Genomic DNA, 115,343 nt, shown 5'->3' on the forward strand with positions numbered 1-115,343 from the left:
AGAAAACTGCTCAGGGTATTGGTCAGGGCAACGCTGTACACCAGCAGGATCGGGAAAATCGCCAGAAAGTACAGCAAGGTGATCAGCTTGCCCGCGCCGGTGCCGAAGTGCTCTTCGACCACCTCGGTGATGTCCTCGTTGCCGCTCTTGCGACCGGACAGGACAAAGCGGGTCAAGGCCCGATGTGCATAGAAGGTCATCGGCAACGCCAGCAGCGCGAGGATCATCAACGGCCAGAAGCCGCCGACCCCGGCGTTGATTGGCAGGAACAACGTCCCGGCGCCAATCGCCGTGCCATACAGGCCCAGGGCCCAGGTGGTGTCATGGCGGTTCCAGCGGGTTGCATCCACCGCCGCAGCCGCAACGGCCGCATCCGCACGAACAGTCGTGGTGCTATGTACATCGGTCATCAGATATCGCCTTGTAGTTATTTTTGTCGCTGATACAGCGGGTAGTGCCTTGGAGCTGAATGCACGCTGCCTTGGCAGATGCGCATTCAGCCCCGTCGAGTACGGGTCAGCACTCGACGTACGCCACGGCGAGGCCGCCGCGCGAGGTTTCCTTGTAGTTGGCGTGCATGTCGGCGCCGGTGTCGCGCATGGTGCGAATCACCCGGTCGAGGGAGATGAAGTGCTCGCCGTCGCCGCGCAGGGCCATCTGCACGGCGTTGATGGCCTTGACGGCAGCAATCGCGTTGCGCTCGATGCAGGGGATCTGCACCAGCCCGCCGACCGGGTCGCAGGTCAGCCCGAGGTTGTGCTCAAGGGCAATTTCGGCGGCGTTTTCCAGCTGCGGTGCGGTCGCGCCGAGCACCTCGGCCAGGCCCGCGGCGGCCATTGAACAGGCGGAACCGACCTCCCCCTGGCAGCCCACTTCGGCGCCGGAAATAGACGCGTTTTTCTTGCACAGAATGCCCACTGCCGCCGCCGCCAGCAGAAACGCCACGACATCGTCGTCGCAGGCGCTGGGGTTGAACTTCATGTAGTAATGCAACACGGCGGGGATGATGCCGGCGGCGCCGTTGGTAGGCGCGGTGACCATGCGCCCGCCAGCGGCGTTTTCTTCATTGACCGCCAGGGCAAACAGATTGACCCACTCCATCGCGCTCAAGGTCGAGCCGATCACGTTGGGCTTGCCGACTTCCTGCAGGCTGCGGTGCAGCCGCGCGGCACGACGCTTGACGTTGAGCCCGCCGGGCAGGATGCCGTCATTGCGCATGCCGTTGGCCACGCACTCGCGCATCGCGGCCCAGATTTTCAGCAGCCCAGCGCGGATGTCATCTTCACTGCGCCAGGCGCGCTCGTTGGCCATCATCAGTTGGCTGACGCTGACGCCGTGCTGTTTGCACAGGCTGAGCAGCTCGGCAGCGCTGGAAAACTCGTAAGGCAGGTTGACCTGCTCGGCGCTGCTCTGTGGCGCATCGATCTCGGCTTGCTCGACAATGAAGCCGCCACCGACCGAGTAATAGGTCTGGCTGAACAGACAGCCCTGCTCGCCCTCGGCATTGAGCGTCATGGCGTTGGGGTGGTACGCCAGGCTTTCGTCCAGCAGGAGCATGTCGCGGCCGTAGTCGAAGTCGACCGGCTGGCAGCCGTCGAGCATCAGGCAGCGCTCCTGCAGCAGCTGGGCGATACGCGGCTCGATACTGTGCGGGTCGATCTGGTCGGGCCACTGCCCCATCAACCCCAGCAGGCAGGCGCGATCAGTGGCATGGCCGACGCCGGTGGCGGACAGCGAACCATACAGGCGCACCTCGACCCGCTGCACCTGAGCCAGTAGCCCGCGCTCGCGCAGCGCCTGGGCGAAGCTTGCGGCGGCGCGCATCGGCCCTACGGTGTGGGAGCTGGAGGGGCCGATGCCAATCTTGAAAAGGTCGAAAACACTGATAGCCATGCTAATGCCTGACCGTGGCGGCCTTGAACACCTGCGCACGGCTCTCTGGAAAAATTGAACGGTATTGCCAAGTTGGGCGATACTGCCGCGCCGCCACGGCGATGACCAACGAAAGTTTCTAAGCAAGCCTTTAGCAGGACTAAACGATGAGAAGGCAAATTACTGGCCAGTTCTATGTCTGGCTGCATGTGTTTTCATGCGCGGCGCGGCACTTGTCGTTTACCCGCTGCGCCGAGGAACTGCACATCACGCCCGGCGCAGTCAGCCAACAGATGCGCCAGCTCGAAGAGCATCTGGGCTACCGTTTGTTCCTGCGCAAGGCCCGTGGTGTCGAGCTTTGCGCCGAAGGCCAGCGTCTGGCGCTGACGGTCGCCGAAGCCTACGGCAGCATCGAAGCGGAGTTGCTGCGGCTGGACGCCGGCGATATTCGTGGCACCTTGCGCCTGCGCTCGATCCCGTCATTTCTGGCCAAGTGGCTGACCCCGCGCCTGCCACGCTTCCAGCAGCGCTACCCGGACCTTGAGCTGCGGCTGGTCGCCGAAGACAGTAACCAGGCCCTGCACCCGGATGATTTCGACCTGGCGATCGACCTCAATGACGGCAGCTATCCGGGCATGCTGTCGACGCCGCTGCTCGACGAGCAGATATTCCCGGTGTGCTCACCTGCCCTGCTCCGTGGCCGGCCGCCGCTGCACGGTCCGGCTGACCTGGTGCATTACCCGTTGCTGCACGACATGACCGCCTGGCGCGGCAGTTCGGAGTACGCTGAGTGGGAGTTTTATCTGCAGGGCATTGGTGCGGGTGAGTTGAATGTGCGCCGCGGGCACACTTTCAACCGCAATCACCTGACCATCGAAGCCGCCATCGCCGGGGTTGGCGTGGCGATCGCGCGGCGCACCTTGCTCAACGATGAGCTCGAGCGCGGCGCGCTGATCGTGCCGTTCGGCGTAGCGCTGGCCAATCACAAGCGCTACGTGTTGCATTACCCGCCCGGCGGTTTGAACCAGCCGGGCGCGCGTGCCGTGCATGACTGGCTGGTGGAAGAAGCCCAGGCGTTTCGCGCGCTCCACCCGCTGGCATTGGATGTGTGAGCTGGCTCAGTACGCCTGTTTGCCGGTGAACGCATTGAGTGTGCGCACCAGGATCACGAAGTCCAGCCACAACGACCAGTTGTTGATGTACTCGATGTCCGAGTCGACCCGCTGGATCATCTGGCCGATGTCCTTGGTTTCGCCCCTGAAGCCACGGACCTGGGCCAGCCCGGTCATCCCCGGCTTGATGTTGTGGCGGGCGAAGTAATCGACGATGTCCTGTGAATACAGCGTGTCGTGATGCAGCGCATGTGGCCGTGGGCCAACCAGCGACATTTCACCAGTCAGCACATTGAACAGCTGTGGCAACTCATCCAGGCTGGTACGCCGGATAAAGGCGCCGATCTTGGTAATCCGCGGGTCGTTTTTCTGCGCCTGCTTGACCACGCCGTTTTCCAGCGGGTGGATGTGCATGCTGCGAAATTTCCAGATGCGGAACGATTCGCCGGTCCAGCCCATGCGTTCCTGGCGGAAGAACACCGGCCCCGGGCTGTCGATCTTGATCGCCAGGGCGATCAGCAGCAGCACCGGCGAGGCACACAACAAGATCAACGCGGCCAGCACGCGGTCTTCCAGGTTCTTGAGGAACAGGCTCATGCCGGTCAGTGGGGTTTCCGACAGGGTCAGCACCGGGATCCCGGCGATTTCCCGCACGCTGTGGTTGATCAGCCGCAGCGAGAAGATATCCGGCACCCAGTTGACCGCAATGCACTTGTCGAGCAGCTTCAGGTACACGTCGTTGATCACCTCGGAACCGCCCAGTGGTGTCACCAGGTACACAGTACGGATCGCATGCTTGGCTACCAGCCCATCGAGCTCGGAGATGTGCCCCAGCACGGGCGGTTTGCCGTCACCGGCGACGCGGCTTTGCTCGTCGGGCTTATCGATCCACACGCAGCCCACCACACGCTCGCCAAACCAGGGGTTGTTGCTGATCTTTAGATAGAGAAAATTGGCCAGATCACCGGTACCGATGATCAGCGCATTGTCGGTACGCAGCGCATTGGCCATGAAGCGTTTCTGTACTTCGCGCACTGTGTAGTGCAGGAACAGCTGCACGAAATAGCCGCTGACGAACAGCTTGCCCACCAGCAAGCGTGAGTAGGTTTCGCTCTGCTTGGTCAGAAACGCCATCACCATCAAGAAACAGAACGTCGCCGACCACGCCTTGAACAAGCGAAACGCCTTGATCGACAGGCCGACGTTGCTGCGGTAGATACCGTAGTGGTCATAGATCACTGCCAGCGCACCGATCAGCAACAGCAGCATGATCACGTAGTCGGAAGTGATGTAGCCGAACTGATCAACGATCAGGTACCAGGCGATGCCAGTCACCGCGATACCGTCAAGCCCAGCCTGAATGGCGTTGCTCACGCCACTTCTGCGCTGGAGCAAGGAACGACTGCTTCGGGGCTCGAAAACCATCATCAGACCTCATCAAATGTGAGCGCAGCGATACATCACTGCTTACAACTTTGGTGTTACAACCAACTGACTAAACACGCTGCCAAGCCAATGCTGCACGCACGTCGACGATTGAATTCGGCGTAGTTCCGGGGGGGTTATTGGGCATTTGATATCACTGTAGCAGTACCACGGAGAGGCGACGGAGCGAATCATCGTGGCGACGGTTTTTGGCCGATTCGCAGTGCCCGGCACCACCCTCAGCTGGTCGTTTCAGATGCGCTTCGGCGCGCTGCGCACCGCGCTCGCGGCAGCTTTTCGGTAGCGCAACGCACGCAGCATGAACAGCGGATTGCCGATCACATAACGCTTGAACAGACGCCTGGGCTCACGCAGCAAGCGGTAGGCCCACTCCCCTTTCAATCGGCGCATCCAGTGCGGCGCGCGGGTGACTTTGCCTCCGAGAAAATCCAGGATGGCGCCGCCACAAATGATCAGGCACGGCCCAGCAGCCGCAGCCAGTTGCGCGGCGATAGCTTCTTGTTTGGGCATGCCCATGCCCAGCACAATCAACTGCGGCCGATACTGCTTGGCGAGTTCAAGGTAATGTTCAGCATTGGCAAACCCGTGCTCGACCGAGACCAGCTCGATTCCAAACTGCGCCCGACAGCGAGCAGCGGCCTGGCTCACGAATGGCTCCTCGGTGCCCCACAGCGCGACCCGTTTGCCCCGGTACGCCGCGATCAGTTTGGGAATCAGGTCGGTCCCGTTCATGTTCAGGCCTGGCTCGAGTGCCAGTTGGCGATACAGCAGGCCCATGCCGGCGCCATCGCGCAGCAGCATGTCAGCCGCGCTCAGCGACGCACAATAGCCCTCGCTGGCAGCCACCAGATTCAGCGCATGAGCATTGACGAAGCCCAGCACCGTTGCCTGGTCGGGCGCCGCAAGAGTCGCAATCAGCTGTTGCTCGGCAGCCCCATCGACAACCACCAGCAGCTTGCCGAGAATAGCGTCCCAGCGTTGTTGCCATGGCCGCTGATTCATTGACTGTCATCCCGCTTCGAACGCACCCATTCCACCTGACGCTTGAGCAAAAAACCCACGTACAGGGGGATTTTTTTCGCTGCGTAGAATGGCGCATAGAGCAACACCGAGAACGGAATCAGCTCGCGTGAGAAGCGCGCCCAGGCCAGCACCACTGCTGCGCCCATCAGCACCAGCGCAAGGCTGGCGATGGCTGCGGCAAACGCCACGCCGAGCAGTGCGAAGGCCAGCCAACTGACGACAAAGATGGCCATCAGGGCCAATACCAACAAGGCCAATGGTGGCACCAGCAGGTCCAGCGCCATGGCCAGCAACGGCCCGTTGCGTTGCAGCAAAGCGGCGCCCAGCAGTTTTGGCCCTTCTGCCAGCAACACGCCAAGATGGCCGTGCTCCCAGCGGGTGCGCTGGTTGCTGAGGCCGTCGTCGCTGGTGGGGAACAGGCTGGTGACTTGGGCCTGCGGGCAAAACAACGGCGGCTTGCCGTCACGGCAAAAATCCAGGCCCAGCTTCAGGTCTTCGACCAGGTGACCGGTGGCCAGATTGGCCTTCGCCAGATCAGCCCAGGCGAAGGCCATGCCGGTGCCCATCAACTGGCATGGCAGCCCGACCCGGGCCCAGCCGCGTGGCCGCACCAGATTCTTGACTCGCCAGGCGAACTCGGCGACTTGCACCTTGAGCCCGGCACCGGCAGGCGCGCACATCAGGTCAAGGGCCTGCACCGGGCGGTCGGTGGCGAGGCTGCAACGCGCCAAAGTGTCAATCGAGCCAGCACTCAACTGACAGTCTGCATCGATGATGATCACCACCTCCGGCGGCGCCGCAGCCAGCTGGCGCACGCCGTAGTCCAGGGCATAGCCCTTGCCACGCAGGTGCTGATGCTCGCGCTCGACCACCTCGGCGCCGGCCGCGCGAGCCAGTGCTGCGGTGCTGTCAGTACAATTGTCGGCGACTACCAGCAGGCGATCACTGTCGAGCAATTGCTGACGGATGCTGGCCAAGGTGGCGCTGATACCCCCTGACTCATTGTGCGCCGGCACCAGCACTGCCACACGCGGCCTGGGGCCGGCAGCCAAAGGCACCGACCGCGCCGGCAGGCACGCCAGCACGACCTGGGCAAACAGCACCAGGACCGGCAGCAGAATCAACAGCGCCAACAGCGCCAGCAGCCAACCTGTCAGTGTGATCATGCGCCCGCCCTGAAATAGCTGGCCAATTTGGCCACTTCGGTATCGATGTCGTGGCGCTCCAGCACCCGCTGATGGGCCGCATCGCCCATACGTTGCAGCACCTCGTCCGGTTGCCCAAAGCAGTCGGCCATCGCCGCTGCCAGCTCCTGTACCGCCCCTGCGGGGAACAGCCAGCCATTCTCGCCAGGACGCACCAGTTCAGGGATCCCGGCCACATAGGTGGTCAGCACCGGCCGGCGCAAGGCCATGGCTTCCATGATCACCACTGGCAGGCCTTCGGCAAAGCTGGGCAAGACCAGGGCGCGAGCGGCGAGTAGCTCCTCGCGAACCTGGCCGCTGCTGATCCAGCCAGTAATACGCACCTGCCCCTGCAGGCCATGGCGGGCGATCAGGGTCTCGATCTCTGCGCGCATCTCGCCATCGCCGGCCAGCACCAGCTCGAACGCCGAGCCTTGCGCGGCCAACTTTTGCGCCGCCTCAAGCAACAGCAACTGGCCCTTCTGCTCGCACAAGCGGCCGACACACACCAACCGCGGCACTGCCGGAACCGGCACCGGCGGGCCAGCATGGAAGGCCGCTTCCAGCCCGCAGTGCACGACCTTGACCTTGTTCCAATGGGCGTGCGCCACCCAGCGATACAGCTGGCTGCGGCCGTAAGAGCTGACGGCGGCGACAAACGCCGCACGGCGGACCTTCTCATCGATATGCAGAAACTGCGGTTTGTCGAATTCCTCCGGGCCGTGCACGGTGAAGCTGTAGGGCGGCCCGCCCAAGGCATTCGCGAGCATCACCACCTCGGTCGAATTGGTGCCGAAGTGAGCGTGCACATGCCCGGCGCCGAAAGCCTGCAACCACTGCACCACGCGGCTCGCCTCGGCCAGGTAGATCAGGTGATAAGGCCAGCTGCGGTCAGCCCGTCGGCCCATGCGCAGGGCCAGCCACAGCGCACTGAAAAACCGCCGCGGCTGAGCGCGCAGAACTTCAAGCAATGGCTTGAGCAGCCCTTTGACGCCGTCCTCAAGGACGTAGCGGGTCTTGCTCCGTTCAGCGATATCGTCGCTGTCCTGCAACTCGCCGTCCCAACCACGCAGGGCGATCCGCTGTACTTCAATGCCCTGGCGCTCCAGCGCGAGGATTTCGCGGCGAATGAAGCTGTGGCTGACCTTGGGGTACTGATTGATGAAATAAGCTATGCGCATAGGCAATCGATCAATCCCTGAATAGTTAAATGAACCGCGCCTGCTACTGGCAGCTGCCTAACGCCGAGGGCTCGCGGGCAGCCGCATCGGCCTCGCTGAGCACCTCGTCATAGAAGCCCAGCAACTCGCTGGCCTGGTCGCTGAAGACAATGATGTTGTCCTTGAATGGATTGCGGTGCCGAGCAAAGCGTGGCTGATCATCGAGAATCGCCACGATTGCCTGGCGCAGGTAGGTCTCATCGCCACTCAAAGGGATGATCGTGCCGTTGACCCCCTCGATGATGTCCTCGACCGTGCCGCCGGAGTGAGTACTTATCACCCAGACGTCGCGAACCAGCGCCTCGCGTACTGCCAGGCCGAAGGTTTCTTTGCATTGAGTGGGGAACAGCAGCACATCGATGCCCGAGAAGAACACATCCATGGTGGCCTGGGTGTAACCAGGGATGATGCTCACCGTGCCGGGGATCTTGATGCTGTGCCGGTTGAACGAGCGAAAGCCCATGTTCAGCAGGTTGTCGACCACCTTCAACTCGTAGTCGGACCGCTCCAGGCCGCTGAAGGCGCGGATGATCACGTCGATGCCCTTGACCGTCGAATCACCGCCGACAAAGCCAAAGCGAATGGTCTGCCCCGGCTGCTTCTGGTAGCCGGCCGCCGGCGCCATGATGCCGTTGCGGTTGACCTGGATGTGCTCCGGATCAAAGCCGTTGGCAGCGTACAGGTCCTTGCAGAAGCGGCTCGGTGCGAGCAACAGGTTGGCTTGCTTGAGCGTGTCCGCCAGGAGCTTTTGCCGATGTTCGTTGAGCGCCGCGTCGTCGACGCAGGTGGCGCACACCGCCAGGTCAATGCTGGTCTGGCCGCAGTAACGGCCTTGATCGTTGATCATGAACTGGCGCCCGCAGATCCACCAGGCGTCATGCAAGGTCACCACAAATGGGATGCCGGCGCGTGCGCAGCAATCGGCCAGCTGCGCGCCGAGGCCCTGGATCGAATGCAGGTGCACCAGGTCCGGGGCGACGCTTTTGAGTACGGCCTCGAAGATCGGCACGGTGGAGTGGTTCTCGAACATGTCCCGGTCGGATATCTGTTCCGACAAGCCCATACCCAACACTGCCGCGCCCTGCGCCTCATAGCGATACAGGCTGTAGCGTGGCACGTCGGTATCGGGGATGGCCGTGAACACGAATTGCTGCCAACGGCCGGCAGCGCCAGTCAGCCGCGACATCTGTTCGGCGATGACCGTGGCGCCACCAAAGCTGCGTGGCGCAAAAAAGATATTGGCCGAGAGCAGACGGCGCACGCTCTTGCTGGGCGGCGCGGCAAACACTTGCCCCAGCTGCTCTGCGGTCTCTACCAGACACACCTGGCTCGCCCCTGCCTCGCGCATGGCCGTGGCTAGCGGCGGGCTTGCCGCCAGCGCCTGGTCACAGGCCAACAGGGCCTGGCGATGCTGGTTAACGGCGGCCAGCAGGCGGTTGATGGTGTCTTCGCTATGCCCGACAACATCGTCGCGTTGGCCATAGGCCACCGGGTCGAAGATCAGCTCGTCGCTGTCCCACCAACAGTTGACCTGGAGCCGCTTGGCCTCGGCAAACAGCGGGGCCAGTTCGGCTACCGCCGGTAGCTGGTGGAAGATCACCACCGAGCAGGTCTGCAAAGCAATCTGACAGGCGCCAACATCGCGCCAGTCAAGCGAAACGCAGTGATGACCCAGATCTTGAAACATGCGTTGCAACTGCGCCGGGCGGCTTTTCGGCTGCTGGTCGGCGCTGAATTCGCTGAGCAGCAGAACATCCCGTGGGAACAGCTCGCTGGCAGCCACTGCCGGCGCGGCCAGCGGCACCTTAGTGCGGGTCGCCGCCGGGCTCTTCCAGAGCAGCCGCGGCCCTTGCTTGAGCAGCTCGCGAACGATCTTGCGCAAGGTCGGGTAGACACCCGCCTTGCGCAGGTAAGCCCGCAAGCGCTGATCTGCGCGCGGCTCGGTGGTCAGCAGGCGGATCAGCTTGGCGACCTTGGCGCTGAAGGTTCGAGAACCGATCGCCGGCTCATCTTCAGGCAGCCTTAGTGCAGAGCCAAGCCGCTGCCGGTGGCTGTGCAACTGACGCTGGCCAACCCCGCCGGGAATGGCCGCCTCGATGCTGGCAAAGACCTGATCCAGCAGCTCGTGGCGGCGGCGATACATGGCCCGTTTCTTCGCAGCGATGTCGTCGGCCGAGCGCCGCGCGGCGGCCACAGGCAGGCTGTAGAAGTCCTGATGCGCGGAGGCTACCGCGCCATGCTCAAGCCAGATGACGTCGTAGTTGGCGGCCAGGTCCTCACCTTTGTCTGCCCCGAAGTAGGCATGCCGGTGATGCCGGTAGGCGTCGGCCACGGCATAGATCCGCGTTACGCCAATGGTGCGTGCCAGGCTCTTGAGGGCCTCGATCAGGAAGCTTCTGGGGCGCATGCCTTCGAAGTCCTTGGTCAGGTCGCGATAGATTGCCAGCGAGCGTTCGCTGTCGATGCCTTTGTGGATGCCCTGCACCGCGCCGATCACCAGGTTCAACTGGCCGTCCATATGGCACAGGGTGAATGCCAGCGACGCGACCCGCAGATCCCCCTGGAACAGGTTGAGCACCAGTTCGCCTTCGCGTTTGAACCAGATCGGCCGGTCCAGCACCAGGCTGCAGCCCGGCGAAAAGGCCGACAGGTCGCACAGTTGCAGCGACTCGTCGCGCCCCAGCAACAACAAGGTGGGCAGGTAGCGGCTGACCACCTCATAGTGCGAGGCCAGCACACTCAAGCGCAGCGGCGCCTTCCAGGACTTGCTGATGTAGGGCCATTGCACCACACCGATACAGTCCACTCCGAGGCGGGCCATGCGCTGCTTGCCCAGCACCGACGAGGTGCGCTGCATGAAGGCGCTCAGCTCAGGCCACTGCCTGGCCATCGCCAGCACCAGCTTGAATTTGTTGTTTAGTGCCCGCAGCGAGTAGCCCGGTTGCAACACGAGCACGCTTTTCGCTAACGATCTAACCATCATCGGCATCTCACTTGTACTCGATCAAACCCGACTTGCCGGCGGCAAACCTGTTCAGCAAAAACTTGACCTGGCCGAGCATCTCGGGGAATTTCGCCAGCACCAGAAACACCGCCTGCAGCCAGTTCTCGCGCGGTGAGCGAGCGCCGCGACGGGCCAGCCGCAGCGCTTGTAGCGGATAGATCAACAGCAGCAGCAACCACACCGGCCCAAGCACCAGGCTGAGCAGGATGATCAACAGCGGAATCAACAGACCCCACAGCCAGGCTCGGCGAGACTCGCGCTGCCAGTGCCGCTCGGGCGCCGCGCCATGCAACCAGGCGCCCTCGGCAAAGGCATAGCCGCCGCGCAAGGTGCGCTGCCACCACTGGCTGAAACGGGTCATGGCCGCGTCGTGCAGGGTCATTTCCGCATCAAGCCGCCAGATCTTCCAGCCCCGCTTGCGCAGGCGTACGCACAGCTCCGGCTCTTCGCCGGCAATCAGCTCCGGACGAAAGCCGGACACCGACAAAAATGCCTCGACGCGCATCAACGCATCGCCGCCGCAGGCCTTGGCCTGACCGATCGGCGTGTCCCATTCAAGGTCACACAGCAGGTTGTACACCGAGTGCTCAGGAAAGCGCTCACGGCGCCGCCCGCAGACCACCGCGACATCGCCCTGGGCATCGAGAAAAGCCTGCGCGGCGGGCAACCAGCCGCGGGCCACTTCACAGTCCCCGTCAACGAACTGCACGTAGCGCATCCCGGGCATCAGCCGCTGCAAGCAGGCAAAACCTTCGTTGCGCGCTCGCGCTGCGGTGAACGGCATGGATAGATCCAGCGCCAGCACTGCCACACCATGGTCAGCAGCTCGTTGCAGCGAACCGTCACTGGAGCCTGAATCGACATACACCACTTGCTCCGCTGACCGTGCAAGCGAGGCCAGGCAACGCTCCAGTCGCATGCCCTCGTTCCGACCAATCACCACTACGCCGATACCTGTCACCATGAGCCTCACTCGCCAAACCGGAACGCAATCGCGTGCACCTGCTCACTCTGCTGCCATCAATCCTGCGCCAACAATGCAGGTTTTTTCAGTTTGACGGTTGCTGGCACTCCGACCGCCAGGGCATCATCTGGCACATCGATCAACACCACAGCGTTGCAACCGATCACCACGTTGTTGCCAATGCGGATGTTGCCCAGCACCTTTGCACCCGCACCGATGTCGACATTGTTGCCGATGATCGGCGCAATCGGCTCGCTGACGTTCTTCAACCCCACTACTACGCCGTTGCGAATTCGACAGTCATCACCAAATCGAGCATAGCCACTGATGACGATGCCGCCGAAGTGATCGATGACGAAATTGCGCCCGACCACGACTTCGCAAGGCAGCTCGATGCCGGTGATAATCTGGACAAACTTGAACAGCACTTTGTAGATCAGCGAAAACAACTTGCGCAGCAGCGCCGGGCGCACACCGTAACGCCAGCGGCCAAAACGGTAGACCAGCATCACCCAAAAGCCCTGGGCGCCCCAGTCGCCACCGTAGGTCTGCAAGTCAGCGCGAATATTGTCGAACATGGGCTCTCCTAGCGTGTCGGTTGGCTGGCCAGACGCGTGGCAAACAGCAGCTTCCAGGTTGCCACGTTGTGCTGCCAGCACGCTTTGATCGCTGGCCAGCCGCGGCCTTTGAGCAAGGCCTTGAGGGCCAGAATCAAGTCGCCCGCGCACACCAGCAGCATATGCAGGATCAACCCCAGGACGCCGTGATGCTTGCGAAAATAGAGCAGCTCGCTCTCGATCTGATAAGCCGAGATCTGCCGGCTGGCAGCCTCCAGCTTGGCCACTGACTTGGAGCTCTCGCCGCCGATGTGCACCACCGTCGTGTGCGGATAGAACACCACCTTCCAGCCGGCCTGCTTGACCCGCTTGCAGTGGTCGACTTCCTCGTAATAGAGGAAGTAACGCGGATCGAACAAACCGACCTGATCAAGCACTTCCCGCCGCACCAGGTAGTAACAGCCGGGCAACCAGTCACATTCGCGGACCGAGCCATGGTCCCAGTTCATTTCATCGACCATCTTCACGCCCGGGAACAGGCGCTTGAGGCCTGTACGCGCAATGAACACGTTCAAGGGCGTGGGAAAGTAGCGGCAGCACGGCTGCAGGTCACCCTCGCGTCCTTCCAGGCGCACGCCGAGCACGCCGCAGTCCGGGTGCTGGTCCATGTAGGCGATGGTTTTCTCAAGCGTGTCGCTGGCGACGAAGGCGTCGGTATTGAGCAGCAACGCATAGCGGCCCTGCAGGTGCTCGAGCAATTGATTGTTGGCTCGGCCAAAACCCACGTTGTCGCGATTGCTGACCAGCAGCGCCTCGGGACAGACCTCGGCCAGGCGTTCCAGCGAGTTGTCGACCGAGGCGTTGTCCACCACCAGATAGCTGGCCAGGGTTTCGCTGTCGGCGCGGCGCAGGGCATCGAACATCGGCTGCAACAAGGCGCCGGTGTTGAAGTTGACGACCATGACGTCGACCGGCTTGCTAGCCATTGTTGTTGTCTCCAAAGAAGTACTGGCGCCTGACCTCGGCCAACATCGGCTCCAATGCCGGGTCGTAGGCGCCCTCGCGCTTCTTGATCAGGTCGATCCAGGGGTAGGCGTTGCAGCGTTCCTCGACGCGTTGGATCATCTCGGCAGTGGTGCAGATGAACCTGGCCGGGTTACCACCCACCACCGTGCCGGGTGGCACGTCTTTGGTCACCACCGAGCCTGCCGCCACTACCGAGTCGGGGCCGATGGTCACCCGCGGCATGACGATGGCACCGTGGCCGACAAAGCAGTTGTCTTTGATGTCGATGAAACCGACCGAATCTAGCTGCTTGCCGTAACAGACCTCGATCAACGCCACCACCGCATCGTGACCGATCAGGGTGCAGTCGGACAGGCCTACATTGCTGCCCAGGCGCAACAGCGCCGGGTCGGTGATGTTGCAGCCTGGGTTGATGTGGATATTGGTACCGACTGAATAGAACTTGCCCCAGCGCGCCATGTAAGCGCCCCAGTCACGGGCATTGGGGTTGCAGATTTTTTTATAGGCCGCGCCGCCGCGCCCGGTCGAGTACACAAACGACGTGATTGTGTTGCGTATCCATCCATACATGCTGCTTGCCTCGCCAATAAAGCAATCCCTGGACTGTTGCTGAGGCGTCTGCGGTCTCGTTTTGTCCTTGCGACCGTTTGCGCACCCAACCCGTTATCAACCGCAGTGAAGCAACTACTCGTTCAAACAACCGCACCGCTTGCTGCCCGGAGCCTGGCGTTGAGGTGATCGGCCAGGCGCAGGGCAAACTGGATCAGCGGCATGGTCGGGTTGGAGGCGCCGCCCTTGGCGAAAATACTGCTGCCGGCGACATACAGATTGTCAGTCGCGAACACCTTGCAGTCAGCATCCACCACGCCGAACTCAGGCGAAGCGGCCATGCGCGTGGTGCCCATGTGATGCGCATGCGGGGCCATCTTCAGTGGCACGCTGCTCTCGTAAACAAAATCGTTGAGTTTGACGAAGCCCAGGCCCATTTCGGCGAACTGCTTGGCCATCTCGGCGCCGATGCACCTGATGGTATGCCGGTCGTCTGCACTTACCACCCAATTGACATTGACCTTGGCCACGCCCAGCTCATCCTTCTCGTCGAGCAAGGAAATACGGCTTTGCCGGTTGGGGAACTGCTCGATCATGGTGCCGATCACGCCGTCGCCAGGGCAGCTGAACTTGGCGATGAACTCGACTTTGCTGGCCACGCCCATTTCACACGCGAGGTTTTCCAGAAAGTGCTTCACCTCGGCAGTTCTGCCGTAAGTCTGTACATCGGCCAGCACCGCCGTGGAAACATTGCCCTTGCCCGCCTGATACTCGGCAACGAAGGCGTCGGTGGTGTAGTACTGGCGCGATTCGGTGTCCTCTCCGTCCTTGAGGATGAACGTGCCCAGGTCGACGTTCAGGTGCTCCATGAAGCAGCGTCCGACCGGGCCGTCCTTGCTGACCACGCCAGCGGCGCGCAGCGACTCGCTGTTGAGCAACTGCCGGGCGTTCTCGATCGCGCCAGTGGCGAGGATGAAGTGCTTGGCCGGCAATCGCGCGCGCTGGCCGTTGTAGTCGGACACCAGCACCGCCCCGACGCGGCCGGTATCCTGGACGAATTCGATGTCGACGCAGTTGCAGTTGAAGAACACGTCCAGGCCAGGGGTGTCGTTGAGCGCTGCTGCGTATTTTTGCGCAAAGCGCGTGGGCGGGCTGAGCAGAAACCGGTCTGCTTCGAACTCGCCGCCCTTCAGCCCGGCATTCATGGTGTGAAATTCGGCGCCTGCGGGTAGATCGACGATGTCCATGGCCGCAGCCAGGTACTGCTCGATTTCCGCATAGGCGATTGGCCAGCCGGGCATTTCGCCGGGTGGCGCCACAGAGAAGTCCGATGCGGTGAAGGGGCGACAGCGCCCTGCCCAATGATTTGAGGTGCCGCCCAAATAGCGCAGACGGGTTTCTTCAGCGTAAAGCTCAAGGCCGGTCGAGGTGCATTTGTAGAATGCCTGCGACTGCGGGGTGTATTCATGACCGCCCGCTTCGAGCAACACCACCCGCCAACCGCCGGCGGCCAGGCGCAGGGCCAGGGTGATGCCGGCTGGGCCGGCACCGACGATGCACACGTCGTAATCATCGCGCAGCGTTTTGTCTGCCTGATAGTCCTTGATCATGCCGCCCCGTCCCGAAAATAGTCAGCAGGCAATACCCAGCCGTTTATCACCACAAACCCGGCCTTTTTCTCGGCAGGCTTTGCCACCGCGCTCGCACTCACGCCAAACATCGCCCCGCCGATCCCCAACACCACACAACCCCGAAGAAAGCCTCTACGACCGGACAGCCGACTGCAAAATTCAAGCTTCCCCATAATTCCAAGACCTGTGCCCGTGGATTATTGACAGCTTAGTAGCTGGCCCGACAAGCGTCAGAGCCAGGCGAAAAAATGCGTGACCGCAACGCCGAACAATGCCCCGACCGCCAGCATGGGCAGCACCACCAGCTCGCGCTTGAGGCTGAACATGCCCAGCTTGCAGTTGACGCAGACCACCAGGATCAAGGTCGGCAAGGTGTGCAGGGCGACCCCCCAGATCGCGTATTCGACGCCGCCCAGGGCCAGCAACAGCGGTAACAAGGCCCACAGCGAAACCAGCCGGATGATGTTGTCCATGGCCTGATACTTGGTCAGGCCGAGGGCCACCCAGAGCTGATGCGCCATGGTGTAACGCAGGGTGAAGAACGACAACGACAGAATCGCCAGCATCGGGCCGGCTTCGGCATAGCGCTCGTCATACATCCAGCCGATCAGCAACGGGCTGGCAGTCAGCAGTACGCCGCAGGTAAACAGCATGGCCAGGTCGACCAGCAGCTTGAAGCGGTAATACAGGCGCTTGAGCCGCGCCATGTCGCCTTCCCGGACTGCCTCGCTGAACGCGGGCAAGGCCACCGAGCCGCCCAGGCGCAACAGCCCGGTCTGGATCGCGCCCAGAATCAACACTGCAATTGAGTACACCCCCAGTTGCGCCACCGTCATGCTCGCGCCGAACCACATGCGGTCGCCGTACATCGCCAGCACACCGACCATCGACGACAACAGGATCCAGCGGCCGAACACAATCAGCTCCTGCAGTGCGTCGCGGTCCCACTGCAGGCGGTTGCCATGGCCGTGCATCGCGAGGTGGCCAAGCACGGTGCCTGCCAGCGCCGAAATCAACCCGGCCAGTACCAACGACCAAATCGAACGGGTGAAGTAGCCAATCAGCAACATCGCCAGCAATCCGATGAACTGCGACGCCAGTTCGATCAAAACCACGCGCTTCTGTTGGAAAGTTCGCACCGCCACATCTATCTTGGTCGACTGAAAGCCCCAGATGATCGCCGACAGGCCAGTGGCAGCCAGTACCATCGGCAGCTCGGGGGCAGCGTAGGCCGACTCGGCAGGCCACAGGTCAGCCCGCTGGGCATACCAGGCGGCCAGTGCCAACAGCAGGGTCAGACCAAACAGCACGAAACCGCGCACGATCTGCACGGTCCAGGCGGTATTGAGAAACAGCGGATCGTCGCCGCGCGTGCTCTGGATGATGTTTTGCCGCAGACCGACGTCGGACAGCAAATGCAGGAGCATCGAAACCGTACCGGCAATGACCATCACACCGAACATTTCCGGCAACAACAGCCGCGCCATGATCAGGTTGCCGCCCAGCCGCATGCCCTGTGAAGCCAGCAGCGACACCAGGTTCCAGGCTCCGGCCCAGATTGCCCTGGAGCGCAGGCTCACAGCAGCGGACGCTTCAATCGACGGCATGACTTCAATCTCTGACTGAATGGCTAGAAGTCACTATAGTTTCAATTAGCCATGATGCGAATCTCAATAATCCAGGGATAGGTGCCCTAGCCAATGCCAGAACATTTTCGTGCACTGATCGTTATTTTGTTCGTGGCCAGCGTGGTGTTTGTGATGGCGCGCAAACCGGCAGTGGACATCATCCCGGCGGCGGACTTCAAGCGTCGACGCAACCTCTGGTTTGGCCTGACCCTACTGGCGTTCTTTTCCAACAGCTTCTGGCTATATGCCGCCGCCACCGCAGTGATCCTGTATGTGGTGCGGCGCCGTGAACACAATGTGCTGGCACTGTTTTTCATCCTGCTGTTCCTGATCCCGCCGGCGTCGGTGGAAATCCCCGGCTTCGGCGTGGTCAATTACCTGTTCGAGATGAACCACATCCGCCTGCTTTCTCTGTGCCTGCTGCTGCCCACCGCACTGGCCCTGAGCAGACAAGGCGACACCCTCGCCTTCGGCCGCACCCTCCCGGACAAGCTGCTGGCTGCCAGCCTGATTCTGATGGGCCTGCTGTACCTGCGCGAAACCACCCTGACCGATACCTTGCGCCAGAGCTTCTATCTGTACACGGATGTGTTTCTGCCCTACTACGTTGCCAGCCGCGGCCTGAAGCAGATCAGCGACTTCAAGGATGCGCTGCTGGCGTTCGTGCTAGCGGCGTTTCTGCTGTCGTTGATTGCCGTGGCCGAGTTTTCCCGCCACTGGCTGCTATACAACGCGCTGACCGATGCCATGGGCACCCAATGGGGCATGTCCGGCTACCTCAGCCGCGGCGGCTCGCTGCGGGCCAGTGCTACCACCGGCCAGGCGATTGCGCTGGGCTACGTGATCAGCGTGGCGATAGGCCTGTTCCTGTTCCTCAGTAGTTACGTGCGCAGCCGTTTGCAGTGCCTGCTCGGCGCGTTGCTGCTGGCAGCCGGGCTGATCGTGCCGCTGTCGCGTGGGCCGTGGATCGGTGCGGTGATCATTGTCGGCGTATTCATCGCCACCGGGCGCAACGCGGTCAAGCGCCTGAGCCTGCTGGCCATGGCCGGTATTCTGGCGCTGCCGCTGCTGAGCGTGATGCCTGGCGGGGAAAAGGTGCTCGACCTGCTGCCGTTCATTGGCAACCTGGAAAAAGAGAACATCACCTACCGCGAGCGCCTGCTGGACAACTCGTGGATCGTGATCCAGCGCAATCCGCTGTTTGGCTCGTTCGACTTCCGCAATACCCCGGAAATGCAGTCGATGATCCAGGGCGAAGGCATCATCGACATCGTCAATACCTATATCAACCTGGCCCTGCGGGTCGGGTTGGTCGGGCTGACGTTGTTTGTCGGCTTCTTCGTCAGCATCTTGTTCGGCCTGCGCAAGGCGCTGCGCGCCTTCCCCGACCGCAACGAAGAAGGTCGCCTGCTCGGCCGCGCCCTGTTGGCGACGCTGCTCGGCATCCTGGTGATCATCTTCACTGTCAGCAGTATTACCGTGATCCCTGTCGTGTACTGGTCGATTGCCGGGGTAAGCGTGGCTTACATACAGATGGTGCGCCGTGCTCGCCAGGCCGAAGCCGGTAGCGCATTCGCCAGCCTTCAATCCAGGTAATGACAATGACCTCACTGCGTATGCGCCCCCTCATGCGGGCCTCGGCCCTGCTCGCTCTGGTGCTGTTGCCGCTGCCGGCGTGGACGGCAGAGTGGTCAGTCAGCGTCGACCAAAGCAATGGCCTGCCGAGCCTGACCCGTGGCGGCGGCCCGGTCATGGCGTCACGCTTCGACTTCTGGGGCGCGGACTGGAGCTGGACCGGCTTCTACACCGCGCTCAAGGTCAATGCGCCCTATGCGTACAGCCTGATGGGCAAGAGCAAGGACCTCGACTTTGATCTGACCGCGACCATCGCCAAGCCGCAGGCACAGACCCTGAGCTGGGACATCACCCTTGACGCCCACAGCAGGAAAACCGACATCATGGGCGGCGGCGTCGTGTTCAACTTCGACCCCGCGCTGATTGCCGGCGAGATGGGCAAGCCGGTGTTGCTGCCGGGCAATAGTGGCTGGTCGTGGGGCAACGATGCCCAGGGCCGACGCATCGAGATGCGCTTCCAGCCCGCTCTGGCCAGAGTCTTCATGGAGCGCGGCGATCCCAGTGAAATACGTGCCTTTTTCTATGAGGACCCGATTGTGCCCGGTCGCCAGCAGATCAAGGCGACGCTCACGGTCAGCGGCGATATCGACATTGGCCAGACCACGGAAGAACGTTTTGGCCTGGCCGACCCGAACAGTTGGCCGGATGACCAGCTCGACTGGCGCACCGCTCCGGTCGACCTGTCATTTCTCAATGCCGGTGAAAAACCGGCCGGCAAGCGCGGCTTCGTCAAGGCGGACGGCGAGCAGTTGACCTTTGCCGACAACACCCCTGTGCGCTTCTGGGGCACCAATCTGTCTGCCTATGCGCTGTACAACACCCCCGACGACGAGATCAAGCAACAGGCCAAGCGCCTGTCAGCGTTGGGCTTCAACCTGATCCGCCTGCACCATCACGACTCGCCCTGGGTCAGCCCGAATATCTTTGGCGATGTCAGCAAACTGCGCGATACCCAACAGCTCAATGCCGAATCGCTGCGCAAGCTCGACTGGTGGATCAAGTGCCTGAAGGACGAAGGCATCTACGTCTGGCTGGACATGCACGTCGAACGGGTACTGACCATCAACGACCAGGTCAGCGATTTCGCCGAGCTGGCCAAGGGCAAGAACTACATCGACCTCAAAGGCTATGCCTACGTCAACGCCTCGATCCAGCAAGCGATGAAGCGCTTTGCCGAGCAGTACGTCACCCATGTCAACGCCTACACCGGCCTGGCCTACAAGGATGATCCGGCGATTGCTGCGCTGTTACTGACCAATGAAAACGACATCGTCCAGCACTATGGCAACGCGCTGCTGCCGGACAAGGGCGTACCGCGCCACAGTCAGCGCTACATGGAGCTGGCCAAAGCCTTTGCCCAGCGCCACGACTTGCCGGCAGACCGCACCTGGCGTGCCTGGGAACCTGGCCCGTCGAAGCTGTTTCTCAACGACCTCGAGCACCAGTTCAACGTCAGCCTGATCGAGCACCTGCGCGGGCTCGGCGTGAAAGTGCCGATCGTCACCACCAGCAGTTGGGGCGGCAATGGCCTGAGTACGCTACCGGCGCTGACCTCTGGCGATATGATCGATGCCCACAGCTACGGTGCCAGCGGCCAGCTGGAAAAAAACCCGCTGACCAGCGACAACCTTGTTAACTGGCTGGCCGCGGCACAGGTTGCCGGCCTGCCGATGAGCGTAACCGAGTGGAACGCCCAGCCGTTCCCCAGCCCCGATCGTCATTCGCTGCCGTTGTACATTGCCGGCACCGCCAGCCATCAGGGCTGGGACGCGATGATGCAGTACGCCTACAGCCAGCAGGCTTTCATCGCCCAGTGGATCCGCGCCGACAACTGGAACGCCTACAACGACCCAGGACTGATGGCGACCATGCCCGCCGCCGCCCTGCTTTACCGGCGCGGTGACGTGCAGCCTGCGCAGACCCGCTACGTCTTTGCGCCCTCACCCGCCACCCTGTTCAACCGCCTGATCACACCGGCCAACTCGGTCCTGCTGCGCAGCGCAATGGAAAAAGGCCAGTTGCAGATCGCCCTACCGGCCTCCCCCGAGCTGCCCTGGCTACGGCCCAGCCCCATCGCTGCGGGCGCGCAGGTGCTGCAGGACCCGGACCAATCGTTGCTGGCAGCCGATGCCAGCGAGTCCAGCTCTGACACTGGCGAGCTAAAACGCAACTGGCAGCAAGGCGTGTACACCATCGACACCCCGCTGACCCAAGCGGCGACCGGCTGGTTGGGCGGGCGTTCGATGCGCCTGGCCCAGCTAGGGCTCAACCTGCAAACGCCATACGCGAGCGTGGTAGTGCAAAGCCTGGATGGCAAACCGTTCAGCCAATCGCGTGCACTGCTGATCTCGCTGGGCACCCGCGCAGTGCCGCGCCCGGATGACATGACGCCGTTTCACGTCGAGCCGCTGCGAGGGCGCGTCAGTATCAAGGCAGGGCCTGGTTTGAAGCTGTATACCGGAAAACAGCAGCAGTTGCCCGTCAGCTACGAGGACGGGCGCTATGTGATCACTTTCGATGGCCTGCACATGAGTAATTGGCTTTTCTTGAAATAGCCATTTTTGCCACCTACCCTCTCAGAAGTCAGCTTTAGTCCGCGTTTGCTCGACCCGCCTTAGATGCACCTGTTTGACCCACCCAGGATTGGACGGAACAACTACAGATTCCAGGAGATTTGGATGAAGTTTCTGGTTGTCGGCGGCGCAGGCTACATCGGTTCACATATGGTCAAGCACTTGCTGCTGGCGGGGCATCAAGTTGTGGTCGCCGACGTTATGCCGGCCCACAGCGGCGTTGCCTGGGTCAACCTGGACATCGCTGACCGGCCAGCGCTGGATGCGCTGTTTGCCTCTCATCGCTTCGATGCCGTGTTTCACTTCGCCTCGTTCATCCAGGTGGGCGAATCGCTCAGCGACCCCGGCAAGTATTATCAGAACAACGTCGCCGCGACGCTCTGCCTGCTCCAGGCGATGATTCAGGCAGACGTCAGGCAGCTGGTGTTCTCGTCGACCGCCGCAGTGTACGGCGACCCCCAGTATGTGCCGATCGACGAGGCCCATCCAAAGGCGCCGATCAACCCCTACGGACGCACCAAATGGATGGTCGAGCAGATGCTCGAAGACTTTGATCGCGCCTACGGGCTGCGCTCGGTGTGCCTGCGCTACTTCAATGCGGCTGGCGCTGACCCCGATGGCATGCTGGGCGAGAGTCATGAGCCGGAAACTCATCTGATCCCATTGATCCTGCAGGCGGCCTCAGGTCGGCGCCCGGCAGTGACCGTGTTTGGCCGCGACTACAGTACCGCGGATGGCACCTGCATCCGCGACTACATCCACGTCAACGACCTGGCCTCGGCGCACGCCTTGGCGATCGACTACCTGCAGGCCGGTGGCGCCAGTACAGCCTTCAACCTGGGCAATGGCGAGGGCTTTTCCGTGGAGCAGGTGATAGCTGCCGCTCGCAGTGTCACGGGGCGGTCAATCAATGTCATCGAGGCAGGACGCCGCGCCGGCGACCCGCCGAGCCTGGTGGCCGACGCGAGTAAAGCTCGGCAGATCCTCGGCTGGCACACCCAGTACGCACTGCTTGAGGACATCCTTGGCCATGCCTGGAAGTGGGAGCAGCAATACCCCTGGCGCTAAACACCAAGGGTTGGTCAGGGTTGAACACTACTCAGTAGTAAGAGCGGGTCTGCGCTTCGGCCTTGTTTAGCACGGCACCAATCAGGTTGGCGGTGGCCAAGTGGTACAGGCAGTCTTCGATTTCCTTTTTGCTGTTGTTGCCGTTGGCGACCACCAGCAGCACGCAGTCGAACTTGGGCAGCACGGTGATTGCATCGTCGGAGCTGAGCAACGGCGGCAGGTCGAAGATGCAGATGCGTGATTCATAACGCTCGCGCAGGTCATGGATCAGGTTGTTGACCTTGGGCGAGGACAGCACCTCGGTGGACAATGGCACCGGCTCACGGGTTGGCAGCACGACAAAGCGCGGCAGGGTCGGGTTAACCAGCACCTCCTCCAGCCCAGCCTGATTGTTCAGGTATTCGTTGAGCGCCTTGCCCATCGGCAAGCCCAGGCTGCTGCCGACCCGCGGCCGGCGCAGGTCGAAATCAACCAGCAGCGCAGTCTTGGTGGTGTGGTGGGCGATGCTCATGGCCAGGTTGATGGCCAGCACGGTCTTGCCGGCCTCAGGCGTTGGCGAAGTGATCGCCAAGGTCCGCCAGCCGTTCTCTTCCATGGTTTGCAGTACTTGCGTGCGCAACAGGTCGAAGGCCCAACTCATGTTCGAGTTCTTGTTGTAAGCGACGATTCGATGCCGCTCCAGGTGCTCCGCGCGCAGCGGCACCACTGTGGTGTTGACGTAATCGAACTGGCCCAAGGCCTCGGGCTGCTGCAGCACCGGTGCTGGTTGCGCGGCACTCGCTGTTACAGGATGAAGGTTGCTTCCAGTAGCCGGCGTACGTCTGTCCATCGCTGCTTTCCCTATTCAAACCGAGCCATAGCTTTATAAAGCAGAAGGTCCAATGGCATGTAGAACAGGTGGACCATGAGTAACATGATAGCCACCAGTGCCAGTGCAGCAAGCACCGCCAGTACTCGCCAGCGCCTGCGTTTGGCCAGTTCAGCCTGGGTGGCGATGAACGGCACCGCAACCAGTACCCGCTTGCCGACCACGCTTTCCAGTGCGCCAACACCGCGCACGCGCTGGTTGAGCATTTCCATCAGCATCACCAGTGCCGCGCCGCCAGCCGGTGCCAGTACCGCGCCGAGGGCGACGATCTTCTTGCGATTGGGCTTGACTGGTTTTTCCGGCAACAGCGGCGGCTCGAGCAGGACAAAGCGCTCGGCCTTGTTTTCCTGCTCCAGGCTTTCGGTGATTTTTGCGCCCATTTCCTTGGCGCGGATTTCCTCGTACTTCTTGCGTGCGTTGTCGTGGTCGCGCATCAACGTGACCAGGCCGCGTTCGACCTGTGGCGCCTCGAGAATCTCCGCCTCGTAGCCTTCGATCTTGGCCGAGAGCTGACGCTTTTGCTCAACCAACGAGGCGATGCGCTGTTGCGCGGCGCCGATTTTGGTACGGGCGCGGGCAACCTCGAGGCTGACGCCCGAAGACGCTTTAGGACCGCCACCTGCCGCCTGCAGCGCGTCGATCTTGCGTTTGACGGCAATCACATCGGGGTGGGCTTCGGTGTAGGTGGTCAACAGGCGAGCGTATTCAGCCTTGAGGCTGGGCAGATCCTGCGGCAAGTCAGCTGCACCGCCGCGGCTGCCATCGGCTTTGCTGGTGACACCGGCGTTGGCGGCTGAGAGCTCGACTTCAAGGTAGCGCAGCTCTTCCTGAGCGGCCTTGTAGTCACGATCAATCTCGCGGAATTCAAGCTCGGCGCGGGACAACATGCTCATGCGCAACGCCTGGTTCTCGGGCAAGGTGTTGGCGTGTGCCTGTTTGAAGTCAGCCAGCTGATTTTCCAGGGTGGCCAGTTCAGCGCCCAGCTTGTTTGCCTCCTGGGTAAGGAATTCGGTAGTTTCAGTGGCGCGCTCGGTGCGCTGCTTGACGTTTTCATTGAGGAACAGCGTGACCAGCTCGTTGGCGACTTCCTGAGCCACCTCGGGACGCTTGTGCTCGAAGGACACGTTGAAGGCTACAGTGGTTTCACCGCGGCCTTTGACGAAGGTGCTAAGGGTGTTGACCACGATCGTGTTGCGCATCTGATCGATCTTGTCCGAATCGCTGAACTGGCGGCCCTTGTCGGCAAACAACTGGTACTTGTCGATGATCCGCAGCAGATTGTCGCGGGTCATCACTCGCTGGCGAATCACCTCGATGCGCTCATCGGCGAAGCTACTGTTGTTGGCCGAGACCAGTTCGGGCGAGATCTGCTGCGACTCGACCAGAATGGTGCCGGTCGACTGATACAACGGTGGCACGCTCAGCGCGACCGCCACGCTGATGGCCAGAATGACCACGATGGTCACCCCGAGCAGCAGCGCACGGTCCTTGATGATGGCGATGTAATCCTTGAGGGACAGCTCATATTCAGACTTCATAGTGGCCACCAGGCTGAACGTCAGAGATCGGGGATTCGGTAAGTGAGGGTCAGGCCGACAATGGTGCCAACGGCGTCACCCAGGTCGTTCTGCTTGCGCTCGCGGTGCATCAAAGACAAGCGCACGTCCCAGAACTGCGAAAGCTCCCGGCTGGCCCACACGCCGTAGGTCTGCAAGGTATTCGGGGTCTGGCCCTTGCTGTCTTGCCAGGCCGCGTCGACGCCGACCCGAGTCAGCTCATCGACGGCATAACTCCAGCTACCGCGCACGGCGTCGACTTCGGCAAAGCCGCCCTCGGCACTGGCCACCGTGCTGCGTTCGGCAGTCAACGTGGCGTCGTGCCGTTCGCCGTTGTAGCGCAGCGATGCACCGCCTTCCCCGCGGCGCCCGCCGCCATCACCAGAGACCTGGTTGACGCCTACCCGCAGGGTGCCCTCGAGCCGCTCGGAGAACTGGTACTTGACCCCGACCACCGGCGCGTAGCTGTTGGAGGCGCTGGCGGTGGTATCATCGTCAGGCTCGTAGCGTCTGGCGGTGATGCCGGTGAAGAACTGGGTCTGCGCACTCCAGGCGTAGGTCAGGGTCAGTTCGCTGGCCAGTTCGTCGTAGCCGGTAAGCGTGTTGATGTCGTAGCGGGCCCGGTTGTAGGTAGTTTCGTTTTCCAAGGTAGTCCGCTCGGTCAGCGCGCGGTTCCAGTTGCCGATCAGCGAATACAGCTTCTGGGTGCCGTCAGTGGTGACCACACCGGTTTCAAGCACTGTGCCGGAAAGTGTCGAGCTTTCGCTGTACAGGCCGCGCAAGCCAAAACCACCGGTTTCGGTCTCACGCTGCCAGCCAATACTCAGATTAGGGTCTTCGCGGTCATCGACCACCGACTTGTCGGATGAGCGCAGCACCGTCAGGCCCAGGCCGAAGCGCAGCTCATCGCGATCGTATTTGCCGACCAGGCTGTAATTGGGCGCAATGATGGTGCGCACCACGCTTTGCTCCTGGGAGCTGAGCAATAACGGGTTGCTGTCGTATTCGACAGTGCTGGGCAATGTTGCCGAAGACTGCCAGACGGCAGCGTGGACCGAGGCCGAGTACGGCAACATGCAGATTGCCGTTACAACACCTGTTGCGCGAAGCAGCGGCACGGTCGATTTTGCGCTAACCAGCCCGTTCAAGGGACGACCAGCGTGTCGCCAGCCTGAAGTTGGATATTGGTGGACAGATCACGCCCCGAAACCAAATCCTTGTAACGCACGGGCAAGACCCGCTCGGTATTACCGATACGGCGGATCACCTTGATCGCGTTTTCATCGGCGAATTTGTCCAGGCCGCCGGACATGCTCAAGGCCTGCAGCACCGCTGTCGGCCCAGACATCTGTACCGGGCCAGGCTTCATCACCTTGCCTTGCACATAGACCAGGTTGCCGTTGACCTCAGTTACCACAACGCTGACGTTTGGGTCTGGCATGTACTTTTCGAGTTGGCGGGCGACACGGCTTGCCGCCGTGGTGACATCCAACCCAGCGACATCAACCCGGCCTGCCAGCGGGAAAGTGATGCTGCCGTCGGGCAGCACTTTGGTTTCCTGGCGCAGGCTGTTATCGCCCCACACCGAAACAGTGACCTTGTCGCCCGGACTTAGCAGATAAGGCGAACTCTTTTCATCGGCACTGACCGTACTGGACCAGACCGCAAGCACGCAGACCAGTGAACCTAACAAACGCACCATGGGGTCCCTCCGGCCAGGCGGCCGTCAAAAGAGCACTGAATGAGAACTACGCACAACCTCTCGCTCTACTGCAAAGCTGCATTGCCACCGCTGCAGCGGCTCAGCGGTGCTTTACGGTTTGCCGCCATGCCCTGTCAATCACCCGGCGTTAGCGCTACTGGCATCTGGAATATAGCTAGGCTTTGAGAATTGACAAGCCGCTCCTAGCCAACCCTGCTGCGCTATCTTGATCGATCAGACCTAGCGCCCACCCACACAATTGAAAACCAGGCAAACGCTTGAAGCCGATCAGATTTTTCTTCTATTGGCGACGGCGACAAAACCCACAACTGCAAACGCAAACAACCATGCCGCTGTCGTCAGCGGGATGACACTGTTCTGGCTTACATATGAATCAGCGGCACGGGCAGCACCGCTTAACAGCACCAGCAGGAAAATCGATTTGATAAACAGGGTCGAACGCATAATCCCCTCCAGAAAGAGGACAAACAGATGAGTTGGGTGCAGATCGCATGAGGTGTTGAAATGAGCTTATGGGCACAATGATATTACGTCAATGATCCGACACCATAATAAAACTCAATCGGGGGGCACTGTTTTCGTCAAAAACACGACAACTGAAATATGCTGTTTTAGCAAATCAGATAACAACGGTTAAAAGCGCCTATATTCGCTAATCTTCACGGTACAAGCGGGTACTAATGCCTGCTGAAACGCGAACATTTCGCGTCAACGGACCATTGAGCAGGCGCAAATCAGATTTTAATTGGTTAGCAAACGCGGTGCGGTTATTCCGCTTGGCGATATATATCCTCGGCAGGTGTTTCATAAACGAGAAGGCAATCTAATCAATTGCATTTAACACGTGCCAACTAGGCATCCACTTGCACAGTTGCCAGGCAATTGGGTATTAGCCTGCTGGCAGCAGATCCAGAGTTCGGTCGAGTTCATCCCTATCGATAATAAAGCCGTCACCTTCTGGCTGACCGACGACGAACGCGAAATGTTGCCCATCGCGATCAGCCAAGTATTTGTAATAACTGACAAAACGGTTGGGCGGTTGCAGGGTCAGAATGGTCCCGCCCTCTCGCAATACGTTGACGCCATGGACCAGCTGGCTGCCTTCGACACCCGCAACAATCCTGGCACCCGCACATGCCGCCACAATGGTGGGCACATCGTTGCGCAGCGGGTCGATGACGCGAAAGCCATACTGCGTGCGCAGGTGCTCGGCAATCGCCAGTTCGTTGCGCAGCAGGCGCAGCTCGCCAGCGCCGCCGCGCAGCAAGAACACACCTGGATGCGGCGCGTGGCTGACATGGGATAGCAACTTGTCGCCCATGGCGCGATAGCGCGCATGCCGGCTGCGGTTGTGGCTCTGGTCATCGAATAGGACCAACTCGCGGAAGAAGGCCGTGTGCAGGCGCAGCGGGTTCATCCCCAGCCAGGCTTCATAGGGCGGCGCCTGAGTGAACAGCGGTAAGCGTGCTGAGGGCGCAGTCGTTACCGGCACTCCCTCATCGCATGCCAGCGCATAGGTCACGCAGTCTTCCATCAGCCAGGTGCCAAACCACGAATTGCCATTCTGCGTGCAGTAGATCGCTGCGCGCTCGATCTCGTGCTCCACCGCGATCCCGGGAAGCGTCCGCGGCTTGGCCGACAGCCATAGGCTGGCGTTGTCCTTGTACAGAACGCCATCAATAAGCCAGACATCCTTGAGCAAATAGCCCCGGGTGGGGCCATGATCGACCTGGATGCCGCCGGCCATGGTCGGGCCGGGATGCACATAGGGGAAAAAACGCGCCTCCCAGCCGGTTACCCGCTGCATTTGATCAGGCAGGTAAATTGCCGGTGGCGTGATAGTGCGCTCACCCGGTGCGATGTCCCAGCTCTTTACCGCAAGGCTCTGCAGGGATCTGGCAGCTGACCGCGCCAACTTTTGCCGGGCAATGTTCCGATATGCGGCAAGCGTCCAGGTGTGCTGGCGCGAGGCTGGCTGGCCACTGAAATTCGAGATATTGCTTGGCATAAAGCCTCCTCCCACAGGACGGGTTCAACACAGGTCGGTTCAACACAGGGGCGGCGCGCCAATTCGTCCTGACTAGCGGCCGCTAGGTGGACACAACCCGCTCCATCGTGGGGGGCGATTGCAAGCTGGCATAGCGGCTGCGCAGGGTCTGCAAAAACCCTTCGCCGTGGCCGTGGCCGCCGTACAGGTAGATCTTGTGCAGCCCGCCGAACACCATCTCGTGGTAGCGGCTGGCGACCTCGTCATCACTGGGCCCGTCGGGCAGCCCCAGGTGCAGCGTCAATTTGTTGCCCTCGACCGCGAACAGGGGCGTATCCCAGAGAAACTGTGCGGCTCCCGTCTTGGGCAAGCGCACAAACATATAGGCATGGTTACCCAGCGAATCGACATCCCCGCCCCGCCGCCGCTTCCACTTGAGCAAGCCATCATCCGGACGCGCCAGGCACAAGCCAATGTCGTAATAGTCATAACCATTGGCCAAGGCCCACTCGAGGGCCATGTAGGTGGTAATGGAATTGACCTCACGCAGCTTCTTGGCATCGCTGAATATCGCTTCGCAGTAACCAAAGCGCAGGGTGCTCCAGTAGCGCTTGCCACCGCGGGTGATCTCGCAGCCGAGGTGACAGGCGACCACTTCATCGCCCAGCGTGATCAGGTCCAGACGGCCAACACCCTTGGCGATGCGAAACACCTCTTCAGTGGCGAACTGGGCAGCATGAATACCCTGGCGAGCGGTGGCGTACGGACGCAACAGCTCACGGTCAGCCATGGCGATCTCAGCGTCATCGAGCGTCTGGCGCATCTGGTACAGCGGCCGGTGCTTGCGAATGCTGCGGCGCAGTTCGCTGTCGTAGCGGGCGGTGATGTCTTCCAGGGGACGACCCAGCGGCACCACGGCGCTGAGATAATGCGGCACCGACAACGCGCCGCTGGTGGGCATTTCGCTGATCACCACGGTTTGATCGGCGCCACCTGACGGCGCCACCGCGTAAGTTTCGGCGACCGCGGCCTGGCCCTTGCCGGCGATCAACAACTTGGCCATTTCGCGCTGCTGCTTTCTGCCGATGTAGAGGATCTGATAAGGGCTCTCTTGCTTGAGCCGAAAGCGGCTGACTTCCCAGCGCCAGACACAGGCACGACTGAGCACATCACGTAACCGATTTGAGACATGCCGCATCTCGTAGCGCATCGAGGGAGAGATGAATTTTCGAGCAACTGCCTGCAGGTTCTCTTTCATGTCTTCTTCAATGTCCTTGGCAAAAGCCATCCAGGCAAAACGCAGGGTCATCATCAACGCGCAGGAAGACGCGCTTAACTTATTGAAAGTTAATGCAATAGCTGTATGACTTCGCACTCATAATTGGTAACAATTAAAGATGCAAGGTAGCCCCTTTGCAAGCGGCATTTTGACAGCATGGCGCATGCTCTTATGGCGTCAAATTTTATCTTTCAGGTTGTGCTGACTGGGCTGCGTTGACGCGCTGCCAACCACGTCTGCAGGGCGGCTGCGGGCATCGGCCGCGCCATCAGATACCCTTGCCCCTGATCGCAACCTGCATTGCGCAGGAAGTCGTACTGCGCCTGAGTTTCGATCCCTTCACCGGTGATCCGGAAACCCAAGGCATGGCCCAGGTCGATAATTGCCCGGGCAACGGCTACCGCGTCATCATCGTCAGGCAGGTCCTTGATGAACGCACGATCGATCTTCAGGTGATCGATGGGCAGCGAGCGCAGATAGGCCAGCGATGAATAGCCGGTACCGAAGTCATCGACTGCAGTCGCTACGCCCATTGCCTGCAGTTGCGCGAGCACGGAGCAGGCCTGTTGTTGGCTCTCCATCAACAGGCTTTCGGTAATTTCCACTTCCAGCAACTGTGCTGGCAGTCCATGACTGGCCAAAGCGCCGGCCAGGCTGCTGACGTAATCACTGCGCTCGATCTGCAGCGCCGCAACGTTGATGGCCAGCGGTCCGGGCAAACAGTCTGTGTTGCGCCAGCTGGCCAACTGCGCGCAGGCCAGTTCCAGCACGCGCTCGCCCAGCGGGATGATCAAACCGGTCTGCTCGGCCAAAGGCACGAACTCGCCCGGCGCAACCAGACCATGCACCGGATCACGCCAGCGCAGCAGCGCTTCGACGCCTTCTACCCGGCCGCTGAACAGATCGATCTTGGGCTGATACCACAACTCGAATTCATTGTGCTGCAAGGCGCGGCGCAGGTTGCGCTCCATCTCCAGACGCTGCTGCAGGCGTGCAGTCATGTCCGGATGGTAAGGGCGCCAGGCATTGCGGCCGTTTTCCTTGGCGACGTACATCGCGGTGTCGGCGTGACGCAGCAGGCTGTCGACATCATTGCCCTGCTGCGGGCACCAGGCCAGGCCGATGCTGCCGGTGACCAGCGCCGCGTTGCCATTGAGATCGAAGGGCCGCTGCAACGCTCGCAGGATCCCCTGCACCTGCTGGCTGACCTGGCTCTGGCTGCCCTGCAGCATGAACACGAACTCATCACCGCCCATGCGGCAAAGTCGATCGCCTTTGTTCAGCTCTTGCAGAAACCGCGCCGTTGCCTGTTGCAACAACAGGTCGCCCATCGCGTGGCCGAGGCTGTCGTTGACCTGCTTGAAGCCGTCGATGTCCAGCATCAATACGGCCAGGCCATGGCCTTGATTGATGGCAGCGGCCAACTGCTGCTGGAACAACACTCGGTTGGGCAGCCCGGTAATGGTGTCGTAGTGGGCCAGCCGCTCTAGCTGCGCCTGCGACTCGCGCAGCTCGCGGTTACGCCGTTGCAGCAGACGGCGGCTACGGTTGAGCTGAGCAACGAACAAGCTGAACAAGCCGGTAAAACTAAGGGCGAACAGGAACAGCGGCGAAGTGACCAAGGCCAGCGCAGGCCAACCTTCGCGAGGTTCGGCGACCAATTGCCAACGGCCACCCGGCACCTCGACGGTCTGCGTCAGCAGCGGCTCTTTGAACAGCCCGGCATTGCCCCAGATCATGCCGCCTTCGGCACCTTTACCGTCGCTGCCGCGCACGGCCAGGTCAATCGGCAGCTCCGGGCCGATACCGGCGGCCTGCAGCAAACGCTCGATATCAGCAACGGTAGAGACATTGCCCCAGTAGAATTTGACCCCACGCTTGCCGTTGACGAACACCGGGCGCCGGTAAATCAGCGCTTCACCGCCCTGCTGGAGCTTGACCGGGCCGGCCAGTACAGACTGTTGCCGTTGCCGGGCGAGCTCAAGCATGGCGTATTGGTCAGGCAGGGTATGGTAGTCCAGGCCAATGACGGACAGATTGCCCCCACGTGGGTGCACGTCGTTGATCACATCGTCTGGCGCCAAGGCTACATGGCGCATGTACGGCACCGAGGCCAGCGCCTCACGCGCCATGCCGCGAAAGTGCTCGGCGCTGATCACGCCATCGGCCGTGATCAGCTGGGCGATGCCCTCGGTCTCGCCAAACGCAGCGCGCAACTGCGCCTCGAGAGCGACCCTCACCCCCGATAATTGTGTAGCCACATGCGCCACCTGCTCGAGCTGCTGGCGCTGCATGTCCATGCGGCCCAGCACAACTGACAGACCAATACCGATCAAGGCAAAGCCTACCGGCAACAGGCGGTTGATACCGCGCCGCACCGGGTTGGCGGCGGGCGCTAAGGGATCTTGGTCGAGGAAAGCACTGATCATGAATGCGCGGTCGCAGGTCGATTGATTGTGTATCGGCGCAGGTTGGGCAATGTTGAGCCAGACTGGTGTTTTTCCTCGTGCGGGCGCATGCTCGAAGAGCTGAAGCGTTTCACCCATACACTAATCGTGAGGTGCAGTATTCATGGACAGTCTGCTCGATTCGTTGTTTCCAACCGCCGATGACATCCCCGAGGCCTGGCGCCTCGGGCCACCGCTGGAACAACGCGATTATCTGGTCAATGGCGAACTGCGCCAGTGGCCTGGCCCGCTGGCCACCGTGCGCAGCCCGATCTGGCTCAAGCATGGCGATCAAGAGCAGCAAGTCATCCTCGGCAGCGCACCGTTGCTGGACGCCGACACTGCACTGACGGCGCTGGACGCTGCAGTCCACGCTTACGATAAAGGCCGCGGTGCCTGGCCGACCATGCGTGTGGCCGAGCGGATCGAGCACGTGCAGGCGTTCCTTGACCGGATGCGCGAGCAACGCACGGCGGTGGTCAAGCTGCTGATGTGGGAAATCGGCAAGAACCTCAAGGATTCCGAAAAGGAGTTCGACCGCACCTGCGATTACATCGTCGATACCATCAATGCCCTGAAAGACCTTGACCGACGCTCCAGCCGCTTCGAGCTCGAGCAAGGCACGCTCGGCCAGATCCGTCGCGCGCCGCTGGGCGTAGCGTTGTGCATGGGGCCCTACAACTACCCGTTGAACGAAACCTTCACCACGCTGATTCCGGCGTTGATCATGGGCAACACCGTGGTGTTCAAACCGGCCAAGTTCGGCGTACTTCTGATCAGGCCGCTGTTGGAAGCGTTCCGCGACAGCTTCCCGCCGGGGGTGATCAACGTGATCTACGGCCGCGGGCGAGAAACCGTCAGCGCGTTGATGGCCAGCGGCAAGGTCGATGTGTTCGCCTTTATCGGTACGCACAAGGCCGCCAGCGACCTGAAAAAACTCCACCCGCGCCCGCACCGCCTGCGCGCAGCGTTGGGCCTGGATGCAAAGAACCCAGGCATCGTGCTGCCCCAGGTCGACCTCGACAATGCAGTCGACGAAGCCGTCACCGGCGCGTTGTCGTTCAACGGCCAGCGTTGCACCGCGTTGAAGATCCTGTTCGTGCACGAGGATGTGGTCGACGCGTTCCTCGACAAGTTCCAGCGTAAGCTGGCTGCCCTCAAGCCTGGCATGCCGTGGGCCCCGGGTGTGGCGCTGACGCCGCTGCCCGAGCAAGGCAAGGTCGACTACCTCAACGGCCTGGTTGCCGATGCCACTGGCAAAGGTGCACGGGTGCTCAATGAAGGCGGTGGACAGAGCCGCGGTTCGTTCTTCTTCCCTGCCCTGCTTTACCCGGTCAGCGCCGACATGCGCGTCTATCACGAAGAGCAGTTTGGCCCGGTTGTACCGGTGGTGCCGTACCGCGACCTGGAGACGGTGATCGAGTACGTGCTCGACTCCGACTACGGTCAACAGCTCAGCCTGTTCGGCAATGACCCGGCCACCATTGGCAGCCTGGTCGATACCTTCGCCAATCAGGTTGGCCGGATCAACCTCAATGCGCAGTGCCAGCGCGGGCCGGACACCTACCCGTTCAACGGGCGCAAGAATAGCGCCGAGGGCACCTTGTCGGTGCACGACGCACTGCGGGTATTCTCGATTCGTACCTTGGTAGCCACCAAGTTCCAGGAGGCCAACAAGGAGCTGATCAGCGAGATCATCCGTAATCGTCAGTCGAGCTTCCTGACCACTGATTACATCTTCTAGCCGCCTGCAAGGGATCGGCCTCCAGCTTCAAGTTGAAAGCAGCCGCGCTTTGCTTGAAGCTTGGGGCTTGTAGCTGGGAGCTGCTCTACATGCGAATTATCGAAAAAAACGCCAGCCTGGTGCGAAGCCTGACCCTGGCCGAGGAAGAACTGCTGGCAGGCTTTGCTGCCGGCAGCCTGACCGGGCCGGCTGTGCTGCAGGCCAACCAGATGCTGATGAAGGTGCGCAGCGCCAACCAGTGGCTGGCCTGCGACTGTCGCAAAGACGCCTTGCCGGTGCTTAACATTGCCCTCAATGGCGATACTGGCAGGCTGGTCCTGCGCAATAATCCGGACACCCCCGAACATACCCCTGGCTGCCCGTTCAGCAAGGATGAGCGCGAGGCTGAACAGAGCCGCCAGGAGAGCACGCCGCCGCCCGCGTGGCTTGCGCCAGACACGCCGCTGGGCCTGATTGGCGATTTCCGCAAGGCCAGCGAACAAGGCCCCGCCGGCCCGGTCAACGAGGCTGCCGAACGCCGGGCACAACAGCACCTGCTGTCGCTGCTGCTGACCTGGATCGAAATCAGCGGCCTCAACGTCTATGCCAGCCACCTGAAAAAGGACCTCACCGCGCAGTTCGCCGAGCTGCGCAGCGTGGCCAGCCGTTACCCATTGCTCGAGCGCGTGCCGGCCAGCAACTACCTGGAAACGCGGCTGGACATGAAGCACATGATGATGCTCAAAGCACGCCTGCGTGAGGCGACGGTGTTCGGCAATCACCGTCGGCATGGCTTGCTGCTCGACTGCGTCGATCAGATCAAGGGGCGCAAGCTGTTCAATGCCCGCAGTGAGGATGGCTTCGACTTCCAGGGCCATCATCTGTACTGGGGTGGCAACCGCACCAGCGGTCCGCTGCTGGCCCTGGCGCTGTACTCGCCGGCCACTGCCGGGAGCAACTTCTATGAATTGATCCACGTTGCCAGCGTGCCTGTGCTGTCACGCGCGCATCTGTTCCCGGTGTACCGCGACGAAGAACGCGAACCGCTCAAGGCGTTGGTGTCGCTGATCGACTGGATGGCCAGCAAAGGCGTCAAGGTGCTGATGCGCCGGCCGGTGATTGGTGGTCAGGTGATGGATGAGCTGGTGCTGACCTCGGATCAGGACCGGGTGTTGTCGGTGTCACTGCTGGAACAGCCGGTCGGGCCGGAGCCCGACACCGAGCACTTCAAGCGTTACGCCGACTTCAAAAGCCTGGAGACCTTCCGCAAGTTTGTCGCCGGGTTTTTCATGCGCGAGCGCTGAAGCGGCCTGGCCCCGCGTGTGGCCAGGCCGCGCTGGAACGGCTCAGAACGCCGCGCGGAAGATTGCTTCGATTTCCGCCTGGCTGGCGGTGCGTGGATTGGTCACGCCGCAGGCGTCCTTCAACGCATTTTCAGCCAGCAGCGGCACGTCCTGCATACGCGCGCCGAGTTCTGCCAGGCCTGCAGGAATGCCAACCGCCACGGCCAGGTGCTCGATCGCCGAAATCGCCGCGCCAGCGCCTTGCTCTGCATCCAGCCCACACACCTTGATCCCCATCGCCTTGGCGACGTCGCGCAAACGCGGCGAGCTGACCTTGGCGTTGAAGCGCTGCACGTGCGGCAGCAGCACCGCATTGCACACGCCATGGGGCAAGTCATACAAGCCGCCGAGTTGGTGAGCCATGGCATGCACGAACCCCAGCGACGCATTGTTGAAGGCCATGCCTGCCAGGAACTGCGCGTAGGCCATGTTTTCCCGCGCCTGCAGGTCGCTGCCATCGGCCACGGCCTGACGCAGGTTGTCGCTGATCAGGCTGATGGCTTTTAGCGCGCAGGCGTCGGTAATCGGCGTGGCAGCGGTGGAAACGTAGGCTTCGATGGCGTGAGTCAGGGCATCCATGCCGGTGGCTGCAGTCAGGCCCTTGGGCATGGCAACCATCAGCGCCGGGTCGTTGACCGAGAGGATCGGCGTCACGTTGCGGTCGACAATGGCCATTTTCACATGGCGGGCTTCGTCGGTGATGATGCAGAAACGGGTCATTTCGCTGGCGGTGCCAGCGGTGGTGTTGATCGCAATCAGCGGCAGTTGCGGCTTGGTTGAGCGGTCAACCCCTTCGTAGTCACTGATCCGCCCACCATTGGTAGCGCACAGGGCGATGCCCTTGGCACAGTCGTGCGGCGACCCGCCGCCCAGCGAGACGATGCAGTCGCAGTGTTCACGTTGCAACACGGCCAGGCCTGCTTCGACGTTGGCAATGGTTGGGTTGGGCCGCGCGCCGTCAAACACCACGGCATCGATATCGCGCATGGCGAGCAGGCCGGCAATGCGCTCGGCAACGCCAGCCCGGGCCAGGCCCTGGTCGGTGACGATCAATGCCTTGCGCAGGCCGTAGCCAGCGATGGCAGTCATCGCTTCGTCCAGGCAATCAATGCCCATGATGTTCACGGCTGGGATGAAAAAGGTGCTGCTCATGGGGGCGGATCCTCAAGGTCTGTCTACCTTGAGAATCTGCCTAATCGCGGCCCGCGGTGTTGATCCACAGCAACGATCAATCCGCCAGGCAGACCGACTATCGGCTTAGCCGAGGAATAACCGATAGGCAGGGTTGTCGGTCTCGTCCCAGTAGCGGTAACCCATCTCATCCAGCGCAGCCGGCAGGCCCGCCAGCTCCTCGTCGGGGACTTCCAGCGCGGCGAACACCCGCGCTTCGGCGGCACCATGGTTGCGGTAGTGGAACAGACTGATGTTCCAGCGTTTGCCCAGGCGCTCGAGGAAGCCCATCAACGCCCCTGGCCGCTCCGGGAACTCGAAGCGCAGCACCCGCTCATTGCTGCCTGGGGCAGCGTGCCCGCCGACGGTATGGCGCACATGCAGCTTGGCCAGTTCGTTGTCGGTCAGGTCGAGCACCTGATAGCCCTGCCCGCTTAAGCTGGCCAACAGTTGCTCACGTGGGTCGGTGAGTGGATGGGTCTGCACGCCAACGAACAGGCGGGCTTCCTTGCCTGGGTAAAAGCGGTAGTTGAACTCGGTGATCTGGCGCTTGCCCAGCGCCTGGCAGAAGGCGCGGAAGCTGCCGGGCTGCTCGGGAATGGTCACGGCAATGATCGCCTCGCGCTGCTCACCCAGCTCGGCCCGCTCGGCAACATGGCGCAGGCGGTCGAAGTTGACGTTGGCGCCGGAGTCGATCGCCACCAGCGTTTGCCCTTTTGCGCCCTCGCGGGCGACGTATTTCTTGATCCCGGCCACGGCCAGCGCGCCGGATGGCTCGGTGATCGAGCGGGTGTCGTCATAGATGTCCTTGATTGCCGCACACAGCTCGTCGCTGCTGACGGTGATCACTTCATCGACAAAGTGTCGGCATAGCTCAAAGCAGTGCGCGCCGATCTGCGCCACCGCCACGCCATCGGCAAAGGTGCCGACCTGGGGCAGGATCACCCTTTCCCCCGCCGCCAGTGCCGCTTGCAGGCAGTTGGAGTCGTGTGGCTCCACGCCGATCACCTTGATCTCCGGCCGCAGGTATTTGACGTAGGCCGCAATGCCGGCGATCAGGCCACCGCCACCCACCGGCACGAAGATCGCATCCAGCGCGCCCGGCTGCTGGCGGAGGATTTCCATGGCTACGGTGCCTTGCCCGGCGATTACATCAGGGTCGTCGAACGGCGGCACGAAGGTCGCGCCATGCTCGTCGGCCAAGTGCAGCGCGTGGGCCAGCGCATGAGGGAAGCTTTCGCCATGCAACACCACATTGCCGCCGCGCGAACGCACACCCTCGATCTTCAGGGTTGGCGTGGTGGTGGGCATGACGATAGTTGCCTGCAAACCCAGATGGGCAGCGGCCAGGGCGACGCCCTGAGCATGGTTGCCGGCAGAAGCGGTGATCACGCCGCGCTCGCGCTGGGCTGCGGTCAGGCGCGACAGGCGGGTGTATGCGCCGCGGATCTTGAAGGAGAACGTCGGTTGCAGGTCTTCGCGCTTGAGCAGGACCTGGTTGCCAAGGCTGGCCGACAGCGCCGCAGCGCCTTGCAGTGGAGTTTCAATGGCCAGGTCATACACCGGCGCAGCAAGAATACGCCGCACTTGCTCGGTTAGCAGTTGCGCGGGCGTGAGACGCGGGTTGACGTTGAGATTGGTCATCGATGACTCCTGGTGGTTGCGGTATTGCCCAGGAGTCAGAGAAAACAAACCCGCCTCCAGGGCGGGTTTGGTGCACGTACGCGCTAGCCCGCCAATCCGATAATGGCGGTAATAATAATGTTCAGGGCGCGACGCTGCGTGAAGGTATTCATGGGTAAGGAACTTATCCTGTTGCGCTACAAGCCGTCAACACTTGGCTTGCTGCGCCGAGAGCGGCACATCGAAGACCTTGTCGAAGCCCCACTGGAACACGAACGCGTAGACGAAGAAAAACGCGAACAGCGCCAGGTTGGTGAGCAATGCCGCCCACAAACTGATATCCAGCCAATACGCCACCAGTGGCAGCAACAACACAACCAGCCCGCCTTCAAAGCCCAGTGCGTGGAGGATGCGCCGCAGCACGGTGCGCTTGCGTTTGGCCTGGCGCGCCTCCCAGCGCTCGAACGCCCAGTTGAAGGCCATGTTCCAGCTCATCGCAACCCCCGACATAAGCACCGACAGCACCGTCGAGTGGGCCATGCCGGCATCGAACATCAGCGCCAGGGCGGGGGCTACGCAGGCCACGGCGATGACTTCGTAGCAGATGGCCTGAACGATCTTGCGGGCCTTGCCTTGCATGTACGGCTCCTGGGAGAAACGGCCCGCAAACGGTACGCCGCTTGCCGGCTATATTCAAGCCGCCGGCAAGCGTATGCGGAACTGCGCCCCGCCGAGCGCCGACTGGGCAACCGTGAGTGTGCCGCCCTGCCCCTCGATTGCCCGCCGGCTGATCGCCAGGCCCAGGCCAAAGCCGCCGCTATTGCGATCGCGGCTGCGGTCCAGCCGATAGAACGGTTGAAATATCCGCTCGCGCTCCTCCTGCGGGATACCGATGCCGTCGTCCTCCACGGTAAGCAGGCAGGCGCCGCCCTCCATGCGCAGGCGCAGCAGCAGCTTTTCGTCGCAATAACGCATGGCATTGCGTACCAGGTTTTGCACGGCGCGGGCGGTCAGGCGCGGGTCGAGGACAAAGCGCGGCAGGTTGGCGTCGGCTTTAACTTCCCACTGAACACCACGGCTATCGAGCTCCTCGGCAAAACCGCCAAGGACGCTGTCGACCAGCTCCAGCAGCGACACCTCCACCCGTTCGTTGGCCTGCCCGGCGGTTTGCAGCCGGCTGTAGGACAACAACTCGAGGACCAGCTCATCCAGCTCGCGAACGTGGCCGACCAGCTCCAGCAGGCGCTTGCGATTGGCTGGCGGCACTTCGTCAAACAACAGCACCAGGCCAAAATCCAGCCGGGTCAGCGGCGTGCGCAGTTCGTGCGAGACGGCATTGAGCAGTTCACGTTGTTCGTTGACGTGCCGCTCCAGGTCGCTGGCCATGGTGTCGAACACACCGGCCAGTTCACCGATGTTGGAGCGCGCAGATATCTGCGTGCGCGCGGTCAGCTGCCCTTCGCCGAGACGCCGAGCGGTTTTCTTGAGCCGCTGCAGATCCCGCCAGTGTGGCCACACCCAGCCCAACAGGCAGCCGAGCAAGGCGGCACCGATCAGCACGGTCACACCCCAGGACAGCAGGTTGATGTCGACCGGATCGGGCGGGCTGTGCAGGCTTACCAGCCACTCGCTGTCCAGCGCCGCCATTGCCGTTCGGTAGTAACCCCAGTCGCCCAGGCGCACAACATGCAAGCCTGCCTGCAGGCGCTCGCGTTCGGGCGCCGTTAGCGCAGCCTGATCCCAGCGCAGCAGCTGCACCTGCAAAGGGCGGAAAATATCTGCCACTTCACGCTCGACAGCCGGCCATTGCTCAGCCGGTGCCTGCTGGAACTGGCGCACGATCAGGGTTTGCACGCCCCTGGCCTGGTCTTGATTGAAGGCCATGAAACGTTCATGGAAAGCACCGACGATGGCATCGGGGATCAACAACAACGCGCCGGCGTAGGCAACGATGATCAGCAGGTAAAGGCGTACCAGAATCTTCAGCATGGTGCCTTCAGTACTCCCATTCGACGCGGCTGAACAGGTAACCCTTGCCCCACACGGTCTTGATTTTGCGCGCTTCGCCGGCGTTGTCGTCGAACCTGCGCCGCAGCTTGGAGATCGCCACGTCCACCGAGCGATCGGTGCCGTTGAACTCGATGCCCCGCAACTGTTGCAGGATGCGGTCGCGACTGAGCACTTCACCGGCGTTGCGCGCCAGCACCACCAGCAGGTTGTACTCACCGCTGGACAGCTCGACTGCCTCGCCGCGCCAATTCACCGTGCGCTCGGCCAGATTGATAAGCAACCCGCCGACCTGGATCACGTCGCTTTCAAGGTGCGGTTCATTGATGCTGCTGCGGCGCAGCAAGGTGCGTACTCGGGCCAGTAGCACCCGCGGCTCGCAGGGTTTGCTGACATAATCGTCAGCGCCCATTTCCAGGCCCAGCACCTGGTCGTGGCTATCGTCGCGGGCAGTCAGCATGAGAATCGGCAGGCACTGTGATTCCTGGCGCAGCAGGCGACACACCTGCAAACCATCCAGGCCGGGCAGCATCAGGTCGAGGATGACCAGATCAGGCCGCTGCCGCCGGCATTCGTCCAGCACCTGATCCCCGCGAGCAATGACGGTGACGTGGAAATCGTTGCGCTGCAGGTAGCTGGCAATCAGTTCGGACAACGCGCTGTCGTCTTCAACCAGAAGAATGTTCGGCATAAGTAGCTTGGCTGAGGGAAGTAAGTAATGAGGATATAGATCCTACGCAGCCGCAGCCGTTTTCCTTACACTTTTTCACATACGCCCTACAGTGCTTCACAGCTTATTAGTGGCCAGGTGCTTTAGCATAGCGCCGGTCATTATCGGAAAGCTGCATATGTCTAACTATCCAATACTCCCCCTGCGCCATCTGGCGCCCTTGGCGCTGCTCGGTGTACTGCTCGCCGGCTGCGACAGCGCTGCCAAGCCAGACGACAAAGCGCCTCCGGCGCAGGTGCGGGTTGAGACCGTGCAGGCCCAGCCGCTGGCGATCACCAGCGAACTGAGCGGTCGCATCCTTGCACCGCGCACTGCCGAAGTGCGTGCACGGGTGGCTGGCGTGCTGCTCAAGCGGGTTTATCGCGAGGGCAGCGACGTCAAACAGGGTGATGTATTGTTCCTGATCGACCCGGCGCCGTTCAAGGCAGACCTCGACAGCGCCCGCGCCACCCTGGCCCGCGCTGAGGCGACCCGCTACCAAGCGCGCCTGCAGGATCAACGCTACGGCGAGCTAGTGACCGACAAGGCCGTCAGCCGCCAGGAATACGACAACGCCCACGCCGCCTTGCTGCAAGCCGACGCCGAAGTTGCCCAGGCCAAAGCCGCGCTCGATCGGGCCCGGCTGAGCCTGGGTTATGCCACCGTCACCGCGCCGATTGCCGGGCGCATTGGCCGCGCGCTGGTCACCGAGGGCGCGCTGGTCGGCCAGAACGAAAGCACGCCGCTGGCGACGATCCAGCAATTGAACCCGATCCACGCCGATGTCACCCAGTCGACCCGCGAGCTGACCGCACTGCGCCGGGCGCTGCGGGCCGGTGAGCTAAGCCAGGTGGGCGAGGATCAAGCCAAGGCCACTCTGATTCAGGATGACGGCAGTGCCTATCCACTGCCGGGCAAGCTGCTGTTCTCGGACATCAGTGTCGACCCGAGCACCAACCAGATCACCCTGCGCAGCGAATTCCCCAACCCGGACCTCGACCTGCTGCCGGGCAGCTACGTGCGCGTGCGCCTGGAGCAGGCGGTTCAACCCAGGGGCATCAGCGTGCCGCAGCGGGCTATCCTGCGTGACAGCGCAGGCGTGGCCAAGGTCATGCTGGTCGATCAGCAGGCTCAGGTCGTAGCCCGCGAAGTGGTCCTGGGCAATGCCCAGGGCGATCGCTGGATCGTCAATGAAGGCCTGCAACCTGGCGACCGCGTGGTAATCGAAGGCCTGCAACACATCAAGGCCGGCGATCAGGTGCAGGTTGACCCAACAGCTGCCGCCAACCCCATCGTCCAGCACAACGGCCAGTGAGGGCCTGATTCATGCCGCAGTTTTTCATTGACCGGCCGATTTTCGCCTGGGTCGTAGCGCTGTTCATCCTGCTTGCGGGGGCGCTGAGCATTCCCAAGCTGCCGGTGGCGCAGTATCCCAACGTGGCGCCGCCACAGATCGAGATCTATGCCGTCTACCCGGGTGCTTCCGCTGCAACCATGGACGAGAGCGTGGTCAGCCTGATCGAGCAGGAGCTCAACGGCGCCGACAACCTGCTCTATTTCAACTCGCAAAGCAGCCTGGGCAGCGCCACCATCACTGCCACCTTCGAGCCGGGCACTCCGCCGGACCTGGCTCAGGTCGATGTGCAGAACCGCCTCAAGGTGGTCGAGTCGCGCTTGCCGCGGCCGGTCACCCAGCAAGGTTTGCAAGTCGAAAAAGTCTCGACCGGTTTCCTGTTGCTGGCCACCCTCACCTCCGAGGACGGCAGCCTCGATGAAACAGCCCTCAGCGACATCCTTGCGCGCAACGTGATGAACGAGATCCGCCGCCTCAAGGGTGTTGGCAAGGCGCAGCTGTACGGCTCGGAACGGGCCATGCGGATCTGGATCGACCCGGCTAAGCTGATCGGCTTCAACCTCACGCCCAACGACGTCTCGGTGGCCATCGCCGCGCAGAATGCTCAGGTGGCACCCGGCAGCATTGGCGATCTGCCAAGCAGGCCAACCCAGGAAATCACTGCCAACGTGGTGGTCAAGGGCCAATTGAGCACGCCGCAGGAATTCGCCGACATCGTCCTGCGAGCCAACCCTGACGGTTCCAGCGTGACCGTCGGCGATGTCGCCCGGGTCGAGATCGGCGCGCAGGACTATCAGTTCGGCACGCGCCTGAACGGCAAACCGTCGACGGCCTTTGCCGTGCAGCTGTCGCCCGGCGCCAACGCCATGCAGACCGCGACGCTGGTTCGCGAGAAGATGGAGCAACTGGCGCCGCTGTTCCCGGCCGGGGTCAAGTACGACATCCCGTATGACACCTCGCCATTCGTCAAGGTCTCGATCCAGCAGGTCATCACGACCTTGTTCGAGGCGATGCTGCTGGTATTTGCGGTGATGTTCCTGTTCCTGCAGAACATCCGCTACACGCTGATCCCGACCCTGGTGGTGCCGGTGGCGCTGATGGGGACCTTTGCCGTGATGATGGCGATGGGGTTCTCGATCAACGTGCTGACTTTGTTCGGCATGGTTCTGGCCATTGGCATCTTGGTCGACGACGCCATCGTGGTGGTGGAAAACGTCGAGCGGATCATGGCCGAGGAAGGTCTGCCGCCAAAGCAGGCAACGCGTAAGGCGATGGGCCAGATCAGCGGCGCAATTGTCGGCATCACCCTCGTGCTGGTCGCGGTGTTTCTGCCGATGGCCTTCATGCAGGGCTCGGTGGGAGTGATCTACCAACAGTTCTCGGTGTCGATGGCGGTGTCGATCCTTTTCTCGGCCTTCCTTGCCCTGAGCTTGACCCCGGCCCTGTGCGCCACCCTGCTCAAGCCGGTTGCCAAAGGTGGCGAGCACGCCAGCAAGGGCTTCTTTGGCTGGTTCAATCGCCGTTTCGAGCGCATGAGCGATGGTTACCAGCGCTGGGTAGTACACGCGCTCAAGCGCAGCGGTCGCTATCTGCTGCTGTATGGCGTGTTGCTGGTGGTGCTGGGTTACGGATTCAGCCAGTTGCCGACGGCGTTTCTGCCGACCGAAGACCAGGGCTACACCATCACCGACATCCAACTGCCGCCGGGCGCCAGCCGCGCCCGCACCGAACAGGTGGCGGCGCAGATCGAAGCGCATAACAGCGGCGAGGCTGGGGTTGGCAATACCACGTTGATTCTTGGCTTCAGCTTCTCAGGCAGTGGGCAGAATGCCGCGTTGGCGTTTACCACGCTCAAGGACTGGTCCGAGCGCGGTGCTGCCGACAGCGCGCAAGCCATAGCGGACCGGGCCAATCAGGCGTTCAGCCAGATCAAGGACGCCGTGGCGTTCTCGGTGCTGCCGCCGCCCATCGACGGCCTCGGCGAGTCGACCGGCTTCGAGTTGCGCCTGCAGGACCGCGGCGGCCTTGGCCATGCGCAACTGATGGCCGCCCGTGACCAATTACTGGCGCAGGCAGGCAAGAGCAAGCTGCTGGTCAACGTGCGCGAATCGTCGCTGGCGGAAAGCCCGCAGATTCAGCTTGAAATCGACCGGCGTCAGGCCAACGCACTGGGCATCTCGTTCGCTGATATCGGTTCAGTGCTGGATACCGCAGTGGGCTCAAGCTACGTCAACGATTTCCCCAACCAGGGCCGCATGCAACGGGTAGTGGTCCAGGCCGAGGGCGATCAGCGCAGCCAGGTCGAGGACTTGCTGAAGATCCACGTGCGCAATGACAGCGGCAAGATGGTGCCACTGGCAGCGTTCGTACAGGCCAAGTGGGTCACCGGGCCGGTGCAATTGACCCGCTATAACGGTTATCCGGCGGTTTCCATCAGCGGCGAGCCAGCGCCTGGTTACAGCTCAGGTGACGCCATGGACGAAATGCAGCGCCTGGTCGATCAATTGCCCGCCGGCACCGCGCTGGAGTGGACGGGGCTGTCGCTGCAGGAGCGCTTGTCCGGCAGCCAGGCACCGCTGTTGCTGGCCTTGTCGCTGCTAATCGTGTTCCTGTGCCTGGCGGCGCTGTACGAGAGCTGGTCGATCCCGACTGCGGTGCTGCTGGTGGTACCGCTAGGCGTGCTCGGTGCAGTGCTGGCAGTGACGCTGCGCGGCATGCCCAATGACGTGTTCTTCAAGGTTGGTTTGATCACCTTGATTGGCTTGTCGGCGAAGAACGCGATTCTGATCATCGAGTTCGCCAAGAGCTTGGTCGATCAGGGCCATGATCCGGTTGATGCCGCGGTACAGGCGGCAAGGCTGCGGCTGCGGCCGATCGTGATGACGTCGCTGGCGTTCATTCTCGGCGTGGTGCCGTTGGCGATTGCCAGCGGTGCGAGTTCGGCGAGCCAGCAGGCGATCGGTACCGGGGTGATTGGCGGCATGCTCAGCGCGACGCTGGCGGTGGTGTTTGTGCCGGTGTTTTTCGTGGTAGTGATGCGCTTGGCTGGGCGACGCAAGGCTGGCGTTGAGGCAAGCGAGCGCGGCTGACTGGACAAGCTGGGTGTGACATGGGAGGGTTTCTGGCTTGACTGCCAGGAGCCCTTTTTTATGTCTGCGCGATTGCCTGCCTGTTCTGTATTGATCCTTGCCGGTGGCCGGGGCGCGCGTATGGGTGGGCGCGATAAAGGGTTGCTGGAGTGGCGTGGGGAGCCGTTGGTGGCGCATGTGCAGCGGGTGGTGCGGGCGCTTAGCGATGATGTGGTGATTTCCTGTAACCGAAATCAAGAGCTTTACCGTGTGCATGCTGATCAGTTGGTGGCTGATGCCGAGGCGGATTATCCGGGGCCGTTGGCTGGGGTGATTACTGGGTTGGCGGTGGCTCGGCATGACTGGGTGGTGGTGTTGGGGTGTGATGCGCCGTTGATTGACCGTCGCTTGATCGAGGATTTGCTTGAGCTTGCGGTTGTGCAGGATTTACCGGCGATGGTGCGTCAGGGGGGGTATTGGCAGCCGATGTTTGCGGTTTTGCCTAGGCGGGTGTTGCCGCTGTTGCGGCGGGCTTGGCTGGAGGGGGAACGGAGTTTGCAGCGGGCTTTGCTGGGGGTTGGGGGGTGCTGTGGCTTGGACTGTGCTGTGGGGGATCCCAGGTTGTCGAATTTCAATACTCCGGAGTTGCTTGGGCCATAATCTTTCTATTTTAGATTCCAGTTTATGTTTATGTTCTAAACTACTGATTTTTATCTGATTTTTTGTTTGAGAAAATGGTTGCTCGTTAGCCTTTCGTGGAGGACAGCCAATGGCCGATTGCACTCGCGCAAAGAGCAGCAGCCGGCCAAAAGCGGCCTCTTGGATCGTGCACCTCTAACACGGCCCGTTGCGGCGATATTGCCTATGTTCGCTAGCGAACAGACTCATAAATACCTCCCACACTCGTCGGTGGAATGCTGCACGCCCCGGCGGCGCAACGCCCCCGCACACCTGGCCTGGCGTAGAACCGCCTTCATTCCGCATGCGGCTTGCCCTGCGCGGGTCGTGCGAAGGAATTCATGCAAAATATCCTGACTCGCACCCTGTCCAGCCTGTGGCGTTCACCGGCCATCTGGCTTCGGTGGAGTGCAGCGCGGCACAAGTTCGAATACGAGCCCATCCTGCGTTCCGAACTGTTCAATGCCCAGCAGATGGCAGATCACGACATCGTACTGGCCCGCCAACATGTGCTCGGGCGCCCTTCAAGCAAGGACGCCTTGCTGGGCCGCCTGACTGACAATCAACTGCTGCTGGAACGCAGCTGCGCAGCGCTCAAGATCGTGCAATTGTCCAGCCGACGCGCCACCCCTGCGGCCGAATGGCTGCTAGACAACTTCTGCCTCATAGCGAAAGCGAGGCGGTTATCAACTGCGGCTTAAGAGGCCGAGGGCTTCACCGGACAAGCGGAACCGCCTTACGAATCGACATTGGGCTTATCCAGAGTTGCAGCGAAGCTCATCCATTCATCGAACGCCTTCCGATGCTGGGCGCAGACATAGTCCCATCCAGCACCAGTAGTGCACCCGTAGGCCACCTGGCTCATCGTCGCAGAAGTTTGCATGTCCAGCTTCCGTAGCAGCTCATAAGCTTGAAACTGCCTCTCCCTGTCTAGCTTTGTCACTGTAATCACCGATGTCCAAGGCCAGCCGAATGGCACGCTTATTCGGTAGACCCTTGCAGTACCACTTAAGTCATTAGTCCTCCCGATTAAACCGAAAGGCCTCAGAAGTGCGGTCAAGAAATCGTCCTGTCTGAAGATATCAAGCTGATCCAGCCAGCGCCGGTCGTGCGCGACGAGTACGGAATGTTCCAGCACCATCGTGAACTTCAAGCGCGTGATACACGACGTGCCGGACGACGAAGCTTGGGAACTGCTCGACAGCAATGATCTCCGGGAGTCGCAGATCGATGACTACGATCTCCGCGACATCGAGTGCATCCACGACGACGTCGCCATCGAGGTGGCGCCATGAGGCATTCGTTGGGCAGCTTGATAGTTCGTCCCCGATGGTCATCTGCTCAGGCCGGATCGACGAGCACTCTGTTTGCCTCGCTCGCGGCGCAGTCGGCATCCAGGAGGAGTAAGGTAAAGCGCAACCTGGCCACGCTGCCGCCATTCGCGGGTGGAATCAGCGACCGCCGCTCCAGATCACCGCGTACGAAGGCGGAGCCGGGGTGTGCAAGACCAAGATTGAAGCCGGTGGAAGAGAGGACGAAAACCGGGCGGGACCGGTTTGTGCTTCTGAATGATCGGGCCTTGCGCGCGATCCAGTTTGCACGGGAATACGCGGCTCGCCGCAGCCATGGCAAGAGAGCGGTGACCGAAACGCCGTTTGTGTTTCCGCCGTCGGAGAATGGCGAGTACGTCAGGCAGGCGTCGGATCTACACAAACAGCGGGTGCCGGTGCTGAATGAAATGGGGATCAGACGTCGCCCCCCATACAACTGCCGCCACACCTATGCGACAATATGCTTAATGTCCGGCCTCAATCCCGCATTTATTGCCCAACAGCTGGGTCACAGCGTTCAAATGCTGCTGTCGACGTATGCCCGTTGGCTCAACTCAAGCTCCGATTGGAGCGAGCTGGAAAAACTCAAGATTGGTATCAAATCGGTATCAGCTGAAAAGCCAGCCCCGTAAGTGACTGATAGGTAAGCCCTTTGATCTCCACCGCTAACATCACCATGCAATTCGGCGCCAAGCCGCTGTTCGAAAACGTTTCGGTCAAATTCAACAACGGCAACCGCTACGGCCTGATCGGCGCCAACGGTTGCGGCAAGTCGACCTTCATGAAGATCCTCGGCGGTGACCTCGAGTCGTCCGGTGGCCAGGTGATGCTCGAGCCGAACACCCGTCTGGGCAAGCTGCGCCAGGACCAGTTCGCCTACGAAGACTTCACCGTGATCGACACGGTCATCATGGGCCATGAACAACTGTTCAAGGTCAAGGCCGAGCGTGACCGCATCTACTCGCTGCCGGAAATGAGCGAGGAAGACGGCATGGCCGTCGCCGAGCTGGAAACCGAGTTCGCCGAGATGGACGGCTACACCGCCGACTCGCGCGCCGGTGAGCTGCTGCTTGGCCTGGGTATCCCGCTGGAGCAGCACAACGGCCCGATGAGCGAAGTCGCACCGGGCTGGAAGCTGCGCGTATTGCTGGCCCAGGCGCTGTTCTCGGACCCGGACGTGCTGCTGCTCGACGAGCCGACCAACCACCTGGACATCAACACCATTCGCTGGCTTGAAACGGTCCTCACGGCGCGTAACAGCACCATGATCATTATTTCCCACGACCGGCACTTCCTCAACAGCGTCTGCACCCACATGGCTGACCTGGACTACGGTGAGCTGCGCCTGTTCCCTGGCAACTATGACGAGTACATGACTGCTGCGACGCAATCGCGCGAGCAGCTGCTGTCGGACAACGCCAAGAAGAAAGCCCAGATCGCCGAGCTGCAGACCTTCGTCAGCCGCTTCTCGGCCAACGCCTCGAAAGCCAAGCAGGCTACGTCGCGGGCCAAGCAGATCGACAAGATCCAGCTGGCCGAAGTCAAGCCATCGAGCCGGGTCAGCCCGTTCATCCGCTTTGAGCAGAACAAGAAGCTGCACCGTCAGGCCGTGACCATCGAGAAGATGGCCAAGGCGTTCGACAACAAGGTGCTGTTCAAGGACTTCAGCTTCACCGTCGAAGCCGGCGAACGCGTTGCCATCATCGGCCCCAACGGTATCGGCAAGACCACCTTGCTGCGTACCCTGGTCGGTGAGCTGAAGCCAGACGCAGGTGCGGTGAAGTGGACCGACAGCGCCGAGGTGGGTTACTACGCGCAGGACCACGCCCACGACTTCGAAGATGACGTCAGCCTGTTCGACTGGATGGGTCAGTGGACCCAGGGCGAACAGATGATCCGTGGCACCCTGGGCCGGATGCTGTTCTCCAACGACGAGATCCTCAAGTCGGTCAAGGTCATCTCCGGTGGTGAGCAAGGCCGCATGCTGTTCGGCAAGCTGATTCTGCAAAAGCCCAACGTACTGGTGATGGACGAACCGACCAACCACCTGGACATGGAATCGATCGAAGCGCTCAACCTGGCGCTGGAAAACTACCCGGGCACGCTGTTGTTCGTCAGCCATGACCGTGAGTTCGTGTCGTCGCTGGCGACTCGCATCCTCGAGCTGACGCCAGAAGGCGTAGTCGACTTCAGCGGTACCTACGACGACTACCTGCGTAGCCAGGGCGTCGTGGTCTGATCTGTCGCTGACAGGTTGAACCCAGCGCGGGGCAAGCCTGCGCTCATGTGAACCGAGGCATTCGGTCATTTGGGCGCGGGCTTGCCCCGTCGCCGTTTACAGGTCCACGCCAATGCACGCCGTAGTACTGGCAATTCGTTAGCCTGCTTTCATTTCCCTCGCGCAACCGCCATGATGGGGCACGCCCCACCGCCCGCCAGCGAACGAGCCCATGACTGCACAAGTACCCTCCCCTGATCAAGGCTTTGCCATCACCCGCCAGATTCTTGCGATCGTTTTCTACACCTTCATTACCTTTCTCTGCATCGGCCTGCCGATCGCGGTGCTGCCCGGCCACGTGCATGACCAACTCGGCTATGGCGCGGTAATCGCCGGGGTGACCATTGGCCTGCAATACCTGACCACGCTGCTCAGCCGCCCGTTTGCCGGGCGGGTGGCGGATAGCCTGGGCGGCAAGCGTGCAATTGGCTACGGGCTGTTGGCGATCATCGGTTGCGGAGTGCTGACGCTGTTCTCGGCCTGGACATTGGCTTGGCCGCAAGCAAGCCTGGCGCTGCTGCTCGGCGGCCGTGTGCTGCTCGGGCTGGCGCAAGGCCTGATCGGTGTAGCGACCTTGAGCTGGGGCATCAATCAGGTCGGTGCCGAGCACACCGCACGGGTGATCTCCTGGAACGGCATTGCCTCGTATGGTGCCATTGCGATAGGTGCACCCGTCGGCGTGCTGCTGGTGGATGGGCTTAACTTCAGCGTGCTCGGCCCGTTGCTGGTGATCCTCGCAGTGGTTGGCCTGTTCGCCCTGCGTCAACGACCCGATGTGGTGGTAGTGCGTGGCGAGCGTCTTGGCTTCTGGTCAGCTTTCGTGCGCGTGGCGCCGTGCGGCACGAGCCTGATGCTGGCGTCGATCGGCTACGGCACGCTGACCACCTTCGTCACCTTGTACTACCTCGAACGCGGCTGGACCGGCGCTGCGCTATGCCTGAGTGCGTTTGGTGTGTGCTTCATCATTTCGCGCTTGTTGTTCGTCAACGCGGTCAACCGCTTTGGCGGTTATGCGGTGGCGATAACCTGCATGGCGACCGAAGTGGTCGGCTTGACGTTGCTGTGGCTGGCCCCCTCACCGGGATTTGCTCTGCTTGGCGCTGGCCTGACCGGCTTTGGACTGTCGCTGGTGTACCCGGCGCTCGGCGTCGAAGCGATCAAACATGTGCCACCGAGCAGCCGTGGTGCGGGCCTGGGCGCCTATGCGGTGTTCTTCGATTTGGCGCTGGCCATTGCCGGCCCGGTAATGGGCGCGGTCGCCGTACATCTAGGCTACGCCTCGATCTTTTGCGTAACCGCCCTGCTGGCGCTATCAGGAGTAGGCCTGACGCTACTGCTGGCGCGGCGCAATCAGCGCGGCTGAGCGTTCTGCCGGTTCTGGTGCACCAAGCGCCTGGGTAAAGAAATCAGCCGTCTCACGCTGCAACGAGCGGTGGATCTGGCGCCGGTCGATACCGGCAGCGTCCTGGCAGAGCACCGGCATGCGTGCATGTTGCTCGTCATCGCAAGGCGCCATGAATACGAAATGCCCGGCGCCGGCCAGCAGGCGGTAATCGGGTGTCACCGGCAACTTGCGCGCCAGCGCATCGGCGTTGTGCTCCAGCGCGAGCAACTGGTCGTTGTCGCCACTGTACATCAGTACCGGCAGGTGGACGTTGCTCAGAGCATGCCGCCCGAACATCAGGCTAAGCGGCGCCATCAACACCACAGCGCCGACGCGCGGGTCGGCATGGGGCCCCAGCTCCGTGCGGTCGGCAATCAGCACACCGTGGGTTTTACAGGCATCGGCGTCGGTCGGTCGCTCCTGGCAATAGCGCTGCAGACGCTCCAGATCAGGCTGCGCACCGGACAGGATCAGCGCGGTCTCGCCGCCTGCCGAATAACCGATCACGCCGACCTTGCCGTCGCCCAGATAGGGGCTCAGCAACGCATCTGCCCGCACGGCAGTGATCGCCGCGCTGACCTGCACCGGGCGCCCGTACAGATTGCTCAGGGTACCCAGCCGGCTCGGATCACGGGCATTGTCACCAGGGTGGGTCAAGGCGATGACCACAAAGCCCTGGCGGGCAAGGCCTGTGGCCAGGTCATGCAGCGCCAGTGGGCTCCCGGTATTGCCATGGGAAATTACCAGCAGCGGAAAATGCCCAAGCGCCACCGGCGCTTCCTCGGCAGCGCGCAGCTGATAGCCGTCGATACGCAGACTGTGGGTCGCGCCACTGGCAGGATAGAAAGCCAAGGCGTGCATGGGCCGCGCATCCACCGGATCGTTCAGTTGCAGAGGGTGCAGGCCGGCGACCCAAGGCGCGGCATTGGCGTGGCCGATCAGGCTGGTGAGCACTACCAGCGCAGCAATCGTTCGTGAGAGGTAGGTCACCGGCGTCTCCCCCGCAGATGGGCGGATGACATCAGCTTAAGGCCCTATGGCTCAGGGCAGATGAAAACTGGATGAAACACACAGCGATTGCGGGCAGATGAAAGCCAAATTCGCCGCCACCTGCCCGCTTCTAGCTGGTTGAACCGTGATCAGGCGGCTGCGAACAGCTCGCCGGCGATCTGCGCCTGGGCAGCGTCGATGGCTGCAGTGCGCTGCTCAGGGCCATAAGCCAAGCCGTGGGCGCGGACGATTTCCAGATCGGTGACACCGATAAAGCCCAGGAACACCTTGAGGAAATCTTCATGACCAGCGCCAGTGGCCTGGCCGGCGTGCAGGCCGCCAGCAGTCGACACCAGGATCACCTTTTTGTTGCCGCACAGGCCTTCTGGGCCGGCCTCGGTGTAGCGGAAAGTCTTGCCGGCTACCGCAACACGATCGATCCAGGCCTTGAGCTGGGTCGGCACGCTGAAGTTGTACATCGGCGCACCGATCACTACCGCGTCGGCAGCGAGGAATTCGGTCAGGGTTTCCTGGCTCAGCTTGGCCTCGAACGCCTGGGCGGCATCACGCGCATCTTCAGCGGTGCCTGCAGCCAGCAGGGTGGCAGCCGAGAAATGGCTGATGGCGTCGGCAGCGAGGTCGCGGTACACCACTTCGATGCTGGCGTCGGCAGCCTGCCACGCCTGGACAACTTCTCGGCTGAGCTGGCGGGAAGCGGAATTGTCGCCGAGGATGCTCGAATCGATGTGCAACAGTTTCATGGGGGCTCTCCAGGATTGGCGACCGCGATAGGGGCGATCTCGATGGAGAGAATCCTACAGAGCTATCGAATAGATGATTAGTCGCTGAGAATGCACTAGATTGTCCCATTGGTAGAACAATGGGCTACGTGAATGCAAGATCTTAACGACCTGTTTTATTTCGCCAGGGTGGTCGAAGCCGGTGGCTTCGCCGCCGCCGGGCGCCAGCTGGGGATACCCAAGTCACGCTTGTCGCGGCGCATCGCCGAGCTGGAAGAGCGCCTCGGCACGCGCCTGCTGCAACGCACCACCCGCCAGCTGAAGCTGACGGCGATCGGCGAACGTTATCTGCAGCACTGCCAGGCCATGCTGCTCGAGGCGCAGATGGCCGACGAAGCGGTCGCGAGCATGACCAGCGAACCGCGCGGGCGGCTACGGGTGTCGTGCCCGGTAGCGTTGGCTCATACGTTCCTGCCGGAGGTGATCAATCGCTTTCTGCTGGCATACCCGCTGGTGCAGCTCGACATGGTCCTGCTCAATCGGCGCGTGGACCTGATTGGCGAGGGCATCGACGTCGCCATGCGGGTACGCGATCTGGGCGATGAAGACCCTGCCCTGGCTACCCGGCGTCTGCGTCAGGCACAGATGCATCTGGTGGCCGCCCCAGGGTTCGCCGAAGGCCTGACCGAGCCGGCGCAGCTGGCGACGCTGCCGGTCCTCGGCGCGACCGAAGCGGACCGGCTGGTGCACATCCGCCTCCTCGGGCCCAATGGCCGTGAGCAGGAGCTGGCACTGGAGCCGCGCCTGGCGATTGATGACTTCATCCTGCGCAAGGCTGCGGTGCTCGCCGGGTTGGGCTTCACACTCCTACCAAGCCTGTACTGTGAAGAAGAGCTGGAGCGTGGCGAGCTGGTCAGGCTGCTCCCGGAATGGTCGCTGCCTGGCGCTTGGCTGCAGGCAGTTTACCCGCACCGGCGCGGCATGCTGCCAGCGGTGCGTGTGTGGATTGATCATCTGGCAGCAGCCTTTGAGGCCTGTGGAGAGCGGTATGTCTGAAGCAAGCATGAACCCCGAACAAGCAGCAACCTTCTGCCTGGGTTTACCGGGCGCGCGCGAAGATTACAAATGGGGCGGTATCCGGGTGTTTTCGGTGGCCGGCAACAAGATGTTCGCGGTGCTTGATCTGGCCGGTGCCGGGCTGTCGTTCAAGGTCGCCGATGAGCTGTTTCTCGGCTACGTCGACCGTCCGGGGGTGAAGCCTGCGCCCTATCTGGCACGTGCCCGCTGGATCAGCGTGGCAGCGCCCTATGCGATGGGGCGCGAGGAGCTGGCTGACTTGCTGCAGCGCTCGCACCAGCTGGTGGTGCGCAAACTGCCAAAACGGCTGCAAGCGGGTTTGTTGCTTTGAGCGGCCACGCTGCCGTTTATATAGGCAGCAGCGCCAGCCAACGTCCACCCAGCAGCACCTGATCCAGCCAGAACAGCTGGTGCAGCGCAACGATGGCCCAGAACGTCAGCTGAAACGACAACTTGCGCGTCTTATGCCGAAAAAGCTGCTGCGCCAGCAACGCTCCGGGCCAGCCGCCCGGCAGCTCGCTGGCATGCAGGACCTTTTCTGGCGTGCGCCAGGCCTGGTTGCGAGCCTGTTGTTTATCCTGCCAATACAGCAACAGGCTGATCAGGCTCACACACGGATACAGCGCCAAGGGCAGCCATGACTGCCCGCTCCAGGCCATCTGCGCCGCGCCGAGCGCCGGCAGCAAACACAACCCAGCCAATGCCAGCAGCTTCAAGCGCAGGTTGCGCACGCCCTCGCCCTGGGCGTGGCCGCGCGGGCGTGAGGTTGCCGGTTGCGGGCGGGCCATATCAGCCTTGCGCCGTTGCCCAGTCGATCAGGCCAAACTGCCAGGTCGCCAGGATCAGCAGGCCGAACACGATGCGGTACCAGGCAAACAACGCATAACTGTGGTTGGCGATGAACTTGAGCAGCGCACGCACGGCAATCATGGCGAAGATGAACGACACCACAAAGCCAATGGCAAACACCGGCAAGTCGGCGGGCTGGAACAGGTCGCGGTACTTGTAACCGGAGTACACCGCAGCGCCGACCATGGTTGGCATGGCCAGGAAGAACGAGAACTCGGTAGCTGCCTTGCGCGACAGGCCAAACAGCAGGCCGCCAATGATGGTCGAACCAGAGCGCGAAGTGCCGGGGATCATCGCCAGGCACTGCACCAGGCCGATTTTCAAGGCGTGGGTCCAGTTCATCTGGTCGACGTGCTCGACTTCGATGCGGTGGTCGCGGCGCTCGGCCCAGAGCATGATCACCCCGCCGACGACCAAGGCCGCAGCCACGGTGATCGGGTTGAACAGGTGATGGTGGATGAAGTCGGCGAACAGCACCCCAAGCACCACTGCCGGCATGAACGCTACCAGCAGGTTGACGGTAAAGTGCCGTGCGCTCGGCTCACTGCGCAGCCCCAGCACCACCTCGATGATCTTGCGGCGAAACTCCCACACCACCGCCAGGATTGCACCGAGCTGGATGATGATGTTGAAGGCCATCGCCCGCTCGCCACCAAAGTCGATCAGATCGGCGACAATGATCTGGTGGCCGGTACTGGAAATCGGCAGAAACTCGGTCAGTCCCTCGACGATGCCTAAGATGATTGCCTGAAAGGCACTCCAAAAATCCATTGTTCCCCCGCTGTGGCACTGCTGACTGCAGCGCCGTTGTTCTTGATTTACTGATAGTGGCCGCGTCGCGGCCCGGCAGTTTTACAGCGACTGTTGGTCGCTACGCCAGTCGAAAAGTTCGAGATGCCTAAAGGTTTCATCTTGAGCGGCCGAGATGCTAACAGACGAGCCTGTTTTAGGCTTGCCTGGATCCACCATGAAATGCCGCGCCAGGCACTTGGCCTTTGGTCGAGTACGGTTCGCAGGCCATGCATGCTTGGATGCCCCTGAATAACAAGAACAATCCGGGAGTGCCCTGTTATGAAGACCTTGAGGTCGATGTCGATCAGCCGTCGCTTGTGGCTGATCCTGCTGGTGGCAGTGGCAATGCTGGTGGTGCTGGGCCTGGTGATGCTGCGCCAGATCCATGGTGACCTGTATCGGGCCAAGGCTGAAAAGACCGAACACGTGGTACAGACCGCAGCCGGGGTGCTGGCCTACTACCAAGGGCTTGAGTCCGCAGGCACGCTCAGCCGTGACGCCGCGCAGCAACAGGCGCTGCAAGTGGTGCGCGGCTTGCGTTACGACGTGCAGGACTATTTCTGGATCAACGACCTCGGCCCGCGGATGATCATGCACCCGGTCAACCCCAAGCTCGATGGCCAGGACCTGTCGGCCATTCGCGACCCGGACGGGTTTGCCCTGTTCAACGAGATGGTCACCGTGGCTCGCAGTCAGGGCGCCGGGCAGATCGACTATCGCTGGCCCAAACCCGGCGCCAGCGAGCCGGTGGCGAAAACCTCCTATATCCAGCTGTTCAAACCGTGGGGCTGGATCATCGGCTCCGGCGTCTATGTCGATGACGTGCAAGCCGAGTTCGCCCGACAGGTACGCGATGCCTGCCTGATCGGCCTGGGCATCGCCTTGCTGATGGCGCTGCTGGTGATGCTCATCGCGCGCAGCATTGCCCGTCCGTTGCAGCAGGCCGTCCAGGCGATGGGCACCATTGCCAGCGGCGAAAGCGACCTGACCCAGCGCCTGGATACCCATGGCAAGGATGAAGTCACCTACCTGGGCGAACACTTCAACCGTTTCAACGGCAAGTTGCAGGGGGTGATTGGCCAATTGCAGGGTGCCGCCCATGCCCTTGCCCAGTCTGCCGGCCAGGTCGGCGACAACGCCGGGCAAGCGCAACTGCGCAGCACTCAGCAATCGCTGCAGATGGACCAGGTGGCCACCGCAGTCAACGAAGTCACCTATGCCGTGCAGGATGTGGCCAAGAATGCCGAACAGGCCGCCAGCGAAATGCGCGCCGCGCAAGCGCAGGTCAGCCATGGCCAGCAGGCGATCCACGGTAGTCTGGCGCAGATCGACCGCCTTTCGCTGACCATCGACGAGGCCGTTCAGGTGATTCGCCAACTGGCCGGGCACAGCACCAAAATCGGCGGTGTACTGGAGGTGATCCGCTCAATTGCCGAGCAGACCAACCTGCTGGCCCTCAACGCGGCAATCGAAGCAGCGCGGGCCGGCGAGCAAGGCCGCGGCTTTGCCGTCGTGGCGGATGAAGTGCGCTTGCTGGCGCAACGTTCGGCGCAGTCGACCGCTGAAATCCAGACCATGATCGAGCATCTGCAAGGCCAGTCCGAGGCTGCGGTGAAAGCCATCGATACCTCCAGCGAGGCCTCGCGCCAGACTGTCGCGCAGGCCCGCGAAGCCGGTTCCAGCCTGGATGCGATCAGCCAGGTGCTGAACAACCTGACTGCGCTCAACGCCTCGATTGCCAGTGCCACCCTGCAGCAATCGCACGTGGTCGAGGAGATCAACCGCAATGTCACCGACACTGCCGGGCTGTCGCTGGAAACCGCCGAGGCGGCCCGCCAGTCAAGCGCTGCCGGCCTCGCCCTGGGCCAGTTGAGCGAAGAACTGGAACAACTGCTGCGCCAGTTCCGGGTCTGATGCCTAAGGCCACTGGATCAGCTCTTGCTGCCTGATCCAGTGGCCTTACGCAGACAGCTACACCTGCCCCGCCCCACAGGCTACAATCGCGCCCTTCCCCTGCCCCAAGGATCGCCGATGTCCGGCCTGGAACTCTTCGCCGCCGCCCTCGGCGTCATCGCCGTATGGCTCACGGTCAAGCAGAACCCCTGGTGCTGGCCGATCGGGCTGGTGATGGTGATGCTGTACAGCTGGGTCTTCTATGAAGTGAAACTGTACTCGGACATGCTCCTGCAACTGATCTACGCCGTGTTACAGCTGTATGGCTGGTGGCAGTGGACTCGCCCTGGCCACCGCGAAGACGTCCGCCAGGTCTCGCGCCTGCAGACCACACCGATGCTGACCGGGCTGGGCCTGGGCCTGCTGGCCAGCCTGGCACTGGGCGCAGCGATGGCGCACTGGACCGATGCAGCGCAGCCCTGGCTGGACGCAGCGCTGACCGGCTTCAGCCTGGTGGCACAGTTGTGGATGGCGCAGAAGCGCCTGCAGTGCTGGACCTTGTGGATCGTACTGGACGTGATCTTCGTCGGCCTGTTCCTGTACAAAGGCCTGTACCTGACTGCCGCGCTGTATGCACTGTTCACGCTGATCGCCGTACGTGGCTGGTTGGAGTGGCGGCGCGACCCTGCCCTGGTGCAGGCATGAAGGTACTGGTGCTGTGCGGTCCGGAGTCCAGTGGCAAGAGCTGGCTCAGTGGCGAAATCCAGGCACACTTCGGCGGCGAACTGGTGGGCGAGTACGTCCGCCACTTCATCAACGAGCAAGGCCGGGATACCTGCTTCGCCGACATCCCGGCCATCGCCCGTGGGCAGCTGGCCTGGGAAGACAGCGCGCGGACCCGCCAGCCTGATCTGTTGATCCTGGATACCCACCTGCTGAGCAACATGCTCTGGAGCAAGGCATTGTTCGGCGATTGCCCGCCTGATATCGAACAGGCGCTGTTGGCGCGGCGCTACGACCTGCACCTGCTGCTCGACCCGGCCGGGGCCGACTGGGTCGCCGATGGTCAGCGTTGCCAGCCGGATCTGCACGAGCGTCAGGCCTTTTTTGCAGACAGCCTGGACTGGCTGCAACGCCACCAGCAACCAGTGCAAATCATCGGCGGCAGCTGGCCGCAACGCAGCGCTGCGGTTTTGACTGCAGTCCAGCGCCTGCTTGATGGCAAATCGCCGGCCTGCGCTACCGAGTGTTAACTCGCTGACACACCGAACTGGGTCCAAGTCCCTGTGTTTACGTGCCCTGCGGCGTAAACAGCGGTGCTGTCACGTTGGTGATACAGCTTCGACCAAACGCCGTTCAGGTATGGCCAGAGCCGATGCGTCGCTTGTTTGTCCGGGAAACTGTGTCAGTGCTGAAACAGCTGCTGCGATGCGTAGACAGCATGTGGCCGTAGCTAACTGATTCCCAAGCAATTAGTAAAAGCGGCACGGCTCCTGCTCTCCTCCTTCGCAACGCTGATCAGGGCCAGCGATCCGAAGAAGGAATTGCCACCGTGGCGACACTCGATAAAGGCACCTTTCACCTGTTACTGGCAGGTTGCGCCCTGGGGGCAAGCCTGGCGCTGCCGGCCCAGGCCGACAATGGGCTGATCGTCATCACCCGCGACGTGCAGACGCGCAATGCAGTGCGAGCACCGCTGATCCCCGATCCGAGCCCAGTCACCGTCAACACCAACCCTTCTGCGCAGATCCTCAGGCAAACCAACGAGCTCAGCGATGGCGACTTCGCCTCGATCAGCAGCGGCGCAGGCATCAGTTCGCTGATCACCCAGCAGACCACCAACCTGGGCGGCAACATCAGCACCCAGAACCAACTGCCGAATCTGGCCGGCGGACGTTCCACAGGCTCGGGTAGCGGCATCGCCAACATGGTCAACTCCAACGTGCAGCAAGGCCTCGGCGTACTGAAAAGCATCGGCGGGGGCCAATGACATGAAGCGCTCATTGCTGATCCTGGCCACGCTCCTCACAGCCCCTGCGTTCGCCCAGTCACCCATCGTCAACAACGCCAGCATCGACAGCTCCGGCGCCCAGTACCAGGGCAACATGGCGGTCAACCAGGCTGCGGGGGATTTTTCTCAGCAAGCCAACGCCCGCGCCCTTGCCAATGGACACGGCGCCAGCGCCACCACGCAGATCCGCCAGCGCCTGCACACCACGGTAGATGCCAACATGGAAGCCACTGCCAGCATTCAAGGCAACGCCTTTACCAACGGCAACGGTGTTCTGGGGGTAAACCAGAGCAGCGGCGCCAGCAACCAGCAAGCCAATGCGCTGCGCATCAGCATCAGTGACCAGCCGCAAAGCATCGACGACAGCGTCCTCATGCAACAGAACGTGGCGCTGCTCAACAACTCCGATCCAGCTGACCCGAACCTTGGCAGTCGCCAGGTCACTACCGGTAACCAGGCATTCACCGGCAGCCGTGGGGTCATTCAGTTGAATCAGAGCGCCGGGGTAGGAAATCGAACGGCCAACACCCTGAGCGTCCGGGTCGTGGACTGACCCAAACAGGTAAGAACAACACTTAACCTAAAATAAGTACGGAGAATCACCATGAAACCTTCGATGGCAATCAAGCCTCTGGTTTTCGCAATTGCTGCGATCATGGCTGTAGCTGTACAAGCTGATGATCGGCGTGGCAACGGGCATGGCAATGGCAACAACAACCAGCCCCGCACGACCATCATCCCTATTAGCGCAACTGCCAATGCAATCGACCGCCAAAGCAGTACAGGCAACACGATTCACAATGAAGGTACCATCAACGAAGCCGAAATGAGCAGCTCCGGCTCCGGCGCCAGCGGCAACGTCGGCGTAAACGTTGCGGCCGGTAATGGCAACCAGCAGGACAACGCCGCGGCCATCGCCAACGCTGCTTCTGATTCCAGCCTGGACAACAGCTTCGTGTTCGGCACCGCTACTGCCACCGCCGACGTCAAGCAGTACAGCAATAACAACAAGGTCAACAACTGGTCGACTCAGAGCTCTGCGGTGATGTCCGGTTCGGCGTCTGGCACCAGCGGCAACGTCGGTATCAACATTGCCGGCGGCGACCTCAACCAACAGAAAAACACCATGGCGATCGCCAATACCAACTCGCCTATCGGTAACTCGGTCGCCACTGCCCGCGCTGATCAAAACGGCCCAGGGCTAACCGTCAACAACCGTGCAGATCGCAGCTACACCGTCGAAACGCTGAGCTTCACCACCTCCTCCAGCGGTTCGTCGTCACGCGAAGGCACCTTCAATTCGACCGACGATCGGAGTTCCTCGTCGAGCCTCAACCTGAGCGGCTCCAACGCCGCCGCGTCGAGCGGCTCGCACAGCTCCAGCGCCAGCGGATCGAACAGCTGGTCAGCCAGCGGCTCGGGCAGCGCCAACGCCAGTGGCTCCAACAATGCCAATGTCAATGGCTCGGCCAGCGGCAACGCCAACAGCAGCAGCTCGGCTTCGCTGAGCGCAACGCTTGCCGCCGCAGCCGACGCAGCGCGTTCGGTGACCTTCACCAACGGCGACCGTGAACGCACCCGCAGCGAAACCGCCAGCGGCTCGCTCAACGCCTCGCTGGACGCTTCGGTCGATACCTCGCACCAGACCAGCTACGATTCTTCGTTCGAAAAATCCTTCGGCTCTTCGTATGACAAGTCGCGTGACTACTCCTACGACAAAGCCCGCGATTCTTCCTACGATAAATCCCGCGAGTCTTCCTACGAGAACGCTTCTGCTTCTGCCTATGAAAAATCAGTCGAGGCGGCTTCCGAGTCTTCCAACGACATTTCCAAAAGCTACAGCGAAGCCAACTCGTATGACCTGAGCAACACTGTTTCCTTCCAGGTCCTGACTCCTACCGGCTGGGCCAACCCTGTGACCAACACCGCTACCCTGAGCGGTTCGGTCAACGGCGGCAGCGGCAACCTGGGCGTCAACGTCGCATCCGGTGTCGGCAACCAGCAAAGCAATTCGCTGGCGATCTCCAACACCTCGTTCTGAGTGTTGTCTCGAAGGCCCCCTGCCAAGGGGGCCTTTCTCACCTGAAGCAGAAGGCCCAATCATGCGCATTATCGCCCTGGCGTGTTTGCTTTGCCTGGCCAGCCTGAGTGAAGCGGCGCAAATGCCACTTTCCGTGCTGCCCAATGGTGCGGTGGTGTACAAACCCATTCAAAGTATTCGCGAGCGCAAGTTCGCTGACCTGGTGCAGCAGAAGACCGACTTCAGCTGCGGCGCAGCAGCGCTGGCAACCATTCTGCGCCAGGCCTATTGGCTGGACGTCAACGAAGAACAGATCATCGAGGGCATGCTTGCCCACGCCGATCAGGACATCGTCCGCGTGCAAGGCTTCTCGATGCTGGACATGAAGCGCTACGTAGAAAGCCTGGGCATGCGTGCTCGCGGCTACCGCGTCACCACCGACACCCTGAACAGCATCCGTATCCCGGTCGTGGTGCTGATGGATATCCGCGGTTACAAGCACTTCGTGGTGATGCAGAAGGTCGACAAGGGCTTCGTCTATATCGGCGACCCGGTCCTAGGCCACAAACGCTACAAGACCGAAGATTTCATCAAGGGCTGGAACGGCATCATCTTCGCCATCATTGGCCAGGGCTACGACAAGAGCAATGCCCTGCTCGACCCACCGCAACCCTTGACCGCCAAGAACCGCGTCAATGGCTTTACCCCGCTGCAAGACGCCGAGTTGATGGACTTCGGCTTTATCCAGAGCGACTTCTTCTAACACTAACAACAGGGGCAGCAAGCTCCGGGAGCACGCGATGAAGATTCCACTGTGGCTGGCACTGACCTGCCTCGCCGCCAGCCTGCCAAGCCATGCCCAGGTACTGCAACCGATCGAACTCAAGGACCAGGAACTGGCCAACCTGCGCGGCCGCTACGTGCTGCCGGGGCGCATTGTCAGCTTTGGCCTGGTCATGAGCAGCACCTGGGAGAACGCCAAAGGCGAGGTGATCGGTGCACGCTCGACGATGCAGATCCAGCAATCCACCATCAAGCCGCAGTTCTATGTGTCCTTAATCGACGAAAAAGGCACCGGCACAGCTTCGACGCAAGCCCCTGGCACTGGCACCGTGACAGGCGGCAACGGGCTCAACAGCACCACCGGCGTCACTCAGGTAGTGCGTGCTGCTGGCGATCACAACACCGCCTACAACGATGTCGACATCAATGTCAGCCGCGGCAACCAGGCTCCTGCCAGCGAACCCCAGGGCCAGGTATTAGCGGCCGGAACACAGTTGGTTGGCGCCAACGGCGCAGGCTCATTGAGCGTTTCTTCAAGCGGTTCCGGAATTCAGCTGAACATCGCTGCAGGCAACAACCAGGGCAGTACAGTGCAACGTCTGGCCCAAGGTGGACTGATGCAAAACACCACCTTGCTCGGCGCTGGCAACCAGGTTCGCAACATCACCTCGCTCAATGTCGTACTGCGCGACAACGTCGCCGGCGCGGGCGCCATGAACGGTAATCTGGACCAGCTCAAAGGCATTCGCACTCTAGGATTCTGATCTACGCTCTGTCTCATCATACGTAGTCAGAAGGGACGGCTAACCCATGCATCGATTGACCACGATCAGAGCTATCGTTTGTCTGAGTAGCCTGACTCCGGCCACATTGCTTTACGCCGCTGCCGACCCTCAGGTCGAAGCGCTCAAACAAGAACTGATCGAGCTCAAACAGCGCTACGAGGCGCAGCAGAATGCGCTGATGGTGCTTGAACAACGAGTGCGTCAGGTTGAAGCCGCGCCCTCGGCCGCGCCACCGCCCAAGCGCCTGACCCGTTCCCCTGCCGAATCGGTCAAGGGTGGCCAGAGCGTAGCCGCCGGCGCGCCAGGTGCATCCGGTAGCTCGTACGGGCAGTCTCTGCAGGACGACTCGGAGCCGGCGCAGAGCGTTTCCAACCTGTATGACGAGGCCAGCGGCTTCTTTGGCCGCGGCAAGTTCAGCGTCGAAACCGGCATCACCTACACCCACTACGACACCCGTGCACTGACCCTCAATGGCTTCCTCGCGCTGGATTCGATCTTCCTCGGCAACATCAACCTGGACCGGATAAAGGCCGACAACTGGACCCTCGACCTGACGGCGCGCTACAACCTCGATCAGCGTTGGCAGTTCGATATAAACGTGCCAGTGGTGTACCGCGAGTCGACCTACTCTTCAGGCGGCGCTGGCGGAGCCGGCCCCGTCACCTCGGATGCCACCGTGACGCGCGACCCGACCATAGGTGATGTCAACGTCGGCGTTGCCTACAAATTCCTCGATGAATCGGAAGACTGGCCGGACGCGGTATTCACCCTGCGAGTCAAAGCCCCGACCGGCAAGGATCCGTACGGCATCAAGCTGGTCAACGACCCCACCAACGACAACCTGTCGGTACCCGAAAGCCTGCCGACCGGCAACGGTGTATGGGCGATCACGCCGGGCATCTCGCTGGTCAAGACCTTCGACCCGGCGGTGCTGTTCGGTAGCTTGTCTTATACCTACAACATGGAAGACTCGTTCAGCGACATCAGTGCCCAGGCCAACAGCAAGGTGCCGGGCGACGTCAAGCTGGGCAACTCGTGGCAGATCGGTGCCGGTATCGCCTTTGCCCTGAACGAGAAGATGAGTATGTCCTTCTCTGTGTCGGACCAGTTTGCCAGCAAGAGCAAGATCAAGCCTGACGGTGGCGACTGGCAGTCGATCAGCAACAGCGACTACAACGCTGCCAACTTCAACATCGGCATGACCCTGGCTGCGACCGACAACCTGACCATCGTGCCGAACCTGTCGATCGGCCTGACCGACGACTCGCCAGACTTTTCCTTCAGCTTGAAATTCCCTTACTACTTCTGATCCGGCAAGCACACGCGGGCGCTTCGGCGGCCCGCGTTTTGGTTACTTGCCTTGTCGAATCCGGCCTCGCCGAGCTACGCCTGTTATCATCCAACAGATTTGTGTGACTGTTTGATGGCAGGAAGGACGCTTTGGTGAAAATTTTACTCGGCCACCCCCGCGCACGGCTGTGGGCGCTGACCATACTGGTCTTATTGATCCCCTTGGGCGTGCGCGCTTTGTTGGGCTGGTCCAACCCATTTGGTTACTTATCCGATCTGGCCATTGGCAGCCTGCTGGTGCTGGCTCTGCACCGCTGCGTCTGGTGGCTGGCGGCGTCCGTATTGATCGCCTGGACAGCGCTGCTGGTGGCCTCGGCGGAGCTGGTCAGCGCGGTAGGCAGGCTGCCGGCCAGCGCCGACCTGAATTATCTGTTCGACCCCCAATTCATGGAAAACTCCACCGGTGGCGCCCTCGCCCACGCCTGGCTGCCCTGGGTGTTGCTGGCAGCCGTAGTGGCCTGGCTGGCGAGCATCTGGCTGACGCGCCGCGCCGTGCCGCAGGCATTGCCGCGCAAAGCCTGGGCGCTGCCAGCACTTTTGCTTGGCACGCACTGGGCCGGCCAGCACCTGCTACCGTCCGACGCTGACCAGTGGCGCCAATTCAACCTGCCCCATCAGTTGCTTTCGGCAGGCGTGGGTGATCTGCAGCGCAAGGCGAGCAAGCAATTTGGCGACGACTTGCCGGTCCCGGCGCTGAACAGCGCCGGTCTGACCCAGTCCGACCTCAACGCGCCGCGGCTGCTCGATGGCCCTGGCAGCGCCCGCAACGTCCTGGTGATCACCCTAGAGGGCATTCCCGGCGCTTACGTGCGCGCCAATCGCAAGGCCTTGCACAGCCGTTTTGACGAGGAGCTGATGCCCAACCTCAGCCGCTGGGCCGAGCGTGGCATGAACACTCCGGATTACGTTCTGCACACCCACCAGACCATCCGCGGGCTATACGCGATGCTCTGCGGCGACTATGACAAGCTCGCCAACGGCACCCCCAAGGGTGTCGAACTGCTGACCCAGGAGCAACGCAACCAGGCCTGTCTGCCCGCGCAGTTGGGTCAAGCGGGTTTCAGCACGCATTTTCTGCAGGGCGCCGGACTGCGCTTCATGGCCAAGGACCGGGTCATGCCGCACATTGGCTTCGAAGATGTGCATGGGCTGGAGTGGTTCAGCAACGCCAACTATCTGGAATTCCCCTGGGGCAAGGACGACCGCGCGTTTTTCGAAGGCGCTCACACCTACCTGAGCCAACTGCGCAAACAGAACAAGCCGTGGATGCTCAACCTGCTCACGGTAGGCACTCATCAGCCCTACTCAGCACCTGAGGACTACCTGCAGCGCTTCGACAGCCCGAAGCAGGCGGCAGTGGCGTATCTGGACGATGCGCTGGGCGCGTTTCTCGATACGCTGGAGCGCGAGGGCGTACTCAAGGACACACTGGTCGTGATTACCTCGGATGAATCCCATGGCATCGACGGTGTGCGTCTGGCTTCCTCCTGGGGCTTCAACCTGACCCTGGCGCCGGAACAGGCCAGCCTGCCGCAGATAAAGAACGGCACCTATGGGCATGTCGACCTGACCACGTCGATTCTCGATTACTTCGAATTGCCGATCCCGGCGGCGCTGGGCGGCCGCTCGCTGTTCCGCGAGTACGATAGCGGCCGCGAGATGATCTCGTTCACCAACGGCATGCTGCGCTACCAAAACGGCCAAGGCACCTATACCGAGTGTGACTTCCAGCAGCGCTGCCGCAACTACGCCAGCACAGGCTTCATCGCCGACACGGCCAAATACCTTGGCCCGAGCGGCGACGAGGTCGGCCAGCAACTGGCCGATCTGGCCACCACCCTTGACCGCTCGCTGCTGCAAAGCCCGCTGAACCTGCGCTACCAGTTTGGCGGTACCGGCCGCATTGCCTTGGGCAAGCACGCCGACAATGACTGGACAGACAACCTCATCGGCGCGCAGTACCTGGAAATGCCCGAAGGTTCGCGCACGCGCATTCGCCTGGAGGTTCGCGCATTGGACCCGGCCCATGTCGCGCACTTGCAGCTCAAGGCCAAGGAGTTCGAACAGGACGTGCAAGTCGGCCTGCCGGAACAAATGGTCGCGACCGCCGACGAGCCGATGGTCCTGGAGTTCGATTTCGATAACCCTAGTGTACGCAAGGCCTTCTCGTTCCACCTGCTGGGCTACGGCGAAGGCGAGATCGAAATCAGCGACTTCAGTGTGATCACCGCCATGCCTGGCGAAGAAGACAACCTCGACGAGCTGGACGGGCACGTCGCCCAGTCCAGCTGACGCCACTGCAACGCTATTGTGCAGCCGCCAGGGAACTCGGCAAAGCGGCGCTGCCTCTACTTGAAAGACGCACTGGTGAAGTTCACCCGAGCGTCTTTACTTGAATAAAAACAATAGCGTCACAGAGGGATGTGCCCCATGAAGATTGTGGTCACCAGTATTCTTGTCGACGATCAGGCCAAGGCTTTGGCTTTCTATCACTACGTATTGGGCTTTGCCCCCAAAGAAGATGTACCCATGGGTCGGCATCGCTGGCTGACCGTGACCTCGCCTGACGTCCCCAACGGCGTCGAATTGCTCCTCGAGCCTGACGACCACCCGGCGGCAAAAGCCTACAAGATCGCCATGCGCCAGGACCAGATCCCCGCCACCTCATTTGCTGTCAAGGATATCCAGGCTGAATACACCCGCCTCTGCGCAGCCGGTGTCGCCTTCACCAAACCACCTACCGACCTCGGCGCGGTCACCGTCGCCGTGTTCGATGACACCTGCGGCAACCTGATCCAGATCGCTCAGCGCCACTGAGCACCAGCGTCGTCAACGCAAGGAATGGCCCATGCGCTACGAATTCAACGAAGTGCTCAACGATCAGATTGATTATTTTCTGCTTGGTGACATCCAGCTGCTCGCTCGTTTCAAGGAAGAAAACGGCCTGCCCGACGACCTCGCCTATGAATTTACCCACACTGACAGCGGGGATCGGGCAGTGCTGGAAGGCGTGGTGCTGCCTCTGGCCGGAATCGAAAACCTGCCCTATACCGTTATCTTCAGCCTTGATGAAGTCAGCGCCGCCCTGCTCCAGCCAGGTAGCCAGCTCAAACACCGCCGAGAGGGTTATTGGTTACGGGTGGAAAATCGTGCGGTGATGCTGTTCACCTGGCGGATCCTGCAGCATTTCACCAACAAGACAATGGGCGATCTACTGGCGCGCTATCAAATGCGCAACCGGCCGATCATCGAGCTGGAAAACGGCTGGTACCAGGTTGAGGTACTGGCCGGTGCCGTGCTGCGCGATGGCCTGTATGAGCCCACGTTCGAGTTCATCTTCGAATCTGCCGCGCGGCGCATTGACCGTGCGCCAGTCGACACCGCTTACGCCTTCACGTTACGCGCTGACATAGCCTGAACCGGCCCGACGGGAGCCGGCCGAGGCCGCTCCCGCAGGCAGTCCCAGGGCGTCAGGTAATGTCCCGATCCTTGGTTTCGGGCAGGAACAGGATCCCCAACACCGCCGTCATCAGCGCAATTACGATCGGGTACCACAGCCCATAGTAGATATCCCCCGTGGCCGCGACCATGGCGAACGCCACGGTCGGCAAAAAACCACCGAACCAGCCGTTGCCGATGTGATACGGCAGCGACATCGAGGTGTAGCGGATGCGCGCCGGGAACAGCTCGACCAGCCAGGCGGCAATCGGCCCGTAAACCATGGTCACGTAGATCACCAGAATCGTCAGCAGCAACAGCACCATGGGATAGTTGATCTTGTTCGGGTCGGCTTTTTCCGGGTAGCCGGCTTCTTTCAAGGCGGCGCCGAGGGTGGCGGTGAACGCATCATTGCGGAGTTTGAAGTCAGCACTGGCCAAGCTGCTGCCATCAAAACTGGGCACCTGCCGCTCGCCGATCTGGATCTGGGTCAGGCTGCCAGGTTCGGCGTGCTGGTTCTGGTAGGGAATCGCACGCTTGGCCAGCAAGCTCTTGGCCACGTCGCAAGAGCTGGTGAATTTGGCTTTGCCCACCGGATCGAACTGGAACGAACACTGCTCAGGATCGGCAATCACCACCACAGGGTTCTGCGCCTGGGCGACAAACACGTCCGGATTACCGTATTGAGTCAGGGCCTTGAAGATCGGAAAGTAGGTGAACGCCGCAATGATGCAACCGGCCATGATGATTTTCTTGCGGCCGATGCGGTCGGACAGGCTACCGAAGATGATGAAAAACGGCGTGCCGATCAACAACGAGCCAGCAATCAGCAGATTGGCCGTCTGCGGGTCGATCTTCAGGGTCTGCAGCAGGAAGAACAGCGCATAGAACTGCCCGGTGTACCACACCACCGCCTGCCCCGCAGTGCCGCCAAGCAGCGACATGATCACCACCTTCAGATTATCCCAGCGGGCGAACGATTCGGTCAGCGGTGCTTTGGACTGCTTGCCTTCAGCCTTCATCTTGAGGAATACCGGCGACTCGTTGAGCTGCAGGCGGATGTACACCGAGATCGCCAGCAGCACGATCGACAGCAGAAACGGTATACGCCAACCCCAGGCTTCGAACGCCTCGGTACCCAGTGCCGTACGACAGGCAAGGATCACCAGCAGCGAGAGAAACAGGCCCATGGTCGCGGTGGTCTGGATCCAGGCGGTAAAGAAACCCCGCTTGCCCTTGGGTGCGTGCTCAGCAACGTATGTCGCGGCGCCACCGTACTCACCGCCCAGCGCAAGGCCTTGCAACAGCCGCAAGGTAATCAGAATGACCGGGGCTGCCACACCGATGGTCGCGTAGCTGGGCAACAGCCCGACCACTGCGGTAGACACCCCCATGATCACAATGGTGATCAGGAACGTGTGCTTGCGCCCGATCATGTCGCCGAGGCGACCGAACACGATTGCGCCAAACGGGCGCACGGCAAAGCCTGCAGCAAAGGCCAGCAGCGCGAAGATGAACGACGTGGTTTCGTTGACACCGGCGAAGAAGTGCTTGGCGATGATCGCCGCCAGCGAACCGTACAGATAGAAGTCGTACCACTCGAAGACTGTGCCCAGGGACGAGGCAAAGATGACCTTGCGCTCCTCCTTGGTAATGCTGTGCTTGGGCGCGCTGCCCGTCGATGTGCTGTTGATCGCCGCCATGGGTTGCCTCCGTCGTGCATGAGTAGGCCGGAGTACTACACAGTCGAGCACCGCACCCTGGCCCTTGGGCTTGTCTTGGATCACGGTTGCGCGAAGCACGACGAAGCAGACCGCCTCGGATCGCAGCAAGGTAAGTTCAAGCATAATCGCCTTTGCCGGGATCGCCAGCCGGCTACAGACGTCGCGCCTGAACAGCGTTATATACCGCCAGTGCCGATCTGCCATAGGGTTCGATAGCGCTCCAATTCGACAGGAGTGCGACCATGAGCACCCCCCGTTTCATCACGCGCAAATCGTCCGTAGCCTGCCCGCCTGGAGCAAGGAGCTGCACCCTGACAATGTCAAACAGGTGCTCACCCGCGCACGCAAGGACTATCTGGATTCCACGGGCGCGCCTTACCCGTGGTACGCCAAGGCCCTACCCATCGAGCAGGATGCCATTCGCCGGGCAGTTGCTGAGCGCGACCGCAGCCAGCAGATGTTGAAAGCGTTGCTGAGTCCGCTCAAGGGCATCAGTACGGTCTGCCGCCCGCTACTGCAACAGCGGCTTGCGATCAGCACTTCGGTCGACCAGGCACAGTATGTCTATCAAGCCACGCAGGTCGAGCGACCGACCGTCCCGCCGGGTGGGCCGAGCGTGCCAACCACGCCGTTGCCGGTGATTGCCAAGGGTCAACCACAACTGCGCAGTTTGCTTGAAGCCGCCCTGCACAACTTTGAAGGGCCTGAAGACACCACGCGCCTGAGCCGGCTGCAGAGCAGCGCCGAGCAGATCACTGGCCTGCCGGAATTGAGCCTTGCCGACTTCATCGGGCATTGCCGGGCGCTGGATCTGGGCCAGAAGTATCAAGATCATTTGAGCAGTGTCTATGACGGCACGCAGGCCAGCCAGATCCGCGATGCCGCGATCAAGGCGCGCCGCGACGAGTTTCGACTGCAGGCACGCATTGCCTCCCTCAAAGGCCTGCTGAGCAGTCAGAACGCCGCCGCAGCGCACGCGCTGAGTGCTGAGAACGCCAGCGCCGACCAAGCACTGCAATGCTCGCAGATCCTGCTGCTGGGCGTACCGGTCCACGAAGTCATGTTCATCTCTCGGGCAGGAAGCGCCGAGGACGGTCCGGCCATCCTGTACATCCCCGGGACAACAGATCAGATCAGGGAATATGCATCGATCGCAGACAGTTTCACTGCCTTCAAGCAGGCACTGCTCGACCCGCAGGTGCGCAAGCGTTTGCTCGCTTTTGTCTCTCAGAGCCAGCAACCGCAGCTAAAGGTCAAACTCATGCGGGCACTGTACGAGAACAGCGAGGACCACGACGGGCAGCCGCTGGTCCCACGGCGATCGGTTCATCTGGATATCGTCTTCACGCCATTGCCCAGCCAACCCTGGTCAACCCTCGAAGCGAGGCACGTGGCCAGGCTCAAGAGCGATGCGCGCAGCATTGCCGTGCCCACTGCCGACATCGACGCCAACGTGCGCGAGAAACGACTGCTCCACTGGTTGGACGTGGGCATGACGATACTTAACGTAGCCGCCTTCTTCATCCCGGTGCTAAACCCGCTCATGCTTACGCTGGGCGCAGCGCAGATCATGGGCAGTGTTTTCCAGGGCCTCAGTGCCTGGGAAGACGGCGACAACGCCGAGGCCATCGCGCAGCTGGAATCGGTCCTGCTCAATATTGCGGTCGTCGGTGCAATCGCCGGCGGTGGCGCTGTCCTCAAGGCCTCCGGCTTTATCGACGCAATGCAGAGTATCCGCGTGGGCGATGAAGAGCGCCTCTGGTATCCAAGCCTCACAGGCTATGCCAGCGAAATCCGGATGCCATCCATGCAGTTAGCCGATGAAACGGGCCTGTATCACGTGGACGGTCGAACCTTCGTTCGCATTGACGAACACTTCTACGAGACCCAGCAAGGGACCGACGGCGCCTGGCGGGTACTGCATCCGCAGGATCGGCAGGCCTATTCGCCGACGCTTGAGCACAATGCCAGTGGAGCCTGGCGGCTGGCCTATGATTCACCGCTGGAGTGGGATCGGCTGATGCTGCTGCGACGGCTGGGGGGTGTGGCGCAGAGTGTGGACGAGATCGATCTGGAGTGTGCCTGGCGCAGCACTGGCCTGGAAGACGGGGTCTTGCAACACCTGCACGTGGCTGGCAAGAAAATGCCGGCACTGCTCGAAGATGCCTTGGCCCGTCTCGACGCGGACCGACAAGTCAGCCACATCATCGACGCGGTGCGCCACGCGCGGCCGTTGGCAGCGCACAAAAACTTCGCCCTGCCCGCACTGCTGCAACTGCCTGGCTGGCCGCAGGACCATGTCATTCAGATCTTCGAGGGCAGTGAACGTTGGGGTGCATCGACCTTCTACCGTGGACAGGCCGAAGCCTTGGGTGAAGTGGTGATTCAAATCAGCCGCAGTGAGCTGGAAAGTGGTGATCTAGCTGGCGTCGTCCTGTCGCAGATGGAAGACCCCAGCGTACTGAGTGATGCCAATGTTATCCCGAGCGAACGCCCGCAGGCCTTGCAGAGCCGATTGGCCGAGCAGCTCGAGGCTAGCCGGCAGGATCTGTTCGATAAGCTGTACCCCGGCGCTCAGACACCTGCCACACGGGCCGTCGTGCGGCTGCACGAACAATTTCCTGGCCTGCCCCGACTTGCATGCGAAGAAATCGAGGCCCATGCCAGTGGCCTGGAACGCCAGCTGATGACCGCCGAAACCGGTCGCATTCCCCTGCGAGTGCTTGAGGAGGCCCGCCGGATGCTGGCCCGCGCGCGTCTTGACCGAGCGATCCTGGGCCTGCACCGGCCGTTTCTTGCTACTGCCGACAGCGGCCTGCTGATCGAAGGTCTGCAGGCCCGACAACCGGGGCTGAGTGGTGCAGACTTGTTCAACGCGGCGACAGCAGACCGTGCCGAGGCCGCGCGATTGATCGGCCAACAGCACATGCCAGCCGGTGTACGTTCGCCCTTGCGTCTGGCTGACGGCCGCATTGGCTACCCGCTGAGTGGCCGTGGAGCGCCGCGGCCTCGCGCCGCACCGCCAGCGCGCCGGCTGCAAGCCCTCTACCCTGACCTGAGCAACGGCCAGATCAGCGAACTACAGGCTGAGTTGGCGCAAAGCGGCGACCTGGCAACTGCAATTAGCCGCCTGCAAGTCGAGCAGCGCACCCTTCACCGGGAGTTGGCGCAGTGGATCAACGACGCCGACGCTGACTTCCTCGACCGCGAAGAGCGCCAACAATGTGCCGAAGCGCTCCGCGCCGCCTGGCGCCGCGAAGGCGGCGCAGCACGCGATACACTGACACTTGAGCGCATGCGCGTTGCCGAGCTGCCCAGGTTATCGGCGCGCTTTCCCCATATCCGCGCATTGAATATCCGCGAACTGGAACTGCAGCGCCTGGACGCCGATTATTTCGAGCGTTTCCCGAGGCTGGAACAACTCAGTATGGTCGGTCATCCGCAGCTGCCACCTGAAGCACTTTACGCTGCGCTGCGCAGCGCGCCAGACCTGCTCGCACTCCAGGTTTCAAGTTGCGGCCTGAGTGAACTTTCGAGCACGGCCCGGCAGGCCCTGGGCGCAATGCGCAGGTTGCGTATTCTGAACCTCAGTCGCAACCAACTGCGCCTGGATGACGGCCAGATGACCTTCCTGGCCACCTTGCGGATCGACGAGCTGAATCTGAGCAGCAACCGAATCGTCCTTGATCAGGCGCTGGCTGGCCGCTTCCAGGACCTGATCAACCTGCAAGTGCTGAAGCTTGACTTCAACCCGCTGGGGATCGCCCCTGACTTGAGCTATATGGCGCGTCTCAGTCACCTGTCGCTGTACAACTGCGGACTGCAGAGCTGGCCACAGGGGTTGACCACGCTGATGAATCAACCGCAGTACCAACTGCGCATGCTCGAATTGTCTTTCAATCGGATCCACAGCGTGCCCGACCTCGCTTCCGTGCTGCGCACGCCTTACGCCCGCGATCTCGGTGCCGGGCTTGGCGGACGTAGCTGGCGCTTCAACTACAACGACCTGCAGGCGCAGACACGTGCTCGGTTGCTCAGCATTGGCGTCAGCATCTACGAGCGAGAGCCAGAGATGGCCGGATGGCAGCTGTTCTGGCGAGGCAACGCCACGCCCGCGCAGGAGCAGCTGTGGGAGGCACTGTTCGGCCAAGGGGAAAACGGCGAACTTTCTGCTGTCCTGGAAAGCCTGGTGCAGTCAGCCGAGGCCCGCCGCCACCCCGAGGCCTTGAACACCCGGGTTTGGGCCCTGCTCGAACAGGCTGGCGCAGACGCCGAGCTGCGTCAGGCCCTGAACGAAGTTGCCCAAGCGTTCCCGCCGACCTGCGGAGATGCCGGCACTGATGGCTTCAGTGCTTTGGAGATCCAGGTCCTCACTCACGCCGCCAGCCGTGACGCAAGCCCGCTGGCGAGCCAGTGGCGGCTCTACCGCAGATTGTTTCGGCGGGCTCAGGTCGACCGCCTGGCCGATCGCCTCGCCCTGCGTCGAACGCTGCGCAAGGCAGCATTGCAAGACGCTGAAGTCACGGGGAATGAGATCACTCTACCCCGTCTGGACCCGCTCGACGACGTGCTTGCCGCGCCAGACACAGTGCTGTACGGGGGGCTGATCGATGACATCGAGATTCGTCTTGCATTACGCCAGCAGTTGGCTTCGACCCTGGACTACCCAGAGCCCAGCAGTGGCATGCTGTATGAGCATGTCGCGATGCTCAATGACACGATTCGCAGCAATGTGGCCCGGGAAGTAATGCGCCTCGACCAGGATCCGCTTTCCCGGCATGCCTGGCTGCTCGAGCAGCCGGCATGGGCACAAAGCGTACGCGGGCAGAACGCAGAACAGTTTCTCGCCCTGACCGATTACTGGCGCGCGGGCCTGGATTACCTCGACTACTGCCTGGATGAAAGCAACGAACCGGTCACCAGGCTGTCTGCTTCGGTAATCACTGCGTTGCAAGAAACGCTGCAGCGACCCGTACTCGACTCGCGCGGCAGTCTGATCAGGGTCGAGCTTAACTCGGCTCAATACCAGGCTGCCATCGATGCGCTGCTACGCGAGCAGAAAGCTGTTGAGCAGGGCCTGCTGGAGAGCATTACCCGCAGTTTTGAAGCCACCAACAACTGACCGAGCCACTAGGTCCCCCGCAGGTCTTCGAAGAAGGCCTGCCGGCCGTCCACCTGGGCAGCCGCGCGTGGCAATTTCGCGATTTCGCCGCGGGCCGCTTCCACATGCCAATAGCAGTGCCTCACCGCTCGGGTCATGGCGACATAGGCGAGGCGCTGCACCTCTTGCTTCTGCGCCGTGTCAAATGCTTGCGCATCGCCGGCTCGGCCCAGCCCGGCGAGACGGTAGACCTGATTCTTGTAGGGAGAGCTGGTCAGGTACTGACAGTCGCCAAGCATGAATACCGTGTCTGCCTGCAGGCCCTTGGCGCTGTGATAGGTCAGCAGGCGCAGCCGACGCTGCTCTATCGGCAAACTGAAGTCCATCCTCACAGCCTCGTCTATATGCTGTGAAATCAATAGCTTATCGCTACTTTTTCGAAACAGTATCATTATTGATTCGCCGCGACGATAGTGCTCGATTACGGTCTGGCCAAGTGCAGCCTCGTCGCGCTCAAGCACCCTTACCGACGACAGTGGCAGCGCTGCGGCAGGTCCACTGGCTCTGGCTTTCTTGCCGACAATGGTCGCCATACCTTTGACCATATGCTCTGCCGCATCGATCACATGCTGCTGACTGCGATAATTGTCGACCAGCATCACCCGCGTGTTGGCCGGCGACGGGAACGTCTTGCTGAACTCGATGAAGTACTTGGGCGAGCTGCCTCGCCAACCGTAGATCGACTGCCAATCGTCACCCACACACATCAGTGATGCATGCTGAGCCTTGCGCCCAACGTGCATAGCCGCGCCACGACGGCGGATCTCGCCAAGGCTCGCGCGCAGCCAGCTGACTATCTGCGGCGAGACGTCCTGAAACTCGTCAATCATCAGATGCGCCAGCGGGCGCAGCAATGGGTCGGGCAACAGCCGCAGATTTTCTGGGTTGTTCTCGCCAAACAAGGCGAACATGCGGTTGTAGCTCATTACCGGCGGAGACTGCGCCAACAGATGTGACTCCAGCGCTTTCCAGAACAACGCCAACGCCTCGAAAAACACTGCATCGCTGTCGCCGGGAGGAAAGCTCATGGCCGTCACAGCGGCGCTGACATCCAGCCCAAGGTTTTCGATAAAGCCGGCAGCGCTGACAAACGCATCGAGCAACGGTGCCGGGGCAAGTTCGCCACTGACCTTGTATTCAAAGCCCGGACCTGCCACGGCATCACCCGCCAAGGTAGCGGCCAGGCGCTTCGCGCTGGCATAGTTATCCAGCCAGATCAGAGGCTTATCGCAGAAAGCTTGAAACAGAGTGCGCTTCACTGCCCATTCTGCGCGGACGCTGAGTTTGGCTCCGGGCCGCTGATATTGGGCGCTTTCGCTTGGATCAAAGCCAAGTACCACCAGGGCGTCCTGCCCAGCCAGGCGCCCGTGCACGTGAAACTGGCTACCGCGGATCTGCACCGTTTCGCGGCAAGGCTCGATGCCCTTGATCGGCCATGAGCCGGCGCCGAACCACAGATCCTCAATCACATCACACAGTTCTTCATCGCGCTGAGCAGCCAGTTGGGTCACTTGCACGCGCTTTTGCACATCCGGATGATCCGGGTCCAACGGCTTGAGCTGCAAGGCCTCGCGACGCAGAGCTGAGATCAGCTCGGCAAAGCGCGGACTGCCCCCAAGCAGGTCGCTGTAGCAGCTGTTCAGTTGCTGACGCTGGGCATCATTGAGGCGCAGATCGAATGGGTTGCTATCGGCTTCGCTCAGACCCGGGTTGTCGTTGCCCAGGTTCTCGAACGCGCGCAGTTGGGCAAACCCCGGCAAGCTGCGCACCAACGGCAGGATGCGCGAATGGAAAGTACGCACCAGTTCGCGCGCAGCAGCGGGCGCCAGGTTGATCTGCCAGAGGGCAAAGATCTGCTGCAGACGCTTGATGAAGTCCAGCCGTGACTCGCGGGTGAAGGTCACCACGGTCATCGCATCCAGCTCGTAGCCCAGATAGTGGCGCAACAGCAAGATGCGCAGGACCAGCGAGGTCGATTTGCCAGCCCCCGCGCCCGCCACCACACAAGTCGACGGCGTGTCACTGAAGATCAGCTTCCACTGCGCGGCGCTGGGCTGCGCGGTCGCTGGCAGGCGCTGGGCAACGTCAGCCTTGAAGCGCTTCTTCAGCTCAGCACTGAGCGGCAGACGCCAATCTTCGAACAGATTGGTATCCTGTCCAGGGCCCGCGCCGTGCTCTGGTCGGGTATCCCGAATCACCAGCACTTGCCGCCCGGCTTCATAGCCCTCGGCGCGACCTTGCTCAAAGCCCTCGCGCAGGCCATCGACATGGCCACTGCGCTGCCCGGTGGCGTGGCCGAGAAACCACGAGTCGCGGTGCTGCGCCTGTAGCCGGCTCAAGCCTCGGCCCAACAGTCGTGCGGCCAAACGGCGCAACCAGGGCAACTGGGCAGGTGGAATCAGTTGGGCGGGGCTTTGGGGAAGCTCGTGCGACACGGTCACTCCAGTGCGATCAATACATCGGCTTATGGTGGCTGCAACCGGTGAAAATCGCCAGCAATTGCTTGCACATCAGCCTATTAGCCGATGAATCGCATAATTGACTGCAGCTCCATACATCGACTAAAACGATGGTTTTAAGCCGTTATTTACGCTTATATTCGATTCTTTTTGGCTGCATGATGGCGTCCATCCAACGCTATTCAGGGAGCCGACTGCCATGCTGCACCTCAGACCTTTTGCCAGCCTGGGCCACGCCAATCACGGCTGGCTCGATGCTCATCATCATTTTTCATTCGCTGAATACTACGACCCAGCGCGTATGCACTGGGGCAATCTGCGGGTCTGGAATGACGACCTGATTGCCGCCGGCAGCGGCTTCCCGCCGCATCCGCATCGTGACATGGAGATCATCACCTACGTCCGTGAAGGGGCGATCAGCCACGAGGACAGCTTGGGTAACAAGGGCCGTACCGAGGCCGGCGATGTGCAGGTCATGAGTGCCGGCAGCGGCATTGTCCACAGCGAGTACAACCTGGAGAAGGTCGACACGCGGATTTTCCAGATCTGGATCATCCCTGAACGTGTTGGCGCAGCACCGGCCTGGGACGTTCGCCCGTTTCCCAAAGGCGAACGCGGTGAAGGCTTTGTGACCCTGGCCAGCGGTCGCAGCGGAGACGAGCAGAGTTTGCAGATCCGTGCCGACGCAAGATTGGTAGCCGCCACCTTGAGGGCCGGTGAAACCGCACGCTACAGCTTCGATGAAGGCCGCCGGGGCTATCTGGTGCCCGCCAAAGGCAGTATCGAAGTCAACGGCGTGCGGGTGGAGACGCGTGACGGGCTAGCCATCGAGCAAGAGCCGGTGCTGACCGTGACGGCCCTCGAAGACAGCGAAATCGTGCTGATCGACGTCGCCTGACCTGCATAGCCAAGCGCCTCAGTAGTCGAACCGATCCACCGCCCTGCGCCGCTCGTTGTCATCGCGGCGGTCGTAGGCCGCCGTGGTCTGGATATTGGCATGGTGGGCAAGCTTCTGCGCAATCGACAGATCGTGCTCTTCGATAACCCGGGTAATAAACGCCCGGCGAAAATCATGCGGCATGATCTTGACCCCGACCTGCGCGCCGCGCTGGCGAGCGATGTAATAGATCGCATGCTTGGTGATGCGCGCGCGGGTGATGTGGTTGCCGCGGCGGATGCGATTGAACAGGAACTCATCATCGGCTTCGCCGACAGGTAGCTGCTCACGGCGCAAGTCCAGCCACGCCTGGAGTTTTTCGAACGCCCAGGCCGGTGCGTACTTGACCAACTGCCGGTTGCCCTTGCCCACTACCTGCAAACTGCGCTCGGTGAAATCGACTTGCGCCAGGTCGATATCCACCGACTCGGACTTGCGCATGCCGGTGCCGTACAGCAGTGCAATGATCGCAGCGTCCCGCACCCCTTGCGGGCGCGGATCGGCGGCGCAGGCATCCATCAGTTCACGAATCAGGCTGCGCCGCAGATTGCGCCCGGGCGGCAGCCGGCTGCCGGTCGCCGGTTTGACCTCACGCATGCGCAGCAGCTGTTCATGCCCTATCAGGCCCTGGCGCCAGGCTTCGTTCATCACCCCACGCACGGCATTGACGTACAGCGAAGAGGTATTGGGCGCGTAACCGTCTGTGCGCAGCGCCGCGACCAAGGCGATGATGTGCCCAGGCTCAAGCCGGTGCCAGGGCACGTCGGCGATATCACAGTCGATGAAGCCGAGCCGGTCGGCGGCGTCCTGCAGAATGTAGCGCATGGTCAGCTGACTGGAAGGCGCCAGCCGGGCGAGATACTGCAACAGGGGGTTTTGCAGAGAATCGGTCAAAACATGAATCCTATTCCTTGAACTTCAAGCTGCAATCAATGCCATCATCTTGATATGCAACAGGTTTGGCCCTTCGAGCTGCCCTGATGGTACCGGAAACACCACGCCGTTGCTGACCAGCAAGTGCCCGTGTGCACCGACGCTTGCGATGTTATGCACCGCGCCAGCCCAAAGCGCTACAGTGAAGCTCACCGCCCCTGCCAGCGAGGCCCTATGGCACTGCACCGTCTGACCCGCTCTCACCCTCGCCTGACGATCGCCACCCTTGCCGGGCTGGTTGGCGGCTGGTTGATTCCGGCCGAAACCCTGATTCAGCACCTGCTGGCCGGCTGGAACCTGGGTGTCTGGCTGTACGTACTGCTGGTGCTGTGGCTCAGCTGGCGGGCCACACCGGCCAAGGTTCGCAAGGTCGCGCAGATCGAAGACGAGAATGCCGGGCTGGTGCTGTTCGCGGTCTGCCTGGCCGCAATTGCCAGCCTGGCTGCAGTGGTGCTGCAACTGGCAGCCAGTCAAGACCTGCACGGTAGCGAGTTGACGGTGCACTACCTGTACACCGGGCTGACCGTAGCCGGCTCCTGGCTGCTGATCGGCTGCATCTTCAGCCTGCATTACGCGCGACTGTTCTACACCTCGGCACTGCCAGAACCGCCCCTGCGCTTTGCCGATGGCGAGCGCAACCCGGACTACTGGGACTTCCACTACTTCGCTTTCACCCTCAGCGTGGCCGTCCAGACCTCCGACGTCGGCGTTGCCGACCGCGGCATCCGCCGGGTGGTTCTGGCACAATCTCTGGTGGGTTTTGTCTTCAATACGGCGATTCTGGGGATCACCATCAATATCGCCGCGGGCTTGCTGGGCTGAATATGCCGACGAAAACGTTTGCCCCAATGCGCCAGCTGTGACCGAGGTCAAGCATTGGTATAAATGTCATCTTTTGTACGAGAAACTACCGCCTTAGGTGCTAAGGTTACAGTCCTTGGCGCCAATTGACAGCGCAACACTCAGCCCTTTCTTAAACAAGGTCGAGGAGGCAAGCGTGAACAAGATGACGTTTCCCAATGCTTGCCAGGTGATGCGCTGGCACTTCCATCCTTTGGGCTTTGAAGCCAGCATGGATGCACCGCGCAGCATGATTGTGCGCCTGTTCGATCGCGAGTCGGGCGAAACCGTGCTGGCCATCGCCGGTATCCCCTGCAGCGCGGTCATGGCCGCCAGCGATGTCGAGCGCATCATTGAAGCTGTCGAAGATGAAATGGCCGCTTTCATCCCCTCCCTTGCCCTGCGCACCGCGGTCTAGCTGACCCGAGGCGCTTCGCGCGGCGCGAGCCCTGCCATGAAGTGCTCTGCCGGCACCGGTCGGCCCATCAGATAACCCTGCAACGAGTCACAGCCCAGACGGGTGAGAAAATCCTGCTGACTGTCGGTCTCGACACCTTCGGCAACGATACGCAGGCCCAGCGCCTGGCCTAGAGCCACGATTGCCGAGACGATCGCTGCATCGTCGCTGTCATGCTCCAGGTCACGGACGAAGCCGCGATCGATCTTCAGCTCATTGGCCGGCAGACGTTTGAGGTACATCAGGCTCGAGTAGCCGGTACCGAAATCGTCGATGGAAATATCCACGCCCATATCGGACAGCCTCTGCAATACCAGCAGGCTGGCATCCGCGTCACGCATGGCGGTGGTCTCGGTGATCTCCAGGGTCAGGTGGTTGGCGGGCAGCTGATTGCGCTGCAATGCCTGGGCTACACCGTCGACCAGACCGGCGTAGCAAAACTGGATGGCCGACAGGTTTACCGCGATGCGCCAGTCTTCATGCCCCTGCTCGAGCCATTGACGCATCTGCCGACAGGCTTCGCCAAGCACCCATTCACCGATCGGAATGATCAGCCCGGTCTTCTCGGCCAGGCTGATGAAGCGGTCCGGGTACAGCAAGCCGTGTTGCGGATGCTCCCAGCGCAGCAAGGCTTCGGCACCGATCGGCACCCGCCGGACGGCGTCGAACTTGGGCTGGTAATGCAGGCGGAACTGGCCCTGTTGCAGCGCGACTCGCAAGTCCTGCAGCAACTGCAACTGCTGGCGTGCATCGCTGTTCATCGAGACGTCGAAGAAGCTGTAGCCGTTCTTGCCAGCGTTTTTGGCGTGGTACATCGCCGCATCGGCGTTGCGCAGCAGCTCATGCTGGTCCATGCCGTTGCCTGGATAAAGCACGATACCAATGCTGGCAGTCAACTGCAGGTCGTGTTCCGCCACTCGATACGGCCGCGACACCAGGTTCACCTGCTTGATTGCGACGCCCATTGCATCCCCCGGCTCTTGCAGCTCCACCAGCAGCACAAACTCATCGCCACCGATCCGCGCCAGCGTGTCCTGGCTGTGCAAGTGGCCACGCAGGCGCTCGGCCACGGCCTTGAGCAACTGGTCGCCGACATGATGGCCGAAGGCATCGTTGACTGGCTTGAACCCGTCTAGGTCGATGAACATCAGGGCAAAGCAGGTGCCCTGCTCGCCCGCCTTGCCAATGGCCTGCTCGATGCGGTCAGCCAACAGCGTGCGATTGGGCAGGCCGGTGAGGATATCGTGCAGGGTCAGCTGGGTCAGCTCCTGGTTGGCCAGCGTCAGCGAGCGAGCAAGTTCGGTGGTACGCGCGACCAGTCGTGCATCGAGCACCGACGTGAGCAAGGCCACGGCGAGTACCGCGAGGGTAGTGATCAGCACCAGATAGACCAGGCCATCGCCTTTAAGCCCCGTACCAAGCGCGCCACAGTAACTGCCCCCAGGAAAGCTTGCCGCGGCCATGCCGGTGTAGTGCATGCCAACGATCGCAATGCCCATCAGCACGGCCGCAGCGCCGCGGATTTGCCGCACGTAAGGGGTCTGCCGGCGCAGGCGGAAAGCGATCCACAGCGCTGCTGCGGATGCACATACCGCGATCGCCAATGAAGCGCTGAACAATTGAGGATCGTAATCGATCCCTGGTTGCATGCGCATCGCGGCCATGCCCATGTAGTGCATGCTGCTGATGCCGGTACCCATGATCAGGGCGCCGCACGCCAGCTGCAGCAAAGGCAGGCTCGGTTGGTTGATCAACCACAGGGCAAATCCGGATGACAGCACTGCGATCAGCAACGACACCAGTGTCAGAGTCAGGTCATAGCCCAGGTCGATCGGCAGGCTGAAGGCGAGCATACCGATGAAGTGCATCGACCAGACCCCGCTGCCCATCGCCAAAGCCCCACCGCACATCCACAGATAAACCGCACGCCCCTTGGCCGTGGCAATGCGCCCGGTCAGGTCCAGTGCGGTATAGGACGCAAGAATAGCCACGCACAGTGAGATCAACACCAGCGCGGGGGAATAACTACCGATTAGCATGGGGGTTCCGGCATCGGGCGCAGGGAGGGCCCGGAAAAGCCGCTGATTGTACTCAAGCCTTGGCGAAACGCACGGCATTTCGCGGGGCTGAGCCATAAGAATGCCAGTACGCAGAACGGTCGCGTCCAAACCGGGGAAAACGCCGCTTTCACGGCGTCAATCCGGCGTCGGATCCGCCCTATTGTTGCGCTTGGCTGAACGCCTGCTGACTATCCCAACCACCACCCAACGCGGTGATCAATTGCACGCTGGCGATCAGCCGCCCTTGCAGCAAATTGAGCACGCTGCGTTCGTTGCTCAGCGCAGTGGCCTGCACATTGACCACGTCCAGGTAGCCAATCAGGCCGGCCCGGTACTGGTTTTCGGTCAGGCGCAGCGACTGGCGTGCGGCCTCCAGCGCTTCCTGGCGTACCACTGCTTCATCGCCATAGACCTTGAGCTGGACCAGGTAGTTTTCCACTTCCCTGAAGCCATCGAGCACGGTCTGCCGGTACTGCGCCACGGTCTGGTCGTACACCGCGACGGTGCGGTCCACTTCGGCGCTGCGTTTACCGGCATCGAACAAGGTCATGGCCAATGACGGCCCGACCGACCAGAAGCGGTTCGGCAGCTCGATCCAGTTGCTGAAACTGCTGCTCGAGTAGCCGCCGCTCATGCTCAGGCTCAAGTCCGGGAAATACGCCGCGCGAGCCACGCCGATGCTCGAGTTGGCAGCCATAACACTGCGCTCCGCCGAGGCAATGTCAGGGCGCCGTTCGAGCAATTGCGACGGCAGCGCCAGCGGCACCTGCGGCAGCGCAGGGATCGACTTGCTGTCAGCCAGGGCAAAGTCCGCAGGAGCCTTGCCCATCAGCACGGCGATGGCGTTTTCATACTGGGCGCGCTGCCAGATCAGGTCGATCAGGTCGGCCTGGGTGCTCTTGAGCTGGGTGCGCGCCTGGGCGACCGCATCCGGCCCGGACACCCCAGCTCGGTACTGGTTTTCGGTCATCTTCAGCGAGCGCTCGTAAGCGGCAACGGTGGCCTCGAGCAAGCGCTTCTGCTCATCGATCACACGCAGTTGCAGGTAGTTCTGCACCAGCTCCGACTGCAAGCTCAGGCGCATCGCTGCCAGGTCGGCAAAACTGGCCTCGGCACTGGCTTCGTTGGCATTGAGGGTTTCCCGCAGCTTGCCCCACAGGTCGATCTCCCAACTCACCCCGAGCTGGGTGGTGTAGGTATTACGGATACCGCTGCTGTTGTTCGACAGGCTCGAGCTACTGCTGCCGGTGCCCTGCGCCGAACGATTCTTGCCTGCCGACAGATCGAGGCTGGGGAACAACGAGGCGCGGCTGCTGCGGATCAATGCGGTGGCCTGGCGGTACTGCGCTTCGTACTGGGCAACGGTCTGGTTACTGCGGTTGAGCTCCTCGACCAGGCTGTTGAGCTGGGCATCACCGTACAGCTCCCACCAGGCGCCACGGGCAATCGCATCCGACGGTTTGGCCTGAGTCCAGCCTTCGGCCTGCTTGAACTGGGCGGGTGTGCTCAACTCGGGCCGCTGGTAATCCGGGCTCAAGGTGCAGGCACTGAGCATCAGCACGCAGAGGCTGGCGCCAAACAGGCGCGAGCCACGGCCGCGGCCCAGCAGCTGCAAGGCACGGTGAAGCGGAGTTTGGGCAAAATTCATAGCGGGGTATCCAGTGCAGCGTCGGTACGTACACCGCGCCAATGGTTGAATCGGTGGCGGAGGTGATCGAGGTAGAGGTAGACCACAGGCGTTGTATAAAGCGTCAGCACCTGGCTGAAGACCAGCCCGCCGATAATCGTCAGACCCAATGGCTGACGCATTTCGGCGCCTTCGGCATTGCTCAGCAACAGCGGCAAGGCGCCAAGGATGGCGGCAATGGTGGTCATCAGGATCGGCCGCAGGCGCAGCAGGCAGGCACGGCGGATCGACTCTTCAGGCGACAGGCCTTCGTTGCGCTCAAGCTGCAGGGCCAGGTCGATCATCAGGATGGCGTTTTTCTTGACTACGCCGATCAGCAGGAACAGCCCCAGCAACGAGATCAGACTGAACTCGCCGCCTGTTACGTACATCGCCAGCAGTGCACCCACGCCAGCAGATGGCAAGGTCGAGAGGATCGTCAGCGGGTGGATGTAGCTTTCATAGAGAATCCCCAGCACCAGATACACCAGCACCAAGGCGCCGAGGATCATCAGCGGCTGCCCTTCCTGAGTCTTGCTGAACGCGTCGGCGGTACCGCCAAGCTTGGCGATCACGTCTTCCGGCAGGCCCAGCCGGGCTACTGCCCGCTCGACCGCGGCCATGGCCTGATCGGTGCTGTAGCCCTCGGCCACGTCGAAAGCGATGTCTTCCGAGGCGAACTGGCCCTCGTGGCTGACTCGGTCGTTGGCCAGGCTGTTCTCGTAGCGGGCAAAGGCTGACAACGGCACCCGCGCGCCGTCGGCGGTGATCACCTGGACTTGCTCCAGCGTGCTTGGGTCCCAGGCGTACTTGGGATTGATCTCCAGCACTACCTGATACTGGTTGAGGCTGTCGTAGATGGTCGAGATCTGCCGCTGGCTGTAGGCGTTGTTGAGCACCGTGGTGACCATGTCCATATCAATGCCCAGGCGCTTGGCCTGATCACGATCGACCACCAGCGTTACTTGCTGAGTGCCGGCACCGTCATGGGCGTCGATGGCGGTCAGCTCGGGCAGCGCGCGCATCGCCGCGGTGACCTTGGGGAACCACTCGCGCAGCGCAGCCAGATCCCCGCTCTGCAGGGTGTACAGGTACTGCGAAGAGGTCTGGTCACGGCCCCCGCCGCCCAGTTGCAGGTCCTGATCGGCCATCAGGAACAAGCGCCCGCCGGGTACCTTGGGCAGCTCCTTGCGCAGGCGCTCGATCACCTGCTGGGCATTGATCTTGCGTTCGCTGATCGGCTTCAGGCGCACCAGCACCATGGCATTGTTGGTGCCGCTGTTGCCGCCGATGAAGCCAGCCACGCTTTGCACCGCCGGGTCGGCCAGCAGCGCACGCCGGTAGATTTCCATTTTCGGCTGCATCACGGTAAACGACAGGCCGTCGTCGCCACGCACAAAACCCATCAGTTGGCCGGTGTCCTGCTGTGGCATCAGGGTCTTGGGTACCACCACATACAGCAGCACATTGACGCCGATAGTCAGCAACAGGCTGAACAAGGTCAGGCGACGATGGCGCAGGACCCAACCCAGGCTACGGTCGTAACCGGCGACCATGCGCTGATGCTGGCGGTCGCTCCAGCGCTGCAGGCGGTTGGGCTGTTGCTCGTGGGGCTTGAGCCAGCGCGCGCAGAGCATTGGCGTCAGCGTCAGCGAAACGATCAACGAGACGATGATCGCCGCCGCCAGGGTGATCGAGAACTCCTGGAACAGGCTGCGCACGATGCCGCCCATGAACAGGATCGAGACGAATACCGAGACCAGCGAGACGTTCATCGACAGCAGGGTAAAGCCCACCTCTTTGGCGCCGAGAAACGCCGCGCGCATGGGCGGCTGGCCGTTCTCGATATGGCGGGAGATGTTCTCCAGCACTACGATGGCGTCGTCGACCACCAGCCCGGTGGCCAGGATCAGCGCCATCAGCGACAGGTTGTTCAGCGAGAAGCCACACAGATACATGACCGCAAAGGTGCCGACCAACGACACTGGCACCGCAAGGCTTGGGATCAGCGAGGCACGCAGGTTGCCAAGGAACAGATAGACCACCAGGATCACCAGAACTACGGCAATCAGCAAGGTGTGCTCGGCTTCCTTGAGCGTCGCGTTGATCACCGGCGAGCGGTCCATGGCGATATCCAGCTTGACGCTGGCGGGCAACAGCGACTGCAGCGCGGGCAGTTGCTGCTTGATCTGCGCCACGGTCTCGATGATGTTGGCGTTGTTCTGCCGGTTGATCACCAACAGCACCGCGCTCTGGTCGTTGAAAAAACCACTGTTGTAGCGGTTCTCGACGCCATCGGTGACCGTACCGACGTCCGACAGACGCAGGATGGCGCCGTCCTTCTGGCGAATTACCAGCGATTGATAATCCTTGGCTTTTTCCAGCTGATCGTTGGCGCGCACCTGCCAGTTTCGCTCGTCGTCCTCGACAAAGCCCATCGGCCGGCGCTGGTTGGCATTGCTCACCGCCGTGCGCACCTCATCCAGCGACAGGCTGTACTGGTTGAGCAGCTGCGGCTCGAGCGCGATGCGTACCGCCGGCAGCGAGCTGCCGCCGATCTGCACTTCCCCTACTCCGCTGACCTGGGCCAGGCTCTGCGACAGAATGGTATCGGCCAGGTCGTACAGCTGGCCCTTCTGCAGCACGCTGGAGGTCAATGCGATGACCATCACCGGCGCCTGCGACGGGTTGATCTTCTTGTAGGTGGGCATGCTGCGCATACCGCTGGGCAGCAGGTTGCGGGTGGCGTTGATCGCAGCCTGCACTTCCCGCGCGGCACCATCGATGTCGCGGCCCTGCTCGAAGCCGATGATGACCCGGGTCGAGCCCTGGTTGGAGCTGCTGGTCAAGGTGGTAACCCCGGCGATAGCGCCGAGCTTGCGTTCCAGCGGTGTGGCTACGGTGGAGGCCATCACCTCGGGGCTGGCGCCGGCCAGGTTGGCCGAGACCACAATCACCGGAAAGTCCATCTGCGGCAGCGGCGACACCGGCAGCAGACCAAAACTGACCCCGCCCAGCAGCATGATCGCCAGGCTCAGCAGCATGGTCGCGACCGGCCGGCGAATGAATGGCCCGGACAGGTTCATGCTTGCGCCTGCTTGGCATCATCGCGCGGCCGCCAGCGCTGGGCCAGGCGGTCGAAGTACAGGTAGATGACCGGTGTGGTGAACAACGTCAGCACCTGGCTGACCAGCAGCCCGCCAACCATCACCAGCCCCAGCGGCTGGCGCAGCTCGGCGCCGGAGCCGGTGGCAAGCATCAACGGCACCGCGCCGAACAACGCCGCCAGCGTAGTCATCAGGATCGGCCGGAAGCGCAGCAGCGCCGCCTGGTAGATCGCATCGTGTGGGGTCATGCCCTGGTTGCGTTCAGCCTCCAGGGCAAAGTCGATCATCATGATCGCGTTCTTCTTGACGATACCAATCAGCAGGATGATGCCGATGATGGCGATCATGCCCAGGTCATTGCCGCTGATCAGCAGCGCCAGCAAGGCGCCGACCGCCGCCGACGGCAGGGTCGAGAGAATGGTGATCGGGTGGATGTAGCTCTCGTAGAGCACGCCGAGCACGATATACATCGTCACCACAGCCGCCAGAATCAGCAACAAGGTGCTCGACAGGGACGCCTGGAAGGCCTCGGCAGCGCCTTGGAAGCGGGTCTGCACACCGATCGGCATGGCGATTTCCTGCTGCACCTGCTCGATCGCGGCCACCGCCTCACCCAGCGCCACACCGGGTGCCAGGTTGAACGACATCATCACCGCCGGGAACTGACCGATGTGGGAGATCGCCAGCTGCGCCTGGCGCTGCTCGATACGTGCCAGCGCCGACAGCCGCACCTGACCGCCATCGCTGGCCTTGACGTGAATCGACTCCAGCGCCGCCGGGCCGATACTGGCGGCGTTCTGCGACTGCAGGACCACTCGGTACTGGCTGGCCTGGGTGTAGATGGTGGAAATCTGCCGCTGACCGAAGGCGTCATACAACGCGTTGGTGATCTGCGAGACGTTGATGCCCAGCCGGCTGGCCATATCGCGATCGATTACCAGGTACACCTGCAAGCCCTGGTCCTGCAGGTCGCTGGCCACGTCACGCAGTTCGGGCCGCTGTTGCAGGGCCTGAACCAGCTTGCCACTCCAGGTGGCAAGCATGTCGGCGTCAGGCGATGACAGGCTGAACTGGTACTGGGTACGGCTGACCCGGTCTTCGATGCTCAAGTCCTGCACCGGCTGCATGAACAGGCGGATACCGACCAGCTTGTCGACTTGCGGCTGCAGGCGTGCGATCACTTCAGTGGCGCTGATGTCGCGCTCACCATGGGCTTTGAGGTTGATCAGCAAGCGGCCACTATTGAGCGTGGCGTTGTCGCCATCCACGCCGATGTAGGACGACAGGCTTTGCACCGAAGGGTCCTGCAGAATGATCTTGCTTAGCGCTTGCTGACGCTCGCTCATGGCGGCGAACGAAGTCGACTGCGGTGCTTCGGAGATGCCCTGGATCACCCCGGTATCCTGCACCGGAAAGAAGCCCTTGGGCACTGCCATGTACAGCACCACGGTCAGCACCATGCTGGCGATGGCAACCAGCAGGGTCAGCGGCTGGTGGCGCAATACCCAACGCAGGCCGCGGCTGTAGTGCTCGATCAGCCAGTCGATCCAGGCGCCGCTGGCGCGATAGAAACGGCTCTGCTCTTCTTCCTTCGGCTCGCGCTTGAGCAAGCGCGCGCACATCATCGGCGTCAGGGTCAGCGATACCACCAGCGAAATCAGGATCGCCACCGCCAGAGTGATGGCGAACTCGCGGAACAGGCGGCCGACCACGTCAGCCATGAACAGCAGCGGGATGAGGACGGCAATCAGCGAGAAGGTCAACGAGATCAGGGTGAAGCCAATCTGCCGGGCGCCCTTGAGCGCGGCCTGCATAGGCGTCTCGCCCTCCTCGATATGGCGGGAAATGTTCTCCAGCATGACGATGGCATCGTCGACGACGAAGCCGGTGGCGATGGTCAGGGCCATCAACGTCAGGTTGTTGATGGAAAAACCCGCCAGATACATCACACCAAAGGTACCGATCAACGACAGCGGTACGGCAATCGACGGGATGATGGTGGCACTGACCCGGCGCAGGAACACGAACGTCACCATCACCACCAGCACGATGGCAATCAGCAACTCGTGCTGCACATCGGTAACCGCAGCGCGGATGGTCTGGGTGCGGTCAGTCAGCACCATCACATCCAGGCCAGCCGGCAGGTTGTCGGTAATCGACGGCAGCAGGTCCTTGATGCGGTCGACCACTTCGATGACGTTGGCGCCGGGCTGACGCTGAATATTCAGCAGCACTGCCTGGTTCTCGTTGGCCCACGCCGCGAGGCGTTCGTTTTCGGCGCCATCGACGATTTCAGCCACATCTTTCAGACGCAGCGGTGCACCATTGTTGTAGGCGAGGATGAGGTTGGCGTATTCCTCGGGGGAGCGCAGCTGGTCGTTGGCATCAAGCATCGATACCCGGGTGGGGCCGTCGAAGTTACCTTTGGGCTGGTTGACGTTGGACGCGCCGATCAAGGTGCGTACGTCTTCCAGGTTGAGGCCGTTGGCCGCCAGGGCATCGACGTTGACCTTGATCCGCACGGCCTGGCGCTGGCCGCCGGCAATGCTGACCATGCCCACACCGCTGATCTGGGCAAGCTTCTGCGCAACCCGGGTATCGACCAGGTCGTTGAGCTTGGGCAACGGCATGGTCTTGGACGAGATTGCCAGGGTCAGTACCGGCGTATCAGCCGGGTTGACCTTGTTGTACACCGGCGGCGCTGGCAAGTCGCTGGGCAACAGGTTGCTGGCGGCGTTGATCGCGGCCTGCACCTGTTGCTCGGCAACGTCCATGTTCATGTCCAGGCTGAAGCGCAGGGTCAGCACCGAGGCGCCACCGGAGCTGGTCGAGGCCATCTGGGTCAGGCCCGGCATCTGTCCGAACTGGCGTTCCAGCGGCGCAGTGACGGCACTGGTCATGACCTGCGGGCTGGCACCGGGATATAGAGTCATGACCCGGATGGTCGGGTAATCGACCTGGGGCAAGGCCGCTACCGGCAACAGCTTGTAGGCAATCAGGCCAGCCAGGACCAACGCCAGCATGCTCAGCGTGGTGGCGACCGGGCGCAGGATGAACAGCCGCGAGAGGTTCATGCGCCCGCCTTGCCCGACGTGCCAGCCTCGCTGGTGCCGCTGCCATCCTGGCCTTGCAGATGCTGACCGGGGGTGGTCGGTACTTGCGAGCTGTCTTCCACCACTTCTACCGCGCTACCTTCACGCAGGCGGTCGGTGCCTTCGAGTACCAAGCGGTCGCCCGCGACCAGGCCGTCGAGGATCACACTGCGCTCGCCATCACTCGGGCCAACCTTCAGCTTGCGGATATTGACCTTGCTCTCTGCGTTGACCACATAGGCAAAGCTGCCGTCGCTGCCGAATTGGATCGCAGCCGCTGGGGCCATGACCACCTGTTTGAGGGTGTCGGCGAGCAGGCGCACGTTGACGAACTGGTTGGGGAACAGCGCCTGATCCTTGTTGGCAAAGCTCGCCTTGAACTTGAGAGTACCGGTGGTGGTGTCGATCTGGTTGTCCAGGCTGCCGAGCACGCCACTGGACTGCAGCTTGCTCTCGTTGCGGTCCCAGGCCTCGACGGGCAGAACAGCGCCGCTGCGATAGCGCTCGAGCACGGTGGTCAGTTCGGTTTCAGGCAAGGTGAAGGCGACGCTGATCGGCTCGGTCTGGGTGATCACGACCAGCGCCGTGGTGTCGTTGGCCGCGACCAGGTTGCCCAGGTCGAGCTGACGCAAGCCCAGGCGACCGCTGATCGGTGCGCGGATCTGGGTGAAGTCGAGGTTGAGCCGGGCGTCGCTGACTGCGGCCTGATTGGTCTTGATCAGGCCCTGGAACTGCGCCAGCTGCGCCTCGGCGGTGTCCAGGGTCTGTTTGGCGATGCTGTCTTCGGCGTACAGGCCTTTATAGCGGGCCACGTCAACCTGGGCGTTTTTCAGCTGCGCCTGATTCTGCGCCAAGGTGCCTTCGGCCTGCTGCAAAGCGATGCGGTAGCTGCGTGGGTCGATCTCGGCCAGCAGGTCGCCGGCTTTGACCTGCTGGCCTTCCTTGAAGTGGACCTTGACCAGCTCACCGGCGACGCGGCTGCGCACGTTGACTGTGTTGTTGGCGGTCACGGTGCCCAGGGCCTTGTAGTAAAGCGGGAAGTCGCCCACCTGCACCGGCTCTACCCGCACTGGCACGGCCTCGGCAGAACTGCCAAAACCAGGCCGGCCGCTCTTGCCTGCGCGCCCGGCTTGATCCTTGGGCGTCGACGCGGCAGGCCACAGCCACCAGGCCAACAGGGCCACCAGGACCAGGATCAGCAGGCCAAACAGCCAGCGACGGGGGGAGCGGGAGACAGGAGCTTGCATGGCTTGAACGAACCTTGTTCGGAAACGGCGACTTGGGAGGGTGAACGATAAGCATTGATATCGGTTTAGCAAAGCAGCTTTACAGGGCATTTACCTTGGGCTGACGTTGCTAACGCGATGAACTTTAAATGAAAACGGCCTGGAGCAGGGTCCAGGCCGTTTCAGGGTATTGCTTGTTGCGTACGCGAACCGCAGAGCGGCCCCGCTGCGCTTACTTCAAGACAGCCAGGACCGCCTCGTAGTTCGGCTCTTCGGCGATTTCGCCAACCAGCTCGCTGTGCAGCACTTTGTCGTTCTCGTCGATGACGACAACAGCGCGTGCCGCCAGGCCAGCCAGCGGGCCGTCAGCAATGGCTACGCCGTAGTTTTCGAGGAACTCGCGGCCACGCAGGGTCGACAGGTTCTGGACGTTTTCCAGGCCTTCGGCACCGCAGAAGCGCGCCTGAGCAAACGGCAGGTCGGCCGATACGCACAGCACAACGGTGTTGTTCAGCTCGTTGGCCTGGGCGTTGAACTTGCGCACGGAAGTCGCGCAGGTTGGCGTGTCGACGCTTGGGAAGATGTTCAGCACTTTGCGCTTGCCGGCGTAGTCTTGCAGCGACTTGTCAGCCAGGCCATCACCAACCAGCGAGAACGCAGGTGCCTGAGCGCCAGCTTGCGGGAGGTTGCCTTTGACCTGAACCGGGTTGCCTTTGAGGGTCACTTGAGCCATGAGCGGAATCCTTATGCGGGTGTTTGAAAAGGACACCGAGTTAAGCATGAAGCGCCGCTCAAGCCTATGGGTAGCGATGAAATTGTTCTACTGCCGGGGAATTCGTGTGAACAAAAAAATGCCCGGAGCGCAGCAGGCGGTCCGGGCATCCTCTTATATAGAAGCCATCACCAGCCGAGCACGCTTGCGGCCAGCGAGTAGACTACCGAGCTGATCGCGACCAGGCCGACGAAGACCACAAACAGGTTGGACATCGCCCCGCTGTACTTGCGCATCGACGGCACCTTGCGGATGGCGTACATCGGCATCAGGAACAGCAGCGCGGCAATGATCGGCCCGCCAAACGATTCGATCATGCCCAGGATGCTCGGGTTGAGGGTGGCGACGATCCAGCACACCACCAGCATCAGCGCTGCGACCATGCGGTCCAGAGCCTTGGCCCCAGGGCGCAGGCCAGTCTTGCCGATAATGCCTTTGAGGCCTTCGCTGGCACCGATGTAGTGACCCAGGAACGACTTGGCAATAGCAATGAAGGCAATCAGCGGTGCAGCAAAAGCAATGGTCGGGTTGCTGAAGTGGTTGGCCAGGTACGACAGGATCGACAGGTTCTGCGCCTTGGCTTCTGCCAACTGGGCGCTGTCCAGGGTCAGCACGCAGCTGAATACGAAGAACAGCACCATAGCCACCATCAACAGGTGCGCACGCGACAGGATCTGCCCGCTGCGCTCGTCGGCGTGCTCGCCGTAACGGCGCTTCTGGTCGACAGCAAACGCGGAAATGATCGGCGAGTGGTTGAACGAGAACACCATCACCGGGATTGCCAGCCACACCGTGTGCAGGAACGCCGAGCCCGATGGCACCTGCATCGCGGTATCGAGAATACCGCCACTCCAGTGCGGCACCAGGTAAAGCGCCAGCAAGGCCAGGGCGACGATGAACGGGTAAACCAGCAGGCTCATGACCTTGACCGTGGCCTGTTCACCGCAACGCACGATGGCCAGCAGGCCGAGGATCAAGCCAAACGACAGCAACACCCGCGGTGGCGGGGTCATGTGCAATTGATGCTCCATGAAGCTGCTGACGGTGTTGGTCAGGGCCACGCTGTAGATCAACAGGATCGGGAAGATCGCGAAGAAGTACAGCACGGTGATCAGCGCGCCAGCCTTGAGGCCGAAATGCTCCTCGACCACCTCGGTGATGTCGCCGCCACGCCCGGACAGCACGAAGCGGGTCAAGCCGCGGTGGGCGTAATAGGTCATCGGGAACGCCAGCGCGGCGAGGATCAGCAGCGGCCAGAAACCGCCCAGGCCGGCGTTGATCGGCAGGAACAGGGTGCCGGCGCCAATCGCGGTGCCAAACAGGCCGAGCATCCAGGTGGTGTCTTGTCGTGCCCAGCTGCCGAGGGTGGCGCTGGTGGTTTGTTCGAAGCGTTGTTCAACGCTTGAGGCCTGCTCATTCATCCGGGTGCAACTCCACTCGCAAGACTGCAACAGGCTGAGCGTGGCGAAACACAAGGCTCGCGCACCTCAACCGAAAAAGAGGGGCGCGATTGTGCACTGAAAGGTGGCGCTTGCGAAGCCCTGTCCGAGCGGCGGTTGCACTTGTCATGACAACCCAGGGGCAACCCAGGTTTGCGAGGCTGGGTCAAAGGGGCCGATTGCCGGCCCCTGCCCTGATTAGCGTTGGACTGCGGCGAACGCCTCGGCAACCTGGCGCAAGTTGCTTGGACGCAGGCCGGACATGCACACCCGGCCACTGTCGATCAGGTAAACGCCGAACTCGTCACGCAGACGGCGGACCTGATCGACGCTGAAGCCGGTGTAACTGAACATGCCGCGCTGTTCGAGGAAGAACGTGAAGTCCTGCCCTGGCAGCAGCTCGCCGAGCAGGTCGACCAAACCTTGGCGCATCTCAAGGATACGCAGGCGCATCACTTCGACCTCGGCTGCCCACTGTGCATTGAGGCTGGCATCGCCGAGCACGCCGGCAACCAGTTGCGCACCGAATGCTGGTGGGCTGGAGTAGTTGCGGCGCACGGTTGCCTTGAGCTGGCCAAGCACGCTCTGGGTGCTGGCCTGGTCGTCGCACACCACCGACAGACCGCCAACGCGCTCACCGTACAGCGAGAAGATCTTCGAGAACGAGTTGCTGACCAGGCACGGCACGCCGGCACGGGCCATTTCGCGGATGGCGTAGGCATCCTGTTCCAGGCCTTCGCCGAAGCCTTGGTAGGCAATGTCGAGGAACGGGATCAGCTCGCGTGCCTTGACCACTTCGACAACCTGCTGCCACTGGTTCTGGTCCAGATCGACACCGGTCGGGTTGTGGCAGCATGGGTGCAGCAGCACCACGCTATTTGCGGGCAGAGTCTGCAACGCAGCCAGCATGCCGGCGAAGTCAACGCCGCGGGTAGTGGTGTCGAAGTACGGGTAGGTATTCACCTTGAAACCCGCACCTTCGAAGATGGCGCGATGGTTGTCCCAGGTCGGATTGCTGACCCAGACTTCGGACTGCGGGAAGTAGCGTTTGAGGAAGTCGGCGCCAACTTTCAACGCGCCCGAGCCGCCTACGGTCTGCACGGTAGCGACGCGACCGCCGGTCACTGCCGGGTGGTCGTTACCAAACAGCAGCGCCTGGATCGCCTGGCGATAGCTGGCCAGACCTTCCATTGGCAGGTATAGCGAAGCCTCGTGAGGCTGGTTGGCCAGGCGTTTTTCAACCTCGGCCACTGCCGCCAACTGCGGCACGATGCCGGCAGCATCGTAGTACAGGCCGATGCTCAGGTTGACCTTGGCCGCACGCGGGTCGGCCTTGAAGGTTTCCATCAATGAGAGGATCGGATCGCCGGCATAGGCATCGACATGTTTGAACACAGCGGACAGCTCCTTGAATCAGCACAGTTCGGAAAAGCTTGAGCGAGGATACCCGGAGTCGAGGCAGAGAAACATCACCTTGCTGCAACGGGTCTGTGCAAGGTTGCACGGCCCAGGTATTTCAACCCATGCAAGATGACGATCAGCCGAGCAATTGGCGCAGGCCCTGCAGCTCGGTTTCGCTCAGTGCGACACCTTCACGCTCGGCCGTGGCACGCTCACGATAGCGCCGCTCGCCGGGCATGCGTGACAGGCCGGCCGCCTGCATCTGCTCCAGCAAATGACGGCTGCGCTGCGCGAAACGCTCGCCTTCGGCCTTGCTCGGGTCGATGACGATCAGCAGTTGCCCGGTCCAGGGCGTCTTCGCCCCAGGATGCGCCGACCAGTCGAACTCCCAGGAGAAGTTACCGCCGGTCAGCGCCGCCGCGAGCAACTCGACCATCATCGACAGCGCCGAGCCTTTGTGGTCGCCAAACGGCAACAGCGCGCCGCCGTCGAGAATCGCTTGCGGATCGCTGGTCGGCTGGCCTTTGGCGTCTACTCCCATGCCCAGCGGCAATTGCCGCCCCTCGCGGGCCGCGATCTGGATATCACCATGAGCCATGGCGCTGGTGGCCATGTCGAACACGATCGGGTCATGCTCGGCGCAGGGCGCGGCAAAGGCAATCGGGTTGGTGCCGAACAGCGGCTGGCGAGCACCGTGCGGGACTACACAGGTCATGCTGTTGACCACGCTCAAGGCCACTAGGCCTTCATCGGCGAACGGTTCGACGTCCGGCCACAGCGCCGCGAAGTGATGCGAGTTATGGATCGCCAATACCGCGATCCCAGCACTGCGCACCTTGGCCAGCAGCAACGGCCGTGCCGCCGCCAGCGCGGGCTGAGCAAAACCGCCGCCGGCATCGACCCGAACATAGCCAGAGGCTACGTCGGTCACCGCAGGCACCGCCTTGCCGTCAACCCAGCCACTGGCCAGCGTCGACACGTAGCCCGGAATACGAAACACCCCATGGCTATGAGCGCCGTCGCGTTGGGCACTGGCACAATTGAATGCCAGCGCTGCCGCAACCGGTTCGCTGCAACCGTGCTGTTCAAGGATCGCCTGCAATAACGTCTGCAGTTCGGCAAAGGGCATGCGCACGGTACCGCTGGTGGAGGATGCAGACATCTGGAGCTCCTTGTCGAAATTGTTTGGCTCGGAGTGTGCCACGGGTGAAAACTGTCAGCCACATGACAGCTATCTGTCAATTGTTGACTTGATGACAGAAAACATTCATTTTCTATTCCACGCCCTACCGACCGGAGTCCGACATGAGCCAATCGATCAAGCAACGCCTGGAGAACAGCCTGCACGGCGCAGCTGCCTCAGGCCGCACGATCGCCAGCTACATGCTCGGCAACCTGCATGAAGTGCCGTTCCAGACCTCCGCCAGCATCGCTGAAAAGCTCGGAGTGAGCGAATCCAGCGTAGGCCGCTTCTGCCGCTCGCTCGGCTACGCCCACCTCAAGGCGCTCAAGCAGGACCTGCAGAACGACCTCGGCGACGGGCCGTGGCTGGTCGGTGACCGCTTGCAGGAATACCGCCAGCAGCATGACGACAGCCAGAGCGCCGGCAGCCTGGAGCTGGAAATCGCCGCACTGGTGCGCGTCCATGAATACAGCCGTAGCGAGGCCTGGCACCGGGTTGCTCAGCGCCTGGCGCAGCGGCCACGAGTGTTTGTCGCAGGGTTTCAGACCGAACGCGGCGTCGCCCAGTGCATGACCCATTTGCTGCACTACCTGCGCGATGGCGTACAGGCTGTGGATGGCAGCGCCGGGCACTTTGGCGACGTGCTGCTGACCCGCCCCGAACACTGCGCGCTGGTGGTGTTCGAGGCCCGCCGCTATTCGCGCCATGCCCTGCTGCTGTGCCAGAAGGCACGCCAGGCAGGTATCCCGGTCACGCTGGTGACCGACACCTTCTGTGACTGGGCCGATGCCAACGCCGATGAGGTGTTCCGCATCCCCACCGAATTCAATCTGTTCTGGGAATCCACCTCGGCGATGCTGTCGTGGGTGCACCTGATGGTCAACGAGGTCTGCAAGAAGCTCGGGCCGGATGTTGAAAAACGCTTGGAAGCGACTGCCGCTCTACATAACGAGTTCGTCGGCTACACCTCGTGGCCCGCGGACAAACAACAATAGCAAGAGTGCAACCCAGAGGTGCGAGATGAACAAGACCATGGCTATGGTGGGTGCGTGTGCCCTGCTGCTGGCGAGTGCGGCCAGCGCCGAGACCCTGCGTTTCGCCACAGAGGGCGCTTATCCGCCCTTCAACTATGTCGATGCCGATAACAAGCTGCATGGCTTTGACATCGACATCACCCACGCCCTGTGCGAGCAGATGAAAGTCGAGTGCACGCTGGTGGCGCAAGACTGGGAAGGCATCATCCCGGCACTCATGGCGAAAAAGTACGATGCCGTAGTCGCCTCGATGATCGACACCGAAGAACGGCGCAAGAAGATCGCCTTCACCGACCACTACTACCGCACACCACTGTCCGTGGCGGTCGCCAAGGACAGCCCGATCACCGATGCCCAGACCGACTTCAAGGGCTACACGGTCGGCGCCCAGTCGTCCTCGACCCAGGCTATCTATGCCGAGGACGTTTATGGCCCGGCCGGCGCCAACGTCAAGCTCTATCCGACCATGGATGAGGCCAATGCCGACCTGGCTGCCGGCCGCCTGGACGGAGTTATCGCCGACAAGTTTCCGCTGCTCGACTGGCAGCAGAAAAACGGCAAGGACTGCTGCAAGGTGCTCGGTGACGTCAACCAGACCAAGGCCAATGCGGCGATTGCCGTACGCAAGGACGATCAGCAACTGCGCGAGCGGCTGAACAAGGCGCTGAGCGAGATTGTCGCCAACGGCACCTATCAGAAGATCGCCAGCAAGTACTTCGCCTTCGACATCTATAACTGATCGGTCAGCGCAAGGCAGGCATCGCGCCGTGGGCGCCCTGCCTTGCGCGCCGCCAAGTTCACCTGGCTGGGGAAGCACCCATGCTCGATCAATTGTCTTTGTTGTCTTTTGCCAGCGGTGGCTGGGGCCCGGCGTTGCTGGCCGGCGCGCTGGTCACGGTGTCACTGGCGCTGGCCTGCCTGCCGATCGGCTTGCCGCTGGGACTGCTGGTGGCAATGGCCGCGCGCTCACGCAAGCGCCTGCCGCGGGCCTGGGCCACCACCTTTTCTACGGTGTTTCGCGGCCTGCCTGAACTGCTCACGCTGCTGATCATCTATTACGGCTGCCAGATCGCGGCACAAAAGCTGCTGGCGGCGATGGGCTATGAAGGTGAGGTACTGATCAATACCTTCCTGGCGGCCATGATCGCCTTCAGCCTGGTGTTTGCTGCGTTTTCCAGCGAAATCTGGCTGGCGGCGTTCAAGACCCTGCCCAAGGGCCAGCTCGAAGCCTGCTCGGCCCTGGGGCTGAGCAAACGCACCGGTTTTTTCAAGGTGGTACTGCCGCAACTGACCCGGATCGCCCTGCCCGGCCTCTCCAACAACTGGCTGTCGCTGCTAAAGGACACGTCGTTGGTCTCGACTATCTCGCTGGTTGACCTGATGCGCCAGACCAACCTCGCCGTCAGCGTGACCAAGGAGCCGATGTTCTTCTATGGCGTCGCCTGCCTGGGCTATTTGCTGTTCTCGGCGTTGTCCGGGCGCGTGTTTGCCTTCATCGAACGACGCTATAGCCGCCACCTGCAAGGAGCACGGGCATGAGCTTCGAACAATTAATGGCGCTGGTGGTCGACCCCGACCTGCTGCAGCGCTACGGGCCGCGCTTCATCGATGGTCTGCTGGTGACTGCCAAGCTGGTGGCGATTTCGTTCACCCTCGGCGCCGTGCTTGGCCTGCTGCTGGCGCTGGCGCGGATCTCCAACAAGACCGTGCTCAATCGCATGGCGGCTGGCTATATCTACTTCTTCCGCGGTTCACCACTGCTCGCGCAGCTATTTCTGCTGTATTACGGCCTTGGCTCGTTCAAGAGCTTTTGGCAGGACGTCGGGCTGTGGTGGTTCTTCCGTGAGGCCTGGTACTGCGCGCTACTGGCATTCACCCTGAATACGGCCGCCTATCAGGCCGAGATCTTCCGCGGCAGCCTGCTGGCAATCGCCCCAGGCCAGTTCGAGGCCGCCCGCGCGCTTAACCTCAAGCGCTCGACCACGTTCTTCAAGGTCGTCATGCCGCAATCGCTGCTGGTCGCCATCGGCCCGCTGGGCAATGAGCTGATCCTGATGATCAAGGCCAGTGCGATTGCCTCGCTGGTCACCATCTACGACCTGATGGGCGTGACCAAGCTGGCCTTCTCGCGCAGCTTCGACTTCCAGATCTACCTGTGGGCCGCCGTGCTCTACCTGCTGATAGTGGAAACCGTCCGGCGCACCCTGAAATACCTGGAAGGCCGCCTCGGCCGCCACCTGAACTGACCCAAGGATACGCTCCATGCATTGCCAAACCATTGTTCTGGGCGCCGGGATCGTCGGTGTCAGCACCGCGCTGCAGTTGCAAGCGCGCGGCCGCCAGGTCGTTCTGATCGACCGTGACCAGCCAGGCAGCGGCACCAGCCATGGCAACGCCGGCCTGATCGAACGCTCCAGCGTCATCCCCTATGCCTTCCCGCGCAACGTCGGCGCACTGCTGCGCTATGGCCTGAACCGCCAGCCGGATGTGCGCTACAGCCTGTTGCACCTGCCCAAGGCGGCGCCCTGGCTGCTGCGTTACTGGCGCCAGTCAGCACCCGGCCGGCTGGCCGGCGCCGCCGCCGATATGCTGCCGCTGGTGCAGCGCAGCGTCGAGGAACACGACGCGCTGATTGCCGCTGCCGGGCTGAGCGAACTGGTCCAGGCCAAAGGCTGGATCGAAGTGTTTCGCGACCCGAGGCTGTTCGCTCAGGCCAAGGAGGACGTAAAAAACCTAGCGCGCTATGGCCTGCAGTACGAAATCCTCGAACGTGACCAACTGCAGGCCCGCGAGCAGCAACTGGACGGCGGCGTGGTAGGCGGCATTCACTGGCTCGACCCGAAGACCGTGCGCAACCCTGGCGGCCTGACCCGCGGCTATGCCGCGCTGTTCGTCCAGCGCGGCGGGCAGTTCCTCCATGGTGATGCGCGCAGCCTGCGCCAGCTTGACGGTCAGTGGCAGGTGCAGAGCCAGCGTGGCGCGGTCACGGCCGACGAGGTCGTGGTCTGCCTGGGGCCACAATCGGCCGAGCTGTTCGGCCCGCTGGGCTATCGGTTTCCGCTGGGCATCAAGCGCGGCTATCACATGCACTATGGCACCCGCGGCGACGCGCAACTGCAGCATTCGATCTGCGACACCCAGGGTGGTTATGTGCTGGCGCCGATGGCGCAGGGCATCCGCCTGACTACCGGCATCGAGTTTGCGGCCAGCGACGCCCCGGCCAACGAGATCCAGTTGCAGCGCTGTGAAGCCCTTGCTCGTCGGCTGTTCCCCGCGCTCGGCGAACGCTTGGACGAGCAGCCGTGGCTGGGCCTGCGTCCCTGCCTGCCGGACATGCGCCCGATAATTGGCCCCGCACCGCGGCACAAGGGCCTGTGGTTCAACTTTGGCCACGCCCATCACGGCCTGACCCTGGGTCCGGTGACCGGCCGCCTGCTCGCCGAGATGATGACCGGCGAGCAGCCGTTCACCGACCCTGCGCCTTACCGCGCAGCACGCTTTGACTAAACCAGCGGGAGAACAACAACATGACCGCACCTTTGAACCTTGCCAACCTTGCCCCTGAAGCCGAAAGCCGCCCAGTGCTGATCGACATAGAAGGTTTGAACAAACATTACGGCGCCTTCCACGTGCTGCGCGATATCAATCTGCAGGTCCGCGAGGGCGAGCGTATCGTCCTCTGCGGACCCTCCGGTTCGGGCAAATCGACCTTGATCCGCTGCATCAACCGCTTGGAGATCGCCGAGCAAGGCAGCGTTCATGTCGACGGCATCGACCTGGCCAAGCCTTCGCGTCAGGCCGCTCAGGTGCGCAGCGAAATCGGCATGGTGTTCCAGCACTTCAATCTGTTTCCGCACATGAGCGTGCTCGACAACTGCCTGCTGGCCCCAACCAGCGTGCGCGGGCTGTCGCGCAAGAACGCCGAAGAGCGGGCGCGGATGTACCTGAGCAAGGTCGGCATCGCCAGTCAGGCCGACAAATACCCCAGCCAGCTCTCCGGCGGCCAGCAGCAGCGCGTGGCGATTGCCCGTGCCCTGTGCATGAAGCCGCGGATCATGCTGTTCGATGAGCCAACCTCGGCGCTCGATCCGGAGATGGTCGCCGAGGTCCTGGATGTGCTGGTGAAGCTCGCCGGCACCGGCATGACCATGCTCTGCGTCACCCATGAAATGGGCTTTGCCCGTCAGGTGGCAGAGCGTGTGCTGTTTCTTGAGGGTGGCCAGATCATCGAAGACAGCCCGCCACAGACGTTTTTTGGCCAACCCAAAACTGCCAGGGCCCAGGCATTTCTCAAGCAGATTCTGCACTGATAAGGCGCAGTGCAAGGGCTGGATCATTGCAGCGCTGCAATGATCCAACTGCGTCGTTAATTATATTTACCAAAACCCCTGCCAAACCCTTGCCAGCCAAGGCTCCACTTCCCTCAAGCGCCCTGAAACCGGCGCCAAAGCGCTCACGCCTCGTTTGACATATCGAACGGCTCTGGCAAGCTAGAGACAAGCCCCGACCGGCATCGTCTCCTTCTGCGAGCCGGCAGTGCTCGGGGCTCCAGGCCGCATACAAGGCCCAGGCCGTGCGCCTGTACAATATCGACAGGAAGTACCTGTCCCAAGGTGACATATGTCCAACAGCAACATTGGCAACAAGCAAACTTCCCTGCGCAAACCCGTCGTCCTGATGACCATGGGTAGCCAAGAGCGCAAAGGCCATGATTATCAGGTCATGACCCACAAATACATTACCCCGCTGGTCGACTTCGCCGACTGCCTGCCTGTGCTGGTTCCGACCTGCTGCGGCACCGATGACCTCGAGCGTTATCTGGATATGGCCGACGGCGTCTATCTGACCGGTGCCGGCAGCAACATCGACCCGGCCCTGTACGGCCAGGAGAACGAGACGCCAGGCAAAGGCCAGGACAAGAACCGCGATCTGTTCGACATCCCGCTGGTCAAACTGGCTCTGGCCCGTGGCCTGCCGATCTTCGGCATCTGCCGCGGCATGCAGGAAATCAACGTCGCACTGGGCGGCGATATCTACCAGAAGGTGTACGCCGAGCCGGGCTTCAACGATCACCGGGAAAACCCCGAGGATCCGGTTGAAGTGCAATATCAGGCCGTGCACAGCGTCACCATCAAGCCGGGCAGCTGGCTGCGGGATGCCTTGGGCACTGACCAGATCCGGGTCAACTCGTTGCATGGCCAAGGCCTGCGCAACCTGGGTGAGGGCCTTGAGCCGATCGCCCAGGCTGAAGACGGTTTGGTCGAAGCCATCCATGGCCCGAGCATCTCGCCCTTCCTGTTTGCTGTGCAGTGGCACCCCGAGTGGCAAGCGGCGAAAAACCCTGACTCGATCAAGATTTTCGAGGCGTTTGGCGATGCTTGCCGCGCTCAGGTCCGCAAGTCCCAGGCCAGCAAGCGTAACCAGGCTGCCTGACTCCCTGCTTCGTTAGTTTGATCGCGGGGCGGCGCAAGGCCGCCCCCGCTTCCCCGGTCATCCTCTGCTGGTCCCAGAATACCTACCGTGGCAGCGCGGGGTGGGCTTGTGCCTGTCCCCGCGATCCTTTTTCTGCCATCCGTGCAGAGATATGATGACTAACGGCTGCTTTATTATTCCCCTCTATCCCGCGCCCTGACCTCACACCTATCCCCCTGCGAGCACCTGCCGCATTTGTGCGGAAAGCGACTACGAGAAAAAATCTGCGTCGAGGGACTAGTCATTTCTTAGGTTGTACGATAACTTACCTCTCACATTGATTCACCACCCCAAAAGCGCCACAGGAAACCAATAACAATGAATCCACTAGAGCTGCAGTCCATCCTCTCCCACGGTCTGCTGTCGTTCCCGGTAACCGACTTCAATGCCCAGGGCGACTTCAATCAGGCGGGCTACATCAAGCGTCTGGAATGGCTTGCCCCGTATGGCGCGTCTGCGCTGTTCGCCGCCGGCGGCACCGGTGAGTTCTTCTCCCTGGCCGCCAGCGAGTACAGCCAGGTGATCAAGACTGCAGTCGATACGTGCGAGCATTCGGTACCAATTCTGGCCGGTGTCGGCGGTTCTACCCGCCAGGCCATCGAGTACGCCCAGGAAGCCGAACGTCTGGGCGCCAAAGGTCTGTTGCTGCTGCCGCACTACCTGACCGAAGCCAGCCAGGACGGCGTAGCCGACCACGTCGAAGCCGTGTGCAAGTCGGTCAAGATCGGTGTAGTGGTTTACAACCGTAACGTTTGCCGCCTGACCGCGCCGCTGCTCGAGCGCTTGGCCGAGCGTTGCCCGAACCTGATCGGTTACAAGGATGGCCTGGGCGATATCGAGCTGATGGTGTCGATCCGCCGCCGCCTGGGCGATCGCTTCAGCTACCTCGGCGGCCTGCCGACCGCTGAAGTGTATGCAGCTGCCTACAAGGCGCTGGGTGTGCCGGTGTACTCTTCAGCGGTGTTCAACTTCGTACCGAAGACCGCGATGGACTTCTACCACGCGATCGCTCGCGAAGATCACGCCACCGTCGGCAAGCTGATCGATGACTTCTTCCTGCCGTACCTGGATATCCGTAACCGCAAAGCCGGCTATGCCGTCAGCATCGTCAAGGCCGGCGCCAAGATCGCCGGTTACGACGCAGGCCCAGTGCGTTCGCCACTGACCGACCTGACCGGCGAAGAGTATGAAATGCTCGCCGCCCTGATGGACAAGATGGGCCCGCAATAAGCGACCCCGCGGCCTGCCAATGCCGCAACCGGAGCGAGGCCACGCCCGCTCCGGCTTTATCGATCCCCGCACAAAAATAACTAGTGGGAGTACACCTTCATGCAAGCGACGAAAAAAACGCATGTACGTTATCTGATCTTGTTCATGCTCTTCGTCGTGACCACGATCAACTATGCAGATCGAGCGACCATTTCGATCGCCGGCTCCAGTCTGCAGAAAGATTTAGGGATAGACGCGGTCACCCTCGGTTATATCTTCTCGGCCTTCGGCTGGGCCTACGTGCTCGGGCAAATTCCCGGCGGCTGGCTGCTCGACCGCTTCGGTTCAAAGAAGGTCTACGCCTTCAGTATCTTCACTTGGTCGCTGTTCACTGTGCTGCAGGGCTTTGTCGGTTACCTACCGGTGGCCAACGCGATCATCGCCCTGTTCATGCTGCGCTTCATGGTCGGTTTTGCCGAGGCGCCGTCGTTCCCGGGTAACGCCCGCATCGTGGCGGCCTGGTTCCCGACTGCTGAACGCGGTACCGCATCGGCCATCTTCAACTCGGCGCAGTACTTCGCCACTGTCCTGTTCGCACCGCTGATGGGCTGGATCGTCCACGCCTGGGGCTGGGAACACGTATTCGTGGTCATGGGCGTACTGGGTATCGCCTTCTCGGCGGCCTGGATGAAGCTGATCTACAACCCTAAAGAACATCCGATGATCAGTGCCGAAGAACTCGACCATATCGAGCGCAACGGCGGCCTGGTCGACATGGATAAACCCAAGGCAGCCGGCGCCAGCGGGCCGAAGTGGGCCTACATCAAGCAGTTGCTGAGCAGTCGCATGATGGTCGGTATCTATCTTGGCCAGTACTGCATCAACGGCATCACCTACTTCTTCCTGACCTGGTTCCCGGTGTATCTGGTGCAGGAACGCGGCATGTCGATCCTCAAGGCGGGCATCATCGCCTCGTTGCCAGCGATCTGCGGCTTCGTCGGCGGTGTATTGGGTGGCGTATTGTCTGATGGTCTGCTGCGTCGTGGTCATTCACTGACCTTTGCCCGCAAGGCACCGATCGTGGTCGGCCTGTTGCTCTCTACCAGCATGGTCATCTGCAACTACGTCGACGCCGAATGGATGGTGGTGGCGATCATGGCCCTGGCGTTCTTCGGCAAAGGCCTTGGTGCGCTGGGCTGGGCGGTGGTATCGGACACCTCGCCCAAACAGATCGCGGGGCTGTCCGGCGGCATGTTCAACACCTTCGGCAACATCGCCTCGATCACCACGCCGATCATCATCGGTTACATCATCAGCGCTACTGGCTCGTTCAAGTGGGCACTGGTGTATGTCGGTGCCAACGCCCTGATCGCGGTGCTGAGCTACCTGGTGATCGTCGGCCCGATCAAACGTATCGAGCTGCGTGACGTGCCCAACGATGAACCGGCTCAGCCGGCCAGCAGCGAACTGGCCAGCTCGCGCCACTGAGTGATTGCGCCTGCACCTGCTGAAGCGGGTGCAGGCGTCTCGAACAAAGCCTGAGATAACTACAAGAAGGGCCTGAACATGCAGCTGATCGAAACTTCCGACTCGCCCCGCTACGTGCGTCTGCACGAGGATGACAACGTAGTGGTGGTGGTCAACGACGGTGGCCTGGGCGAAGGCGCCCGCTTTGCCGACGGCCTGACCCTGGTTGAAGCAGTACCACAAAGCCACAAGGTCGCCACTCTGGATATCGCCCAGGGCGAACCGGTGCGGCGCTACGGGCAGATCATCGGCTATGCCCTGGAACCGCTGCGCAAAGGCAGCTGGGTGCAGGAAAGCCAGCTGGCGATGCCCGCCGCCCCCGAACTCGACAGCCTGCCGCGCTGTGACGCTGTCCCTGCCCCTCTGCCGCCGCTGGAGGGTTTTACCTTTGAAGGGTTCCGCAACGCCGATGGCACCGTCGGTACGCGTAATATTCTTGGCATCACCACCACCGTGCAGTGCGTGACCGGCGTGCTCGACCATGCGGTCAAGCGCATCCGCAGCGAGTTGCTGCCCAAATACCCCAATGTCGATGATGTGGTGGCACTGACCCACAGCTATGGCTGCGGCGTGGCAATCAATGCCCGTGATGCCTACATCCCGATCCGCACCGTGCGCAACCTGGCGCGTAACCCGAACCTGGGCGGCGAAGCCCTGGTTATCAGCCTGGGCTGCGAGAAACTGCAGGCCGGCCAGGTCATGCATGAAAACGACCCCTCGGTAGACCTCAGCGACCCGTGGCTGTACCGCCTGCAGGACGCCAGCCTCGGTTTTGTCGAAATGATCGAACAGATCATGGCGCTGGCCGAAGCGCGCCTGATCAAGCTCGACCAGCGCCGCCGCGAGACCGTGCCGGCCGCAGAGCTGATCCTGGGCATGCAATGCGGCGGCAGCGATGCCTTCTCCGGTATCACCGCCAACCCCGCGCTGGGTTTTGCCGCCGACCTGCTGGTGCGCGCCGGTGCCACCGTGCTGTTCTCGGAAGTAACCGAAGTCCGCGATGCCATCTACATGCTTACTTCCCGCGCGCAAACACCGGCCGTAGCTGATGCACTGGTGCGCGAGATGGACTGGTACGACCGTTACCTGGAGCAAGGCGCGGCCGACCGCAGCGCCAATACCACCCCGGGCAACAAGAAAGGTGGCCTGTCGAATATCGTCGAGAAGTCGCTGGGCTCGATCGTCAAGTCCGGCAGCGGCGCCATTCAAGGAGTGGTTGGCCCGGGTGAACGGGTCGAGCGCAAGGGCCTGATCTTCTGCGCAACCCCTGCCAGCGATTTTGTCTGCGGCACCCTGCAACTGGCGGCGGGGATGAACCTGCACGTGTTTACCACCGGCCGCGGTACGCCGTACGGGCTGGCCATGGCGCCGGTGGTCAAGGTGTGTACCCGCACCGAGCTGGCCCAGCGCTGGCCAGACCTGATCGACATCGACGCCGGGCGCATCGCCACCGGCCGCTCGAGCATCGAAGAGTTGGGCTGGGAGCTGTTCCATTACTACCTGGACGTGGCCAGCGGCCGCAAGCAGACGTGGGCCGAACAGCACCGCCTGCACAACGACATCACCCTGTTCAACCCGGCACCGATCACCTGATCGCTTTGCCCTCTGCCGCCGCGCTTGCAGCGTGGGCCGCAGAGGGATCTGTCCTATCCATTGGTACCTCAACAGGAGCAAGACATGCCTGAGATTCTCGGCCACAACTTCATCAACGGCCAGCGCAGCGCAGCTGGCAGCCAACGCCTGCAAAGCCTGGACGCCACTACTGGCGAAGCGCTGCCGTACAACTTCGTGCAGGCCACCGAAACCGAAGTGGACCAGGCCGCCCGCGCTGCCGCCGCAGCATTCGTTGAATTCCGCCAGCTGGCACCCGCCCGTCGCGCCGAATTCCTCGACGCCATCGCCGCCGAGCTGGACGAACTGGACGACGCCTTTGTTGCCATCGTCTGCCGCGAGACCGCCCTGCCCGCTGCCCGCATCCAGGGTGAGCGCGGCCGCACCAGCGGCCAGATGCGCCTGTTTGCACAGGTGCTGCGCCGTGGCGACTACCTCGGTGCGCGCATCGATCTGGCCCTGCCTGATCGTCAACCCTTGCCGCGGGTCGATCTGCGCCAGATGCGTATTGGTGTCGGCCCGGTCGCGGTGTTTGGCGCAAGCAACTTCCCGCTGGCCTTCTCCACCGCTGGCGGCGACACCGCAGCAGCATTGGCCGCAGGCTGCCCGGTGGTGTTCAAGGCGCATAGCGGCCACATGGCCACGGCCGACCTGGTCGGTTGCGCGATCACCCGCGCCGCCGAGCGCACTGGCATGCCCAAAGGCGTGTTCAACATGGTATTCGGGGGCGGCGTCGGTGAGTGGCTGGTCAAGCATCCGGCGATCCAGGCGGTTGGCTTCACCGGCTCGCTCAAAGGCGGCGACGCACTGTGCCGCATGGCCGCAGAACGTGCGCAGCCAATCCCGGTATTTGCCGAGATGTCGAGCATCAACCCGGTGATCGTCCTGCCGGGCGCGCTGGCCAAGCGTGGCGAAGCCATCGCCCGCGAGCTGGCAGGCTCGGTGTGCATGGGCGCGGGGCAGTTCTGCACCAACCCAGGCATGGTCATTGGCCTGCGTTCCGCTGAGTTCAGCACCTTGCTGGCCAATGTTGGCCAGGCGCTGGACGCTCAGGCCGGGCAGACCATGCTCAACGCCGGCGGCTTGCGCAGCTATGTCAGCGGCCTCGAGCATCTGCAGGCACATGCCGGTATCGAACACCTGGCGGGCCAGGCGCAGGAAGGCTCACAGGCGCGTGCTCAGCTGTTCAAAGCGGACGCCAGCCTGCTGGTCAATGCCGATCCACTGCTGCAGGAAGAAGTGTTTGGCCCGGCCACCGTGGCGGTCGAGGTGCAGGACAACGATCAACTGCGCGCAGCCCTGCAAGGCCTGCGTGGCCAGTTGACCGCAACCCTGATCGGCGAGGCAGAAGACTTCGAGGCGTATGCCTGGTTGGTCCCGCTGCTCGAAGAGAAAGTTGGCCGGATCCTGGTCAACGGCTACCCGACTGGCGTTGAGGTCTGCGATGCGATGGTCCACGGCGGGCCATATCCGGCAACTTCGGATGCGCGCGGGACCTCGGTGGGGACATTGGCGATCGATCGCTTCCTGCGGCCGGTGTGCTACCAGAACTACCCGCAGGCGTTGCTGCCTGAGGCGCTCAAGGATGGCAATCCGCTGGGATTGCGTCGGTTGGTGAATGGGCAGTGGAGTGACGGCTCGCTTTAAGCTTTTTGGGGCCGCTGCGCGGCCCCAGAAATCTACACCCCTTGCGCCTCTGCAGCCTCATGCGCCTGGCGCAGCCGCTCACGGCTATTGGACAGATGCATGCGCATCGCCATCTTCGCCCCTTCGCTATCGCCCCGCACAATCGCCTCGTAGATCGCTTCGTGCTCGTGGCGCAGACGGCTCATGTAATGCGCCTGGTCATCCTGGGCAATACGCGCCGAATTGAGCCGCGTGCGCGGTATGATGCTGGTGCCGAGGTGATTGATGATGTCGGCAAAATAGTGATTGCCGCTGGCCTGGGCGATCCGCAGGTGGAACTGGAAGTCTGCCGATACCGCATCGGACGCATGCGCAGCGCCTTCGTTGATCTCATCCAGGGCCGCACGCATCCCGCTCAACTGCTCGTCGGTACGGCGCTGCGCCGCCAGCCCGGCAGACTCGATCTCCAGGGCGATGCGAAGCTCCAGCACCGCGAGCACTTCACGCAAGGTGACCACGGTGGCAGGATCGATGCGCAAGCCACTGCCAGGTGAGGCCTCGAGCACGAACGTGCCGATACCGTGACGAGTCTCGACCTGCCCGGCAGCCTGCAGCCGCGAGATAGCCTCACGCACTACGGTGCGGCTGACGCCTTCCTCAGCCATGATCTGCGACTCGGTCGGCAGCTTGTCGCCGCGCTTGAGCTGACCACTGCGGATGCGTTCGGTCAGCACCGTGACCAATTCCTGGGCCAGACTGCGCGGCTTGCGCCGGGTCCTTGCCTGTACCTGCTGCTCTGTCATGCCCTGTAGTTCACCTTGAGAGACAGGCACCATGATAGCGCAAGCAGTTGTACGATCACATACGCAGAATGCGGGTTTTTACTGATACTTTGGCACTGCCTGTTTCGCACCTCGGCGCCCGTGCTGAATGGCGGCAAATTGCTGGCCCCCAAACCTCGAAAGCGAAGGCAAACTTCTTTTTCCTTCAGAAGCTTAGGACAGCATCATGCGGGTATTTCTAGCAACCATGGCCGGCTGCCTGCTGGCGACCTTCGCTATCACAGCCCAGGCCAAAGCCTTGAGCCAGAACGATCGCAACGTGTGTAGCTGGGGGTCGCAGATTGCCGCCGAGGCGCAGCAAGCCAAGCTTTCCGGGATCAACGTGTACGCCACACGCAAGCGCCTGCAGGCGCGCAAGTTCCCCAAACCGTGGATGCGCATGACCGCCTTCGGGATCACGGAACAGACCTACAACAGCCGCTCTCGACTCAAGCCTGCAGCCATCAAGAAAACCTATTATGACCAGTGCGTGCAACACGCAATTGCCAAGCGATAACGTTCTAAATCAGTAAGTTATAAGAACTTCATGATAAATATTCTAGGCCTTGATTCGCCACGGCGGTCCTGCATGGAATGAGCGCTGCAGCCAGTCCTTGAGGGCGCCGACGGCTGCAGTGTGCAATCGCGCCGAGGGCCGTACCAGGTAGATTCCGGCCGTGACATCCAGTTGCCAGTCTGGCAGCACGCGTACCAGCCTACCGACGGCCAGGTCTTCGATCATCAACCAGTCGCCGCCAGCGATAATACCGACACCCCGGCGGGCAGCCTCCAGCAAGGCTTCATTGTCATTGCTGCGCAGTGAACCTGAGACCTTGACTCTTACGTGCTGCGCGCCGGCCGTTAGGTTCCATTCAGGAAACGAGCGCAAGCCACTGAAACCCAGGCAGTTATGCTCGGCAAGGTCAGCAGGAACTTGAAGCGTGGGATGTTTGGCCAGGTACTCCGGCGATGCGCACAGAATGCGCAGATGATCGCAGAGCTTTTTTGCCACCAAACGGCTGTCTGCCAGCTCACCGATACGGATTGCCGCGTCAAAACCTTCAGCCACCAGATCGACAAAACGGTCTGAGTACTCGACCTCCATCGTTACCTGCGGATGCGCCAGGACGAAGTCGGCCAGCAGCCCACTCAGCCAGCGCCTGCCCATCGCCGCCGGCAGCGCCAGGCGTAGACGACCACGAACGGTCGCAGCGCCCTCGGCCGCTTCCTGCTCGGCTTCATCGATCAAGCGGCTCGCCTGGCGCAGCCGCTGCACCAGTCGCTCGCCCTCATCGGTGAAACGCAACTGGCGGGTAGTGCGTTCGACCAGACGAATTCCCAGGCGCTGCTCGAGCGCACTCAAACGCCGCGACAACACCGACGGGTGGCGGTCGAGCTGGCGCCCGGCAGCGGCGAATGAACCTTGCTCGTGCAAGGCCAGCAAGCTTGCCAGTTCATCCGCGCGGCGGCTGTCGAAGGCGTCCATGGGAAGGCTCTCAAACAAAGTCAAGGGATCAGTATCAGTGCCCCCTCGGAACGACCCTGCTCCAGGTCCGTATGAGCCTGGGCAACATCAGCCAGCGGGTAGCGGCGCCAGATACGCGGCAGGATGATACCTTGGCTGACAGCCTCCAGCACGTCTGCCGCGCGCTGCTGATATTCCTCGGCAGTCTGGGTATGGGCGGCCAGCGATGGCCGTGTCAGGTACAGCGAGCCCTTGGCATTGAGCATGCTCACCTCGATGGGCGCTGGGGCACCCGAGGTCGCCCCGAACGACACCAGCAGCCCGCGCGTTCGCAGGCTGTCCAGTGAGGCCTGCAGCGAAACTTTACCGATGCTGTCATACACCACGTCCACGCCCTGCCCCGCAGTCAGTTCCTTGACTTGGGCGGCCAAGGTCGCCGCATCAAATACCAGCACGTGCGCGCAGCCTGCCTCCTTTGCGCGACCGACACTTTCAGGCCGGGAAACAACACCAATCACCGTCGCCCCCAAGTGCCTGGCCCACGCCACCAGCAACTGGCCCACCGCGCCACCAGCACCGTAGACCAGCAGCTGAGTGCCGGGACCCACTGAATAGGTAGTCTTGATCAAGTACTGTGCGGTGATGCCTTTGAACAGCACTGCGGCGGCCTGTTCTTCACTGACCGAGGCCGGCAACTTGACCAGACGCTCGGCCGGGTACAAGCGGCCACTGGCGTAGCTGCCAATCGGGCCGGTGGCATAGGCAACCCGATCGCCAACCTGCAATGAGGCGACGCCCTCGCCCACAGCCGTTACCCGCCCTGCACCCTCCAGCCCCAAGCCACTTGGCAGCACCAGCGGCGCAGCACCTTTGCGTTGCAGCAGGTCGAGCGGGTTGACGCCGATAGCGGTCTGTTCAAGCCAGACCTGACCCGGCCCCGGCTGCTGCGGTTGCACTGTCTCCAGTTGCATTACATCTGTGGTGCCGGTGTCGGTCAGAACGATTCGTGCGGACATGGCCAATTTCCCTGGTTGGTGGAATGCCGTTGCAGCTTAGATAGCCATCTGCCGTCGAGCAATCAGGCCTGGCACAGATGATTCGTGCACACACCGAAGCAATACATCTCGAAAGTACCGTTGCGGTCCAGCCCAAGCCCGGCAAGACTACGTCCACGACCACCCGACGCAGGCTTGCTCGCCAAGCCGTTCAGGCCCCTGTTGCTTATGCACGACAAGACCACGTTCAGCGTGCCGGTAACCCACCGATCGCTGCTGCTACCCATTCTTCTGAGTTTGCTGGCGTTTGCCGCCAACTCGGTATTCTGCCGTCTGGCCCTGCGCGAAGGCGCCATTGATGCCACCGCCTTCACGGCGATCCGGCTCGGCAGTGGCGCGGTAGTGCTCGCCGCATTGCTGCACTGCACTCGGCGGCCTCGCAATCCGGCAGGCAGCTGGGCCGGAGGACTGGCCCTGTTCGCCTATGCCTGGCTGTTCTCGCTCGCCTACCTGCAACTGGGTGCAGGCACCGGCGCGCTGATTCTGTTCGGGGCAGTACAGATCAGCATGTTCGCTTTCGGCATGTGGCGAGGCGAACCGCTGCAGCGCAAGGTGCTGCTAGGGATGTTGATTGCCTTCGCTGGACTGCTTGCATTGCTGTTACCCGGCACCGACGCACCGCCGCTTGCCAGCGCGTTGGTCATGCTTACCGCAGGCATTGCCTGGGGCGCGTATTCACTGCTGGGCAAAGGGTCAGCCGACCCGCTGGCGGCCACTGCAGGCAACTTCCTGCGCAGCCTGCCGCTGGTGCTTGTCGCTGTTGTGGCAATGGCGCTGAGCGGCGCATCGCTGCGCTGGAGCGGCGAAGGCGTGCTGTATGCGCTCGGGTCAGGCGTGCTGGCCTCCGGTGCCGGTTACAGCCTCTGGTATAGCGTGGTCAAGTACATCAGCTCGCAGCAGGCGGCGACCCTGCAGTTGAGTGTGCCGGTGGTGGCAGCGCTTGGTGGGGTGTTGTTGCTCGGCGAGCCACTGATCTGGCGCTTGGGCCTGACTTCGCTGGTGGTGCTCGGTGGGGTTGCGTTGGCGTTGCTGCCGACGCGGCGGGGCTAGGCAGCCAGCCGGGTAGCCTTTCACCCTCGATAGCGAATTTTCCTACATCCTTATCAGAAGCCGGATAGGTCCGTCAAAAGCCCTACACCGGTAAGGTTGGCAGGCAATCAAAGCCGTGAAAACAGCGGCCAGCCCCCAGCCCCGTCGGCAACTCATCGGCCCTATCGGCGACGCTTGCAGACGCTGAAAAGGACGTCCCATGCCCAGCCAATCCGACCTGAGCTTCTGCTTCGAGCCTCTGGCCAGCCGCACGCCGTTCGAAGTGGTGTCATTCACTCTCGAAGAAACCCTCAGCACGCCTTTCAAGCTCACGCTGGAGCTGATCTGCTACCGAGTTGATGTCGATTTCGCCGAACTGATTGACAAACCAGCGCTGTTCACCATTTGCCGCGACCAGCAGCCAGTGCGCTACGTGCATGGTTTGATCAGCAGCCTCAGCCAGGGCGAAAGTGGTTTCTATCGCACCCGCTATCAAGCCGTCATCGAACCACAACTGGCACGCGCACGCCTGCGCTCCAACTGGCGAATCTTCCAGCAGCAGCCCGCAGCGCAGATCCTCGCGGTCATGTTCAAGCGTCAAGGCCTGACCCAGATCGAATTCAGCACAACGTGCGAGCACCAGGTCCGCGAGTTTTGCGTGCAAGCCGGCGAAACCGACCTCGACTTCATTGCACGTCTGGCTGCAGAAGAAGGCTACATCTACAGCTTTGACCACAGCGCTACTGCCCACACCCTGCGCGTTACCGACCGGGTGATGAGCCTCGGGCAGATCAACAGAAGCGTCATCAAGCCCGCAGACGATCTACGCAGTAATGCCGACCATGACACTGCCGATCCGCTCAGCGTGCTGTATCACTCCAACAGTGGCGGCGATCCCGCCGGCCCTTGCCTGCGCAGGCTTCGCTATTGCGAGCAGGTGGCAACCACTCACCAGCAGCAGCGCGACTATACCTTCCTGCGGCCAGCCTACCGCCAACAACACGGGGTGGTTGCCAGCCAGTGGAAGCTGCCCTGCAACAAGTACGAACGCTTCGACTATCCCGGCCGCTACAACCTCGATGTGGTTGGCAAGCCGTTCACCCAGACGCGTCTGACCGCACGCCGCCACGCGGTGCGCCTGGCTGAAGTCGAAGGCGACGATGTTCGTCTGCAACCTGGGCTGAGCTTCAATCTGATCGATCATCCCCGTGAGGACCTCAACGCCCACTGGCGGGTGATCAGCGTGCGTCACGTCGGCAGCCAGTTCACCAGTCTGCAGGAAGAAGCGGCGGATGCCGATCAGGGCACACACTATGTTCAGCATGCTGAGCTGGTACCGGGCCGCATCGACTGGAAGCCCGCGTTGTTGGCCAGGCCGCGCATTGACGGGCCGCACATGGCGACGGTGGTCGGGCCGCCCGAGGAAGAGATTTATTGCGACCAGTGGGGGCGGGTCAAGGTCAGCTTTCCCTGGGACCGAGAAAGCAAGGACAACCAGTTCAGCTCGTGCTGGATCCGCGTCGCCCAAGGCTGGGCAGGCGGCAGTTGGGGGTCGATGGCCATACCGCGAATCGGCCAGGAAGTGATCGTTCAATACGTCAATTCCGATCCCGATCAGCCATTGATTACCGGCCGCACCTACTGCGCCAACCAGCTGCCGCCCTATGAACTGCCGCAGCACAAGACCCGTATGACCATCAAAAGCCAGACCCACAAAGGGCAAGGCTTCAATGAGCTGCGCTTCGAGGATGAGCTGGACCGGCAAGAGGTGTTCATTCACGCCCAGAAAGACCAGAACAACGTAGTCCGGCACAACGAAACCACCAAAGTCGGCAATGATCGCGCTGAGCAAGTCGAGCGTGATGAAACCCTCAACGTCGGCCATGACCGCACAGAGTCGATCGGCAATGATGAAAAGGTTTCGATTGGTCAGGATCGTCAGCATCAAACTGGTCGCGATGACGTCCTCGAAATCGGCCGCCACCACAGCATCACTATCGCTCAGGACCGCATCGAGCAGGTCGGCAACCACCGCCGCGACACCACAACTGCCAACCACACCGTCGATATCGGCGGGCACCTAGAACACAAGGTCGCTGGCCACGTCGACCTGAAAGCCGGCCAAGCGATTCGCTACCAGACCCAGGACTTCGAGATCGAGGTCGCTGGCAGCTTCTCGATCAAATCGCCGGGCGGCACGTTACGCCTGGATGCTTCCGGGATAACCCTCGACGGTGTCGCGATAAATTTCAAAGGGCCTATCGGTCAAGCACCTGAGGGGAGTTCCTA

Annotated in this window: 90 protein-coding genes and 3 pseudogenes (2 of these 93 only partly in view); 47 read left to right on the top strand and 46 right to left on the bottom strand. The window is 61.8% G+C overall.

Annotation, left to right across the window (positions count from 1 at the left end):
- Both FW789_RS06940 and FW789_RS06945 read right to left on the bottom strand, forming a co-directional pair.
- A protein-coding gene (locus tag FW789_RS06940; protein WP_103437375.1) for a serine/threonine transporter crosses the window boundary here: on the bottom strand, positions 1–410 show its beginning. The gene continues 898 nt to the left of window position 1, outside the view; only the first 410 of its 1,308 coding nucleotides appear in the window; the start codon lies at positions 408–410; its stop codon lies beyond the left edge, outside the window.
- 106 nt (positions 411–516) lie between these two features.
- A complete protein-coding gene (locus tag FW789_RS06945) occupies positions 517–1,893 on the bottom strand; it encodes an L-serine ammonia-lyase (protein WP_207074005.1) in 1,377 nt (458 codons plus the stop codon).
- A gap of 146 nt (positions 1,894–2,039) precedes the next feature.
- Between FW789_RS06945 and FW789_RS06950 the strand changes: the two genes are divergently transcribed.
- The gene (locus FW789_RS06950; protein ID WP_101319567.1) at positions 2,040–2,984 is read left to right on the top strand and encodes a LysR substrate-binding domain-containing protein; all 945 of its coding nucleotides are present in this window, start codon (positions 2,040–2,042) and stop codon (positions 2,982–2,984) included.
- A gap of 6 nt (positions 2,985–2,990) precedes the next feature.
- On the opposite strand, the gene FW789_RS06955 is transcribed toward FW789_RS06950, so the two are convergent.
- The 12 genes and pseudogenes from FW789_RS06955 to FW789_RS07010 all read right to left on the bottom strand — a co-directional run bounded on the left by FW789_RS06955 (position 2,991) and on the right by FW789_RS07010 (position 17,195).
- A complete protein-coding gene (locus FW789_RS06955; protein WP_207074212.1) occupies positions 2,991–4,409 on the bottom strand; it encodes an undecaprenyl-phosphate glucose phosphotransferase in 1,419 nt (472 codons plus the stop codon).
- Positions 4,410–4,661: 252 nt separating this feature from the next.
- Positions 4,662–5,432 (bottom strand): WecB/TagA/CpsF family glycosyltransferase, encoded by a 771-nt coding sequence (locus tag FW789_RS06960; RefSeq protein ID WP_446431208.1) that lies wholly within the window; start codon positions 5,430–5,432, stop codon positions 4,662–4,664.
- Complete coding sequence (locus tag FW789_RS06965) at positions 5,429–6,619, bottom strand: glycosyltransferase family 2 protein (RefSeq protein WP_446431209.1); 1,191 nt, start codon at positions 6,617–6,619, stop codon at positions 5,429–5,431. Before FW789_RS06965 ends, FW789_RS06960 begins: the two co-directional genes overlap by 4 nt.
- Positions 6,616–7,818 (bottom strand): glycosyltransferase family 4 protein, encoded by a 1,203-nt coding sequence (locus tag FW789_RS06970; protein WP_446431210.1) that lies wholly within the window; start codon positions 7,816–7,818, stop codon positions 6,616–6,618. Before FW789_RS06970 ends, FW789_RS06965 begins: the two co-directional genes overlap by 4 nt.
- 43 nt (positions 7,819–7,861) lie before the next feature.
- A complete protein-coding gene (locus tag FW789_RS06975) occupies positions 7,862–9,544 on the bottom strand; it encodes a glycosyltransferase family 4 protein (protein ID WP_446431244.1) in 1,683 nt (560 codons plus the stop codon).
- Between the two features lie 393 nt (positions 9,545–9,937).
- A pseudogene (locus FW789_RS06980) lies at positions 9,938–10,840 on the bottom strand (DUF535 family protein); the annotation flags it as partial.
- Between the two features lie 7 nt (positions 10,841–10,847).
- The gene (locus FW789_RS06985; protein WP_207074000.1) at positions 10,848–11,825 is read right to left on the bottom strand and encodes a glycosyltransferase; all 978 of its coding nucleotides are present in this window, start codon (positions 11,823–11,825) and stop codon (positions 10,848–10,850) included.
- A gap of 56 nt (positions 11,826–11,881) precedes the next feature.
- Positions 11,882–12,403 carry a serine O-acetyltransferase gene (locus FW789_RS06990; RefSeq protein ID WP_103437382.1) on the bottom strand — a complete coding sequence of 174 codons (522 nt, stop codon included), beginning with the start codon at positions 12,401–12,403 and terminating at the stop codon, positions 11,882–11,884.
- Between the two features lie 8 nt (positions 12,404–12,411).
- A complete protein-coding gene (locus FW789_RS06995) occupies positions 12,412–13,368 on the bottom strand; it encodes a glycosyltransferase family 2 protein (RefSeq protein ID WP_103437383.1) in 957 nt (318 codons plus the stop codon).
- Positions 13,361–13,978: an acyltransferase gene (locus tag FW789_RS07000; protein ID WP_101319580.1), complete on the bottom strand. Its 618-nt coding sequence runs from the start codon at positions 13,976–13,978 to the stop codon at positions 13,361–13,363. Before FW789_RS07000 ends, FW789_RS06995 begins: the two co-directional genes overlap by 8 nt.
- A gap of 122 nt (positions 13,979–14,100) precedes the next feature.
- The gene (locus tag FW789_RS07005; RefSeq protein WP_186697975.1) at positions 14,101–15,567 is read right to left on the bottom strand and encodes an FAD-dependent oxidoreductase; all 1,467 of its coding nucleotides are present in this window, start codon (positions 15,565–15,567) and stop codon (positions 14,101–14,103) included.
- A gap of 251 nt (positions 15,568–15,818) precedes the next feature.
- Positions 15,819–17,195 (bottom strand): oligosaccharide flippase family protein, encoded by a 1,377-nt coding sequence (locus FW789_RS07010; protein WP_103437386.1) that lies wholly within the window; start codon positions 17,193–17,195, stop codon positions 15,819–15,821.
- Positions 17,196–17,288: 93 nt separating this feature from the next.
- Between FW789_RS07010 and FW789_RS07015 the strand changes: the two genes are divergently transcribed.
- The 3 genes from FW789_RS07015 to galE all read left to right on the top strand — a co-directional run bounded on the left by FW789_RS07015 (position 17,289) and on the right by galE (position 22,492).
- On the top strand, positions 17,289–18,812 hold the full coding sequence (locus tag FW789_RS07015; protein ID WP_446431211.1) for an O-antigen ligase family protein: 1,524 nt from the start codon (positions 17,289–17,291) through the stop codon (positions 18,810–18,812).
- 5 nt (positions 18,813–18,817) lie between these two features.
- Positions 18,818–21,406 (top strand): cellulase family glycosylhydrolase, encoded by a 2,589-nt coding sequence (locus FW789_RS07020; protein WP_446431212.1) that lies wholly within the window; start codon positions 18,818–18,820, stop codon positions 21,404–21,406.
- A gap of 123 nt (positions 21,407–21,529) precedes the next feature.
- Complete coding sequence (galE, locus tag FW789_RS07025) at positions 21,530–22,492, top strand: UDP-glucose 4-epimerase GalE (protein WP_446431213.1); 963 nt, start codon at positions 21,530–21,532, stop codon at positions 22,490–22,492.
- A 31-nt stretch (positions 22,493–22,523) separates the two neighbouring features.
- Here galE and FW789_RS07030 read toward each other — a convergent pair whose 3' ends face one another.
- The 8 genes from FW789_RS07030 to FW789_RS07065 form a co-directional block, all read right to left on the bottom strand.
- Positions 22,524–23,321, bottom strand: a complete 798-nt coding sequence (locus FW789_RS07030) for a CpsD/CapB family tyrosine-protein kinase (protein WP_101319595.1) — start codon at positions 23,319–23,321, stop codon at positions 22,524–22,526.
- 11 nt (positions 23,322–23,332) lie between these two features.
- Positions 23,333–24,898 carry a GumC family protein gene (locus tag FW789_RS07035; RefSeq protein WP_446431214.1) on the bottom strand — a complete coding sequence of 522 codons (1,566 nt, stop codon included), beginning with the start codon at positions 24,896–24,898 and terminating at the stop codon, positions 23,333–23,335.
- A 20-nt stretch (positions 24,899–24,918) separates the two neighbouring features.
- On the bottom strand, positions 24,919–26,034 hold the full coding sequence (locus tag FW789_RS07040; protein ID WP_101319599.1) for a hypothetical protein: 1,116 nt from the start codon (positions 26,032–26,034) through the stop codon (positions 24,919–24,921).
- A gap of 26 nt (positions 26,035–26,060) precedes the next feature.
- Positions 26,061–26,618, bottom strand: a complete 558-nt coding sequence (locus FW789_RS07045; RefSeq protein WP_446431215.1) for a polysaccharide biosynthesis/export family protein — start codon at positions 26,616–26,618, stop codon at positions 26,061–26,063.
- A 288-nt stretch (positions 26,619–26,906) separates the two neighbouring features.
- Positions 26,907–27,083, bottom strand: a complete 177-nt coding sequence (gene eppA / locus FW789_RS07050; RefSeq protein ID WP_178080767.1) for an EPS-associated small membrane protein EppA — start codon at positions 27,081–27,083, stop codon at positions 26,907–26,909.
- 445 nt (positions 27,084–27,528) lie between these two features.
- On the bottom strand, positions 27,529–28,647 hold the full coding sequence (locus tag FW789_RS07055; RefSeq protein ID WP_103437393.1) for a glycosyltransferase family 61 protein: 1,119 nt from the start codon (positions 28,645–28,647) through the stop codon (positions 27,529–27,531).
- 82 nt (positions 28,648–28,729) lie between these two features.
- On the bottom strand, positions 28,730–29,884 hold the full coding sequence (locus FW789_RS07060) for a hypothetical protein (RefSeq protein WP_103438782.1): 1,155 nt from the start codon (positions 29,882–29,884) through the stop codon (positions 28,730–28,732).
- Positions 29,885–30,096: 212 nt separating this feature from the next.
- Positions 30,097–32,334, bottom strand: a complete 2,238-nt coding sequence (locus FW789_RS07065; RefSeq protein ID WP_446431216.1) for a putative bifunctional diguanylate cyclase/phosphodiesterase — start codon at positions 32,332–32,334, stop codon at positions 30,097–30,099.
- Positions 32,335–32,476: 142 nt separating this feature from the next.
- On the opposite strand from FW789_RS07065, the gene FW789_RS07070 reads away from it, so the two are divergent.
- Together FW789_RS07070 and FW789_RS07075 are read left to right on the top strand one after the other, a co-directional pair.
- A complete protein-coding gene (locus FW789_RS07070; RefSeq protein WP_103437394.1) occupies positions 32,477–34,096 on the top strand; it encodes an NADP-dependent glyceraldehyde-3-phosphate dehydrogenase in 1,620 nt (539 codons plus the stop codon).
- Between the two features lie 89 nt (positions 34,097–34,185).
- The gene (locus tag FW789_RS07075) at positions 34,186–35,379 is read left to right on the top strand and encodes a hypothetical protein (RefSeq protein ID WP_207073992.1); all 1,194 of its coding nucleotides are present in this window, start codon (positions 34,186–34,188) and stop codon (positions 35,377–35,379) included.
- 42 nt (positions 35,380–35,421) lie between these two features.
- On the opposite strand, the gene yiaY is transcribed toward FW789_RS07075, so the two are convergent.
- The 5 genes from yiaY to FW789_RS07100 all read right to left on the bottom strand — a co-directional run bounded on the left by yiaY (position 35,422) and on the right by FW789_RS07100 (position 40,909).
- Complete coding sequence (gene yiaY / locus FW789_RS07080; RefSeq protein ID WP_150569198.1) at positions 35,422–36,570, bottom strand: L-threonine dehydrogenase; 1,149 nt, start codon at positions 36,568–36,570, stop codon at positions 35,422–35,424.
- 105 nt (positions 36,571–36,675) lie between these two features.
- Positions 36,676–38,232 (bottom strand): threonine ammonia-lyase, biosynthetic, encoded by a 1,557-nt coding sequence (gene ilvA / locus FW789_RS07085; protein ID WP_225912973.1) that lies wholly within the window; start codon positions 38,230–38,232, stop codon positions 36,676–36,678.
- Between the two features lie 186 nt (positions 38,233–38,418).
- Complete coding sequence (locus FW789_RS07090; protein ID WP_207073991.1) at positions 38,419–38,850, bottom strand: PACE efflux transporter; 432 nt, start codon at positions 38,848–38,850, stop codon at positions 38,419–38,421.
- A 54-nt stretch (positions 38,851–38,904) separates the two neighbouring features.
- A complete protein-coding gene (locus FW789_RS07095; protein WP_103437399.1) occupies positions 38,905–40,200 on the bottom strand; it encodes an ATP-binding protein in 1,296 nt (431 codons plus the stop codon).
- A gap of 7 nt (positions 40,201–40,207) precedes the next feature.
- A complete protein-coding gene (locus FW789_RS07100; protein ID WP_103437400.1) occupies positions 40,208–40,909 on the bottom strand; it encodes a response regulator transcription factor in 702 nt (233 codons plus the stop codon).
- A 157-nt stretch (positions 40,910–41,066) separates the two neighbouring features.
- Between FW789_RS07100 and FW789_RS07105 the strand changes: the two genes are divergently transcribed.
- From FW789_RS07105 to FW789_RS07140, 8 genes and pseudogenes are all read left to right on the top strand, one after another.
- Complete coding sequence (locus FW789_RS07105; RefSeq protein WP_411563080.1) at positions 41,067–42,242, top strand: efflux RND transporter periplasmic adaptor subunit; 1,176 nt, start codon at positions 41,067–41,069, stop codon at positions 42,240–42,242.
- Between the two features lie 11 nt (positions 42,243–42,253).
- A complete protein-coding gene (locus tag FW789_RS07110) occupies positions 42,254–45,370 on the top strand; it encodes a multidrug efflux RND transporter permease subunit (RefSeq protein ID WP_446431217.1) in 3,117 nt (1,038 codons plus the stop codon).
- 60 nt (positions 45,371–45,430) lie between these two features.
- On the top strand, positions 45,431–46,009 hold the full coding sequence (gene mobA, locus FW789_RS07115; RefSeq protein ID WP_207073989.1) for a molybdenum cofactor guanylyltransferase MobA: 579 nt from the start codon (positions 45,431–45,433) through the stop codon (positions 46,007–46,009).
- Between the two features lie 359 nt (positions 46,010–46,368).
- A complete protein-coding gene (locus FW789_RS07120) occupies positions 46,369–46,728 on the top strand; it encodes a hypothetical protein (protein ID WP_103437403.1) in 360 nt (119 codons plus the stop codon).
- Positions 46,729–47,169: 441 nt separating this feature from the next.
- The gene (locus tag FW789_RS07125) at positions 47,170–47,322 is read left to right on the top strand and encodes a hypothetical protein (protein ID WP_207073987.1); all 153 of its coding nucleotides are present in this window, start codon (positions 47,170–47,172) and stop codon (positions 47,320–47,322) included.
- A gap of 218 nt (positions 47,323–47,540) precedes the next feature.
- Positions 47,541–47,990 (top strand): annotated as a pseudogene (locus FW789_RS07130) (tyrosine-type recombinase/integrase); the annotation flags it as partial.
- Between the two features lie 20 nt (positions 47,991–48,010).
- On the top strand, positions 48,011–49,597 hold the full coding sequence (locus FW789_RS07135) for an ABC-F family ATPase (protein ID WP_103437467.1): 1,587 nt from the start codon (positions 48,011–48,013) through the stop codon (positions 49,595–49,597).
- A gap of 211 nt (positions 49,598–49,808) precedes the next feature.
- Entirely contained in the window at positions 49,809–50,999 is a 1,191-nt protein-coding gene (locus FW789_RS07140) for an MFS transporter (protein ID WP_411564794.1), read from the top strand.
- Here the strand turns inward: FW789_RS07140 and FW789_RS07145 are convergent.
- Both FW789_RS07145 and FW789_RS07150 read right to left on the bottom strand, forming a co-directional pair.
- The gene (locus FW789_RS07145) at positions 50,967–52,010 is read right to left on the bottom strand and encodes an alpha/beta hydrolase family protein (protein WP_446431218.1); all 1,044 of its coding nucleotides are present in this window, start codon (positions 52,008–52,010) and stop codon (positions 50,967–50,969) included. The genes FW789_RS07140 and FW789_RS07145 overlap by 33 nt on opposite strands.
- Positions 52,011–52,159: 149 nt before the next feature.
- Complete coding sequence (locus FW789_RS07150) at positions 52,160–52,771, bottom strand: FMN-dependent NADH-azoreductase (RefSeq protein WP_446431219.1); 612 nt, start codon at positions 52,769–52,771, stop codon at positions 52,160–52,162.
- Between the two features lie 132 nt (positions 52,772–52,903).
- Between FW789_RS07150 and FW789_RS07155 the strand changes: the two genes are divergently transcribed.
- Positions 52,904–53,806, top strand: coding sequence for a LysR substrate-binding domain-containing protein (locus tag FW789_RS07155; protein ID WP_101319665.1), 903 nt, complete (start codon positions 52,904–52,906; stop codon positions 53,804–53,806).
- Positions 53,799–54,158 (top strand): MmcQ/YjbR family DNA-binding protein, encoded by a 360-nt coding sequence (locus FW789_RS07160; RefSeq protein WP_371411578.1) that lies wholly within the window; start codon positions 53,799–53,801, stop codon positions 54,156–54,158. The genes FW789_RS07155 and FW789_RS07160 overlap by 8 nt, the downstream gene beginning before the upstream one ends.
- A 16-nt stretch (positions 54,159–54,174) precedes the next feature.
- On the opposite strand, the gene FW789_RS07165 is transcribed toward FW789_RS07160, so the two are convergent.
- The gene (locus tag FW789_RS07165) at positions 54,175–54,615 is read right to left on the bottom strand and encodes a DUF1294 domain-containing protein (protein WP_446431220.1); all 441 of its coding nucleotides are present in this window, start codon (positions 54,613–54,615) and stop codon (positions 54,175–54,177) included.
- 1 nt (position 54,616) lies between these two features.
- A complete protein-coding gene (locus FW789_RS07170; RefSeq protein ID WP_103437471.1) occupies positions 54,617–55,447 on the bottom strand; it encodes an undecaprenyl-diphosphate phosphatase in 831 nt (276 codons plus the stop codon).
- A 390-nt stretch (positions 55,448–55,837) separates the two neighbouring features.
- On the opposite strand from FW789_RS07170, the pseudogene FW789_RS07175 reads away from it, so the two are divergent.
- From FW789_RS07175 to FW789_RS07235, 13 genes and pseudogenes are all read left to right on the top strand, one after another.
- Positions 55,838–56,509: pseudogene (locus FW789_RS07175) on the top strand (cache domain-containing protein); the annotation flags it as partial.
- 138 nt (positions 56,510–56,647) lie between these two features.
- Positions 56,648–57,382, top strand: a complete 735-nt coding sequence (locus FW789_RS07180; RefSeq protein WP_371411612.1) for a methyl-accepting chemotaxis protein — start codon at positions 56,648–56,650, stop codon at positions 57,380–57,382.
- A gap of 117 nt (positions 57,383–57,499) precedes the next feature.
- Positions 57,500–58,066: a nicotinamide riboside transporter PnuC gene (gene pnuC, locus FW789_RS07185; protein ID WP_446431221.1), complete on the top strand. Its 567-nt coding sequence runs from the start codon at positions 57,500–57,502 to the stop codon at positions 58,064–58,066.
- Positions 58,063–58,614, top strand: a complete 552-nt coding sequence (locus FW789_RS07190) for an AAA family ATPase (RefSeq protein ID WP_446431222.1) — start codon at positions 58,063–58,065, stop codon at positions 58,612–58,614. The genes pnuC and FW789_RS07190 overlap by 4 nt, the downstream gene beginning before the upstream one ends.
- Before the next feature lie 299 nt (positions 58,615–58,913).
- Positions 58,914–59,351: a hypothetical protein gene (locus FW789_RS07195; protein WP_101319680.1), complete on the top strand. Its 438-nt coding sequence runs from the start codon at positions 58,914–58,916 to the stop codon at positions 59,349–59,351.
- Position 59,352: 1 nt separating this feature from the next.
- Positions 59,353–59,925, top strand: a complete 573-nt coding sequence (locus FW789_RS07200; protein ID WP_103437475.1) for an adhesin — start codon at positions 59,353–59,355, stop codon at positions 59,923–59,925.
- A 51-nt stretch (positions 59,926–59,976) separates the two neighbouring features.
- Positions 59,977–61,413, top strand: a complete 1,437-nt coding sequence (locus FW789_RS07205) for a heme utilization protein (protein ID WP_101319684.1) — start codon at positions 59,977–59,979, stop codon at positions 61,411–61,413.
- A gap of 61 nt (positions 61,414–61,474) precedes the next feature.
- Positions 61,475–62,155: a C39 family peptidase gene (locus FW789_RS07210; RefSeq protein ID WP_103437476.1), complete on the top strand. Its 681-nt coding sequence runs from the start codon at positions 61,475–61,477 to the stop codon at positions 62,153–62,155.
- Between the two features lie 37 nt (positions 62,156–62,192).
- Positions 62,193–62,939 carry a hypothetical protein gene (locus tag FW789_RS07215; protein ID WP_103437477.1) on the top strand — a complete coding sequence of 249 codons (747 nt, stop codon included), beginning with the start codon at positions 62,193–62,195 and terminating at the stop codon, positions 62,937–62,939.
- Between the two features lie 46 nt (positions 62,940–62,985).
- The gene (locus tag FW789_RS07220) at positions 62,986–64,269 is read left to right on the top strand and encodes a hypothetical protein (protein ID WP_446431223.1); all 1,284 of its coding nucleotides are present in this window, start codon (positions 62,986–62,988) and stop codon (positions 64,267–64,269) included.
- Positions 64,270–64,403: 134 nt separating this feature from the next.
- The gene (locus FW789_RS07225) at positions 64,404–66,602 is read left to right on the top strand and encodes an LTA synthase family protein (RefSeq protein ID WP_446431224.1); all 2,199 of its coding nucleotides are present in this window, start codon (positions 64,404–64,406) and stop codon (positions 66,600–66,602) included.
- A gap of 138 nt (positions 66,603–66,740) precedes the next feature.
- Positions 66,741–67,127 carry a VOC family protein gene (locus tag FW789_RS07230; RefSeq protein WP_103437479.1) on the top strand — a complete coding sequence of 129 codons (387 nt, stop codon included), beginning with the start codon at positions 66,741–66,743 and terminating at the stop codon, positions 67,125–67,127.
- A 31-nt stretch (positions 67,128–67,158) separates the two neighbouring features.
- Positions 67,159–67,728: a hypothetical protein gene (locus FW789_RS07235; RefSeq protein WP_101319694.1), complete on the top strand. Its 570-nt coding sequence runs from the start codon at positions 67,159–67,161 to the stop codon at positions 67,726–67,728.
- A gap of 52 nt (positions 67,729–67,780) precedes the next feature.
- Here FW789_RS07235 and FW789_RS07240 read toward each other — a convergent pair whose 3' ends face one another.
- Complete coding sequence (locus FW789_RS07240) at positions 67,781–69,451, bottom strand: MFS transporter (protein WP_186697935.1); 1,671 nt, start codon at positions 69,449–69,451, stop codon at positions 67,781–67,783.
- Between the two features lie 349 nt (positions 69,452–69,800).
- Between FW789_RS07240 and FW789_RS07245 the strand changes: the two genes are divergently transcribed.
- A complete protein-coding gene (locus FW789_RS07245) occupies positions 69,801–74,594 on the top strand; it encodes an NEL-type E3 ubiquitin ligase domain-containing protein (RefSeq protein WP_446431225.1) in 4,794 nt (1,597 codons plus the stop codon).
- Between the two features lie 8 nt (positions 74,595–74,602).
- Here the strand turns inward: FW789_RS07245 and FW789_RS07250 are convergent, their stop codons facing one another.
- Complete coding sequence (locus FW789_RS07250; RefSeq protein WP_446431226.1) at positions 74,603–77,068, bottom strand: UvrD-helicase domain-containing protein; 2,466 nt, start codon at positions 77,066–77,068, stop codon at positions 74,603–74,605.
- A gap of 223 nt (positions 77,069–77,291) precedes the next feature.
- On the opposite strand from FW789_RS07250, the gene FW789_RS07255 reads away from it, so the two are divergent.
- On the top strand, positions 77,292–77,990 hold the full coding sequence (locus FW789_RS07255; protein WP_103437483.1) for a pirin family protein: 699 nt from the start codon (positions 77,292–77,294) through the stop codon (positions 77,988–77,990).
- A gap of 18 nt (positions 77,991–78,008) precedes the next feature.
- Here the strand turns inward: FW789_RS07255 and FW789_RS07260 are convergent, their stop codons facing one another.
- Positions 78,009–78,923 carry a site-specific integrase gene (locus tag FW789_RS07260; RefSeq protein WP_103437484.1) on the bottom strand — a complete coding sequence of 305 codons (915 nt, stop codon included), beginning with the start codon at positions 78,921–78,923 and terminating at the stop codon, positions 78,009–78,011.
- 213 nt (positions 78,924–79,136) lie between these two features.
- Here FW789_RS07260 and FW789_RS07265 point away from each other — a divergent pair, with 213 nt between their 5' ends.
- Positions 79,137–79,784 carry a DUF1345 domain-containing protein gene (locus tag FW789_RS07265; RefSeq protein WP_186697929.1) on the top strand — a complete coding sequence of 216 codons (648 nt, stop codon included), beginning with the start codon at positions 79,137–79,139 and terminating at the stop codon, positions 79,782–79,784.
- A 175-nt stretch (positions 79,785–79,959) separates the two neighbouring features.
- On the top strand, positions 79,960–80,220 hold the full coding sequence (locus FW789_RS07270; RefSeq protein ID WP_103437485.1) for a DUF1652 domain-containing protein: 261 nt from the start codon (positions 79,960–79,962) through the stop codon (positions 80,218–80,220).
- Here FW789_RS07270 and FW789_RS07275 read toward each other — a convergent pair.
- The 9 genes from FW789_RS07275 to FW789_RS07315 all read right to left on the bottom strand — a co-directional run bounded on the left by FW789_RS07275 (position 80,217) and on the right by FW789_RS07315 (position 96,184).
- Positions 80,217–82,298 (bottom strand): putative bifunctional diguanylate cyclase/phosphodiesterase, encoded by a 2,082-nt coding sequence (locus tag FW789_RS07275; RefSeq protein ID WP_411563064.1) that lies wholly within the window; start codon positions 82,296–82,298, stop codon positions 80,217–80,219. The two genes, FW789_RS07270 and FW789_RS07275, sit on opposite strands and share 4 nt — an antisense overlap.
- Positions 82,299–82,476: 178 nt before the next feature.
- Entirely contained in the window at positions 82,477–83,967 is a 1,491-nt protein-coding gene (locus FW789_RS07280) for an efflux transporter outer membrane subunit (RefSeq protein WP_103437487.1), read from the bottom strand.
- Complete coding sequence (locus tag FW789_RS07285) at positions 83,964–87,071, bottom strand: efflux RND transporter permease subunit (RefSeq protein WP_446431227.1); 3,108 nt, start codon at positions 87,069–87,071, stop codon at positions 83,964–83,966. Before FW789_RS07285 ends, FW789_RS07280 begins: the two co-directional genes overlap by 4 nt.
- On the bottom strand, positions 87,068–90,166 hold the full coding sequence (locus tag FW789_RS07290) for an MdtB/MuxB family multidrug efflux RND transporter permease subunit (protein ID WP_446431228.1): 3,099 nt from the start codon (positions 90,164–90,166) through the stop codon (positions 87,068–87,070). Before FW789_RS07290 ends, FW789_RS07285 begins: the two co-directional genes overlap by 4 nt.
- Entirely contained in the window at positions 90,163–91,431 is a 1,269-nt protein-coding gene (locus tag FW789_RS07295; protein WP_103437490.1) for an MdtA/MuxA family multidrug efflux RND transporter periplasmic adaptor subunit, read from the bottom strand. The genes FW789_RS07290 and FW789_RS07295 overlap by 4 nt, the downstream gene beginning before the upstream one ends.
- 211 nt (positions 91,432–91,642) lie before the next feature.
- Positions 91,643–92,143, bottom strand: coding sequence for a thiol peroxidase (gene tpx, locus FW789_RS07300; protein WP_101319724.1), 501 nt, complete (start codon positions 92,141–92,143; stop codon positions 91,643–91,645).
- 167 nt (positions 92,144–92,310) lie between these two features.
- Positions 92,311–93,603: a serine/threonine transporter gene (locus FW789_RS07305; RefSeq protein ID WP_101319726.1), complete on the bottom strand. Its 1,293-nt coding sequence runs from the start codon at positions 93,601–93,603 to the stop codon at positions 92,311–92,313.
- Between the two features lie 216 nt (positions 93,604–93,819).
- On the bottom strand, positions 93,820–95,016 hold the full coding sequence (locus FW789_RS07310) for an amino acid aminotransferase (RefSeq protein ID WP_103437491.1): 1,197 nt from the start codon (positions 95,014–95,016) through the stop codon (positions 93,820–93,822).
- Positions 95,017–95,158: 142 nt separating this feature from the next.
- Positions 95,159–96,184: an Ldh family oxidoreductase gene (locus tag FW789_RS07315; RefSeq protein ID WP_103437492.1), complete on the bottom strand. Its 1,026-nt coding sequence runs from the start codon at positions 96,182–96,184 to the stop codon at positions 95,159–95,161.
- Between the two features lie 143 nt (positions 96,185–96,327).
- Between FW789_RS07315 and FW789_RS07320 the strand changes: the two genes are divergently transcribed.
- The 11 genes from FW789_RS07320 to FW789_RS07370 all read left to right on the top strand — a co-directional run bounded on the left by FW789_RS07320 (position 96,328) and on the right by FW789_RS07370 (position 108,705).
- Positions 96,328–97,200 (top strand): MurR/RpiR family transcriptional regulator, encoded by an 873-nt coding sequence (locus FW789_RS07320; protein ID WP_101319732.1) that lies wholly within the window; start codon positions 96,328–96,330, stop codon positions 97,198–97,200.
- A gap of 25 nt (positions 97,201–97,225) precedes the next feature.
- Complete coding sequence (locus FW789_RS07325) at positions 97,226–97,978, top strand: transporter substrate-binding domain-containing protein (RefSeq protein WP_103437493.1); 753 nt, start codon at positions 97,226–97,228, stop codon at positions 97,976–97,978.
- Positions 97,979–98,058: 80 nt separating this feature from the next.
- Positions 98,059–98,778 carry an ABC transporter permease gene (locus tag FW789_RS07330; protein WP_101319736.1) on the top strand — a complete coding sequence of 240 codons (720 nt, stop codon included), beginning with the start codon at positions 98,059–98,061 and terminating at the stop codon, positions 98,776–98,778.
- Positions 98,775–99,485 carry an ABC transporter permease gene (locus tag FW789_RS07335; protein ID WP_446431229.1) on the top strand — a complete coding sequence of 237 codons (711 nt, stop codon included), beginning with the start codon at positions 98,775–98,777 and terminating at the stop codon, positions 99,483–99,485. Before FW789_RS07330 ends, FW789_RS07335 begins: the two co-directional genes overlap by 4 nt.
- 16 nt (positions 99,486–99,501) lie before the next feature.
- On the top strand, positions 99,502–100,746 hold the full coding sequence (locus FW789_RS07340; RefSeq protein WP_103437496.1) for an NAD(P)/FAD-dependent oxidoreductase: 1,245 nt from the start codon (positions 99,502–99,504) through the stop codon (positions 100,744–100,746).
- Positions 100,747–100,766: 20 nt separating this feature from the next.
- Positions 100,767–101,549, top strand: a complete 783-nt coding sequence (locus FW789_RS07345; RefSeq protein WP_277989751.1) for an amino acid ABC transporter ATP-binding protein — start codon at positions 100,767–100,769, stop codon at positions 101,547–101,549.
- A gap of 310 nt (positions 101,550–101,859) precedes the next feature.
- A complete protein-coding gene (locus FW789_RS07350; RefSeq protein ID WP_103437498.1) occupies positions 101,860–102,672 on the top strand; it encodes a gamma-glutamyl-gamma-aminobutyrate hydrolase family protein in 813 nt (270 codons plus the stop codon).
- A 357-nt stretch (positions 102,673–103,029) separates the two neighbouring features.
- The gene (kdgD, locus tag FW789_RS07355) at positions 103,030–103,941 is read left to right on the top strand and encodes a 5-dehydro-4-deoxyglucarate dehydratase (RefSeq protein WP_103437499.1); all 912 of its coding nucleotides are present in this window, start codon (positions 103,030–103,032) and stop codon (positions 103,939–103,941) included.
- A 99-nt stretch (positions 103,942–104,040) separates the two neighbouring features.
- Entirely contained in the window at positions 104,041–105,408 is a 1,368-nt protein-coding gene (locus FW789_RS07360) for an MFS transporter (RefSeq protein ID WP_103437500.1), read from the top strand.
- A gap of 78 nt (positions 105,409–105,486) precedes the next feature.
- A complete protein-coding gene (garD, locus tag FW789_RS07365) occupies positions 105,487–107,040 on the top strand; it encodes a galactarate dehydratase (protein WP_150569135.1) in 1,554 nt (517 codons plus the stop codon).
- An 84-nt stretch (positions 107,041–107,124) separates the two neighbouring features.
- Positions 107,125–108,705: an aldehyde dehydrogenase (NADP(+)) gene (locus FW789_RS07370; RefSeq protein WP_446431230.1), complete on the top strand. Its 1,581-nt coding sequence runs from the start codon at positions 107,125–107,127 to the stop codon at positions 108,703–108,705.
- 32 nt (positions 108,706–108,737) lie between these two features.
- On the opposite strand, the gene FW789_RS07375 is transcribed toward FW789_RS07370, so the two are convergent.
- Positions 108,738–109,487, bottom strand: coding sequence for a FadR/GntR family transcriptional regulator (locus tag FW789_RS07375; protein ID WP_103437503.1), 750 nt, complete (start codon positions 109,485–109,487; stop codon positions 108,738–108,740).
- 205 nt (positions 109,488–109,692) lie between these two features.
- Between FW789_RS07375 and FW789_RS07380 the strand changes: the two genes are divergently transcribed.
- The gene (locus FW789_RS07380; RefSeq protein ID WP_103437504.1) at positions 109,693–110,022 is read left to right on the top strand and encodes a hypothetical protein; all 330 of its coding nucleotides are present in this window, start codon (positions 109,693–109,695) and stop codon (positions 110,020–110,022) included.
- A gap of 42 nt (positions 110,023–110,064) precedes the next feature.
- Here FW789_RS07380 and FW789_RS07385 read toward each other — a convergent pair whose 3' ends face one another.
- Together FW789_RS07385 and FW789_RS07390 are read right to left on the bottom strand one after the other, a co-directional pair.
- Positions 110,065–110,991, bottom strand: coding sequence for a LysR family transcriptional regulator (locus FW789_RS07385; RefSeq protein ID WP_207074273.1), 927 nt, complete (start codon positions 110,989–110,991; stop codon positions 110,065–110,067).
- Between the two features lie 20 nt (positions 110,992–111,011).
- Positions 111,012–111,986, bottom strand: coding sequence for a quinone oxidoreductase family protein (locus tag FW789_RS07390; RefSeq protein WP_207074274.1), 975 nt, complete (start codon positions 111,984–111,986; stop codon positions 111,012–111,014).
- A 207-nt stretch (positions 111,987–112,193) separates the two neighbouring features.
- Between FW789_RS07390 and FW789_RS07395 the strand changes: the two genes are divergently transcribed.
- Together FW789_RS07395 and FW789_RS07400 are read left to right on the top strand one after the other, a co-directional pair.
- Positions 112,194–113,075, top strand: a complete 882-nt coding sequence (locus FW789_RS07395) for a DMT family transporter (RefSeq protein ID WP_446431231.1) — start codon at positions 112,194–112,196, stop codon at positions 113,073–113,075.
- 199 nt (positions 113,076–113,274) lie between these two features.
- Positions 113,275–115,343, top strand: the 5' portion of a protein-coding gene (locus tag FW789_RS07400) for a type VI secretion system Vgr family protein (protein WP_446431232.1). 115 nt of this gene lie beyond the right edge of the window; only the first 2,069 of its 2,184 coding nucleotides appear in the window; it begins with the start codon at positions 113,275–113,277; the stop codon falls past the right edge of the window.

Source organism: Pseudomonas sp. 1121_17, assembly GCF_052850745.1.

Excerpts from the sequence above, each read along its gene's own strand:
- pnuC (WP_446431221.1), top strand. The coding sequence starts at position 57,500 with ATGTCCGGCCTGGAACTCTTCGCCGCCGCCCTCGGCGTCATCGCCGTA.
- FW789_RS06990 (WP_103437382.1), bottom strand. The coding sequence starts at position 12,403 with ATGTTCGACAATATTCGCGCTGACTTGCAGACCTACGGTGGCGACTGG.
- FW789_RS07320 (WP_101319732.1), top strand. The coding sequence starts at position 96,328 with ATGAGCCAATCGATCAAGCAACGCCTGGAGAACAGCCTGCACGGCGCA.
- kdgD (WP_103437499.1), top strand. The coding sequence starts at position 103,030 with ATGAATCCACTAGAGCTGCAGTCCATCCTCTCCCACGGTCTGCTGTCG.
- tpx (WP_101319724.1), bottom strand. The coding sequence starts at position 92,143 with ATGGCTCAAGTGACCCTCAAAGGCAACCCGGTTCAGGTCAAAGGCAAC.
- FW789_RS07170 (WP_103437471.1), bottom strand. The coding sequence starts at position 55,447 with ATGGATTTTTGGAGTGCCTTTCAGGCAATCATCTTAGGCATCGTCGAG.
- FW789_RS07180 (WP_371411612.1), top strand. The coding sequence starts at position 56,648 with ATGGACCAGGTGGCCACCGCAGTCAACGAAGTCACCTATGCCGTGCAG.
- FW789_RS07030 (WP_101319595.1), bottom strand. The coding sequence starts at position 23,321 with ATGGACAGACGTACGCCGGCTACTGGAAGCAACCTTCATCCTGTAACA.
- FW789_RS07045 (WP_446431215.1), bottom strand. The coding sequence starts at position 26,618 with ATGGTGCGTTTGTTAGGTTCACTGGTCTGCGTGCTTGCGGTCTGGTCC.
- FW789_RS06965 (WP_446431209.1), bottom strand. The coding sequence starts at position 6,619 with ATGATCACACTGACAGGTTGGCTGCTGGCGCTGTTGGCGCTGTTGATT.
- FW789_RS07220 (WP_446431223.1), top strand. The coding sequence starts at position 62,986 with ATGCATCGATTGACCACGATCAGAGCTATCGTTTGTCTGAGTAGCCTG.
- FW789_RS06995 (WP_103437383.1), bottom strand. The coding sequence starts at position 13,368 with ATGGCTAGCAAGCCGGTCGACGTCATGGTCGTCAACTTCAACACCGGC.
- FW789_RS07110 (WP_446431217.1), top strand. The coding sequence starts at position 42,254 with ATGCCGCAGTTTTTCATTGACCGGCCGATTTTCGCCTGGGTCGTAGCG.
- FW789_RS07385 (WP_207074273.1), bottom strand. The coding sequence starts at position 110,991 with ATGGACGCCTTCGACAGCCGCCGCGCGGATGAACTGGCAAGCTTGCTG.
- FW789_RS07035 (WP_446431214.1), bottom strand. The coding sequence starts at position 24,898 with ATGAAGTCTGAATATGAGCTGTCCCTCAAGGATTACATCGCCATCATC.
- FW789_RS07160 (WP_371411578.1), top strand. The coding sequence starts at position 53,799 with ATGTCTGAAGCAAGCATGAACCCCGAACAAGCAGCAACCTTCTGCCTG.
- FW789_RS06955 (WP_207074212.1), bottom strand. The coding sequence starts at position 4,409 with ATGGTTTTCGAGCCCCGAAGCAGTCGTTCCTTGCTCCAGCGCAGAAGT.
- FW789_RS07190 (WP_446431222.1), top strand. The coding sequence starts at position 58,063 with ATGAAGGTACTGGTGCTGTGCGGTCCGGAGTCCAGTGGCAAGAGCTGG.
- FW789_RS07060 (WP_103438782.1), bottom strand. The coding sequence starts at position 29,884 with ATGAAAGAGAACCTGCAGGCAGTTGCTCGAAAATTCATCTCTCCCTCG.
- FW789_RS07000 (WP_101319580.1), bottom strand. The coding sequence starts at position 13,978 with ATGTATGGATGGATACGCAACACAATCACGTCGTTTGTGTACTCGACC.
- FW789_RS07340 (WP_103437496.1), top strand. The coding sequence starts at position 99,502 with ATGCATTGCCAAACCATTGTTCTGGGCGCCGGGATCGTCGGTGTCAGC.
- FW789_RS07005 (WP_186697975.1), bottom strand. The coding sequence starts at position 15,567 with ATGATCAAGGACTATCAGGCAGACAAAACGCTGCGCGATGATTACGAC.
- FW789_RS07390 (WP_207074274.1), bottom strand. The coding sequence starts at position 111,986 with ATGTCCGCACGAATCGTTCTGACCGACACCGGCACCACAGATGTAATG.
- FW789_RS07055 (WP_103437393.1), bottom strand. The coding sequence starts at position 28,647 with ATGCCAAGCAATATCTCGAATTTCAGTGGCCAGCCAGCCTCGCGCCAG.
- FW789_RS07345 (WP_277989751.1), top strand. The coding sequence starts at position 100,767 with ATGACCGCACCTTTGAACCTTGCCAACCTTGCCCCTGAAGCCGAAAGC.
- garD (WP_150569135.1), top strand. The coding sequence starts at position 105,487 with ATGCAGCTGATCGAAACTTCCGACTCGCCCCGCTACGTGCGTCTGCAC.
- FW789_RS07275 (WP_411563064.1), bottom strand. The coding sequence starts at position 82,298 with ATGCTAATCGGTAGTTATTCCCCCGCGCTGGTGTTGATCTCACTGTGC.
- FW789_RS07075 (WP_207073992.1), top strand. The coding sequence starts at position 34,186 with ATGCGAATTATCGAAAAAAACGCCAGCCTGGTGCGAAGCCTGACCCTG.
- FW789_RS07325 (WP_103437493.1), top strand. The coding sequence starts at position 97,226 with ATGAACAAGACCATGGCTATGGTGGGTGCGTGTGCCCTGCTGCTGGCG.
- FW789_RS06975 (WP_446431244.1), bottom strand. The coding sequence starts at position 9,544 with ATGTTTCAAGATCTGGGTCATCACTGCGTTTCGCTTGACTGGCGCGAT.
- FW789_RS06960 (WP_446431208.1), bottom strand. The coding sequence starts at position 5,432 with ATGAATCAGCGGCCATGGCAACAACGCTGGGACGCTATTCTCGGCAAG.
- FW789_RS07335 (WP_446431229.1), top strand. The coding sequence starts at position 98,775 with ATGAGCTTCGAACAATTAATGGCGCTGGTGGTCGACCCCGACCTGCTG.
- eppA (WP_178080767.1), bottom strand. The coding sequence starts at position 27,083 with ATGCGTTCGACCCTGTTTATCAAATCGATTTTCCTGCTGGTGCTGTTA.
- FW789_RS07315 (WP_103437492.1), bottom strand. The coding sequence starts at position 96,184 with ATGTCTGCATCCTCCACCAGCGGTACCGTGCGCATGCCCTTTGCCGAA.
- FW789_RS07090 (WP_207073991.1), bottom strand. The coding sequence starts at position 38,850 with ATGCAAGGCAAGGCCCGCAAGATCGTTCAGGCCATCTGCTACGAAGTC.
- FW789_RS07155 (WP_101319665.1), top strand. The coding sequence starts at position 52,904 with ATGCAAGATCTTAACGACCTGTTTTATTTCGCCAGGGTGGTCGAAGCC.
- FW789_RS07020 (WP_446431212.1), top strand. The coding sequence starts at position 18,818 with ATGACCTCACTGCGTATGCGCCCCCTCATGCGGGCCTCGGCCCTGCTC.
- FW789_RS06985 (WP_207074000.1), bottom strand. The coding sequence starts at position 11,825 with ATGGTGACAGGTATCGGCGTAGTGGTGATTGGTCGGAACGAGGGCATG.
- FW789_RS07235 (WP_101319694.1), top strand. The coding sequence starts at position 67,159 with ATGCGCTACGAATTCAACGAAGTGCTCAACGATCAGATTGATTATTTT.
- FW789_RS07305 (WP_101319726.1), bottom strand. The coding sequence starts at position 93,603 with ATGAATGAGCAGGCCTCAAGCGTTGAACAACGCTTCGAACAAACCACC.
- FW789_RS07255 (WP_103437483.1), top strand. The coding sequence starts at position 77,292 with ATGCTGCACCTCAGACCTTTTGCCAGCCTGGGCCACGCCAATCACGGC.
- FW789_RS07140 (WP_411564794.1), top strand. The coding sequence starts at position 49,809 with ATGACTGCACAAGTACCCTCCCCTGATCAAGGCTTTGCCATCACCCGC.
- FW789_RS06950 (WP_101319567.1), top strand. The coding sequence starts at position 2,040 with ATGAGAAGGCAAATTACTGGCCAGTTCTATGTCTGGCTGCATGTGTTT.
- FW789_RS07150 (WP_446431219.1), bottom strand. The coding sequence starts at position 52,771 with ATGAAACTGTTGCACATCGATTCGAGCATCCTCGGCGACAATTCCGCT.
- FW789_RS07205 (WP_101319684.1), top strand. The coding sequence starts at position 59,977 with ATGAAACCTTCGATGGCAATCAAGCCTCTGGTTTTCGCAATTGCTGCG.
- FW789_RS07095 (WP_103437399.1), bottom strand. The coding sequence starts at position 40,200 with ATGCTGAAGATTCTGGTACGCCTTTACCTGCTGATCATCGTTGCCTAC.
- FW789_RS07105 (WP_411563080.1), top strand. The coding sequence starts at position 41,067 with ATGTCTAACTATCCAATACTCCCCCTGCGCCATCTGGCGCCCTTGGCG.
- FW789_RS07210 (WP_103437476.1), top strand. The coding sequence starts at position 61,475 with ATGCGCATTATCGCCCTGGCGTGTTTGCTTTGCCTGGCCAGCCTGAGT.
- FW789_RS07070 (WP_103437394.1), top strand. The coding sequence starts at position 32,477 with ATGGACAGTCTGCTCGATTCGTTGTTTCCAACCGCCGATGACATCCCC.
- FW789_RS07265 (WP_186697929.1), top strand. The coding sequence starts at position 79,137 with ATGGCACTGCACCGTCTGACCCGCTCTCACCCTCGCCTGACGATCGCC.
- yiaY (WP_150569198.1), bottom strand. The coding sequence starts at position 36,570 with ATGAGCAGCACCTTTTTCATCCCAGCCGTGAACATCATGGGCATTGAT.
- FW789_RS07395 (WP_446431231.1), top strand. The coding sequence starts at position 112,194 with ATGCACGACAAGACCACGTTCAGCGTGCCGGTAACCCACCGATCGCTG.
- FW789_RS07375 (WP_103437503.1), bottom strand. The coding sequence starts at position 109,487 with ATGACAGAGCAGCAGGTACAGGCAAGGACCCGGCGCAAGCCGCGCAGT.
- FW789_RS07230 (WP_103437479.1), top strand. The coding sequence starts at position 66,741 with ATGAAGATTGTGGTCACCAGTATTCTTGTCGACGATCAGGCCAAGGCT.
- galE (WP_446431213.1), top strand. The coding sequence starts at position 21,530 with ATGAAGTTTCTGGTTGTCGGCGGCGCAGGCTACATCGGTTCACATATG.
- FW789_RS07360 (WP_103437500.1), top strand. The coding sequence starts at position 104,041 with ATGCAAGCGACGAAAAAAACGCATGTACGTTATCTGATCTTGTTCATG.
- FW789_RS07015 (WP_446431211.1), top strand. The coding sequence starts at position 17,289 with ATGCCAGAACATTTTCGTGCACTGATCGTTATTTTGTTCGTGGCCAGC.
- FW789_RS07200 (WP_103437475.1), top strand. The coding sequence starts at position 59,353 with ATGAAGCGCTCATTGCTGATCCTGGCCACGCTCCTCACAGCCCCTGCG.
- FW789_RS07380 (WP_103437504.1), top strand. The coding sequence starts at position 109,693 with ATGCGGGTATTTCTAGCAACCATGGCCGGCTGCCTGCTGGCGACCTTC.
- FW789_RS07290 (WP_446431228.1), bottom strand. The coding sequence starts at position 90,166 with ATGAACCTCTCGCGGCTGTTCATCCTGCGCCCGGTCGCCACCACGCTG.
- FW789_RS07010 (WP_103437386.1), bottom strand. The coding sequence starts at position 17,195 with ATGCCGTCGATTGAAGCGTCCGCTGCTGTGAGCCTGCGCTCCAGGGCA.
- FW789_RS06945 (WP_207074005.1), bottom strand. The coding sequence starts at position 1,893 with ATGGCTATCAGTGTTTTCGACCTTTTCAAGATTGGCATCGGCCCCTCC.
- mobA (WP_207073989.1), top strand. The coding sequence starts at position 45,431 with ATGTCTGCGCGATTGCCTGCCTGTTCTGTATTGATCCTTGCCGGTGGC.
- FW789_RS07350 (WP_103437498.1), top strand. The coding sequence starts at position 101,860 with ATGTCCAACAGCAACATTGGCAACAAGCAAACTTCCCTGCGCAAACCC.
- FW789_RS07285 (WP_446431227.1), bottom strand. The coding sequence starts at position 87,071 with ATGAACCTGTCCGGGCCATTCATTCGCCGGCCGGTCGCGACCATGCTG.
- FW789_RS07100 (WP_103437400.1), bottom strand. The coding sequence starts at position 40,909 with ATGCCGAACATTCTTCTGGTTGAAGACGACAGCGCGTTGTCCGAACTG.
- FW789_RS07370 (WP_446431230.1), top strand. The coding sequence starts at position 107,125 with ATGCCTGAGATTCTCGGCCACAACTTCATCAACGGCCAGCGCAGCGCA.
- FW789_RS07280 (WP_103437487.1), bottom strand. The coding sequence starts at position 83,967 with ATGAATTTTGCCCAAACTCCGCTTCACCGTGCCTTGCAGCTGCTGGGC.
- ilvA (WP_225912973.1), bottom strand. The coding sequence starts at position 38,232 with ATGACCAATCTCAACGTCAACCCGCGTCTCACGCCCGCGCAACTGCTA.
- FW789_RS07065 (WP_446431216.1), bottom strand. The coding sequence starts at position 32,334 with ATGATCAGTGCTTTCCTCGACCAAGATCCCTTAGCGCCCGCCGCCAAC.
- FW789_RS07295 (WP_103437490.1), bottom strand. The coding sequence starts at position 91,431 with ATGCAAGCTCCTGTCTCCCGCTCCCCCCGTCGCTGGCTGTTTGGCCTG.
- FW789_RS07240 (WP_186697935.1), bottom strand. The coding sequence starts at position 69,451 with ATGGCGGCGATCAACAGCACATCGACGGGCAGCGCGCCCAAGCACAGC.
- FW789_RS06970 (WP_446431210.1), bottom strand. The coding sequence starts at position 7,818 with ATGCGCATAGCTTATTTCATCAATCAGTACCCCAAGGTCAGCCACAGC.
- FW789_RS07215 (WP_103437477.1), top strand. The coding sequence starts at position 62,193 with ATGAAGATTCCACTGTGGCTGGCACTGACCTGCCTCGCCGCCAGCCTG.
- FW789_RS07165 (WP_446431220.1), bottom strand. The coding sequence starts at position 54,615 with ATGGCCCGCCCGCAACCGGCAACCTCACGCCCGCGCGGCCACGCCCAG.
- FW789_RS07330 (WP_101319736.1), top strand. The coding sequence starts at position 98,059 with ATGCTCGATCAATTGTCTTTGTTGTCTTTTGCCAGCGGTGGCTGGGGC.
- FW789_RS07120 (WP_103437403.1), top strand. The coding sequence starts at position 46,369 with ATGCAAAATATCCTGACTCGCACCCTGTCCAGCCTGTGGCGTTCACCG.